The 115,343-nt window shown below is 47.2% G+C and carries 81 protein-coding genes, 1 pseudogene and 1 other annotated feature (2 of these 83 only partly in view); of the genes and pseudogenes, 66 read left to right on the top strand and 16 right to left on the bottom strand.

What is annotated here, in order from left to right; translation table 11 throughout:
* The 5 genes from M3630_RS06180 to M3630_RS06160 form a co-directional block, all read right to left on the bottom strand.
* On the bottom strand, positions 1–999 hold the 5' portion of the coding sequence (locus M3630_RS06180) for a glycosyltransferase family 4 protein (RefSeq protein ID WP_251251569.1). 108 nt of this gene lie to the left of the window's left edge; the window shows 999 of its 1,107 coding nt (coding positions 1–999); the start codon lies at positions 997–999; its stop codon lies off the left edge, out of view.
* A complete protein-coding gene (locus M3630_RS06175; protein ID WP_251251568.1) occupies positions 996–1,952 on the bottom strand; it encodes a GDP-L-fucose synthase family protein in 957 nt (318 codons plus the stop codon). Before M3630_RS06175 ends, M3630_RS06180 begins: the two co-directional genes overlap by 4 nt.
* A 30-nt stretch (positions 1,953–1,982) precedes the next feature.
* Positions 1,983–3,218, bottom strand: coding sequence for a glycosyltransferase family 2 protein (locus M3630_RS06170; protein WP_251251567.1), 1,236 nt, complete (start codon positions 3,216–3,218; stop codon positions 1,983–1,985).
* Positions 3,219–3,262: 44 nt separating this feature from the next.
* On the bottom strand, positions 3,263–4,234 hold the full coding sequence (locus M3630_RS06165; RefSeq protein WP_251251566.1) for a GDP-mannose 4,6-dehydratase: 972 nt from the start codon (positions 4,232–4,234) through the stop codon (positions 3,263–3,265).
* 126 nt (positions 4,235–4,360) lie between these two features.
* Positions 4,361–5,218: a hypothetical protein gene (locus M3630_RS06160; RefSeq protein WP_251251565.1), complete on the bottom strand. Its 858-nt coding sequence runs from the start codon at positions 5,216–5,218 to the stop codon at positions 4,361–4,363.
* Between the two features lie 237 nt (positions 5,219–5,455).
* Between M3630_RS06160 and M3630_RS06155 the strand changes: the two genes are divergently transcribed.
* On the top strand, positions 5,456–6,163 hold the full coding sequence (locus M3630_RS06155) for a hypothetical protein (protein WP_251251564.1): 708 nt from the start codon (positions 5,456–5,458) through the stop codon (positions 6,161–6,163).
* Positions 6,164–6,169: 6 nt separating this feature from the next.
* On the opposite strand, the gene M3630_RS06150 is transcribed toward M3630_RS06155, so the two are convergent.
* Positions 6,170–7,906 (bottom strand): phospho-sugar mutase, encoded by a 1,737-nt coding sequence (locus M3630_RS06150; protein ID WP_251251563.1) that lies wholly within the window; start codon positions 7,904–7,906, stop codon positions 6,170–6,172.
* A gap of 105 nt (positions 7,907–8,011) precedes the next feature.
* On the opposite strand from M3630_RS06150, the gene glf reads away from it, so the two are divergent.
* Complete coding sequence (gene glf / locus M3630_RS06145; protein ID WP_251251562.1) at positions 8,012–9,133, top strand: UDP-galactopyranose mutase; 1,122 nt, start codon at positions 8,012–8,014, stop codon at positions 9,131–9,133.
* Here the strand turns inward: glf and M3630_RS06140 are convergent, their stop codons facing one another.
* The gene (locus M3630_RS06140) at positions 9,134–9,928 is read right to left on the bottom strand and encodes a glycosyltransferase family 2 protein (protein WP_251251561.1); all 795 of its coding nucleotides are present in this window, start codon (positions 9,926–9,928) and stop codon (positions 9,134–9,136) included.
* 231 nt (positions 9,929–10,159) lie between these two features.
* Between M3630_RS06140 and gmd the strand changes: the two genes are divergently transcribed.
* The 9 genes from gmd to M3630_RS06095 all read left to right on the top strand — a co-directional run bounded on the left by gmd (position 10,160) and on the right by M3630_RS06095 (position 21,647).
* Positions 10,160–11,128 (top strand): GDP-mannose 4,6-dehydratase, encoded by a 969-nt coding sequence (gene gmd, locus M3630_RS06135; protein WP_251251560.1) that lies wholly within the window; start codon positions 10,160–10,162, stop codon positions 11,126–11,128.
* A 278-nt stretch (positions 11,129–11,406) separates the two neighbouring features.
* The gene (locus tag M3630_RS06130) at positions 11,407–12,432 is read left to right on the top strand and encodes an asparaginase (RefSeq protein ID WP_251251559.1); all 1,026 of its coding nucleotides are present in this window, start codon (positions 11,407–11,409) and stop codon (positions 12,430–12,432) included.
* Positions 12,433–12,512: 80 nt separating this feature from the next.
* The gene (locus tag M3630_RS06125; protein WP_173608537.1) at positions 12,513–14,183 is read left to right on the top strand and encodes a peptide ABC transporter substrate-binding protein; all 1,671 of its coding nucleotides are present in this window, start codon (positions 12,513–12,515) and stop codon (positions 14,181–14,183) included.
* Positions 14,184–14,258: 75 nt separating this feature from the next.
* Positions 14,259–16,334, top strand: a complete 2,076-nt coding sequence (locus M3630_RS06120) for a sigma-54 interaction domain-containing protein (RefSeq protein ID WP_251251558.1) — start codon at positions 14,259–14,261, stop codon at positions 16,332–16,334.
* A complete protein-coding gene (gene pepV, locus M3630_RS06115; protein ID WP_173608535.1) occupies positions 16,331–17,764 on the top strand; it encodes a dipeptidase PepV in 1,434 nt (477 codons plus the stop codon). Before M3630_RS06120 ends, pepV begins: the two co-directional genes overlap by 4 nt.
* Before the next feature lie 15 nt (positions 17,765–17,779).
* Complete coding sequence (locus M3630_RS06110) at positions 17,780–18,712, top strand: ABC transporter permease (protein WP_173608534.1); 933 nt, start codon at positions 17,780–17,782, stop codon at positions 18,710–18,712.
* 9 nt (positions 18,713–18,721) lie between these two features.
* The gene (locus M3630_RS06105) at positions 18,722–19,657 is read left to right on the top strand and encodes an ABC transporter permease (protein WP_173609126.1); all 936 of its coding nucleotides are present in this window, start codon (positions 18,722–18,724) and stop codon (positions 19,655–19,657) included.
* Between the two features lie 20 nt (positions 19,658–19,677).
* Positions 19,678–20,700 carry an ABC transporter ATP-binding protein gene (locus M3630_RS06100; protein ID WP_251251557.1) on the top strand — a complete coding sequence of 341 codons (1,023 nt, stop codon included), beginning with the start codon at positions 19,678–19,680 and terminating at the stop codon, positions 20,698–20,700.
* On the top strand, positions 20,697–21,647 hold the full coding sequence (locus M3630_RS06095; protein WP_251251556.1) for an ABC transporter ATP-binding protein: 951 nt from the start codon (positions 20,697–20,699) through the stop codon (positions 21,645–21,647). The genes M3630_RS06100 and M3630_RS06095 overlap by 4 nt, the downstream gene beginning before the upstream one ends.
* Before the next feature lie 49 nt (positions 21,648–21,696).
* Here M3630_RS06095 and M3630_RS06090 read toward each other — a convergent pair whose 3' ends face one another.
* Together M3630_RS06090 and M3630_RS06085 are read right to left on the bottom strand one after the other, a co-directional pair.
* Entirely contained in the window at positions 21,697–22,074 is a 378-nt protein-coding gene (locus M3630_RS06090) for a DUF3899 domain-containing protein (protein WP_251251555.1), read from the bottom strand.
* 18 nt (positions 22,075–22,092) lie between these two features.
* On the bottom strand, positions 22,093–22,962 hold the full coding sequence (locus M3630_RS06085; protein WP_251251554.1) for a LysR family transcriptional regulator: 870 nt from the start codon (positions 22,960–22,962) through the stop codon (positions 22,093–22,095).
* Between the two features lie 126 nt (positions 22,963–23,088).
* Here M3630_RS06085 and M3630_RS06080 point away from each other — a divergent pair, with 126 nt between their 5' ends.
* From M3630_RS06080 to M3630_RS06035, 10 genes are all read left to right on the top strand, one after another.
* Positions 23,089–23,985 carry a PhzF family phenazine biosynthesis protein gene (locus M3630_RS06080; protein ID WP_251251553.1) on the top strand — a complete coding sequence of 299 codons (897 nt, stop codon included), beginning with the start codon at positions 23,089–23,091 and terminating at the stop codon, positions 23,983–23,985.
* Positions 23,986–24,163: 178 nt separating this feature from the next.
* Complete coding sequence (locus M3630_RS06075; RefSeq protein WP_251251552.1) at positions 24,164–31,906, top strand: S8 family serine peptidase; 7,743 nt, start codon at positions 24,164–24,166, stop codon at positions 31,904–31,906.
* A 62-nt stretch (positions 31,907–31,968) separates the two neighbouring features.
* On the top strand, positions 31,969–37,359 hold the full coding sequence (locus M3630_RS06070; protein WP_251251551.1) for an RHS repeat-associated core domain-containing protein: 5,391 nt from the start codon (positions 31,969–31,971) through the stop codon (positions 37,357–37,359).
* 51 nt (positions 37,360–37,410) lie between these two features.
* Positions 37,411–38,043, top strand: a complete 633-nt coding sequence (locus M3630_RS06065; RefSeq protein ID WP_251251550.1) for a hypothetical protein — start codon at positions 37,411–37,413, stop codon at positions 38,041–38,043.
* 380 nt (positions 38,044–38,423) lie between these two features.
* Positions 38,424–49,718: an Ig-like domain-containing protein gene (locus tag M3630_RS06060; RefSeq protein WP_251251549.1), complete on the top strand. Its 11,295-nt coding sequence runs from the start codon at positions 38,424–38,426 to the stop codon at positions 49,716–49,718.
* A 19-nt stretch (positions 49,719–49,737) separates the two neighbouring features.
* The gene (locus tag M3630_RS06055) at positions 49,738–50,727 is read left to right on the top strand and encodes an RCC1 domain-containing protein (protein ID WP_251251548.1); all 990 of its coding nucleotides are present in this window, start codon (positions 49,738–49,740) and stop codon (positions 50,725–50,727) included.
* Between the two features lie 132 nt (positions 50,728–50,859).
* Positions 50,860–56,193 (top strand): RHS repeat-associated core domain-containing protein, encoded by a 5,334-nt coding sequence (locus M3630_RS06050; RefSeq protein ID WP_251251669.1) that lies wholly within the window; start codon positions 50,860–50,862, stop codon positions 56,191–56,193.
* A 16-nt stretch (positions 56,194–56,209) separates the two neighbouring features.
* The gene (locus M3630_RS06045) at positions 56,210–56,533 is read left to right on the top strand and encodes a hypothetical protein (protein ID WP_219660871.1); all 324 of its coding nucleotides are present in this window, start codon (positions 56,210–56,212) and stop codon (positions 56,531–56,533) included.
* Between the two features lie 222 nt (positions 56,534–56,755).
* Positions 56,756–57,712, top strand: coding sequence for a phage lytic cycle repressor MrpR family protein (locus tag M3630_RS06040; protein WP_251251547.1), 957 nt, complete (start codon positions 56,756–56,758; stop codon positions 57,710–57,712).
* A gap of 168 nt (positions 57,713–57,880) precedes the next feature.
* Positions 57,881–58,795, top strand: coding sequence for a phage/plasmid replication domain-containing protein (locus tag M3630_RS06035; RefSeq protein ID WP_251251546.1), 915 nt, complete (start codon positions 57,881–57,883; stop codon positions 58,793–58,795).
* 283 nt (positions 58,796–59,078) lie between these two features.
* On the opposite strand, the gene M3630_RS06030 is transcribed toward M3630_RS06035, so the two are convergent.
* Positions 59,079–59,285, bottom strand: a complete 207-nt coding sequence (locus M3630_RS06030; protein WP_047071214.1) for a helix-turn-helix domain-containing protein — start codon at positions 59,283–59,285, stop codon at positions 59,079–59,081.
* A 159-nt stretch (positions 59,286–59,444) separates the two neighbouring features.
* Here M3630_RS06030 and M3630_RS06025 point away from each other — a divergent pair, with 159 nt between their 5' ends.
* From M3630_RS06025 to M3630_RS06005, 5 genes and pseudogenes are all read left to right on the top strand, one after another.
* Complete coding sequence (locus M3630_RS06025) at positions 59,445–60,224, top strand: recombinase family protein (protein WP_251251545.1); 780 nt, start codon at positions 59,445–59,447, stop codon at positions 60,222–60,224.
* Between the two features lie 14 nt (positions 60,225–60,238).
* Positions 60,239–60,478 (top strand): hypothetical protein, encoded by a 240-nt coding sequence (locus M3630_RS06020; protein ID WP_007722200.1) that lies wholly within the window; start codon positions 60,239–60,241, stop codon positions 60,476–60,478.
* A 139-nt stretch (positions 60,479–60,617) separates the two neighbouring features.
* Complete coding sequence (locus tag M3630_RS06015; protein WP_251251544.1) at positions 60,618–61,850, top strand: IS110 family RNA-guided transposase; 1,233 nt, start codon at positions 60,618–60,620, stop codon at positions 61,848–61,850.
* Positions 61,851–61,892: 42 nt separating this feature from the next.
* Positions 61,893–62,010, top strand: a pseudogene (locus M3630_RS31320) (RHS repeat-associated core domain-containing protein); the annotation flags it as partial.
* Positions 62,011–62,671: 661 nt separating this feature from the next.
* The gene (locus M3630_RS06005; RefSeq protein ID WP_251251542.1) at positions 62,672–63,208 is read left to right on the top strand and encodes a DUF2247 family protein; all 537 of its coding nucleotides are present in this window, start codon (positions 62,672–62,674) and stop codon (positions 63,206–63,208) included.
* 411 nt (positions 63,209–63,619) lie between these two features.
* On the opposite strand, the gene M3630_RS06000 is transcribed toward M3630_RS06005, so the two are convergent.
* Positions 63,620–64,066, bottom strand: coding sequence for an acetyltransferase (locus tag M3630_RS06000; protein ID WP_251251668.1), 447 nt, complete (start codon positions 64,064–64,066; stop codon positions 63,620–63,622).
* A 305-nt stretch (positions 64,067–64,371) separates the two neighbouring features.
* On the opposite strand from M3630_RS06000, the gene M3630_RS05995 reads away from it, so the two are divergent.
* Positions 64,372–65,478, top strand: a complete 1,107-nt coding sequence (locus M3630_RS05995; RefSeq protein ID WP_251251541.1) for a peptidylprolyl isomerase — start codon at positions 64,372–64,374, stop codon at positions 65,476–65,478.
* 83 nt (positions 65,479–65,561) lie between these two features.
* On the opposite strand, the gene M3630_RS05990 is transcribed toward M3630_RS05995, so the two are convergent.
* On the bottom strand, positions 65,562–66,593 hold the full coding sequence (locus M3630_RS05990) for a superoxide dismutase (protein WP_251251540.1): 1,032 nt from the start codon (positions 66,591–66,593) through the stop codon (positions 65,562–65,564).
* Positions 66,594–66,763: 170 nt separating this feature from the next.
* Between M3630_RS05990 and racE the strand changes: the two genes are divergently transcribed.
* Together racE and M3630_RS05980 are read left to right on the top strand one after the other, a co-directional pair.
* On the top strand, positions 66,764–67,576 hold the full coding sequence (gene racE, locus M3630_RS05985; RefSeq protein WP_251251539.1) for a glutamate racemase: 813 nt from the start codon (positions 66,764–66,766) through the stop codon (positions 67,574–67,576).
* Positions 67,577–67,672: 96 nt separating this feature from the next.
* Positions 67,673–68,725, top strand: coding sequence for a GerMN domain-containing protein (locus tag M3630_RS05980; RefSeq protein WP_251251538.1), 1,053 nt, complete (start codon positions 67,673–67,675; stop codon positions 68,723–68,725).
* Between the two features lie 19 nt (positions 68,726–68,744).
* Here M3630_RS05980 and M3630_RS05975 read toward each other — a convergent pair whose 3' ends face one another.
* A complete protein-coding gene (locus M3630_RS05975; protein ID WP_251251537.1) occupies positions 68,745–69,992 on the bottom strand; it encodes an MFS transporter in 1,248 nt (415 codons plus the stop codon).
* 215 nt (positions 69,993–70,207) lie between these two features.
* On the opposite strand from M3630_RS05975, the gene rph reads away from it, so the two are divergent.
* The 10 genes from rph (at position 70,208) to M3630_RS05925 (ending at position 82,060) form a co-directional block, all read left to right on the top strand.
* Positions 70,208–70,969, top strand: coding sequence for a ribonuclease PH (rph, locus tag M3630_RS05970; protein WP_251251536.1), 762 nt, complete (start codon positions 70,208–70,210; stop codon positions 70,967–70,969).
* Positions 70,962–71,555, top strand: a complete 594-nt coding sequence (locus M3630_RS05965) for an XTP/dITP diphosphatase (protein WP_048032069.1) — start codon at positions 70,962–70,964, stop codon at positions 71,553–71,555. Before rph ends, M3630_RS05965 begins: the two co-directional genes overlap by 8 nt.
* Positions 71,556–71,585: 30 nt before the next feature.
* Positions 71,586–72,125, top strand: a complete 540-nt coding sequence (locus M3630_RS05960) for a metallophosphoesterase family protein (RefSeq protein WP_251251667.1) — start codon at positions 71,586–71,588, stop codon at positions 72,123–72,125.
* A 125-nt stretch (positions 72,126–72,250) separates the two neighbouring features.
* A complete protein-coding gene (gene tig / locus M3630_RS05955) occupies positions 72,251–73,543 on the top strand; it encodes a trigger factor (RefSeq protein WP_221869279.1) in 1,293 nt (430 codons plus the stop codon).
* 132 nt (positions 73,544–73,675) lie between these two features.
* Positions 73,676–74,257 carry an ATP-dependent Clp endopeptidase proteolytic subunit ClpP gene (gene clpP, locus M3630_RS05950; protein WP_007722241.1) on the top strand — a complete coding sequence of 194 codons (582 nt, stop codon included), beginning with the start codon at positions 73,676–73,678 and terminating at the stop codon, positions 74,255–74,257.
* A gap of 20 nt (positions 74,258–74,277) precedes the next feature.
* Positions 74,278–75,543 (top strand): ATP-dependent protease ATP-binding subunit ClpX, encoded by a 1,266-nt coding sequence (clpX, locus tag M3630_RS05945; protein ID WP_007722243.1) that lies wholly within the window; start codon positions 74,278–74,280, stop codon positions 75,541–75,543.
* Between the two features lie 196 nt (positions 75,544–75,739).
* Positions 75,740–77,437, top strand: coding sequence for an ATP-dependent protease LonB (lonB, locus tag M3630_RS05940; RefSeq protein WP_251251535.1), 1,698 nt, complete (start codon positions 75,740–75,742; stop codon positions 77,435–77,437).
* Between the two features lie 247 nt (positions 77,438–77,684).
* A complete protein-coding gene (gene lon / locus M3630_RS05935; RefSeq protein ID WP_251251534.1) occupies positions 77,685–80,024 on the top strand; it encodes an endopeptidase La in 2,340 nt (779 codons plus the stop codon).
* Entirely contained in the window at positions 80,021–80,668 is a 648-nt protein-coding gene (gene yihA / locus M3630_RS05930; RefSeq protein ID WP_251251533.1) for a ribosome biogenesis GTP-binding protein YihA/YsxC, read from the top strand. The genes lon and yihA overlap by 4 nt, the downstream gene beginning before the upstream one ends.
* A 39-nt stretch (positions 80,669–80,707) precedes the next feature.
* A complete protein-coding gene (locus tag M3630_RS05925; protein ID WP_251251532.1) occupies positions 80,708–82,060 on the top strand; it encodes a protein O-GlcNAcase in 1,353 nt (450 codons plus the stop codon).
* Between the two features lie 48 nt (positions 82,061–82,108).
* Here M3630_RS05925 and M3630_RS05920 read toward each other — a convergent pair whose 3' ends face one another.
* Positions 82,109–83,050, bottom strand: coding sequence for a DMT family transporter (locus tag M3630_RS05920; protein WP_353057216.1), 942 nt, complete (start codon positions 83,048–83,050; stop codon positions 82,109–82,111).
* 232 nt (positions 83,051–83,282) lie between these two features.
* On the opposite strand from M3630_RS05920, the gene hemA reads away from it, so the two are divergent.
* The 7 genes from hemA (at position 83,283) to M3630_RS05885 (ending at position 90,318) form a co-directional block, all read left to right on the top strand.
* Positions 83,283–84,647, top strand: a complete 1,365-nt coding sequence (gene hemA, locus M3630_RS05915) for a glutamyl-tRNA reductase (protein ID WP_047072881.1) — start codon at positions 83,283–83,285, stop codon at positions 84,645–84,647.
* Positions 84,648–84,888: 241 nt separating this feature from the next.
* Entirely contained in the window at positions 84,889–85,707 is an 819-nt protein-coding gene (locus M3630_RS05910; protein ID WP_047072880.1) for a cytochrome C assembly family protein, read from the top strand.
* 24 nt (positions 85,708–85,731) lie between these two features.
* Complete coding sequence (hemC, locus tag M3630_RS05905) at positions 85,732–86,661, top strand: hydroxymethylbilane synthase (protein WP_173608505.1); 930 nt, start codon at positions 85,732–85,734, stop codon at positions 86,659–86,661.
* The gene (locus M3630_RS05900) at positions 86,658–87,470 is read left to right on the top strand and encodes a uroporphyrinogen-III synthase (RefSeq protein ID WP_251251531.1); all 813 of its coding nucleotides are present in this window, start codon (positions 86,658–86,660) and stop codon (positions 87,468–87,470) included. The genes hemC and M3630_RS05900 overlap by 4 nt, the downstream gene beginning before the upstream one ends.
* On the top strand, positions 87,454–88,428 hold the full coding sequence (gene hemB, locus M3630_RS05895; RefSeq protein WP_064200736.1) for a porphobilinogen synthase: 975 nt from the start codon (positions 87,454–87,456) through the stop codon (positions 88,426–88,428). Before M3630_RS05900 ends, hemB begins: the two co-directional genes overlap by 17 nt.
* Positions 88,429–88,435: 7 nt before the next feature.
* Positions 88,436–89,725, top strand: coding sequence for a glutamate-1-semialdehyde 2,1-aminomutase (hemL, locus tag M3630_RS05890; RefSeq protein ID WP_251251530.1), 1,290 nt, complete (start codon positions 88,436–88,438; stop codon positions 89,723–89,725).
* Between the two features lie 116 nt (positions 89,726–89,841).
* Positions 89,842–90,318: a GyrI-like domain-containing protein gene (locus M3630_RS05885; protein ID WP_251251529.1), complete on the top strand. Its 477-nt coding sequence runs from the start codon at positions 89,842–89,844 to the stop codon at positions 90,316–90,318.
* A gap of 53 nt (positions 90,319–90,371) precedes the next feature.
* Here M3630_RS05885 and M3630_RS05880 read toward each other — a convergent pair whose 3' ends face one another.
* Positions 90,372–91,049, bottom strand: a complete 678-nt coding sequence (locus tag M3630_RS05880; RefSeq protein ID WP_251251528.1) for an alpha/beta hydrolase — start codon at positions 91,047–91,049, stop codon at positions 90,372–90,374.
* 110 nt (positions 91,050–91,159) lie between these two features.
* Here M3630_RS05880 and M3630_RS05875 point away from each other — a divergent pair, with 110 nt between their 5' ends.
* The 11 genes from M3630_RS05875 (at position 91,160) to M3630_RS05825 (ending at position 102,861) form a co-directional block, all read left to right on the top strand.
* Entirely contained in the window at positions 91,160–91,951 is a 792-nt protein-coding gene (locus M3630_RS05875) for an alpha/beta fold hydrolase (RefSeq protein WP_251251527.1), read from the top strand.
* Positions 91,952–92,039: 88 nt separating this feature from the next.
* Entirely contained in the window at positions 92,040–93,914 is a 1,875-nt protein-coding gene (locus M3630_RS05870; RefSeq protein WP_251251526.1) for a bifunctional metallophosphatase/5'-nucleotidase, read from the top strand.
* A 107-nt stretch (positions 93,915–94,021) separates the two neighbouring features.
* Positions 94,022–94,351 (top strand): PadR family transcriptional regulator, encoded by a 330-nt coding sequence (locus tag M3630_RS05865; protein WP_173608498.1) that lies wholly within the window; start codon positions 94,022–94,024, stop codon positions 94,349–94,351.
* Positions 94,338–94,889, top strand: coding sequence for an HAAS signaling domain-containing protein (locus tag M3630_RS05860; RefSeq protein WP_173608497.1), 552 nt, complete (start codon positions 94,338–94,340; stop codon positions 94,887–94,889). Before M3630_RS05865 ends, M3630_RS05860 begins: the two co-directional genes overlap by 14 nt.
* A 1-nt stretch (position 94,890) precedes the next feature.
* Positions 94,891–95,739: a DUF4097 family beta strand repeat-containing protein gene (locus M3630_RS05855; RefSeq protein ID WP_251251525.1), complete on the top strand. Its 849-nt coding sequence runs from the start codon at positions 94,891–94,893 to the stop codon at positions 95,737–95,739.
* A 138-nt stretch (positions 95,740–95,877) separates the two neighbouring features.
* Positions 95,878–96,915: a uroporphyrinogen decarboxylase gene (gene hemE / locus M3630_RS05850; protein ID WP_069850577.1), complete on the top strand. Its 1,038-nt coding sequence runs from the start codon at positions 95,878–95,880 to the stop codon at positions 96,913–96,915.
* A gap of 17 nt (positions 96,916–96,932) precedes the next feature.
* A complete protein-coding gene (gene hemH / locus M3630_RS05845; protein WP_251251524.1) occupies positions 96,933–97,865 on the top strand; it encodes a ferrochelatase in 933 nt (310 codons plus the stop codon).
* Positions 97,866–97,877: 12 nt separating this feature from the next.
* A complete protein-coding gene (gene hemY, locus M3630_RS05840) occupies positions 97,878–99,287 on the top strand; it encodes a protoporphyrinogen oxidase (protein ID WP_251251523.1) in 1,410 nt (469 codons plus the stop codon).
* 94 nt (positions 99,288–99,381) lie between these two features.
* Complete coding sequence (locus M3630_RS05835; RefSeq protein ID WP_251251522.1) at positions 99,382–100,866, top strand: LysM peptidoglycan-binding domain-containing protein; 1,485 nt, start codon at positions 99,382–99,384, stop codon at positions 100,864–100,866.
* 14 nt (positions 100,867–100,880) lie between these two features.
* Complete coding sequence (locus tag M3630_RS05830) at positions 100,881–101,879, top strand: phosphotransferase (RefSeq protein ID WP_173608491.1); 999 nt, start codon at positions 100,881–100,883, stop codon at positions 101,877–101,879.
* Positions 101,866–102,861: a protein kinase family protein gene (locus tag M3630_RS05825; protein ID WP_251251521.1), complete on the top strand. Its 996-nt coding sequence runs from the start codon at positions 101,866–101,868 to the stop codon at positions 102,859–102,861. The genes M3630_RS05830 and M3630_RS05825 overlap by 14 nt, the downstream gene beginning before the upstream one ends.
* 39 nt (positions 102,862–102,900) lie before the next feature.
* On the opposite strand, the gene M3630_RS05820 is transcribed toward M3630_RS05825, so the two are convergent.
* A complete protein-coding gene (locus tag M3630_RS05820) occupies positions 102,901–103,083 on the bottom strand; it encodes a hypothetical protein (RefSeq protein ID WP_217366939.1) in 183 nt (60 codons plus the stop codon).
* Positions 103,084–103,333: 250 nt separating this feature from the next.
* Between M3630_RS05820 and M3630_RS05815 the strand changes: the two genes are divergently transcribed.
* The 9 genes from M3630_RS05815 to M3630_RS05775 form a co-directional block, all read left to right on the top strand.
* Complete coding sequence (locus M3630_RS05815; RefSeq protein WP_251251520.1) at positions 103,334–104,536, top strand: PP2C family protein-serine/threonine phosphatase; 1,203 nt, start codon at positions 103,334–103,336, stop codon at positions 104,534–104,536.
* 27 nt (positions 104,537–104,563) lie between these two features.
* Positions 104,564–105,802, top strand: a complete 1,239-nt coding sequence (locus M3630_RS05810; protein ID WP_251251519.1) for an ATP-binding protein — start codon at positions 104,564–104,566, stop codon at positions 105,800–105,802.
* Between the two features lie 107 nt (positions 105,803–105,909).
* Positions 105,910–106,236 (top strand): STAS domain-containing protein, encoded by a 327-nt coding sequence (locus M3630_RS05805; protein WP_007726674.1) that lies wholly within the window; start codon positions 105,910–105,912, stop codon positions 106,234–106,236.
* A gap of 58 nt (positions 106,237–106,294) precedes the next feature.
* Positions 106,295–106,536, top strand: a binding site (T-box leader).
* Between the two features lie 57 nt (positions 106,537–106,593).
* Complete coding sequence (locus tag M3630_RS05800; RefSeq protein ID WP_251251518.1) at positions 106,594–109,266, top strand: valine--tRNA ligase; 2,673 nt, start codon at positions 106,594–106,596, stop codon at positions 109,264–109,266.
* A 43-nt stretch (positions 109,267–109,309) separates the two neighbouring features.
* Positions 109,310–110,683 (top strand): bifunctional folylpolyglutamate synthase/dihydrofolate synthase, encoded by a 1,374-nt coding sequence (locus M3630_RS05795; RefSeq protein WP_251251517.1) that lies wholly within the window; start codon positions 109,310–109,312, stop codon positions 110,681–110,683.
* Between the two features lies 1 nt (position 110,684).
* On the top strand, positions 110,685–112,067 hold the full coding sequence (murC, locus tag M3630_RS05790; protein ID WP_251251516.1) for a UDP-N-acetylmuramate--L-alanine ligase: 1,383 nt from the start codon (positions 110,685–110,687) through the stop codon (positions 112,065–112,067).
* A gap of 455 nt (positions 112,068–112,522) precedes the next feature.
* Complete coding sequence (locus M3630_RS05785; RefSeq protein ID WP_173608484.1) at positions 112,523–113,518, top strand: ketoacyl-ACP synthase III; 996 nt, start codon at positions 112,523–112,525, stop codon at positions 113,516–113,518.
* 113 nt (positions 113,519–113,631) lie between these two features.
* A complete protein-coding gene (locus tag M3630_RS05780) occupies positions 113,632–114,066 on the top strand; it encodes a prepilin peptidase (protein ID WP_251251515.1) in 435 nt (144 codons plus the stop codon).
* A 117-nt stretch (positions 114,067–114,183) separates the two neighbouring features.
* A protein-coding gene (locus M3630_RS05775; RefSeq protein WP_251251514.1) for a hypothetical protein crosses the window boundary here: on the top strand, positions 114,184–115,343 show its 5' portion. 133 nt of this gene lie beyond the right edge of the window; only the first 1,160 of its 1,293 coding nucleotides appear in the window; the start codon lies at positions 114,184–114,186; the stop codon falls past the right edge of the window.

Genomic DNA, 115,343 nt, shown 5'->3' with positions numbered 1-115,343 from the left:
AGGTGTCAAATAAAGATGGGCGAGCTTCACCGCGATATCATCGGAAATATTCGGATCGAAGGTGAGAGCAGCGTCACCCACCACCTCAGGAATGCTCCCTGCATTGGAGCATACGATGGGAATGTTGGACTTCATGGCCTCTACCAGCGGAATGCCAAAGCCTTCGAAGAGGGAAGGGAAGCAAAGGAACTGAGCATTCCGATACAAGTAAGGCATCTCTTCCTGCGGTACGTAATGGAGCCATTTGACTTGGTCCCACAGCTGGTTATTTGTGATGTAATTCATGACGTTTTGATGAGCCTCTTGAGCAAAACCGGTGAAAACCATGGGAATTCGTATTTGGTGTTTATCCCGCAAAGTGACAAGTGCTTTGAATACATTCAGGTGATTTTTGTGGTGCCATGTATTCGCAGGGAAAAAGCCGTATTCGCTGGGCAGCTTATATTTTTGTATGACCTGTTGGTTGAGTGCCTCATTATGCGGCAAGGAAAATTCCCGCGAGGCATCCAGGTGGATTGCGTGTACTTTATGCGGAGGAAGCCCGAATTTTTGGAGGATCGTTTGCTTGGAAAACTCCGACAGCGTCAGCACGGCACTGCAACGCTCTGCAGACGATTTGTAGTTGTCCAGTCGCCAGCGCAAGGAATGAGCATCGAAAAACTCCGGGTAATACTCGTGCTGGATATCTGGAATGTTGATCACAGAAGGGATTGTGACATCGGTTGGATTTAAGACGAGCAGCGGACAAAACCACAAATTCAACTGTAGGGAGTTAATCCAGTAATGAAGCATCGCGTGTGCATTACCATGGTCGGGGACCATGAATTTGCGCACATTTTTTTGCGCCTCGAAGGTATGGAAGTTGTGTGAGGATAAAAAAAGAAACCACTGATGACCGTCCCCAACATTCATCGAGTAGGCCAGCAAGTTCCTGACATACTGTTCCATCCCGCCGATTTTGCCAGGAATCACTGACATCAGGTTTATTCCGACTCTCATGTTGGGATCCTCCCTTGCACGTGAGGATGTGCCATGTACCATGCGATCGTTTTCTCCAATCCAGCGAGTAAAGACGTTTGAGCCACGAAGCCGAACCGTTCTTTTGCTTTGGTTATATCTAAAAGGCGGCGCGGTTGTCCGTCTGGCTTGGTATTATCCCATTCGATCTCTCCTTGGAAGCCGCTTAGCTGTTTAATTGTTTCTGCTAAGCTTTTGATGGAGATTTCATGACCAGAACCGATATTGACCGGTTCAGATTGATCATAGCTCACAGTTGCAGCGATAATCGCTTGTGCAGCATCTTCGACATAAATGAACTCTCGTGTGACGCTGCCTGTTCCCCAGAGAAGGATCTTCTTCTCGTCATTGCGAATTGCATCCACACATTTTCGAATGATGGCAGGGATGACGTGTGAGGTTTCCAAATCGAAGTTGTCGCCTGGGCCGTACAAATTGACAGGAAGCAAATAAATGGAATTGAACCCGTATTGCTCGCGATAGGCTTGCGATTGCACCAGCATCATTTTCTTGGCTAAGCCATACGGAGCATTGGTTTCTTCAGGATAGCCATTCCATATATCTTCTTCCTTAAACGGTACGGGCGCATGTTTCGGATAGGAGCAAATGGTGCCGATGGCTACGAATTTTTCAATACCGAATAAGCGGGATTGCTCCATGAGCTGAGTCCCCATGATCAAATTATCGTAAAAGTATTTACCGGGATTTTTTTGATTCGCGCCAATTCCGCCGACCACGGCAGCCAAGTGAAGAATGATATCGGGACGGAAATCTTGCAACATCCTATTCACATCATGTTCTTTGCGAAGATCGTATTCATGGCTTCTAGGGATGAAGATGTCCGTACAGTCCAGCTTGCGCAATTGATGAACGACGTGGCTTCCTAGAAATCCTGATCCACCAGTCACCACAATCCGTTTTTTCGCCAGATTCAATTCGTGTCAACCTGCCTTTCTCGTCCGCATTCAAATTCGAGGCGAAGGGACTCTGCGATTTACCCAATTTTCGATATGGGCCTTGCCTTTGGTAAATTCCTGATAAAATTGGTACTCCTCATAGGAAAGCGGGAGGACTTCTTCCAGATGGTAGCTGACAGATCGTTTGACTTCAGGATTGTTGGGGTGGCTCTGAAGGATCTGTTGGCTGCAAAAAATACTCACTTCACATCGCTGTCCCTCGGAGGCAATGGGAATCGCGACTTGAAAACGCGCCTGGGTAACTTGGAATTTGTGTACGAGTTTCCCATTCCTCATGACATGAAAATGCAGGAGAGGGGCGGTATTTTGGTTGCTTCCTTTGAAAAGCAAAGCGTGCATCGGTCCATGGCTGGCTTCGATGGTCATTCTCAGGTTTTGGGGAGCCCATGCGTCCGGGTAGCGGTTGGATGCAATGATTTGGGGAGAGGGTCCGAATGCATGATACGCTTTCAGCTTGTTCAGAAACCAAAATGCTCCTTGCTTGTAATGCTTCTGCGTGTAGTGATAGAGCCATTCATTCGAGATGGTGCCATGATGCTTCACGCTTGTTTTCAAAATTTCGGAAAATCCTGGCTCCAATTCATAGACAAACGTTTTGCATGCGTCATATAAGCGTGAGTTAGCCAAGAATTCCGGTATCGTTCCAATCGGATAATGCAGGGAAATCCGGTTCCACAAATCGTAATCCATGCACCAGTCGTGTTCTTCATTTACACCACCAACTGCTTCAAAGGCATGCTTGCGCAGGAAAGCAGCGGGTTGGCAGATGAGGTTGAAATTAAACAATTTTTTTCTGTCAAACTCTACCCAAATGTACGGATACTTAACTTTGTCGTTCTCATCAATGTGGAGCCCTTTTCCGTAAACAACGCCCCAATCGGGATTTTGCTGCAAGGCAGTCACTGCTTTTCGAATGGCACCGGGAAAATACGTATCATCCGAATTGAGCCAACCGATAATCTCGCCTCGTGCCATTTGTAATCCTTTATTGACGGCATGGGATTGGCCGCGATCTGGCTCGGAAACGAAGCGGAAGCGGTCCCCAAGATGGCTGTATTGCTGCAAAATATTCTGCGTACCGTCAGTTGAAGCGCCATCGACCACAATATGCTCAATATGGGGATAGTCCTGTGTTAGTACACTATCGATCGTTCGTTTGATAAATTTTGCCTGATTGTACGAAGGGGTGATGACACTTACGAGAGGAAGGGATTGCATGGACATAAGAAGTTCCCTCCTGATTTTTTCTACTCATCCACTCGACGTTTTCAAGAGCTGTTCTGTTGGCGTAGTACAGAGCGCCAGTAATTCAATACATCTTCCATCGTTTGCTGGAAAGAGATTTCGGGCTCCCATCCCGTCTTTTCTCGAAACAAAGAAGAGTCTCCCAATACAATGTCTACATCAGAGGGGCGCAACCGTTTGGTGTCTACATGTATTTCTACCTGCACATCAGTCAGAGCGAGCAGCGTCTTCAACATGTCCTCGATGGTATAGCGAGTACCTGCGGATATATTGTAGACATCACCTGGCTCACCTCGCGTAATTGCCAACCAATACGCCTTGACAATATCCCGTACATCCGTGAAGTCGCGAATGGCCCCAAGATTGCCGACATGTACTTTTGGCTCTTGCAGGCCAAGCTCAATCTGGGCAATTTGTTTGGCAAAATTAGAGGTTACATAGCTTTCGCCTCTTCTCGGACCTGTATGGTGAAAGGTACGTGTACGGATGATCGCCAGACCGTAACTGTGATGATATTGATACCCGAGGTAATCCTGGGCAATTTTACTGACCGCGTACGGATTGAGGGGACGGAGGGGATTGGTCTCCTTAATAGGGATTTCCTCCGGATAAACCAAACCGTATTCCTCACTGGAGCAAGCGATTTGAATTTTGCAAGCAACAGCATGGTTGCGTACCGCCTCGAACAAATTTAACTGGGGGACAATATTGTTTACCATCGTATCTGCAGGAGACGACACCGAGGTGGGGACAAAGCTTTGAGCAGCCAGGTGAAAAATGAGATCGGGCTTTATTCTCTGGATGAGTTCATTTACAGATTGGGGATCTTTTAATTCACAGTTTTCCATATGCACGCGGTCCATCAGGTGCCCCAGCTGCTCTTTTTTGGTAAGGGACCGGAATGTGCCGTAAACATCTACATCTCCCCGCGACAGTAGATACTCAGCCAAGTGACTGCCGGCAAATCCCGTTACTCCGGTAATCAATGCCTTCATGAGTCGAATCCCCCCTGTCTATGATGCTCATAGCGAAGGATGAACAGCTTAACATATTATGAATATGGAAAAACGTGAAAAAATGGCACGGCGCACAGCTCGTTTCCAGAGGGAATTTTATTGGGTTCAGGGTTCGGCTGGCACCCATTTGCAGGTCGGATAATCGAAATACATGAAATCATCTGTGTTCGGGATGTCCTGTGAGCGAAAGTAGGGGATATATGCTTTTGCATGTCCTTGAAAATGTAAGGAATGAGCGCTAAGGTAGTCAGTCGTCCCGGTTATTTTGCAATAGAGTGCGCCATTCTTTTGATAAATCTGCTTCTTCCCATCTTGGCTGTCAGCCTGCGGGCAGGATGGGGCAAAAGGACAGTTGAGATTATGATCAAAAAAGCCGTTGGCAACGATCCCATACGTAGCTTTACGGCGAAGCGCGTAATTGTGAAACAGAATAAACAACACCATGTCAGAAATGGGAGCATCTCCGATTTCTTTTGCGAATTGAAGCAGAGTCTGGTAGTGAAGAGGGTCGCGAAAGAATTTGGTCGCGTAATCGCAAAATTGATTGAGTGTTTCCAGGTCGCATACGGTCGTCCAGGTGTACTCAAATGTAAAGTCATCGAAATCCTCATTGTCTCGGATGTTGATATCGGTGTATAGCATTACGTCCGAGTCCAGGTAACAACAACGTTCTATCCCTTGACTCCTCATAAAATCGCGCAAAATAAACCAGCGTTGGAAGCAAAACAGATTGTATTCGTAGGTGTTGGAAGTGGAGTGCTTGTAAACATTAGAGAAAGCTTGGGCGCTTTGGTAGAAACGACTCAACAGGAAGTGCTCTGTATTTTCCGCAGAAAGATACTTGTTTTCTGGGCTTCCGATAAGAATGACACGAGAAGAAGGGTTGCTGTATTTCGCCTGTTGCATGCATAATCCTACATGATCTTCAGCCGTTCTGTGAATAAACACGATGGGCAAGCTCACAATTATACATCTCCTCTGTCTGACAAAATGCCTGATAGGCTCCTATTGATAAACTTTATCCTAATATATTGTCCCGAGGAGGGCCTTGAAACGGCTGGCGCCTCTTACGTGGAACATTTTGTATGAGATGCATCAAATAGCCTGTTTTGCAGCCTGTTCCTTGAATGACCAATCGTATCCGCAAAAAGATAAATAAGATACGTAAAGACGGACGTTGTAAATGGAGGCATGGGGAGAATGAATGTGTTAAACCGATATGAAAATCGAGTGTATTCCCAAAATGGAGAGGACGGCATCATTGAAGAAATATTTTCGCGAATCGGGACTGCGAATCGCTATTGTGTAGAGTTTGGAGTGGGAGATGGCTCGGAATGCTTGATAAAAAATCTCGTCACGCAGCATGGATGGAGCGGATTGGCAATGGAAGGCGACCTGAACAGTTGCAATAAAATGTCTGCCGATTATGTTGCCTATCCCCAGCTCATCATCAAGAATGAGTTGATCACGAGAGAAAATATTGCCCAGTTATTCGCAGACAATGATGTTCCCAAGGAATTTGATCTGCTCTCCATCGACATTGACGGCAATGATTACTGGGTATGGCAAGCTCTTTTTGCGTACAGCCCGCGACTCATTGTCATTGAATACAATGCGGCTTACCCTCCTCCACAAAAAATGGTGATTGCTTATCAGGCTGATTTTAAATGGGGTGGCACTAGCTACTTTGGTGCGAGCTTGAGTTCCTTGGCTATATTGGGAAGAAGATTGGGGTACGCATTGGTGGGAACAGATTCAAAGGGCGTCAACGCTTTTTTCCTGAGACGAGACCTGCTTCACCAATCGGGTTTCCCTGAATTAACACCAGAGCAGGCTTATCATGCTCCTCGGTACGGAGCAAACGAGGGGGGACATCCTCATCAGTCCGGTCCTTATTTGGAAATCTAGTCCTTACTAGAAACCGAGCATTTGCAAGACAGCTTGCTTCAAGGTGAAGAGCCTTTCTTGGCTATCCTGACTACTCGTTCCTTTCACGCCTAAATAGATTTTGATTTTGGGCTCCGTACCTGAGGGTCTGACACAAAACCACGAATGATCGTGGAAAAAGTATTTGATGGTATCTGATACAGGCAAGGTGAGCGGCGTGGTTGTACCTGTTTGACAATCTGTGCGGATTCCGCTGGCATAATCTTCGATGGCTATGACGGGGTGGGAGGCGATTTGGGAAAGGGGCTGATTGCGCAGGGAAGACATCGTTGCCGATATTTTTTGCATGCCATCTCCTCCTTTGCACGTGAAAGAAATCAGTTCTTCCGCATAATGACCGTAACGGTTGAATAAGTCACTCAGTGTGGCAGCGAGGCTTTTGTCCTGAGATTTGTAGTACGCGCACATGTCAGCAAGCAACAAAGCTGTTTGTACGGCATCCTTATCCCGGACGAAATCGCCGATTAAGTATCCGTAGCTTTCTTCGTAACCAAATTGGAAGACGTACGCTCCACTCTTTTCGTAGGCATCGATTTTTTCGCCAATATATTTGAAGCCTGTCAAAGTGTCTTCTGTTGATATGCCGAAGTCTGTCGCGATGGCCCTGCCCATTTCAGATGTGACGATCGTTTTCAATACGATGCCGTTTTTGGGGAGCTCCCCCTTTTTTTGTTTGGTTTCCAGCAGGTAATGAAGAAGCAAGGCTCCCAACTGATTCCCGGTCAGGACGCTGTAGTCTCCTGCCTGATTTTTGACGAGCACGCCGAGACGATCTCCATCAGGGTCCGTCCCCATGATCATGTCGGCATCGACTTGTTCGGCGTACGAAATCGCTAATCGAAAGGCCTCAGGCTCTTCGGGATTAGGCGAGTCTACCGTCGAAAAGTTAGGATCGGGGACAGCTTGCTCTGGAACGACACTTACTTGTGTATACCCGAACAATTTCAATCCACGCGTGATGGAGTCATGCGTCGTGCCGTGCAGGGGAGTAAAGACAATCTTCATTTGCTCCCGGATGGCAGGAGATAAGTCTGGATGGACGCGCAATTGCTTTACTTTTTCCAAATACGTATCTAAGAGAGAATCGTCAATATAGTGGAGCAGTCCATTTTTGCACAGCTCTTGCTCATCTGCTGGAGTGATTTCGAGTTCATTTCCGGCTGCAACGATATGGTCCATCAGTCGCTCGGCTGTGGCGAGCGTAATTTGTCCCCCGTCTGCGCCATAAATTTTGTAGCCATTATATTCGGGCGGGTTATGGCTGGCTGTAATGACAATGCCAGCACACGCGCAAAAGTGACGGACAGCAAAGGAAAGCAGAGGGGTAGGAGTCAGCTGATTGAATATACATGTAGTAATCCCGTACTGACCGAGAACTTTGGCGGTTTCCTTGGCAAACAACGGTGAGTGTTTCCGTGAATCATAGGCAATGACGACTTTTTTGACGGCCAGATCCGGATATGTTTCGCGCAAATAAAGAGCCAGCCCCGCGCTTGCTTTGCGAATCGTGTATAAGTTGATGCGGTTTATTCCCGGCTCCATGACCCCACGCATGCCTCCGGTTCCAAATGCAATCGGGGCAGAGAAGCAATCCGCAAGCTGCTTTTCATCAGCGTGCATGGCGGTCAACTGCTGACGAAGCTCTGAATCGAGGGATTCACACTCGTTCCAGCGTGTGTAGTGTGTGTACCAGTTTGCATTCATATAGAATTCACTCCCGCGTGTAGAGTACGACATCATTTACTAGGGTATTAACAGAATGGTAAGTGGTGAGTGGATGTGATGAAGACGGGAGGATGTGAGTCTAACATGAAGGTGGATTGGCTGATCGTCGGAGCTGGGTTTACAGGTGCTACACTCGCAGAGCGGATTGCCAATCAGCTTGATCAGAAAGTGTTGGTGGTAGAGGGGCGCAATCATATCGGAGGAAATGCCTATGATTGCTATGATGAGCAGGGGGTACTGATTCACAAATACGGTTCGCACACCTTTCATACGAATTCCAAGCTGGTCTGGGACTATTTGTCGCGTTTTACCCAGTGGCGGCCGTACTTCCATGAGGTGCGTGCCTATGTCGATGGCATAAAAATACCGCTGCCTTTCAATCTAAATGCATTGTCCGCATTGTTTTCCCCGCAATATGCGCAGAAACTGGAGGGCTTGCTGATCCGGCAATATGGATTCGGGGCGAAGATTCCGATTCTGAAGCTTCGGGAAAGTAAGCATGAAGAGCTTGGCTTTTTGGCTGAGTTCATTTATCAAAAAGTATTTCATCGGTATACCATCAAGCAATGGGATTTGAAGCCGGAGGAGCTGGATCCGTCTGTTTCCGCAAGGGTTCCTGTGTATGTCAGCAGGGACAATCGGTTTTTTCAGGACACGTATCAGGGAATTCCGTTGCATGGCTTTACAGCAATGTTTCATCGTATGCTCGACCATCCGAATATTAAGGTGCTCCTCAATACGGACTATCAAGAAATCGCGGATGAAATTAGGTATAAACGTATGATTTACACAGGCCCGATCGATTCATTTTTTGGCAATAAGCATGGACAATTGCCTTATCGAAGCCTGCGCTTTCATTTTGAAACGCATCAAAAGGCATGGTACCAAGAAGTGGGGACGGTCAATTATCCCAATGAGTATGATTTCACCAGAATCCTCGAACAAAAGCACCTCACAGGTCAAGTCGTTCCTCATACAACCATATCCTTCGTATATCCACAGCCGTATTCACCTGGCAAAAACGAGCCATATTATCCGATTCCTCGCAAGGAAAACAGCCAACGGTTCAGCCTCTATAAACAAGACGCGGAGCAAATACGCGATCGGGTGCTTTTTGCGGGCAGACTTGCGGACTATCAATACTACAACATGGATCAAGCAGTTGCGCGGGCATTGACCTTGTTTAAGCAGATTGTCGCAGAATAGTTAAGAAGGCTTCCTTTTTGGAATGAGCTTGCTCACATAGATCCAGCCCTCCGGTGTGTACACAAAAACAGGCTCGTATTCGTCTCCCCACAGTTGCAAGATTTTCGTTAGAATGTACTTTCTTGCTTTTGTCCATTGCGGCCAGTTTTTTGTGTGGGAATTGTTGCTCTCGTGAATCAAATAATGATAGAGGTTCGCATCGACCCAGTGAATATTACCTGTTCCGATCAATTTTAATAACATGTACTTGTCATGAGAAAACCTTCCCTGCATTGGATCGTCACATTCAAATCCGCCGACATCACGAACCGCTTGTGTCCGATAAAAACGAGGCCAAACCATCGGAGCTTCCAGGTAATCATACTTATCTTCATAGATCGGAGGCCGCATGATTTCAGATAGTTCTCGCGTGTCACCCACTTCCCTCCAAAAAACGGTGTTGGAGAACACGACGTTCGTGGTTTCGGGTTGGCGCTCCATCTCATCCAACAAAATTTCTAAGGTTTTTCCGTCGAACCAGTCGTCCGAGTCAAGTGAGACAAAATAGGGCGTATCAATTCGTTCCAGAGCAGCAGCCATTGTTTTGCCGATCCCTGAATTTTCAGGGAGAAGTACGTAGTGAATGCGGGGATCACCGAGGTACTTTTCGACGATGGCCTGTGTGTGATCAGTAGAAGCGTCATCTACAATGAGGAGCTTCCAATCCTTGTGCGTTTGGTTCAACACACTTTCGATGGCTGCGGGGAGATACTTCGCCCGATTATAGGTTGGAATTACGACAGTAATGAGCGACATGGGGGTCGAAACACCTCTTTTGGTCATTTTGAAATATCTGCCGGCTGCTTACCTCCTTATTGATTTCTGACAACGGCTTGCTTTCATTAGTGTATTACGGACTTCTATTCTTGACTCTTACTCTGACAACTGAACGTATGAACATGATCCGGCATAAGCTTAAGAGATGCTTAAAGGGAACTTACCGGAATGAACATTACGGCACAGCCTGAAGAAGGGGAGTAGAAGCGGATGAAAACAGCTTTCCTCACAGGAATTACAGGTCAGGACGGCGCCTATCTGGCAAAATTTCTGCTGGAGAAGGGGTACCATGTGGTGGGACTGGTTCCACGCCGGAGCTCAGTGGACAGGTGGCGGCTGGAGTATTTGAACATCGCAGATCAGGTGGAGTACAAGGACGGCGATCTATTGGATGTGTCGTCGTTGACGCGTGCACTAAAGGCATGTAAACCAGCAGAAGTGTATCATTTAGGTGCTCAGAGCTTTGTCGGTTCGTCGTGGGAACAGCCTATTTTGACCGCGCAAGTAACAGGAATGGGTGTTCTGCATGTTCTGGAGGCGATTCGGGAAACGGACCCCTCCATCAAAATGTATCAGGCTTCGTCAAGTGAGCTGTACGGGCTAATCCAGGAGCCACAGCAATCGGAGCAAACGCCTTTTTACCCAAGAAGCCCATATGCAGTCTCCAAGCTGTTTGGCTACTGGATGACCAAAAACTATCGGGAAAGCTTTCAAATGTTTAGCACCAACGGCATTTTATTCAATCATGAATCACCTTTGCGTGGGCTGGAATTCGTTACGAGGAAAGTGACACATGCTGTCGCAAGAATTGCCGCGAACCAGCAAAAAGAACTGCGGCTGGGGAATATTCAGGCGAAGCGGGATTGGGGCTTTGCTGGAGATTTCGTAGAAGCGATGTGGCTGATGCTTCAGCAGGATAAGCCGGATGATTATGTCATAGCGACAGGAAAAACATCGACAGTGGAAGAGATGTGCAAAATCGCTTTCGATTATGTTGGGTTGAACTACCTGGATTACGTCGTGATCGACCCGGAATTGTATCGGCCGGCAGAAGTGGACATTTTGTTGGGCAATCCGGAAAAAGCGAAAAGAGAGCTCGACTGGACACCGAAAACGAAGTTGGAAGAGCTCATTCACATGATGGTCGAAGCGGATATGCAGCGGGTTTCCAAACAATAAGTGAAGCCTATTCAGGACACCCTATTTCCGATTGCGGGATAGAAAGGGGTGTTTTTCTTTTATTTGACCATGAAGGTAGCCTGATCATACAAAAGGACAACCTATTTATATTTATAGGGTGACTTATTTATCGTGTGGACTGTTATTTTTGTCCCACTACTCATGCGTAAAATAGCAGAAAATTCAATATTAACTGTCACATCAATGCGTTGGCACGCTAATTGCTTGAAGTAGAAAAGTACAATCATTCTACTATTCACACTCAAAGGAGACTTGCTATGAACGTCGTTGCCAACGTATACCGGGGAGAACAGGTAGAGAGCTCACATCTTGGTCATATCGCAGTCGTTGATTCGCAGGGGACATTGCTATATTCGTACGGGGACCCCCATCGCCTCACATATGCACGCTCCAGTATGAAGCCGTTGCAGACGATTCCGGTAATCGAGACGGGGACGGCAGACCGGTATGGTTTTGAGCCAGCTGATCTCTCGCTCTGTTGCGCTTCTCACAGTGGAGAGCCACGCCATCGGACGCGGGCGCTCTCGATGCTTGCGCGAGCAGGTCAGCCAGAAGCAGCATTGCAATGCGGGACACATGTGCCACGGCATGAGGAGAGCTACAAACAGCTGATTCGGGAGGGCAAGTCGCTTACACCTGTATTCTCGAATTGCTCCGGCAAGCACTCCGGCATGATTGCCACGGCGACACATATGGGGGAGGACGTAACTACTTATCATTTGCCTACGCATCCGGTGCAACAACGGATTCTCGAAGTAGTCGAGGACATAACAGGCTACCCCAAAGACAAAATCAACCTCGGGACAGATGGCTGTGGGGTTCCCGTCCATCAATTGCCGCTCGCCCATTACGCGTGGGCATTCGCCAAGCTGGCGAGACCAGAGGTAATCGAGAATCCCGAGCGACGAAAAGCGGTTCAGCGAATTACGGATGCCATGACCGCTCATCCCGAAATGGTCGGAGGCGAGAATCGATATTGCACAGACCTCATGTCAGCCTTTGGCGGTCGTATCGTAGGGAAGGCAGGCGCTGAGTCCGTGTATTGCTTAGGGGATAGAGAAACAGGATTGGGCATTGCCATCAAAATCGAGGATGGAGGACCACGGGCGATCAACCCGGTCGTCAATGAAGTGCTTCGTCAACTGGGAATTGGCCTAGATGGTGCTTTGGATAGGCTCGCTGAATATACCAACCCGCCCATTACAAACATGAGTGGTAACGTTGTTGGACGGATCGAGACGTCCTTCCATCTAGCCAAGACAGATTTTTCTTTACGTGTATAAATGGCATTCCCAGCAGTGCCGTTTATTCATAAAGCAACAAAGGCTACATGTTGTTTAAAAAGAAAAGGGGGTCACATGCAATGAACATGCGAAAAGGATGGAAGCTGCTTAGTACCGCTGCACTTGTCACTGTCCTTGCCATTACAGGTTGTAGTCAGTCGGCAACGCCGACACAGCCAGGAGGGGGAGGTACAGCAGGTCAAGCGTCCTCAGATTCAGGTGGACAAGCCAATGCCGCTGCAAAACTCAAGCTCAACCTGAAGACCGAACCACCTTCGCTCGATCCGCCAAAGGGCTTTGACAGTACTTCCAACGAAGTGTTGAATGCCACAATGGAAGGCTTGGTTCGACTGGACAAGGATCACAAGCCGCAAGCAGCCATGGCTGAGAAATGGGCAGTGAGTGAGGATGGAAAAACGTACACCTTTACCCTACGTGATAGCAAATGGTCGAATGGTGAACCAGTCACAGCGCAGGATTTTGAGTTTGCGTTTAAGCGCATTGTCGATCCGAACAATGCATTCCCGTCTGCTTTCCTCGCCTATTACATCGATGGAGCAGAAGCGTTCAACAAAGGAACAGGAAATGCAGACGGCGTACAGGTAAAAGCCGTTGACGAGAAGACGTTTGAAGTAAAGCTGAAGGCACCAACAGGTTATTTCCTCCACATCCTGACGCAGCCGACCTTCTTCCCCGTGAATAAAAAAGTAGTGGAGAGCAATCCGAAATGGGCGGAAGGCGCCGCAAGCATCGTAACCAATGGACCATTCAAAATGGAAGACTGGGTTCATGACCAATCCGTGAAGCTGGTGAAAAACGACGGCTACTGGGACCGTGATTCAATCAAATATGCGGGAATCGAGTTTGTCATGGTCAACGATGAAAATACGCAATTCCAAATGTACAAAACAGGTCAGCTCGACATGATCCAGACCGTTCCCAATGATATGAAGAAACAGTTGATCGATTCCGGAGAAGCGAAGGTGGAGACAGAAGCGTCCATCTACTACTACCGGATGAACACTACCATGCCTCCATTCACGAACGCCAACATTCGGAAAGCATTTGCACTGGCCATCGATCGCAAAACCTTGATCGACAATGTTGTGCAAGGGAAACAAACACCTGCCATGGCTCACGTACCATTGGGCTTCCCGGAGCCAGACGGAGCGGATTTCCGCACAAAGGGCGGGGATTTCTTCAAGGATAACGATGTAGAGCAAGCAAAAGCATTGCTGAAAAAAGGGATGGAAGAAGAAGGCTGGACAACCCTCCCGCCTGTCACCATGACGTATAACACCAGTGATGCGCACAAGGCTATTGCGCAAGTTTTGCAGGAAATGTACAAGAAAAATCTCGGAGTAGATGTGAAGCTGGAAAACAAGGAGTGGAAAGTATTCTTGGCAGAACAGCGTGCCCGCACTCTTCAATTCTCCCGCTCGACGATTCCTGCCGACTACGGAGACCCGGTCAATTACCTGGAGCTGTTCGTGACTGACCATCCTGGAAACCGTATCAATTACAGCAACAAAGAGTATGACGCACTGGTCGAGAAGATTCGCAACACTGCTGACGAACCCGAGCGCTTCAAGCTCATGCATGACGCGGAGAAAATTTTCATGGATGAAATGCCACTCGTACCTATCTATTTCGGCACAAAAGTATTTATGGAGCAGCCAAACATTAAAGGCATTGTTCGCCATCCAGTCGGCACGATTGACTACAAATGGGTAGAAATCGGCAATAAGTAATAAGTAAAATAAGCGAAGACAAGAGCGAATATTCGAATCGTTCTTGTCTTCACTTTACATCTTGGAGCGGCTGATATGGACAAAAAATCGATTATATTTATTGCGAGAATGGATGAGTTTCTGCAGTCCGTCGTTAGTCAATATCATGAATTGGGAATCGGCGATGATATCCATGTCGAGGCGATGCGAGTCGACCAGATTCCGTTACGCCGGATCACGCCTGGTGCTCTCGTTATTGTATCTACGAAAAGCATCGTCCCCCTTGTACAACCGTATGTGCCGAAAGAATCCAGCATCATCGTTGCCAAGCGAATGCTGCCATATCATAATTTGCGCGGCATGCTGGAAATCCCGAAAGGCGTGAAAGTGCTTCTCGTCAGTGACACCAAGGAAACTGCTGAAGAAAATGTGGAATTGCTGCGTGCGTCAGGGATGGATTTTGAACTATATCCTTATTATCCAGGTGCTGACTATCCGCCTGACATCGAGATTGCAGTAACGCCAGGGGAGGCAGAGCATGTCCCCCCGCACATTCGCAAAGTTGTCGATATCGGGTATCGGATCATCGATTTATCTACATGGCTTGCCATCTACTCTCATTTTAAAAACGGCAATTTTCAAAAGGTGACCGCACGCGCCATGCAATCGTTGGTCGATATCACCAAAGAGCTAAACAACGAGATTCAGCATGCGCATCTCTTGAGCAAATATTTGGAGGCCATCGTCAATCGAATCGAAGACGCAGTGATTGCCATGAACGAAAAAGAAAACATCCGTTTTGTCAATCAGAAAGCGATCGATACGTTGCAGATGGAAGGGAATGAAGTCGTCGGTGAGCGGGCGTCCAATTGCTTGCCTGCGAGTTTCTATCAGTTGATCCGGCAGTGTGAAGAGAATAAGGATGTTTTGGTAGATTGGGCGAACAAAACCTACTTTTTCCGCAAAATGCACATCGTCATGGAAGGAAGCTTTCTCGGGAGTCTGCTTTTGTTTCGTCAGGCGGCAGAAATTGAAAAGCTGGAGCATGATTATCGCATGCGCCTTTACAGCAAAGGATTGGTAGCCAAATACCAATTTGATGATTTTTATGGGGAGAGTACCCCTGTACAAAAAATCATTCAGATTGCCCGCAAAATCGCAAGAAGCAACTCCACCGTACTGTTGTTGGGAGAGACAGGGACAGGGAAGGAATTGCTCGCCCAGGCTATCCACAATGCTTCGCCACGCAGAAGAGAGCCGTTTGTTGGGGTCAACTTCGCTGCCATATCGGAATCTCTTTTGGAAAGCGAGCTGTTCGGCTATGAAGAAGGAGCTTTTACCGGAGCGCGTAAAGGTGGACATATCGGTTGGTTTGAATTGGCCCACAAAGGGACCATTTTTCTCGATGAGATCGGAGATGCCAGCACTGCTATTCAAAACCGACTGCTTCGTGTTTTGCAAGAACGACAGATTATGCGCGTAGGCGGCAGCAAGATCATCCCGACAGATATTCGCGTCATCGCAGCAACGAATCAAGATTTGCAGCGGATGATTGCGGAAGGGGCCTTCCGTGCTGATTTGTATTATCGTCTGAATATCTTGCCGATTCATTTGCCGCCCCTGCGGAACAGACGGGAGGATATCCCGTGGTTGGCCCATCAATTTATGAAAAAATATTCCTATGATTTGCGCCGTCCGCCGTTTACGTTGACCAATGAAGCGATGCGGGCGCTCCATGAGTACGATTGGCCTGGAAATATTCGCGAGCTCGAAAATGTAATCGAGTATTTAGCGCATGTCGTGGAGGATGAAGCGTATCCGTATCATTTGCCGTTTCTACGGGAAATACCGGAAGCGCCGTTGCCTGTAGATGGTCTACACAACGAATGTGAAAGTATCGTCACCGAATATAAAAAACGGGGATTTCTGGATGAAATCACGGCTATTTTGCAGGAGCTGGGGCACGGAAGCGGCGGACGCTATACGCTACTTGCGCAGTTGCAAGAACAAGGTCACTCGGTTACCTTGCAACAGTTGCGCTATCGCCTGAAGCTTTTGCAGCAGGATGAGCTGATTCAAGTGGGAAAAGGAAGACAAGGAAGTCAGATTTCCTCGAAAGGTGAATCGTTTCTTGCCTATCTACATCGGATGAAAGCAGGGGAACGCATATGAGCGATTACTGGCGGCAGCAAGCGCTTTTGCAAAGAGAGCAGTACCTGGATGATTTGAAATCTTTTCTTTCCATTAACAGCATCGAAGACATGACGACGGCAAAAGAAGGAAAGCCATTTGGTGAAGGTGTTGCCGCTGCGCTTGAAGCCATGCTCGAACGCGGTGAGCTGGATGGCTTCCAGATCAAAAACCTGGATGGTTACGCGGGGACAATCGAGTTCGGCAGTGGGGAAGAAGAGATCGGCGTGCTCGTTCATATCGATGTCGTCACTGTGGGAGAAGGTTGGACGACCCCGCCTTTTGAACCGAGCATTCGCGACGGTCGCATCTATGCACGGGGAGCGATTGATGACAAAGGCCCAGCGATGGCTGCGTACTATGCGCTAAAGCTGGTTAAGGATTCAGGCTTGCCACTGACAAAACGCGTGCGAATGATCATCGGAACAGATGAAGAGAGCGGCTGGCTGTGCATGAAGCATTTTGCCCAGCATGATCGCATCCCGCCGATTGGCTTTTCACCTGATTCCTCCTTTCCGATGACACATGCCGAGAAGGGACAGATCAACCCAACGTTGACGATTCCAGCGATGGAAACAATCGAACCAAATGGTGTGTGGCAACTAGCTTCCTTTGTCTCCGGTGACCAAGGCAACAGTGTTCCCGAAAAAGCAGTCGCTCTTGTACGGCTGGACTCTCAGGCGCGGCAGGAGGTCGTCCTTTCTCGATTGGCGGAAGACTGGGAGATGTTTCTGAATGAAAATCACACAACTGGTCGTATGGAACTGGTAGGGCTGGGACAGTTGCAATTCACGCTCGCAGGAAAGCCAGCTCATGGGATGGCGCCATTCCAAGGTGTGAATGCGGGAACCTTGTTGGCTACTTTTTTACGCTCGTATCCGTTTGGTGGCTCCAGTTTGTCTTTTCTTACGATGTTGGCTGATATTCTGCATGAAGATTATTTTGCTCACCAGCTGCATATGGCTTGTGAGGATGAAGTGTCAGGCAAGCTGACGGTCAATGCGGGGATATTGCATTACGATTCCAGCGAAGGGGGCACAGTTCGGCTCAATATACGCTATCCGGCGACTGTTTCCTGTGAAGAATACGTAGAGAAATTGAAGCAAAGGACTGCAGAGCTGGGCTGGACGATTTCCGCTTTGCGGACATCCAAGTCGCATTATGTACCCAAAGATCATCCTGTGATAAGTACCTTGTCGCGGGTGTACGAGGAGCACACGGGAGAGCCGGCGACCCTTCTTTCCTCAGGTGGAGCAACTTACGCCAAAATCATGCCGTATGGTGTTGCTTTCGGCCCGCTCTTTCCAGGCAAAGAATCCATGGCCCATCTGACTGATGAATATGCCGAGATTGACGACCTGCTGCGTGCCATGGCGATTTACGCGCATGCCATTTACGAGCTGGCTAAGTAAACGAGGAGGACTTCCATGTCAAACTATCTGGTAAAACGTATTTTGATGATGTTCGTCACCCTGTGGATTATCGTGACGCTGACGTTTGCCTTGATGCATGCCATTCCGGGGAACCCGTTTGCCTCCGAGTCGGATCAGCTGCCAGAGCAAATTCTCAATAATTTACGTGCCAAATACAACCTGGACGAGCCATTGCCTGTTCAATACGTTTTATATCTGAAAAATCTGTTAATGCTTGACTTGGGCCCATCCATCAAATCAGACTCTCGTGGAGTCAATGACATGATTTCCGATGGCTTTGCAGCATCTGCGTGGTTGGGTGTGCAAGCGATTGGGATCGCACTCCTTTTCGGAATTTCGTTGGGCATCATCGCAGCGCTCAATCGCAACAAATGGCTGGACTACGTTGCCATGGCGCTTGCCGTATTGGGGGTAGCGATTCCGAGCTTCATTATGGCACCGCTTCTGATCAATTTCTTCGCGATCAAGTTGCCGCTCTTTCCCGTTGCGACATGGGGTACGTGGATGCATACGATACTGCCTTCATTGGCGCTCGCCTTTGGTCCAGTTGCGGTCATTACCCGCTACATGCGTGCCAGCATGATTGAGGTCATGAATCAGAACTACATTCGAACAGCAGAGGCAAAGGGGATTCCCATGCTTATCATTGTCGTCAGACATGGAATTCGCAATGCGATTCTGCCTGTGGTCACCTTTCTTGGTCCTTTGATTGCCAGTTTGATAACGGGAACCTTTGTCGTGGAAAAAATCTTTGCAATCCCGGGCATTGGCAAGTACTTCGTAGACGGCATTTTCAACCGTGACTATCCGGTCATTTTGGGTACGACGATTTTTTACAGTGCGATTCTGATTTTTACCATTTTCCTGATTGATATGGCATACACCCTGATTGACCCACGGATCAAGCTGACCAACAAGGAGAGATAAACTGTGGCGATGGAGCACAAAGTGGACCCGTTGTTTCGCCCGTTGGCGAAAAATATACAGGCGAATGTCATTGCACGACCCAGTCTCAGCAATGGGCAGCAGGTCGTTCGGAAGCTGCTGAAAAACAAGCTGGCTATGCTCGGCCTTTTCATTATTCTCGCTTTGGTTGGCATGGCGATCATTGGACCGAATCTCGTGCCGTATAGTTATTCCGACCAGAGCTTGCTGACCAAAAATCAGGAAATTTCCGCAGAGCATTGGTTCGGGACGGATGAGCTGGGACGTGACATGTTTGCCCGTACGTGGTATGGGGCGAGGATTTCTTTGACGATTGGCATTGTCGCGGCATTCATCGACCTGGTCATCGGAGTGACAGTCGGGGGAATTGCGGGTTATATGGCAGGGCGAGGCAAACGAGGGGATCGCATCGATACGATCATCATGCGTATTATCGAGGTTTTGTATGGGCTGCCGTATTTGCTGGTCGTCATTTTGCTCATGGTAGTGATGGAGCCGGGAATGCTGACGATTATTATTGCCCTGTCTGCTACGGGCTGGGTCGGCATGGCGCGGTTGGTCCGCGGACAAATCTTGCAATTGAAAAATCAAGAGTTCATTCTGGCTGCCCAAGTGCTGGGGGCGAAGTTTTCACGAATTTTGCTCAAGCATCTGATTCCCAACACATTTGGCGTCATTATCGTCAATCTGACCTTTACGATTCCATCGGCGATTTTTGCGGAATCTTTTCTCAGCTTTCTTGGACTCGGTGTACAAGCTCCCGTCGCCAGTTGGGGGACGATGACAAACGATGGCTTGGGCGTTATTTTGACGGGTGATTGGTGGCGACTGTTTTTCCCGGCATTGATGATCTCGCTGACGATGTTCGCCTTTAACGTATTCGGAGACGGTTTGCAGGATGCGCTTGATCCGCGTCTACGCGATTAGAGACGACAGGGGGGATGAGGATGAATCAGCATTTGCTGACAATCGATAACTTGCGGGTGAATTTCAAGACATATGGTGGCGAGGTACAAGCTGTGCGCGGCGTGTCCTTTTACGTGGATAAAGGGGAGACTGTTGCCATCGTAGGGGAGAGTGGATGTGGCAAGAGCGTTACAGCTCAAGCGATTATGGGATTAATTCCTAATCCACCTGGAAAAATCGTCGGGGGCAAGGTTGTATTTGAAGGAACGGAGATCAGTCACTTGCCTAAAAAAGAGCTGCTCGGTATTCGCGGAACGCAGATCGGCATGGTGTTTCAAGACCCGATGACGGCGCTCAATCCGACGATGAAGGTAGGGACACAAATCGTAGAGGGGTTCGTTCGCAGTCATCAAGTATCGAGAGAGGAAGCGAGAAAGCGAGCGATTGAGATGCTTTCACTCGTGGGAATACCCGATCCGGAAAAGCGAATCGATCAGTACCCGCACCAATTCAGCGGAGGGATGCGTCAGCGTGTGGTCATTGCGATTGCTCTTGCTTGCCAACCCAAGCTGGTGATTGCTGATGAGCCGACGACAGCACTGGATGTGACGATTCAGGCGCAGATTTTGGATTTGCTCAAGCGATTGCAAGAGGAACAGGAGTTATCTGTTGTGATTATTACGCATGATTTGGGAGTCGTAGCGGAGATTGCTCATCGCATGGTTGTCATGTATGCGGGGATAGTTGTAGAGACGGGGACGGTTGAGGACGTTTTTGCAAGTCCTCGTCACCCGTATACATGGGGACTCATGCGTTCTCTTCCACGGCTGGATGAAGGCGAAAAGCAACGGCTGATTCCCATCGAAGGCAGTCCTCCAGATTTGTTCAATCCCCCAGTCGGCTGTCCGTTTGCTGCACGTTGTGATTTTGCGATGGAAATATGCGAACAGCAGATGCCCGTGACGAGCGAATTCGGTCGTGGACACCAGGCTGCTTGTTGGCTTCACGATCCACGGGCACCGCGAATACAGGAGCTGGTGGCAGCAGGGAGGCAGGGAGTATGACAGAGGCTTTGCTTGATGTTCGCGATTTGAAAAAGTATTTTTCGCTTGGAACGGGATTTGATTTGAAAGCAGTGGATGGTGTTTCGTTTACGATCAACAAAGGGGAGACGTTCGGTCTGGTCGGCGAAAGTGGCTGCGGGAAGTCTACGCTAGGTCGGACGATTATTCGCCTGTATGACCATACAGATGGCGAAGTGCTGTTCAAAGGGAAGAATGTTCATCAGCTTCGGGGAAAAGAAGCGGGGCAGTTCAACCGGGATGCCCAGATGATTTTCCAGGACCCGCAAGCAAGTCTGAACCCGCGTATGACCGTGGAGGATATTATTGCAGAGGGCTTGGACATCCACCATCTGAATCGCGGAATGAGACGAGAGCGTGTGGCGGAACTGCTCCATCTAGTGGGTTTGCATAAGGACCATGCGCAGCGTTTTCCGCATGAATTCAGTGGGGGACAGCGCCAACGGATCGGAATCGCGCGGGCGTTGGCAGTAGAGCCGGAATTTATTATTGCCGACGAGCCGATCTCTGCACTCGACGTCTCGATTCAAGCACAAGTCGTCAATTTATTGGAGGATTTGCAGCATGATCGCGGATTGACCTATTTGTTCATCGCGCATGATCTGTCCATGGTCAAACATATTTCCAACCGGATTGGCGTCATGTATTTGGGCAAAATGGTAGAGCTGGCGTCGAGCTATGAGCTGTACGCTCGTCCGTTGCACCCGTATACGCAGGCTTTGCTCTCTTCTGTGCCAGTGCCGGACCCGACGGTAAAGCGAGAGCGTATCGTTTTGCAGGGAGATTTGCCAAGTCCAGCCAACAAGCCGAGTGGCTGCGGTTTTCGTACACGCTGCCCACTCGTACAACCTCGTTGTGCGGAAGAAGTGCCGAGGTGGCAGGAGGCACAACCCGGGCATTGGGTGGCTTGTCATTTGATAAAGTCGTAAGAGAGGAAGAAGGGCTGTTCCCGCTCGGTGGGACAGCCCTTTTTTGAGATTAAAGATAGTAGAAACAGGTTAGAACGATCGAGAAGACAATCAGCCCAGTGCCCGACGTGAGAAAAAGCGAGGTTCCGATTCGTACGAACGACTCCTTTTTTTCCTCGAAAGCAGGGTCGTTTGCTTGAACGATATCACTGTCCATCATGCGAGGTTTGCGGAAAAACATCCCTTTCAGTTGCTTGAAGCCACGCAGAAAAATCGTGAAAAATCCAGAACGTGTCACGACGGCAATACTCCCTGCGATCAACAGGAAAAGCCCGATTAAAAAGCTCTGGTTAATCAATGGCACTAACGTATCGGCTTGTATGGTAATCCCTAAAATCACACTGCAGATCACGGAGAGAGCGAGTAGGAGAATGAGCCATTTTTTCAACGAAGAAGCACGTCCTTTTTATAGTGTGGGTGCAATGCTCTCTGCTTCCCGCAAAAAGACTTGAACGGCAGGTGGGGCTTCACGAAGCGAACGTACAGCCAAGCCGATTTGCCGAGAGAGAGGCGGCGTGATTGGTATGACAGCGACATCGGGTAGTTGCGCTGGTAGAGTCAGTGACGGAACGACTGTCACCCCAACACCGCTTTCTACCATGGCCAATATCGTTGTATGATCAGCGATTTCATAGGTAACATTTGGTGTAAGACCAGCCTTGGCAAACTCCGCGCCAATCAACAAGTGACAGCCCGCCATGGGCATGAGAAACGATTCGCGGGCTAATTGCTCCAAGGTCAGCGCGGGCTCTTTTGCCAGGGGATGATTGGCTGGCACGACAGCCTGCAGGGCGTCTGTCGTTAGCAAAATTCCCTCCAGCTCGTCATCGGGCCACACATGAAAACCGACATCGACAACCCCCGAGACAATCCATTCTTTTATTTCTTGATAGCTTCCTTCATATAGCTTTGTTTGCATATGCGGATAGTGACTTTCTACCGACTTTAGCAATTTTGGCAGGAGCTGAGCAGTTACGCTGGGAAAAGAAGCAATCCGGAGCGTTGCCTCCACATGCTCGTTTGATTCGGCAGCCACCTGTTTAATCAGTGAGACGTTTTCCAATATCGTCCGGGCAGAGGCGACGATTTTTTCGCCAGCTGCGGTCAGCTTAACACCGCTGCGATTGCGGGTGAACAAGGAAATGCCGAGCTCTTTCTCCAGTGCGCCGATCGTATGACTTACACCAGACTGGCTCAAACCGATTTGCTCTCCTGCTCGCGTGAAGTTGCCAGTGTTGGTGACAGCCACAAGGACTTCCATTTGAAACAAAGTCATGGAGCGCCTCCTTTCATGAAGTTTTTATCATGGTTGGTATGCGAAAGCTTCATTTTACAGCGCGGTTGCCTCATTTTATGATGAAAAGCAAGAGAAGCATTCGTTTATGAAAAGGAGAGAAAAACCATGAATCATGTGAGCGTATATCATGTGGACGCGTTTACGAAAGAGCCGTTTGCAGGCAATCCCGCGGGCGTCATCCCGGAAGCAGGTACTTTGACTTTACAACAAATGCAGAAAATTGCCAATGAGTTGAATCTTCCTGAGTCTGCCTTTTTGATGCCATCCGACCATCCAGGAGCAGATTTTCGCATTCGCTACTTTTCTCCTTCGGTTGAGATCGATTTCTGCGGCCATGCGACAGTGGGTTCTGCTTGGCTATTGGCGACAGAACGCGGATGGTTGGAAAAGGGGAGCCGTATCGTGTTTGAGACAAACGTCGGTTTGATTCCTGTTCAATTGGTGAAGGAGGATGGCCAGTTACAGCGAGTGGAAATGACCCAAATCAAGCCTTCTGTGCAGGAGATTGAATTAGACAGCGAAGAGCTAGCGAGGCTGGTTGGCATAACATTGGCCGATCTGGATGATCGCTATCCGATGAAGCTCGCTTCCACTGGCAATAGGCATCTGCTCGTTCCGGTCCGCACTCGTAAGGCCATCGATGCAGCGCAGCCATTGCTCTCTTCGCTCGCAGAAATGAACAGGGAACACGGCATCACAACCACCCATTTGTTTACGTGGGATGCTCCTGAAGGCTATGACTTGTATACGAGGGATTTTGCGCCTGCGATCGGGATTGCGGAAGATCCGGTAACAGGTGCTGCAAACGGGGCACTGGCTGGCTATCTGGCATTGGAAGAGTTGATTCCTGCTGGTAAAGTAACGCAACTCGTCATAGGGCAAGGACATGCGATTGGTCGGCCAGGAAAGCTGTATGTAACGGTTGATCGATCTGGAGAGGAGCCTGTTATTCGCGTAGCGGGTGAGGCGCATTTGACGATTGCGGGACAGATGAGGGGATAAATAAGGAAAAGAGAAAGGCGTTCTTGTCTAAGAACGTCTTTTTTTGTCTTTATTTCCTGTTGATCCAATATAAGGAATTCATTATAATTCAAATGTGTGTTTAAGGAATATTTCAATAATTTTACCTGTACTTATTTTCTTGCGGTTTTGAACCGGTATGGGGGAGGGAGTCTTAGAGATGAACAGTACATTCATCCGTTCCATTCGTATTTGTAACGTATTTATCCTACTCTCTTTACTGTTTTTGCAAACGGTTCCTGAGCAGGTGCGTGCAACGGAAAAAAGCAAAACATACTTGATTGGTTTCAAAGACAGTAAACGAACAAAAAGGAGCGCCATTCAAGGAACATCTGTGCAACAACTCAGCTCCAAAATTATGGTAGCTACCTTAACTGAAAGCGAGAGGGAGGAATTATCTCAAGATCCAAATGTAGCGTACATGGAGGAAGATAGTGACACTGAGTTGGCAGAGATCGACCTGGCAGAAAAACAGGAGATCCCTTGGGGAGTCGAGCACGTAGGAGCACTTCAGGCCCATAGCAAAAATTACGTGGGTAAAAATGTCAAGATAGGAATTTTGGATACAGGCATTTCTCGTCATGAAGATTTGAAAGTGAGTGGCGGCATTTCCTATGTAGAAGGTGAACCTGATTATGATGATGCCCACGGTCATGGTACCGCTGTGGCTGGGGTGATTGCCGGTAAAGACAATCATCTTGGAATTGTAGGAGTCGCACCCGAAGCGGAAATCTATTCGATTAAAGTTCTTGATGAAAATGGTCATGGCAAATATTCGAGTATGATTCAGGGAATAGAATGGGCCATCCAAAATGGCATGAATATCGTCTCGATCAGTGCGGGTGGGGCCGTGGACAGTCGCGCATTGCATGACCAGATAAAAAGGGCAAATGAGCATGGAATTCTGGTCATTGCAGCAGCGGGCAACCGAGGTCTTGGGGAGGATACCCAATTGTTCCCGGCACAATATCCCGAAACGTTGTCGGTAGGTTCCGTTGATCGGGATAACCAGCGTGCTGATACCTCCAGTGTAGGAGCGGGTTTGGACCTGATGGCTCCGGGCGTGGACATTTTAAGCACTTCCCTTCACAAAGGATATGAACTGCGCTCGGGTACTTCTTTAGCTGCTCCTCACGTGGCTGGTGCCGCAGCCGTCATTTGGTCGAAGAAGGGAAAGGCAACCAACGATGAAGTCCGGGATATTTTGGTCGAGAGTGCAACACCTCTTGGGGAGCCACGTTTTTATGGCAAAGGGCTGGTGAACCTGGAAAAAGCTTTGGAGTTAGGGAATACAGATACTCTCGGGATTCAGGCGATTGAATCTTCTCCTAACGAGCTGGCTATTTCCGTAGGGCAAAGCTATCCATTGAAGATCAAGGCGAAGCTGACAGATGACACGACCAAAGACATTACCGAGGAAGCGAAATATGTCAGTAACGATGAAAAAATCGCGACAGTAAAGCCAACAGGACTGGTGACTGCGACTGGCATTGGTGAGACGCGATTGGTCGTAACGTTTGAAGACAAGACGATCGAAATCCCGGTAGTGGTTAGTGAAAATGTACCTTTGACCCCACGTGGCGGTCTTGATAAGCCAGAAAATGGTGAATTAATTGTCGGTGCGTATGAGCTGAAGGGATGGTACCTAGATCCAGCAGGCGTGTCCCAAATCAGTATCATGGTTGATGGCATAAAGGTTGGGGAGGCAACCTATGGTGACCCCAGACCCAATATTGAGGCCAAGTATCCAGCGTATCAAAATGGAAACGCAGGTTTTCATTTTAACCTGGATACGAGAGAAATGAGTGTAGGTTTGCATACAATTACGCTTGCCATTCAAAACAAGAATGGTGAGCAGACAGTTATCGAAGGAAATACGTTCTATATTGGCAATAAACAGCCGGTAGAGGGCCTTCATGCAGATGTTTCCAAGCTGGAACTAACGGCCGAGAATACGCATCAGCTCGTTGTTTCTACGATTCTCGAAGATAAAACGCTAAAAGATGTCACGATGCTGGCTGAATACACTTCTTCGGATGAAAATATCGTAACGGTATCTCCAACTGGTTTCGTAAATGCAACAGGAATGGGAACAGCGAGTGTGACGATTCGCTATGAAGGACAAACCATCACGATTCCTGTCACGATCCAGGAAAAAATCGCGCTCATACCGCGTTGGGAAGTAGAGAGTCCAGCCGATCACTCTACAATGACGGGAGCCTCTCTCATTAAAGGCTGGTATTTAGATCCGGCAGGTGTAGCAAAGATTGAGGTTCATGCAGATGGGAATTTGGTCGGGGAAGCTCTTTACGGGCAATCGCGACCGGATATCGCGCAGGCGTACCCGGCTTATCAAAATGCTACTTCTGGTTTTCAGTATTTTTTGGATACGGCCCAAATGACGGAAGGGCAGCACACCATTACGGTGATGGCTGTTAATCGGGAAGGCAAAGAGCAAGTCCTGGCAGAACGTCCCGTGTCTATCGAGCGTGCACAACCAGCCAAGAGTATAGCTGCAAATGTAAGCAAGGTCGAACTATCACAAGGGAATACACAGCAGCTTACCATTTCGGCTGTTTTGGAAAATGACCAAATCAGAGATGTAACAAGAGAAGTGAAGTACACCCTTGAGGATTCTACAGTTGCCAGCATCTCCAATCACGGAATCATCACGGGTCTTCGGATCGGACAGACCACGGTGATTGTCGACTACCAGGGACAAGTGCTGACGATACCGATCTCGGTAAAAGCTGCTGCTGGAGTGTCCCAAGGGGGATTGGACAATCCTCTCGACAATGCGACGATTAGCGGAGTCTACCCTGTAACAGGCTGGTTTATCGCCTCAAGCGGCGTCTCGAGCATTGAGGTGTTGGTGGATGGCGTTGTAATCGGGGAAGCCTCGTATGGAGTTCCGCGTCCCGAAATCGAGATTATGGATATTTCTTTACCAGGTAGCAACGTTGGATTTCATTACAGCCTCGACACAGGCCTTTTCCAGAAAGGAAAGCATACCATTTCTGTGCGCGGAACTGCCAAGGATGGCAATCAAACGATGCTGGGGTCAAGAACCGTACAGATGGTTGAATTACTCCCGGCCATCGGATTGCACGTAGATATCACCGAGCTGCAGCTTTCTCAAGGAAAGTCACATCCACTCACTGTCAAAGCAGAATTGGAGGATCAGAGCAAGCAGGATGTGACCAGGCTAGCCATATATACCGTAGAAGATCCATCTGTTGCAAAAGTGAGTCCAGACGGCGTAGTTACGGCTCTGGCGCAGGGCAATACGAGTCTTACGATCAAATACGGAAATCAGAATATCAAGATACCAATCGTCATTACAGCAGCAGAAGTACGAAAGGCAATCGGCGAAATAGAAACGCCAGCAAATGACGCGATTATCAATGGAACGTATACGATAGCGGGCTGGTTTTTGCATCCTTCTACGCCTACTCGTTATCAGGTCGTCCTTGATGGAAAAGAAGTCGGACAAGCCAATTCAGGAATAGCACGACCTGACATTGCCCTGCTGCATCCAGACTATAAGAATACGAATGCTGGATTCAGCTATACGGTGGATTTGTCCGAGTTGCAATCCGGCCATCACACGGTGACTGTTGTAGTGACGGATAGTGAAGGAAAACAGTACCCGTTGCCAGAGAAAAGCTTCGTGGTTGGAGAAGTAGCTGCGGCGGATAGTTTGAAGCATACGGAAACGGGCATTAGCTTGGCAAAATCGTCGATGCAGAAGCTACAAATTACCGCAACTACCGCTGGTCAAAGTCCAAGAGATGTGACTGCGCATGCCGTATATTCGTACGAGAATGCCAATGTGATCCACGTGAGTCCACTGGGGATCGTCACAGGACTCGAAGTAGGAATGACCAAGATTGTTGTCAGTTATGGAGGTCAGACCCTAACCATTCCCGTGGTTGTGACGGAAACAGATTCTGGCCCACTGGTTGCAAAAGGACAGATCGACATTCCGATAGACAAAGCAGAAATTGGAGGAACCACAACGATTCAGGGATGGCTGCTTGATCCGGATGGTGTAGCCAAAATAGAAGTGTTGGTGGATGGGCAGCTACAAGGAACGGCAGTATATAGCGGACCTCGTCCTGACATTTTCGCCCTGTATCCACGCTATGAGAATGCGAATGCAGGATTTCAGTATCTGCTCCATACAATGAGCTTCAATGAAGGAGAGCACAAAATAACTGTACGAGTAACCAACAAAAAGGGAGTAGAAAGTCTCGTCTTCGATAAAGAAGTAACAGTTGGCCCCGTAACAGGGATTACTACCAATCTCCCCAAAATTGATCTTGAGAAAGAAAAGACCGTTTCTCTCACTGTGGTTGCCTCTTATCGGGACAAGAGTACGAAGGACGTAACAGGCGCAGTCACCTACGCGATTCAAGACCCAGCCATTGCAAAAGTAGACGCTACTGGTGTGATAACGGGTCTAGCGCCAGGGAATACCGTTCTGTCCGTCACTTATGCTGGCATTGTTCAGCAAGTGCCTGTTCATGTGAAGGGCGGCGCTTTGATGACGACAGGTGCGATTGATGCTCCAGGAGAGAATGAACAGATTAGCGGAAGCTATAACGTGACAGGTTGGTTCATGTCTTCTGGTGAAGTGGAAAAAATTGAAGTGTTAATGGATGGCGTTGCGTTGGGTGAGGCGAAATATGGATTGGATCGCCCGGATATTTTGCGAATGTACCCAGAGGCACCTCCTGTAAAACCAGGTTTTTCGTATCTTTTGGAAGTGAATGATCTGGACTTGGGACAGCATCAGCTGACTGTAGTGGTTACGGAAAAAGACGGGAAACAGACCAGCATGGAAAAGGCGATCACGATTGTGAAGCCGATTCACGACAAATACACCTATTGGCTGCAATTTTCAGATCAGCAAGGCAAGGACAATTGGTCTTACCAAGAGGTGTCAGGGGATCGTCATGCTGATTTGACGTGGAACAAGCAAACAGAAGAATGGAAGAGTCATCACGATACGGCCATCGGGAATACATGGATAAGAGTTGGCAGCTCAAACCCTGTCATTAAATGGGAAGCGCCACGCTCAGGAAAAATACAGGTTAGCGGTTGGATTTCCAAAATTCAAATCGATGAGGGCGATGGGGTAAACGTTCGATTGCTGAAAAACGATGAACAAATTTGGCCGTCCACTGGCTGGCAATCTATCGAATTCAACGATGAAATTGGTGTGGAAATTCAAGAAGAACTTGAGGTAGAGCAAGGAGATGCGCTCTTGTTTCAAGTGGATCAAAAAGAAAGCAGCCTCGGGGATTTACTTAAATGGACACCTGAAATTACGTACGTGAGCAACGACGTTAACGATAATGCGTCTCCCCAAATTTATTTGACCTCTCCCGCTGTGGGAGCAGCAGTCTCTACCGTTGATGGCAAAGATGTTGTCGCGATATCAGGTTTTGCCATGGACCCGAATATAGGAGATCAGGTAAACATTTGGTACCAGCTGGATGATGAAGATCCACAAGAGTTAACGAGATTTACGGCTTCGGAAAAGCACCAACCATTTTTGTTCAACCTACCCACCCATCACCTAAAGCCGGATGTTTTGTATTCTCTTCGGGTCTGGGCAGTCGATCAAAAATCAGGAAGATCACTCAGTGAAAAAGTAGACTTCACTTTGGACATGAGAGCGCAAGCCGAAAAGGAAGACATTGTGGTTGTCGCAAAGTGGACATCTCCGAAGGATGGAACCGAAATTTCAAAAGGAGAAAAGGTTTCACTGACTTGGGATTACGCAAGCTACGGTGGGCACTCCAGTAAAATCGAATCGCAAGAATTGCTCATTTATATTAGCGAAGGTGGGCATGTCACCTCAACGATCCGCGAAAAATTGACAGGCACAGCACGTTCCTACGTTTTTGATACAAGTGTGATAGAGAAAAATGCCCGAGTGGAAGCACGAATTCGCTCGATTATGCCGAAGACGCCTGCTTATGTTTATGGCGGCACTGCGAAGTTGAATTTCAGTGTTCTGGCTGCCAATCAAGCACCGGTCGTATCCAGTACGGAGTTTGTCACCTTGGACAGAGGGCTTACAGGAACCATCAACTATACACTCAATGAAAATGATGTCACGGACAAAATCGTTTCGACAAAATTACGAGTAGGTTTCACACCAGGTGGAAACGAGCTTGGTGAAAAAGAGGAGCTGATCCCGGAGGCTTCCCAGAACAGACAAGTTGTGAGCAGGTACTCCTTCCCCCTTGCAAAAGAGATGCTACACCAGACCATTTACTGGACAGTGCAGGCGCAGGATAACCGGGGAGCTTGGACACCAGCGGTTAACTATTCCGTCCGACTGGAAGAAGCACTTCCAAAAATCGTGATCTACACGCCGGTTGCCAAGAGAGTGATGGACCTTGATGACATCTTTATATTGGATGGAACATACACGAAGCTTACTTCTGGAGAAACGATTGAAGCCAAAGTGTCCTCCTCTCATTCCGCCAAAAAATTCACAACAACAGGAACCACCGGTCAGTGGGAGCTGAATTGGACGGGGCGGGAAATCGGATCGGGGACGTACGAAAATATCCAAGTGACAGAGCCGACTGTAGTTTATTACTACGGAAGCTTAACGGTGGAAGACAAGCCGGATGCACCAAGTATCGTTAACGCAGAGGCCGAAACCAATTCACTCAAAATCTATTGGAGTCCGTCTGTAGGTGCCATTGACTACGGCATCCAGATCGATGGCGGTGGTATCAAAAAAGTGGGCGATGTTACCAGCCATACGATCACGGGCCTTCAGCCTGCGCGTGTGTATACCATCAAACTTTGGGCGTATACTTCAGCCGGGATTAGCAGCTATAGCAGTTCGATTACGGTTGAAACGAAACCAGCGGAAAGCAATTTTAATGGAATGGTCGAGAACAGCCCGGTGCGGATGTATTTCCCTGCAAATGAGGCGAAATACATGAAAATCGTTGCCGGAACTAATGGAGCGTATTCATTCACGTTAAACAACGATTCGGGTTTACCAGCAAATGCAACTATCTCCGTCTATAAAGCGGCCAGCTTGCAGGCACATGAGGAGGTTGCGGCGGGAGCGAATGGAAGAGTCAACCCCGTGTTTGTTGCAGGAAAAACCTATTATGTAAAAATTGTCGCTAATGATTCTATTTACGCTACGCTTCTGGCAAAGCCAGGGGGAGAGGCTTTTACCTTCAACCAACCAAAGGAAATTACGCTTCAGCCCGGTCAAACAGTAGAGATGATCATGAATACAACCATTCCTGGCAAGTATCGTATGATGACACAATTGAAAAACCAAACAAATAAATATCCGGTTGTCACGGTGCTGTCCAATGGAAATGCCGTAACACCAAAAGAAACGCCAACTCCTTCAGAAATCAATTATGAGCTGGGGATGGGCAGCTACACGATCAAATTGAGCAATACCGAGAGTTATCCAGTGAGTGTTTCCTTTACCGTTTTTGCTCCCCACCCTGGTGGGACTCTTTATGAGTACGTTTATGATCAAAACAATCGGATTAAGGCGATTAAAGAAAATGGCGTAGAATCCGTCACCTTCATTCATGACGAGAATGGAAACATGTTAAAAAGTGTCAAGCATGCAGTGACGCTTCCACCAAAAGGAACCGTACTACATGTGGATCAGGAAAAGGTGGAGGTACGAGCTGGCAGCACGCGACCGATTAAGGTCACAGCAACACTGGAGGACGGCAGTACGCTGGATGTAACAACACAAGGCCTTTACTCGGTAGTAGATTCTCGGGTTGGATTTATCGTGAAAGGTGTTGTGCATGGGATGAATCCTGGAACAACAGAGGCCAAGGTGTTTTACGGCGGACAGTTTAAAATGATAACGATTACGGTTGTACCCTAATCCATGTTCATGCAGTCCCCCCGTCGCATCATGGGGGGACGAATATCTCTAACGGAGGCATTATGAAACATTTTTCCATAAAATCACTCATGATCGTTGTGCTTTGCCTTGCATTATGCACGACAATGTTGCCGCTTGGAACGACGTTCGCAAATGAATCCTCCCCCGTGTCCATCTCTCATATAACCTCAGGTGAGAAAGCAGTAACACCAGACACGGCAATCGAAGAGATTCAACAATCCATGGGCGAGTCAATCACCAATGACAAAGGAGAAGCAAAAAATCCAATCGAGTACACGGAAACGGATATTTCTTCGCTTACATGGACGCAGCTAGAGACTGACACTGTTATTGACATTCATCGCAGTTTTGACAGAGCATTGTTAAAATTCGCAGCCTATTTCTATTCCGAGCTGCTGCAATTACTAACAGCAGAAGAACAAGAAGAAGTCAAACGTCTTTCCTCTGAGCAGATTATCACCCAATTCGAGAATCTGAGTCAGGAAAGCAAAGACCTCTTGCAGCGGTTAACCCCTCTCGTTTTATCTAAAATCAATGAATTGAAACAACTGGAAGAACAGATGGAGGTCCAATCCACTACTCCACCCCCGGTAAAATACACCGAGAAGGATCAGGAGTTTCGTTTTGCTCGTTCAAAAACAGAGCAATCCGTCGATGATCTATACCGTGCTGCGAACCTGGTCGAGCAAGATCTCTACTTGCCAGGAAAGCATGGACTGGATCTGGACATAAAACGCAGATACCACTCCCTGAGCAGTAAAATCAGTGCGCCAAGCTGGGATGAGGACTTTTCCAAGAATGAAGCACTGAAGTCCAATGAGAAATTTGCAACCGGCTGGGATTTTAATATGCCCAGATTGGATATTGTCACCCGGGAGCAGGCCGTAACGGTAAGGGACGACCCCTATAATCCAGGTCAACAAATTTACTCTACCAAAGTAGATAAAGATCCATCGAGTAATCGGTATTACATTACTTTAGAGGACGGCACATCTTTAGAATACCGGTTCAACAAGTTTGTGAATTATCCGTATCAAGACATCTTCTTCACGATTGACGAAGTGAATCGGAAGTACACGCTGCATTACCGCAATTTGAAGTACGAGTTTGATGTCACGTTGGGAACGGTCGTCAAATCCAATATTTATGGGGACACGATCAAGTACAACCTGAATAGCGATGGAGAGCCGGTGAGCATAGAAGACAGTGTCGGCCGTTATGTGGTGCTGAAACGAAAGCAAAACGACACCACGCAGGACTTGATTGTATACAAAGACAAGACTGAGACCACCGTGCTCAAGCACATTCGCTACCATTTTGAACGAAAGTTCGCATTGAGCAGTTACCATCAGCTTGTTCGCGTAGAAGTCCTGCCGACAGCAGGGAGCGGCAGCAGCGCATATACAGTGGCCCGGTATGCCTATCATGATCCCAAAACAAAGGGCATTGCCTATTTCAATTTAAACAAAAACTATACGCTGGAAAAGCTGCCTACAGATCAAGCCCTACAGGATTCAGCGAAGTTCTGGGAGTCCGATGTAGCGAAACGCTCGGAAATCGATTACTTGCTCATGCAAGAAGCGTTTTATCCCTTGCAGGGCTTAAAAATCAATTACGATTACCGCCCCTATCAATTAGGTCAAACTACCTTCAATGACGGACTCGTACGAATTTTTCAAGACAAGCATGCCTTGAGCTATGTATCCTACCATCCTGTCAATAAAGTATCGTACAGCTATACACAGAAAACACCGAGCGGTACAAATACGTATAAGCTGGAAAAGAGCTATACAGATAACGGCAATTTCCGTGAGGTATGGAAGGTGCCAAAGGAACAGCTGCCCAGATTGAAGAATTTTGCGGATCGACATGGGGATACCATTCATGTCACCGAATCAGAGGCATCCCGTTACACGAAGAACTCCATTTACAAGGTCAATCAAGACGGAAATCCTTTGCTGAGAAGTGAGAAAACGACAGGCATTAGTAAAGGCGGAACAAATGTATCTGGCGCGAAGTACCGGGTCGAGTATAATCCCACTACTTACACGACCTATGCCTACTCCGGTCGGAATACAAAGCCGACGTATCAGTACGTTTTTCTCGAACCGACTTCGTCCGTTAGCGATCTGGATGTGTACAATCACTACCTGAAAGACCCGAATGTTTCCAAGCGTGCTCAGTATGCTGCCAAGATCAACAATTACGCACAAGAGACGTATTTGGAATACAACCATTATGGACAACTGATCAAGCAGATTGCGCCAGACGGGATTATGAGTACATGGACATATGATGAGGTGGCGCTGAATCCATGGGGCTTCCGGACCTTCTCCGTATTGAAGGCAGCCCGAACGCAATCTACGACAGCATCCGGTGATCCTTACTATTCGAATACCACCTTTGAGTACAACGATCAATATTTGCTTCGGAAGGAAACGGAGATCAACTCGTTCCCTGCCAATTTAATCAATACACCCAAGAGTCAATCGGTTGAACGGACCTACGAGTACACAAACAAACAGCTTTATTCGATAACGGAGAACTTTGGCGGAGGAAAAACACGGACGCAGACCTTTACCGCTTATGATCAATACGGAATTCAGCCCACGCAGATCACACTCGCAGGTGTCGAGCTGGAAAGCGGAAAATCGGATGTGCTGAATTTTTCCTACGAAATCGATGACAAAGGCCAAATCAAAAGTCAGACCTATCCGAACGGAAGCAAGGCTACCTATGAATACGATGAGTTAGGAAGACCTCTTTCGGAGACTTTTCATAATCAAGGCGCAAAACGAAGCATTACGTATGTCTATCGGGACGGCGAAGCTTCTGGGGCGACGACAGAGGGACCGGGCATCGTGGAGAAAATTGCACCGGATTCATCGAAGCTCATCACCTACTACACCCCATATGGAGATACGGCCTATCAAGAGCAGGTAGGCACAACAGGTACGAAACGTCCCTTGGTAGAAAACGAGTTCACGCCGGATGGGTTAGAGGTTAGCCGCATGGTTCCTTTTGGGAAGCAGGGGGAAAGCACCTCGTATCTGTATGACTGGGATGGCTTTTTGTATCAAACGACGAATGCGCTTGGAACCACCAAGAATCATCGAAACAATGCCTACTCAGAGGGATCGAAATATTTGCCGCGCTTGACGGAACAAACGCTCTCTCCCAATGGGCTCATCGTAACCACCTATCGCGACTTGTATGGAAGAGTGGAGAGCACAGAGGAGACGACCCAAAGTGGCAGTCACCATCGCGTGACAAACTATCAGACTGATCGATTCGGGAAAGTAACCCATAAAGAAATCTCTGACGGCAAGACTTCCCAAGCGTGGAGTATGCGCTTTGATCATAACGACAATCTCGTATATTTGCAGGACCCGGAAAATAACGTAAACGTGTATGGCTACGATACGCTAGGCAATCTCACCAGTGTTCTGGAAAATGGCACGACTACTGCAGAATATACCTACAATAGTTTGGCATGGAAGCTCTCCGAGAAGAATCCGGAAACGAGAGCAGAGACGTACACCTACGATAAAAGCGGTCTTGTGAAGAGCTACAAGGACAAAAACGGCGTCACGTTCAACTACGAATATTCGCCTTTCCATGAACTGAAGAAAGTTTCTTCTGGTACAGCCTTCTATGAAGAGCGGGTGTACGATCCACAGTCTGGTCTGCTTTTGAGCGAAAATAACCACACAGGAAACTCTATCAGCTATGGCTACGATGGATTCCATCGGAAGAATCGCCAGACGATGATGGGCAAAGACTACCAGCTTCTTTATTCAGACAATGACGATTCGGTAGATACACTTGTATACCCTGCAAGAAGTGCGGTATCTGGTTCTGCCCCATCTCTAAGTGTCGGATACACCTATGACAACGCAAACCGCTTAAATTCGGTGGCGATCCCGGGAGTCGGAACAACCACGTACACGTATGATATTAGTAACTCAGGAGAAACCAATGCTGTATCGTATCCGGGACAACCGACAGCGATGCAGCAATCGGTCAGCTCATTCGGTGAAAAAACAGCCTTGAATCACGCGGACGGCTGGAACGAGACAAATGGCTACGATCTGTTTGGCAATATCACCAGTCAAAAGCGCTCCGGTACGAATTATGGATTGTTTGTGTACGACAAGCTTTCCCGGATCAAGGAAGAATCGGTTGAAGGAAACGTTAAGCAGTATGCCTATGATAAGCGCGGCAACCGCCAAGTGTATGCCAATGCTCCTGGTAATATCTTAAGCTCCTATGAAATGAAGCACGATTTGTTTAATCGTTTGCAGGAGTATAAGGACGAGAAAGGGACAACGACGTACACGTATTATCCAGGTGGACTGCGGGCGACGAAGCAACAGACTGGCAGCGTGACGGATACGACTCACTACGTCTATTTGAATGGGCAAGTGATTGAAGAGCTGACGCAGGATGGCAGGGTCAAGGCACGGAATGTGTTTGGTAACCAGTTGATCTGGCGAAAAGACTATGCGTCGAATCTTGAAGGCAATTACTATTACAACAGCCACGGTGATGTTGTTAAGATCAAAGACCAGAGTGGGAATGTCTTGAATACGTATGATTACGACATCTGGGGTAATCTGATTGCGGAGAAGGTCAAGGAGACAATTTCCAATCCGTTTATGTATGCGGGGGAGATGTTTGACAAAGAGAGCGGATTCTATTATTTGCGTGCTCGATATTACAATCCGAAGATAGGACGGTTTATATCCGAGGATACGTATAAGGGGCAAGTGGATAATCCGTTGACGCTCAACAGGTATACGTATACTCACAACAATCCGGTTAAGTATATTGATCCTACAGGACATGATGCATGGCTAGTTCATGGGACGTTTTCGGATAATTCTACTTGGAAGGATGATTTTGTTACGTATTTCAAAGGTTTATATAAAGAGGATGTAAGAAAATTTGAGTGGTCAGGTGATAACGACAATACGGCAAGGGTAAAGGCAGCACAATCTTTGGCAAGCGAAATCATGAATTGGCGAAGTATTAAAGGTAATGAGAAGAAACCAATTCGGCTAATTGGTCATAGTCATGGCGGAAATGTATCAATTTTAGCAGCAAATGTTTTGGAACATGAAGGAATTCAGGTGGAAACGCTTGTTACTATTGCTACTCCTGTAAGGGAACTTGAATATTATTTAGAGTATCCAGTGGGACAGCATCTACATGTTTACAATGAACGAGATGGTGTACAGGTAAATGGGGGAAGCGTATGGCTACTTGGTGAAGCCAAACGGGAGTATTCAAATGCAGCAAATATAAAAATTGAATTAGGGGAGGAGTACGACCCAATTGAGGCTCACTCTGCAATGCACTCTAATGTTGAAAGGTGGAAAAAATATATAACGCCGTATCTCGCAAAATTTTATGTGGAACCAAAAAGGTAAGAAATAATCTTACTGCGAAACTAGATTAATTAGCAGGAGGGGGAATGCCCAATGCGATTGTGGTTGAAGTTAATTTGGATCATCACTATACTCTTTAATTTATCAGGTGTTATCTGGTTTGTACTTGGCTCGACTGCAAATTTTCAACGCGGTATAGACTTGATTTCCACGGTAATACTTTTGTATCTAGGTATACCCTCAATTTTATTGATAGTCGTTTCTAGTTTTCTATTATTGAAAAAGTGGAGTCCATCTAGGTGGTGGGAGTTCATTGGGGTTTTAATTATCATCATTGCCATGTTTTTAATGACACCACATTTGTATAAAAACGTAGAGACGAGTGGGTGGTTAACAGAAAAAATAAGAACTGATTCCATACAGCAGACACCGGATGGTAGATTTGAATACTGCATGGAACTGATTAATTTGTTTCAGAAAAATAGTTCAGCTCGCTTATATTTAAAGAATACCGAGACATTGGAGGAAATAAGAATTCATTTAGAGTTTCCTACAAAGGAGATCACAGGTGTATCTTGGGGTGATGTAAATTACTTTGTTAAGCTCGAACCAACTACTAACTCAAATATTTACATACTTAACACTACCGAGGAGTTTCCTTTTCCAAACGAGAAATATGAAATTAATATACCGGAGAAAACAGCAGTAAAAATAAACAATCAATAGAACTACCTCTATCCCCCAAACGAGTAATCTACGCTCGTTTGGGGTTCTTTTTTGTCTGAAGAAGGAAACTTCGGAAACAATCTGCTTTTGAGAGAGCAAGACTGACCTACAAGCAAGGAAAACATATTCCAACTTGGAAATCCCTTCTGCTAATCAGCAATATTGGCTGACTAGTAATTTGTTAGTCAAAACATATTGGTAAGTTCCTATTGATCCAATATCAGGAATTCACTATAATTCAAAATGCTGTTTAGGTAAAATTTACATTTTTATCTGGACTTATTTTTAGGAAGGAGATGAAGAGTAACTGGCTGGCTTGAAATATTTTTAAAAAGGAATGATACCAAAGCTCAACACAATTATGACAAGGAGTTACAGGAATGAACCCTAGATTCATCCGCTCAATCAGTCGTTTCAATGTATTCCTACTGCTAGCTTTACTGTTTTTGCAACTTATCCCGGAGCACGCTATCGCAAGCGCTAGTAGTAAAACGTATTTAATTGGTTTTAAAGAAAGCAAGAAAACAAAAGTGAGGGCGATTCAAAGATCATCAGTCCAGCAACTTAGCACGAAAGTGATGGTTGCTCAATTAACAGAGAGTGAAATGGAGGTAATGTCTCAGGACGAGAATGTAGCCTATATTGAGGAAGATAGTGAAATAGAGTTAGCAGAAACAAACAGAACAGAAAAGCAGGAAATTCCGTGGGGGATTGAGCACATAGGGGCAAATCAAGCTCACGAAAAAAATTACAAAGGCCAAAACATCAAAATTGGAATTATTGATACAGGTATATCCAATCATGAAGACCTCCAAGTAAAAGGAGGCATTTCCTATGTAGAAGGAAAATCAGATTTTGATGATGAGCACGGGCATGGAACTGCGGTGGCTGGTGTTATCGCTGGTAAAGATAATGATGTTGGAATTGTTGGTGTTGCGCCAGAAGCTGAAATCTATGCCATCAGAGTCCTTGATGAAAAAGGTCACGGTACATATTCCAGCATGATTCAGGGGATTGAATGGGCGATACAGAATGACATGAACATCGTTTCCATTAGTGCTGGTGGTAGAATTGACAGTCAAGCGCTACACGACCAGATAAAAAGAGCGAATCAACAAGGGATACTGGTTATTGCAGCAGCAGGAAATCGAGGAATGGGTGAGGATACCCAGTTGTATCCTGCGAAATATGCTGAGACATTGTCTGTCGGTGCGATAAATCAGGACAATCAACGGGCTGACTTTTCAAGTGTTGGCAGTGGGTTAGACCTGATGGCTCCTGGCATTGATATTCTAAGTACGTCTCTCCATGGAGACTATGAGCAACGTTCAGGCACTTCTTTAGCAGCTCCTCACGTAACCGGTGCAGCAGCTGTTATTTGGTCGAAAAAGGGTGGAGCAACCAATCGCGAAGTGCGTGATAGTTTAGTCGATAACGCAACACCTTTAGGGGAATCACGTTTTTACGGAAAAGGGCTTGTAAACCTAGAGAAAGCGCTGGAACTAGGGGATGAGGACTCCGCAGAGATTACCTCACTGGAATCGACGCCGAACGAATTGCGACTTTCCGAAGGTGAGAATTATCAACTGAAAATTACGGCGAACATGACAAATGGCAACACCAGAGATGTCAGCATGGAAGTTACCTATACGAGCAAAGATGAAAAAATTGCTACGGTTACATCTTCAGGTTTCGTCACAGGAAGTGGAATCGGAGATACGCAACTGATCGCTGAGTTGGGTGACAAAACGATTGAAATCCCGATAGTGGTGTCAAAAAGAGCTCCTTTGATCCCAAGAGGTGGGCTCGACACTCCCGAAAAAGGCGAGTTAATCAGTGGTACGTATACCATTAAAGGATGGCATCTCAACCCAGACGGAGTATCGAAAATCAATATCCTGATTGATGGTACGAATGTGGGAGAGGCATCTTATGGCGACCCGAGACCAGATATTGAAGCGAAATATCCAGCTTATCAGAATAGCAATGCTGGATTTCACTATCAACTGGATACTCGAAATTTAGTGGCAGGCACACATAGCATTACGGTGGAAGTTCAGGATATGAATGGACAACAAACCGTAATGGATGGAACGACGTTTTACATTGGTGACGTGGAGCCGTTGAATGGTCTGCATGCTGATGTGACCAAGCTGGAACTAACGAATGAAGGTTCGCATCAGTTGGTGGTATCTACTGTTTTAGAAGATAACACCCTGAAAGACGTTACAAGTCTTGCAGAATACGGTTCATCAGATGAAAGTGTCGTAGCAGTAGACGCTGCTGGGCTTGTAAAAGCAATGGGGGCTGGAACGGCGATTGTGACCATTCGATATGAAGGTCAATCAATCACGATCCCCGTTACGATCAAAAAGGATGAGCCACTGATACCGCGTTGGGAGTTAGAGGCGCCAACAAGTAATTCGATGATGACAGGCGTCACACTCATCAAAGGCTGGTACCTGGATCCATCAGGTGTTTCCAAGATAGAGGTTCATTTTGATGGAACAGTAGTGGGGGAGGCTTCTTATGGGCATACCCGACCTGATATTGAATCCTCGTATCCACAATACCAGAATGCTAAAGCCGGATATGAGTACCGTTTAGACACAACACAGCTAATGGAAGGGCAGCATTCGATCAAGGTAACGGCTGTCAATAAAGACGGCGCTGAACAAGTTCTGGCAGAGCGAGCTGTTTTCATCGGTCGTGCTGAACCGGCAACAAGTATTGTGGCAAATATAAGCAAGGTAGATTTGATACAAGGGAATACACAGCAATTATCCATTTCTGCTGTTTTACTGAATCAACAAACGAAAGATGTGACGAGAGAGGCTCAATACACGATTGAGAATCCTGCGATCATTAGCCTTTCAGATAAAGGTATCGTTACGGGAATTGAAATCGGTCAAACCAATATCATCGTGAAATACCAGGAACAAACGCTTACGATACCTGTTTGGGTCAAAGCAGCAGGGGCTCTGGCTCGGGGAGGCATTGACAGTCCCGCGGAAAATGCATTAATCAGCGGTGTTTACCCTGTCACCGGCTGGTTTATTGACTCTACTGGTGTTGAAAAGATTGAAGTACTGATCGACGGAGCCGTAAGTGGCGAAGCAACCTATGGCATTTCTCGTCCGGAAATAGAAATTATGGATGCTTCCAAACCGGATGGAAACGTAGGGTTCCACTATAATCTCGATACAGGGAAATTGCGGGAAGGCACACATACTCTTTCTGTTAGAGGAACAGGCAAGGGTGGAAATCAGGTAATGCTGGGGAACAGAACAATTCAAGTCGTTACCTTGCTACCAGCAATCGGATTAAAGGCAAACGTTACAGAGGTAACCGTTCCTCAAGGAAAAACGCATCAACTAACTGTCATGGCGGTACTGGAGGATCAGAGCAGTCATGATGTAACCAAGCTGTCCCTATACAACATAGAGAATTCTTCTGTCGCAAAGGTGAGCACAGATGGCTTGGTCACGGCTCTAACCCAAGGAAGTACGAGTCTCACCGTAAAATATGGGGATCAAAGTATCAGCATTCCTATTACTGTTACGGAAGCGGAAGCACTTAAAACCTTGGGAGAGATCGAAACGCCTGTAAATGGTGCTACTGTCAATGGCACCTATACGATTTCAGGCTGGTTTTTACATCCTTCTGCTATCTCAGACTATCAGGTTGTCATTGACGGGATCGAACATGGGAAAGCAAAATCGGGCCTTGCTCGACCGGATATTGCCCTGCTTCATCCGGAATATACAAATACGCAAGCAGGATTCAGCTATACCGTTGATCTGAACGAGCTGCAACCGGGTAATCATACCGTTTCTGTGATCGCAACGGATAGCGAAGGAAAGCAACATCCACTACCAGAAAGAAATTTCGTGATTGGAAAAATTGCTCCCGCCATTAGTCTGCAAAATACAGAACCAACTATTAGCGTAGCAAAAGACGCTATGCAGAAACTGCAGATTACCGCCAGTTTTGAGGGTCAACAATCAAGGGACATTACAGGGGAAGCTGTTTATACAGTAGAAGATCCGAATGTCGTATATGTCAGTCCGCTGGGAGTCGTTACAGGTCTGAAAGTTGGAATGACAAAGATTCATGTGAATTACGGGAATCAGTCATTGGTGATTCCAGTTGTTGTCACAGAATCAGAAGCAGGCTCGCTTGTTGCCAAAGGGCAAATGGATATCCCAAAAGAGGGCACAGTTATTGGTGGAATCACAACCATACAGGGATGGATTTTGAATCCAAGCGGTGTGTCCAAAATCGAGGTTTTGGTGGATGGACAATTGCAGGGAACCGCTGTTTATGGCGGACCTCGTCCAGATATTTTCGCCATGTATCCACTCTACCAGAATGCAAATGCTGGTTTTCAGTATCTACTGGATACGTCCTTGTTTGCGGAAGGGAATCACAAACTGACCATAAAAGTAACGGATAAAGCGGGCGCGGAGAGTCTCGTGCTGGAAAGTAACATCATCATTGGTCCCGTTACGGGAATCACAGCTAATTATTCCGAAGTTACTTTAGAAAAAGACAAGAGCGTAGCATTCACGGTCGTTGCATCTTATCGAGATAAGAGTACCAAGGATGTAACGGGAGAAGCGACCTACACGATCGATAATCCAGCTATTGCCAAAATAGATGCAACTGGATTACTAACAGGTCTCTCATCAGGAAGTGCAGTTCTTACTGTGTCTTATGCTGGCATCGTGAAGCAATATCCTGTCACTGTAAAAGGCGACATGGTAACAGGGGGCGCTATTGACACCCCACAAGATAACGAACTGATCAGTAGGAATTACAACATGACAGGATGGTTCGTTTCTACTGGTGAAGTGGAGAAAATCGAGGTTTTGATGGATGGAGATAAGCTGGGCGAGGCGAAATATGGGCTTGAACGACCAGATATGAAGCGCAAATACCCAGACGCACCACATCTAAAACCAGGCTTCTCCTATCTGTTGGAAGTTGACCAGATGGAAGTAGGGGAACACCAATTACAGGTGCTGGTCACAGAAAAAGACGGGAAGCAAACCAGTATGGAGAAGACTATCACAATTGTTGAACCCATACACGACACGTATGCTTTTTGGCTGCAATTTTCTAATCAGCAAGGACAGAACAACTGGTCCTATCAGGAGGTAAGCGGAGATCGCTTCACGGACTTGGAGTGGGACAAAGCTGCCGAGGAATGGAAGAGTAATCAAAACGAGACGGCAATCGGAAACACGTGGATAAAAGTCGGGAGCTCAGATCCTGTCCTGAAATGGAAGGCACCGCGTTCAGGACGAATTCACATTAGCGGTTGGATTTCCAAAATCCAAGGGGAAGAGGGAGACGGAGCCAACGTCCGACTACTGAAAAATGATGCTCAAATTTGGCCGTCCTCAGGCTGGCAATCGATTGACTTTAACGATGAGATTGGTGTGGAAATTCAGGAGGAGCTTTCGATTGAAGAAGGAGACGCACTGATTTTTCAAGTCAACCAGAAAGAAAACAACATTGGGGATCTTCTAAAATGGACACCTGAAATCACCTACATAACGACCGAGGTGAACGATAATTCTGCTCCCCAAGTTTATTTGATCTCACCAGTGGTAGGGAAGGCTGTCACTACTGTTAATTCAGAGGATGTCATCACCATATCAGGTATTGCGCTGGATCCGAACATCGGAGACCAAGTTCATATTTGGTATCAGCTAGATGAAGAAGATCCTCATGAACTGACTCGTTTTACGGCATCTGAGAGCGCAAATGAATTTTCGTACAACGTGCCCATCAGCAATTTGAAGCCAGATCATCTCTACTCACTTCGTGTCTGGGCAGTCGATCAGAAATCCAGTAAATCTCTCGTCGAAAAAGTCGATATTAGCGTGGATATGAGAGCGCAAGCTGAAAAGGACCCGATAACCATTTCTGCGAATTGGAAATATCCGAAAGATCGAGCAGAAATACCAAAAGGGCAGTCGATTACGTTGGATTGGGACTACTACAACGGTAAAGGGTATCCAAGTTATATAGCCTCGCAAGAATTAATCATATATATCAGCGAGGGCGGGCATGTCACTTCTACAAAACGGGAGAAATTAACAGGCACAGCCCGTTCTTATGTATTTGATACAAGCTATATACAAAAAAACGCACTCATTGATGTGCGCCTAAAAGCGGTAATGAAGAGCGACGCCCCGAAAATCCTTGAAGGCAGTACCGCTAAATTGGAGTTCTATCTATTAGCCACGAATCAAGCACCTGTCGTCGTAAATACAGAGCTTGTCATCATGGATAGTGGCCTTAGAGGATTAATCAATTATTCGCTTAGAGATAATGATGTTTCAGACAAAATCGTATCAACAAAATTAAGAGTGGGACTGACACCAGGCGGAAACGAGCTTGGTGAGAAAGAAGAGACGATTTCCGAGTCGAACCAAAATGGGAATGCGTCCGGCAGATATTTTTTCCCCATCACAAAAGAAATGTTGTATCAGACTGTGTATTGGACGGTTCAAGCTCAGGATAATCGCGGGGCATGGACTACACCAACGAATTACTCATCCCGATTGGTAGATGCTCTCCCGAAGATCGTCATTTATACCCCTGGGGCAAAGAGGGTCATGGACATTGATGAGACCTTTACTCTGGAAGGGGTCTATACCCATCTTCAAGCAGGAGATGTCATATCTGGAAGGATGAATCGTCTTAAAAATCCGAAGGAATTTACTACTACTGGTAGCTCAGGTCAGTGGAGCCTTAGCTGGAGGGGCAGGGATCTTGGAGAAGGCACCTATCCGAACATCGAAGTATCCAATCGCGGCGGTTTTGTAGCGGTTTATCCCGGAAGCTTGACTATCGAGAAGAAACCAGATGCCCCAAATATTATTAAAGTAGAGGCAGAAACGAATTCCCTTAAAGTATTTTGGAGTCCAGTCGCAGGCGCAACAGACTACGGCATTCAAGTAGATGGCGGCGGGATCAAGCGGGTAGGCAACGTATCCACTTATACCATCACGGGACTACAACCGGATCGCGCTTATACAATCATACTTTGGGCGTACAATTCATCCGGTACTAGCAGCTATAGCAGTAGCCCCTACACAGTCCAAACGAAACCGGCAGAAAGCAATTTTAATCTGTTGGTAGAGTATAACCCGGTACGGATGCATTTTCCTGCCAATCAGGCAAAATACTTTAAAATCACAGCGAAAACGAGCGGAGTTTATCAGTTCACGTTAAATAACGACTCGGGATTAGCGGCAGATGCGAATATATCCGTTTATAAAGGGGCGGGCTTGCTGGATCATGAGGAGATCTCTTCAGGAAGTAATGGTAGAGTGAATCCAGTATTTGCTGCCGGAAAAACGTATTATGTGAAGATTGTAGGAAAAAGTCCGTTTTACGCTACGCTTCTGGCAAAGCCAGGAGGCGAAGCATTTGTTTTTAATCAGCCAAACGATATCACGATTCCAGGTGGACAAACGGTAGAAATCGCCATGACTGTTACCATTCCTGGAAAGTATCGCATGGTTACCCAATTGAAAAATCCAAGTCAGAAGTATCCTGCTGTAACGGTCTATTCCAATGGGGTTCAAGTGTCACCGAGGGAGAAACCAAGTGCAGCGGAAGTCATTTATGATTTGGCGGCAGGTGCCTATACGATTAAGCTGACCAATACAGAAAGTAATCCAGTCAATGTATTATTTACCGTTTTTGCTCCAGCGGCTGGGGGAACGGTTTACGAGTATGTATACGATCAAAACAATCGAATCAAGGCGATCAAAGAAAACGGAGTCGAAAGCGTCATTTTCTATCATGACGAGAACGGAAATATCACAAAAAGCGTAAAGCAAAATGCGTCTACACCACAGAAAGCCAAAGCCTTGAGTCTTGATCTGGAGAAGGTGGATGTATCACCAGGTAACTCCAAATCAATCAAGGTCATGGCAACGTTGGACAACGGGAGTCAGGTGGATGTAAGCGCGCAGGCTGTATATGTCGTGGAAGATCCTTCGGTTGCTTATATCAACAAGGGGATTGTGTATGCGGTGAACGGCGGGACGACGAAGGCCAGGTTGTATTTCGGTGGGCAGTCGAAGACTTTTGCCATTACCGTTGATGCACCTTCTGTTCATTTGACATCGATCAGTCTTACGCCAGGACAATCCACAATAACAGAAGGCCAGATTCAACGCTTGTACGCATCCGCTTATTACTCAGACGGTAACAGCAAAGATATCAGCAGCGTTGCCAGCTTTGACACCTCGAATTCATCTGTTGCGCAAGTGAGCAGCCAGGGTGTCGTAACGGGTATCAAAGCAGGAACAGCGACGATTACCGTTTCTTATGATGGTAAAAATGCATCCAGCCAGATAACTGTTCAAGGGGCTACCATTCAGGAAATAAAAGGAACCCCAGTGCAAGTGTCGCTGGTTGCAGGTGGTACTCAACAGCTTAGTGTAACGGCCACTTACTCAAACGGGGCCGAAGAAAATATTTCAAGACAAGCCGTGTATTCAAGTAGTAATGCCAATGTTGCATCAGTGGATAGTGGTGGACTGATAACAGCCTTTTCGCCAGGAGCTACGCAAATCACGGTAAGCTACGGTGGGCAAAGTACGATTATTCCTGTTACGGTTTCAGGAAATGTTATCTCCCTAGTGTCTTTGGCGGTTACGCCAGCGACAGTGAGCATTGGCAAAGGAGCCAGCCAGCAGTTGGAAGTGAAGGCGACCTACAGTGATAACAGCCAAACGATTGTAACGAATCAGGCGACTTATCAGAGTTCGCAGCCTGCTATTGCTAGTGTTGGAGCAGGTGGGTCCGTTACAGGGGTGGCAGTGGGGTCATCTACTATTACCATATCTTTTGGTGGGAAAGTCGTTACCGTTCCTGTTCAGGTTACAGAGACACAAGAGCCTGTGCAGAGCTTGTCTGTTACACCAGTCAGCCTGAACATGTTGGTTGGGAAGACGCAGCAGCTACAAGTAACAGCGACCTATAAGGATGGAAAAATCACGGATGTTTCGGGGCAAGCAGTCTACTTGCCAGGAGATGCCACAGTGGTAACCGTTGATGCAAACGGAGTGGTTATGGGTGTTAAGGCAGGAAGTACGAACATCACCGTTTCCTTTGGGGGAGCGAGTGTGGTTGTGCCTGTTGTTGTTACAGCAGAAATTCCGGTTCAGAACATCAAGGTTGTACCGGAAGACATCACTCTTCAAGAGGGGACAACACAACAACTATATGTGCTATTGAAGCTTGCGGATGGTACTGAAGTAGATGTAGCGGATAAATCTTTGTTTACAATGGCAGATCCATCTATAGCATCCGTTTCTGCAAGTGGTCTCCTTACCGGAATAAAAGAAGGAATCACCGCAATAACCATTGACTATTTAGGAACCAAGGTAAACGTGAATGTAAAAGTAGCACAAGTATTGAAAGAAGATACGCTGAAACGCTTGTCCGCAGGTGGAGCACATACATTGATGGTGAAAGAAGACGGAAGTGTATGGGCATGGGGGCAGAATGAGAAAGGGCAGCTAGGAGATGGAACGGTACAAGATCGGACGACGCCAGTAGAAAGTATGCTGGTCATCTCAGCGCAGCAACTGGTAGCGAGTCCAAGCACAGTGCTGTTGCCAATCTCTCAAAGCAAGCCGTTGCAAATCACGGCGACCTATGCCAATAACAGTACCCAAGATGTCACGACGCAGTCGGCGTATGAGAGCAGTAACCCAGCGGTTGCAACAGTAGATGCAGCAGGTGTGATCACATCGGTATCGGTAGGGACAGCTAACATCACAGTCAGCTACTATAACAAAACGATTACGGTTCCTGTGGAAGTCAGAGAGACAGAAGTGAAAGTCAATCGCTTGTCCGCAGGTGGAGCACATACGTTGATGGTGAAAGAAGACGGAAGTGTATGGGCATGGGGGCAGAATGAGAAGGGGCAGCTAGGAGATGGAACGGTACAAAATCGGACGACGCCAATAGAAAGTATGCTGGTCATCTCTGCACAGCAACTGGTAGCAAGTCCAGGTACGGTGTTGCTGCCGATGTCCCAAAGCAAGCCATTACAAATCACGGCGACCTATCCAAATAACAGCACTCAAGATGTCACGACGCAGTCGACGTATGAGAGCGGTAATCCAGCGGTTGCAACGGTAGATGCAGCAGGAGTGATCACAGCGGTATCCGTAGGAACAACGAGCATCACAGTGAGCTACTATAACCAAACAATCACGGTCCCTGTGGAAGTCAGGGAGACAGAAGTGAAAGCCAATCGCTTATCCGCAGGTGGAGCACATACGTTGATGGTGAAAGAAGACGGAAGTGTATGGGCATGGGGTCAAAACGAAAAGGGACAGCTAGGAGATGGAACAGTACAGAATCGGACGACGCCAATAGAAAGTATGCTGGTCATCTCGGCGCAGCAACTGGTAGCGAGTCCAAGTACGGTATTGTTGCCAACGTCTCAAAGCAAGCCATTGCAAATCACGGCGACCTATCCAAATAACAGCACGCAAGATGTCACGACGCAGTCGACGTATGAAAGTAGTAACCCAGCGGTTGCATCGGTAGATGCGGCAGGTGTGATTACAGCAGTATCGGTAGGGACAACGAACATCACAGTCAGCTACTATAACCAAACAATCACGGTCCCTGTGGAAGTCAGGGAGACAGAAGTGAAAGCCAATCGCTTGTCTGCTGGCGGAGCACATACATTGATGGTGAAAGAAGACGGAAGTGTATGGGCATGGGGTCAAAATGAGAAGGGGCAGCTAGGAGATGGGACAGTACAGAATCGGACGACGCCAATAGAAAGTATGCTGGTGATTTCGGCGCAGCAACTAGTAGCGAATCCTGGTACGGTGTTGCTGCCAACGTCTCAGAGCAAGCCATTGCAAATCACGGCGACCTATCCAAATAACAGCACCCAAGACGTCACGACGCAGTCGATGTATGAGAGCAGTAACCCAGCGATAGCAACGGTAGATGCAGCAGGAGTGATCACAGCTGTATCGGTAGGGACAGCGCGCATCACAGTGAGCTACTATAACCAAACGATTATGGTCCCCGTGGAAGTCAAGGAGATCGAAGTGAAAGCCAATCGCTTGTCCGCAGGTAACGCACATACGTTGATGGTGAAAGAAGACGGAAGTGTATGGGCGTGGGGTCAGAATGAGAAAGGGCAGCTAGGAGATGGAACAGTACAGAATCGGACGACGCCAATAGAAAGTATGCTGGTCATCTCTGCTCAGCAACTAATAGCGAGTCCAGGTACGGTGTTGCTGCCGACGTCCCAAAGCAAGTCATTACAAATCACGGCGACCTATCCAAACACTAGCACCCAAGATGTCACGACACAGTCGACGTATGAGAGCAGTAACCCAGCGGTAGCAACGGTAGATGCAGCAGGAGTGATCACAGCTGTATCGGTAGGGACAGCGAACATCACAGTGAGCTACTATAACCAAACAATCACGGTCCCTGTGGAAGTCAGGGAGACAGAAGTGAAAGCCAATCGCTTATCCGCAGGTGGAGCACATACGTTGATGGTGAAAGAAGACGGAAGTGTATGGGCATGGGGTCAAAATGAGAAGGGGCAGCTAGGAGATGGAACGGCACGAAATAGTACCGTTCCAGTATTAACGAATGATTAATAACATGGAGTGAGCCTAAGTGAAAAAAAATCTAATAAAGTCAAAATTAAGATGTAATATTTTACTGATGATGCTTGCAGTACTTTTTCTATCAAAAGAGACGACTTTGGCAGCGGGTAATGCAGTGAGTAGTGCAGCTGGTCAGGAGCACTCTCTGATTCTGAAGAGTGATGGTACAGTTTGGGCATGGGGTGGAAATACTTTCGGTCAATTGGGAGATGGTACAAGAGTTCAAAAGAATGTTCCTGTCCAAGTAAAAGGTCTCACAAACATTACGCGTATTGCTGTGGGAGCGAACTATAGCGTAGCTTTAAAAGCCGATGGTACAGTATGGAGTTGGGGGTATAATAGTTTCGGTGAATTAGGTAATGGTGGAAGCGCAGACAGTGATACACCGAAACAAACACTTGATCTTACGGATGTTACAGAGATTGCTGCTGGGTATAATCATGTATTAGCCCTCAAGAAAGACGGTACGGTATGGACGTGGGGATACGATTCAGTAGTAGGCAGAAAAAATTACAGACCAATCAAAGTGCAAGGTCTTACAGACGTAAGGGCCATTTCTGCGGGGTATCGTCACAGTCTCGTTGTTAGAAAGGACGGAAAGGTATTGGCTTGGGGAGAAAATGGGTATGGTCAATTAGGCACTGGCAGTACAAGCTCAACTTCATCTCCAATGTATACAAACGGACTTTCAAATATTGTTTCTGTTGCTGCAGGACAAAATCATAGCTTGGCTCTTGATGTAAATGGGAAAGTGTATGCATGGGGATGCGGGGGCAGTGGACAAATTGGTGATGGCGGTGGTTCAGACAGAGGGGTTCCGGTAAATATACCAGAATTAACGGAAATTGAAGAAATTGCAAGTGGGTCCAATGCGAATCATAGTTTAGCTTTAAAGAAAGACGGAACTGTATATGTTTGGGGAAGTAATTCTCGTGGTCAACTAGGAGATGGAACAACTAATAACAGTAACAAACCTGTAAAAGTCAAAATTACACCATAATATTACTAATAAATCCCCCTTCTAAGTAAGGGGGACAATATTTCTTTTGGAGGCACTATGAAACTCCTCTCGACAAAATCAACCCTGATTTTTATATTATGTCTTTCCTTATTAACAACGCTTATACCACCAGTGAGTACCTTGGCAAATGAATCATCAAACCGAGACGTATCAAATACACAAAGTATAGAATCATCAACTCCAAACGAGACAATAAATGAAATCCAGCAATCCATCTCAGAGCAAAATCTCAACCCTTTACTAGAAAAAACAGAAGCAAAAAATCCCGCATCATATAACGCCGAGGACATCGCTTCACTAACATGGACCGAGCTGAATGCAAACACAGCAATCGAAATCCACCAAACATTCGACCGATCCTTACTAAAATACGCTGCCTATTTCTACTCAGATCTATTGCAGCTACTTTCAACTGAAGAACAAGCAGAAGTCAAAGCTTTTACCAGTGACCAGCTCATTTCTCAATTCGATAATCTCAGTCAGGAAAATAAGGCCCTCTTAAATCGCCTTACTCCCCTCTTACAATCGAAAGTAAATGAACTCAAGAGTCTGGAAGAAACGCTCGACATTCAAGCAGTGAATACAACTCCTCCAGAAGTTCTCTACACAGAAAAAGATCAAGAGTTTCGCTTTGCTCGTTCAAAAACAGAGCAAGCCGTAGATGATGTATATCGAGCTGCGAACCTGGTCGAGCAAGATCTCTACTTGCCAGGAAAGCATGGACTGGATCTGGATATAAAGCGCAGATACCACTCCCTGAGCAGTAAAATCAGTGTACCAAGCTGGGACGATGATCTAGACAAGAATGAAGCCCTAACCAATGAGAAATTTGCAACCGGTTGGGATTTTAATATGCCAAGACTGGATGTCGTCACGCGGGAGCAGGCAGCCACGGTAAGGGACGACCCCTATAATCCAGGCCAGCAAATTTACTCCACCAACATAGACAAGAGTCCAACGGCGAATCGTTATTACATAAGCTTAGAGGACGGGACATCTTTAGAATATCGGTTCAACAAGTTTGTGAATTATCCGTATAAGGACATCATGTTCATCACTGACAAAGTGAATCAGAAGTACACGTTGTATTACCGTAATCTGAGATATGAATTTGATGTAAAGTCTGGAACGGTCGTCAAATCCAATATTTATGGGGACACGATCAAATACAACGTTAACAGCGACGGAGAGCCAGTCAGCATTGAAGACAGTGTCGGTCGTTATGTGGTGCTGAAACGAAAGCAAAACAACACAACGCAAGACTTGATTGTCTATAAAGATAAAACTGAGACTACTGTACTCAAGCACATTCGCTACCACTTTGAACGAAAGTTCGCATTGAGAAGTTACGATCAGCTTGTTCGAGTAGAAGTCCTGCCGACAGCAGGGAGTGGAAGCGGTCCTTATACAGTAGCAAATTATTCCTATCATAATCCTACTACCAAGGGTATTGCTTATTTCAATTTGAACAAGGAATACACATTGGACAAGCTCCCAACTGATCAAACGCTTCAAGATTCAGCAAAGTATTGGGAATCGGATACAAAGAAGCGTAAGGAAATCGATTACTTGCTCATGCAAGAAGTTTCCTATCCGTTGCAAGGATTAAAAATCAATTACGAATATCGTCCCTATCAACTAGGCCAAACGACGTTCAATGACGGTCTCGTACGGATTTTTCAAGACAAGTATGCACTAAGCTATGTAGCCTATCATCCTGTTAATAAAGTATCGTACAGCTATACGCAGAAAACGCCGAAAGGAACCAACACGTATAAGCTGGAAAAGAGCTATGCCAATAACGACAACCTCCGCGAAATATGGAAGGTGCCAAAGGAACAACTACCTAGATTGAAGAATTTTGCGGAACGACATGGGGATACCATCCAGGTCACAGAATCTGAGGCTTCCCGTTACACGAAGAATTCCATTTACAAGGTCAATCAGGACGGAAATACGTTGCTGCGAAGCGTTAAGACAACAGGCGTGAGCAAAGGTGGTACGAATGTATCTGGCGCGAAGTATCGGGTCGAGTACAATCCAACTACGTACACGACCTATGCCTATTCCGGCCGGAATACAAAGCCGACGTATCAATACGTTTTCTTGGAACCGACATCGGCAGTGAGCGATCTGGATGTATACAATTCCTACTTGAAAGATCCGAACCTTTCCAATCGTTCACGGTATGCGGCCAAGATAAACAATTACGCGCAAGAATCGTACTTCGAATATAACGATTACGGACAGCTGATCAAGCAGATTGCACCGGACGGGATTGTAAGTACATGGACATATGATGCAGAAGGGGTGAATCCATGGGGCTTCCGGACCTTCTCCGTACTAAAGGCAGCCAGAACGCAATCAACCTCCGCCTCGGGCGATCCGTATTATTCGAATACGACATTCGAGTACAACAATCAATATTTGCTTCGGAAGGAAACGGAGATCAACTCGTTCCCTGCCAATTTGATCAATAATCACAAGAGCCAATCGATTGAACGGACATATGAGTACACCAATAACCAGCTCTATTCGATTACGGAAAACTTTGGCGCAGGAAAGACACGGACGCAGACCTTTACCGCTTATGATCAATATGGCGTTCAGCCAACACAAATCACACTCGCAGGTGTCGAGTTGGAAAGCGGCAAATCGGATGTGCTGAATTTTTCCTACGACATCGATGACAAAGGCCAAATCAAAAGCCAGACCTATCCGAACGGAAGCAAAGTTACATACGATTACGATGAGTTAGGCCGACCGTTATCGGAGACTTTTCACAATCAAGGCGCAAAACGAACCATAACGTATGTGTATCGGGACGGCGAAGCTTCTGGATCGAGTTCAGAGGGACCGGGCATCGTGGAGAAAATTGCTCCGGATCAATCGAAGCTGATCACTTACTACACCCCGTATGGAGATACCGCCTATCAAGAGCAGGTGGGCACGACAGGTGCGAAGCGTCCATTGGTAGAAAATGAGTTTACGCCAGATGGCATGGAGATTAGCCGCACGGTTCCTTACGGGAAGCAGGAGCAAAGCACCTCGTACCTGTATGATTGGGACGGTTTTGTGTACCAAACGACGAATTCCTTAGGAACCACTAAGAACCATCGAAACAATGCCTACTCGGATGGAACAAGATACTTACCTCGTCTGACGGAACAAACGCTCTCGCCGAATGGCTATATCGCGACCACCTACCGTGATTTGTATGGAAAAGTGGAGAGCACGGAGGAGACGACGCAAAGCGGCAGTCACCATCGCGTAACGAACTACCAGACGGATCGATTCGGGAAAGTAACCAATAAAGAAATCTCAGACGGCAAAACTTCCCAAGCGTGGAGTATGCGCTTCGACCATAACGACAACCTGGTTTATTTGCAGGACCCGGAAAATAACGTAAATGTATACGGGTACGATGGGCTAGGCAATCTCACCAGTGTATTGGAGAATGGCACGACTACGGCAGAGTATACCTACAATAGTTTGTCGTGGAAGCTCTCGGAGAAGAATCCGGAGACAAAAGCGGAGACGTACACCTACGAAAAAAGCGGTCTTGTAAAGAGTTACAAGGACAAAAACGGCGTCACATTCAACTACGACTACACGCCTTTCCATGAGTTGAAGAAAGTTTCTTCCGGCGCTTCTTTCTATGAAGACCGCGTGTATGATCCACAGTCTGGTCTGCTTTTGAGCGAAAATAACCACACTGGAAACTCTATCAGCTATGGCTACGATGGATTCCATCGGAAGAATCGCCAAACGATGATGGGCAAGGACTACCAGCTTCTGTATTCTGATAACGACGATACGATAGATACACTCGTATACCCTGCAAGAAGTGCGGTATCTGGTTCAGCCCCATCTCTAAGTGTCGGATACACTTATGACAACGCAAACCGATTAAATTCGGTGGCGATCCCGGGAGTCGGAACGACCACGTACACGTACGATATCAGTAACTCAGGAGAAACCAATGCTGTATCGTATCCGGGACAACCGAAAGCGATGCAGCAATCGATTAGCTCATTTGGTGAAAAAACAGCCTTGAATCACGCAGACGGCTGGAACGAGACAAATGGCTACGATCTGTTTGGGAATATCACCAGTCAAAAGCGCTCCGGTACGAATTATGGATTGTTTGTGTACGACAAGCTTTCCCGGATCAAGGAAGAATCGGTCGAGGGTAACGTTAAGCAATACGCTTATGACAAGCGTGGCAACCGCCAAGTGTATGCAAATGCCCCGGTAGATATCCTGCGCTCCTATGAAATGAAGCATGATTTGTTTAATCGTTTGCAGGAGTACAAGGATCAGAAAGGTACAACGACATACACGTATTACCCAGGTGGACTACGGGCGACGAAGCAACAGACTGGCAGCGTGACGGATACGACTCACTATGTCTATTTGAATGGGCAGGTGATTGAAGAGCTGACGCAGGATGGCAGGGTCAAGGCGCGGAATGTGTTTGGTAACCAGTTGATCTGGCGAAAAGACTATGCGTCGAATCTTGAAGGTACCTACTATTACAACAGCCACGGTGATGTTGTCAAAATCAAGGCTCCTAACGGTAATGTTCTGAATACGTATGACTATGATATTTGGGGTAACTTGATTGCGGATAAGGTCAAAGAGACGATTTCCAACCCGTTTATGTATGCGGGGGAGATGTTTGACAAAGAGAGCGGGTTTTACTACCTGCGTGCCCGGTATTATGATCCGAAGATCGGGCGGTTTATCTCGGAGGATACGTATAAGGGGCAAGTGGATAATCCGTTGTCGTTGAATCGGTATACGTATGTGCATAACAATCCGATTAGATTCGTAGATCCGACAGGGCATTGGTGTGAATCTAAAGATGGAAAGTGGGCACATCCTGGTGGATGCAGCAATAATGAGAATTACAAGGAGAAAAAATGGAGTGCAAATGACGCCAACCATAATAAAGATTTAATTATTGAAGATGGTGAAGTAGTTGGTGTTTTCTTTTATGATACTTCTAACGATGGAGCAAGAGAGGCAGAAGGCTTTGAAGACCCTCTGAACTGGAGTCCATTTGGGTTAGAAAAAACGGGTGGAAAATGGGCAATAGGCTTTGCGTTTGCAGGGTTAAAAAATCTTGGACAGGCGGAAGCAAAGCAATTTGTAAGAAATCAATTAATAGATGTAGACAGAAAACTTATAGATTCATGGGGGAAAGGAAGTTTTGATTCTATTGAAGATTCGCTAGTTCACCATTTCTTGAAACATGGCGATGAAGTTGGGGCAACTGATGTAGCACAATACATTAGGAAGTCTCAAGGGTTCGCGTCAAATTTAAGGGGAGCGACAAAAAACAAAGTATCAGGTAAAGTAGAGGGTGTTGTGAGATATAGGAAAAATGGTAAGTATATCGACATAGCTCCTGATGGTACTATTATTTCTTTCGGAAAGTAGTAAAGGAGGTCACTAAATGGGAGATTGGAAAGATATTAAAGTCACGGGAATTAACAAAATCGATAAGGTAGTTGCCGAATATTATGTCTGGGCTATTGATAAAGTACCATATGGAAAATTTAAAATAAAAATTTTTGAAACTGCAAAAGGTGGGTATATTGGGTTACCAAACCTTGCTGTAAAAAGTCTTGAGGATGGAACTGCTGACAACACTTCAGGATTTGGTAATTCAATTGAAGAAGCACTAGAAGATACTATTAACTTTTTTCTGAAGACATTAGAAGGTAGAACGGATTTAACGGAGGAAGATTTCGAATGGTCCGACCCACATGATTTTTAAGTTTAATTGAGTGGTGGAAGGACTTAACTTTACAGCTTTAAATGAATTAAGTTAACTATTCAACTATGCCCCCATGCGAGAAATAAACTCGTCTGGGGTTCTTTTTTTTATAAAAGAAGTAAAAAACTCTTGTTTTAAAATGCAAATTTATAGTAATATCAATTCAAGGAAGTCGAACTGTAAATTTATAGTATGCCTGTTTCATAAGAAAGGTGTGTAACCATGTTTAACCCCGAAACAAAAACAGCCTTTCTTCAAGGATATAAAGAAAATACCCAAAAAGCTTATTCAAGAGTTTTCAACCTGACAATGAAGTTCGAAGTGGAAAAGGATAAGGATTTGCTCCATTTTACATTGGATGAGATTGAAACTGCCCTGCACAGCTTCCATGCTTCTACAGGAGACTCTCTCAATACGGCAGGGAGAACGATATCTGCTTACTTGAATTGGGCAAGGGCAGAGGGGCTTAGAGAAGGTGCAAATCCACTGGAGTCCGTTTCAAAAGAATGGTTTAAGAACATGGTAGGAAACACCCATCAACAATTTATTACGAAGCAAGAAATCGATGCAATCATTGACCAATGTAATAACGATCAAGATTCTGTGATTCTCTCTCTGTTATTTGAAGGTGCGGGTGGAAGAGAGGTAAGTGAACTACGCAATCTAAAACGTGAACAAGTCAATGATGAGAAACGAACATTGATATTGATTAACGATAAAGAAGAAACAAGAGAAATTCAAATATCCGAGCAGTGTCTGAAATTAATAAATGGCGCAATCAAGCAAAAGGATTATCTCAAAGGTAATGGGGAGATGAGACGAGATCATCTCAAAGAAACAAGTGAATTAATTGAAACAGGCTATGTAATCAGGCCAGCCAAGACAAGAAATGTTCATATGGAACAAGTCAGTCCTCATCTGATTTACGGGAGATTACATGCATTAGAAGAATACTTTGGTTTGGATAATCTACGAGTGAAAACGATTCAACGCAGCGGGATGATCTGGATGGGAAAGCAACTCCTTGAACGGGATGGAATGCTTGAAAAAGAACAGTATTTTGAAATATGTGAGCGATTCGGAGTAAACAAAGTAAAGAATGGAAACAAGATGGAGTATTTGTGGTGGGGAATGCAAGACTTTATTAATCCAGAAATGATCGCAAGATTATATAAATGAAACTTCTAGAGATGATTAAATTCCTCTTGAGAAGTTTCACAATAAAACTAAAAATTTATTGTAAATCGATGAAGGAGGTGAACAAACGTATGAGTTGCTATCTTTTGTTATAACATGCCAAATCATATTCAATATATTAAAATTTATAGTAAAAAGGAGAGTATAAAATTGTTTGATTCCATCAAAATGAAAGTAAGTTCCGTATTTATTCAACCTGAAATATTACGAGAATATAACCTTGCATCTTTTTCATACCGTAATCAGAAAACAGGTGTCATAACCACATACAAAATGCAAGACGAGATTATTCCCTATATCAAATATCAGGATGGGAGCAGAACCTTAACGATTCAAGTTTCCATTCCTAAACTGCTTTATGGAAATAATGTCAAAGCAATCGAACAATCAGATATTCCTATCTTCTTTCAACGTGTACAAGAACGATTACAGCTATTATTCGGTATCCATATTGCCCATGAAGATTGGAGAATTACCCGTTTAGATGTTTGCTGCAATTTCCATGTTGGGAATCGAACAGGGGAGTATGTTCGTCAGTTGAGCAAAGGGAAAATGCCATATAAAGATACGCGAAATTATAATCATGACGAAACAGTAGAGTTCTATAACAAAAGCAGCAGAGTCATGCTATACGATAAATACAAGCAATGTAAGCGAGCTAAGGAACCGAAGGAGATCGTTGAACAGTCCAAGGGAATTTTACGATTAGAAATTAGACCGAGTGACAATGACATGAAGAAATATACCAAAGAGAAGAGAGCCATTCATCTCGTCACTCATTCCTTTTTTACCTACATAATCAAAAGGACACTTGAGGGATTGCCATACACAGAAAATGTGGAAACCATTGATTATGAATGGATTTTGGAAAACAAGGAGGAAATATCAAAGATTGAGACCTATCTAGGTTTCACTATGATCAAAAAATTGTTCCAAGAAAGTGGAATAAGAGCAATTTATACAACATCCACTCTTCCTAATCGTAGGAGTTTGGCAAAGAAAATAACCATCCCGAAAAAGGAAGGTTTAAAAAGATTGGAGATTGTTGATTCAGTTCAGGGCTGAAGACATCCACTCACACCGTATTGTTGTTAACACGATAACGATAAAAATTATAGAACTTTGGATAAATTTTGAATGGACAGAGCTTACTAATAAAGAAAAATAAGCAAATAGAGCAGTCCTTACAAAGAAAATGTGTCTCTCTACGATACCGTATCGATACAACCTGCTGCCATTCGGGGGTATTTTACATCTCTATATAGTGAATGGACATGGAATAGGGGCATTACACATCTAGTCCCGTAGGTAGGTTGGATTTTAGGCGATTAAGTTTTGAGGTGGAAAATTACTCCCCCTCCAACACCAGCAATTCATGCAACTCAATATCTAATGTCTTACAGATCGTTTCAAATGTACTAAGGTGAACCCTATCTACTTGGCTGGAACAGAGATGGCTGATTGTATTCGGTCTAAGACCAGTGAGTCTTGCCAACTCTCGTTGAGACATATTTCTCTGATCAAGGATTTCTTTTAACTTTACAATTATAGGCATTTTGAGTCCTTCTTTCCCGTGAACATTCTTTATCCATTATACGTGCAATTTTAGCACGAGGAAAAGGTCGTTGATTGTATCTGCTAAGCGATATATAATTGCTTTGTATCTACTAGGCGTTACAATGATTCAAATTCCTGTAACGGGAAGGGGAATAGTATGGAAAAAGTAGTGGGATATGTCAGAGTATCGACAAAAGGACAAGTTAAAGATGGGTATAGTCTAGCCTACCAAGTAGAGGAGATTCAGCGTTATTGTCAGGATAATAATCTAGAATTACTGAACATCTACAAGGATGAGGGGATTAGTGGAGCAAAAGTGGATGAGGATGGATTGACTATTGAACGGGAAGGTTTACAAGAACTCTTATCCAGTTTTACTTATCAAAAAGTAAGCCATATTATCGTTCTCAACACTTCCCGATTGTGGAGAGCCGACATGGTGAAAGTCCTCATTCAAAGAGAGTTAAAACGGCACAGCGTAGACGTAAAAGCAATTGAACAGCCCAACTATAGTATTTATGCCCATGACCCGAATGATTTTCTAATCAATGGCATGATGGAATTACTCGATCAATACCAACGTTTGGAGATCGCACTAAAACTAGGGAGGGGAAGAAAAAAGAAAGCGCAACAAGGAGGATATGCAGGAGGTGGCGTTGCTTTCGGATATACGGCAACGAAAGGGCAGAAGGCCATTCAGATAGATGAGAGACAGGCGGAAACGGTGCGCAGATTGTTCTCCTTACGTGAAACAAATCCCACTTGGTCACTTTCCCAACTGGCTATCCAACTGAATGTAGAAGGGTATACAACGACACATGGTAAGTCTTTTACCAAGGTACAGGTCAAACGAATCATTGATCGTGAAGCCTTCTACAAGGGTACCTACCGCTATGGTCAGATTGAAGCAAATGGTCTTCACCAAGCCATTATGTAGCGGGAGGAACGAACGTGGAAGCTCAATTCACTCATTATAAACAGGAAGAAATACGTTCTCTTGATAAGATTCAGACATGCGAAATAGGTACACAATTAATTTTTGACTATGTTCAACAAGAGAACGCTGTATTTAACATCGCTACGATAGAGGAAATAATAAAAGCCATCTTTCAGGTGGAACTACATCAACGAGAATACTTGCTGCAAATCCGTTTAGCGAAGGCATTGTCTAGCACCAAATTACAACCGTAATGATAGAACGATAATGACATGCAAAGAATGTACGAGCTAACGTATCCGTGCGTGTTCATCCTTGAATAATGCTTGTTCGGAGGGTGCTGGCATTCTTTTCTCTACATCATTACTCATCAAAGATAGGGGTGAAGTCTTTTTGCATCATAAATTGAAGTACCTATATATCGGAGTAGACTTACATAAACGTCATCATACAGCGGTGATGATGACCTGTTTCCATGAAAAGAGAGACGAAATCCGATTCGAGAACAAGCCGTCAGCGTTTCCTAAGTTTCTGCAACAAGTAGAAAAAATGGCAAAGAGGGAAGGCTTGACCCCTGTGTTTGGCTTGGAGGATGTGGGGGGCTACGGAAGAGGATTGGCTATGTTCCTTAACGAAAACAAGTATGAAGTAAAAGCAGTTAACCCTGCCCTTACGATATCGATTCGGAGAAGCAGTCCAAATAACAAGAAAACAGATGCGTGGGATGCAGAGTGTGTGGCTCGCATTCTGATTTCCAACTTGGATACATTGCCGACTGCGAATCCACATGACCTTTACTATGCAATCTCACAGCTTGTCACAAGAAGAGAGAACATTGTGAGTGTTGTAACAGGAATCAAGTTACAGCTTCATCAATTGCTAGGTTATCACTATCCAAGTTACAAGAAATTCTTCTCACAAGTAGATGGGAAAACAGCATTAGCTTTCTGGCTGAAGTATCCTTCTCCAAGTTGTTTGAGCGGGGTGAATGTGGATGAATTGGCTAACTTCTTATACAAGAAGAGCAATCGCTACATGTCTACCAAGAAGGCAGAGGACATTCTATCTCTCGTAAAGCAAGATGGAGACACATCGAAAGACTATCAAGGAGTCAATGATTTTCTTGTTAAAAATGTGGTTCGGGACTTGATCGCCAGAGACCATCAGCTATCACAAATTGACACAGAGTTGGCTAAGCATCTTGCATTACTGGATTACAAACTAGAGACCATGCACGGAATTAGTACGGTCACTGCGGCGGAATTAATCGCGGAGATTGGCGATATTTCACGTTTTTCCAGTGCTGACAAGTTAGCTAATTTCGCTGGAATTGCACCCGTTCAGCATAGTTCAGGGAACAAGCAAAAGAGTAAAAAGAGCAAGTTAGGCAACCGTAGCCTGTATGATATCTTCTATAACCTTGCCATTCGTCAACTGGGTGTATCAAGGGCGAAGAAACCCAATCATCCTGTTTACCATTCCTACTTTGAGAGAAAGATGGCAGAAGGGAAAACCAAGTGGCAAGCGATTATTTGTGTAATGCGTAAATTGGTCAATGTCATATACAGCATGATGAAGTATAAGACGGAATATAAGATGCCAGTCCTTACAGAACAGGCGGCGTAGTAGCAGGGTGGTAGCGGAAATGTTGCCACCTAACCTTTATCTATTGAGCGCTTTATCATGGAGGATACGTATAAGGGGCAAGTGGATAATCCGTTGTCGTTGAATCGGTATACGTATGTGCATAACAATCCGATTAGATTCGTAGATCCGACAGGGCATTATATAGATCAAACAAGTGGCGGGTATCTTGGTGGTAATCACGTTGATCTTTTGATGTCTTGGGGAGAAAGAGCTGTAACTTATGCTGACGCTCACAAAATAGATTATGATGAAGCAGTAGAAGCGATTGTACCCGCACATTTAAAGAAGGAAGTTCATGAGATTGTATTTCAAATTGGTGCTACGAGGACACAAAGAATTGCAGGAGATGTACCTGATTTGGGATTGGCGGCTTCTGCCACCGGTGCATTAGCGGCGGGGACGTTGAAAAATACGTCTAAGGGGACAGGTAAAAATCTCTCCCATCCAGTACTTGATAATACACGTTCTGGAAGTGGTTTAAAGCAACCTGATGGTCAACATGGCTTTAATGATATAATTGATAATTACACTCCGTATGCTAAAGAATTTGATATCGTTGGTGGTGACGGGGTGAAAAGGAAATTATATCAAATTGAGGGTGGAATGAAGTACTACGATTATAAAGACGTTTATAACAAAGAATTGCGAATTAAAGAGAGAGTAACAACTATTAAAGACCAAAACGGAATATTCGAGTGGATTGTTGACCCAACGAAGGGAGTAACTCACAGAAGATTTATTCCTAATGGAGAAATAACAGGAGTTCCAAATCAAAGACCTTAAGGTAAAAGGTGATAAAAATGAGTTTTTCAACAGATATTTTCAAACAAAGTAAAATAAATTACGATTGGAAAACACTGTATGTGGGACTAAAACTTGGCTTAATTAATTACAGTGACATAACGAAATGCGCAGTTGAGTTTTTAGCTAGCCATCCAGATTCAAATAATCATAATATTATTCAGCTTGCTTGGGGAGAAAATGATTTTGATAACGAGGAATTACTGATGAACATAATAAATGAGTCAAATTTTAATGACTTATCACCAGATTCTGATATTTGGAACTTTGAAAAGAGAAAATGGAGATTTGGCATTTTGAGTAATTTAAAAAATTCGTATCAAGGTGATTCTGAGGAGATGTTAAACAAGATTGCCGAAGTGTATGTTGACATGGATTATCCAGAAGATATGGAGGATTTCATCAACTATTTAACTCCTAAAGATGGGTACAATCCATCTCTATACTCACATGAAGAGAACGTGACTAGATTGGTTAGATTATTTAATCAGTTCTTAGCTAATGAGAAAGAGTACCTAGAAAATAGTATTACCTAGGTTTGACATTGATTGATATAATACTAGTCAGTTTATCTGGTGGGGGCTATAGACTGGCGAATAAACATCTTTATTCATTATTACCAACATAACCTTACTTCTACCTGTAAGAATTTTTTATGAATTAAGATGTACGTACAGAAAGTCTGGAAAAAGTATACTTATTTAACTCTAATAGTGTTACAACAGGTCAATTATGGTTAGATACCACCATGATTGACCTGTTTTTTAGTATCTTCGTTTTCTTGCGGTTTTTCAAAAAGGATTGCAAGAACAACATAACCGGGAACCCTGTCTTGATCGGCAACGAACCATGCTGGAAGCAAACAAGATCAATCATGTAGAACAAGACTGTCTCGCAAGTAAAGAATTCGACTACACGAGACAGTCTATTTTTTCAACAAATCAAAATTACCGTTCTAAATCTAAATGAAGCAAAGGAAACGGTCTTCCTGAACCATCCAGCTCAGACCGTCCTGTCTGCACAAAACCATACCTTCTGTAAAAAGCATAAGCCCCTTCATTTTGTTCGTTGACATCTACTGTCAAATGAGGGCCATACTTGCGTTCTGCATGTTCAAGTAATCTGCTCCCAATCCCTTTTCCGTGGTATTCTGGATCAACGAACAGCATTTCGATTTTCGTTCCATCAAGGCCAATGAAGCCTACAGGCTCTTTCTTTTCGTTTATTGCCATCCATACCTCAACAGCAGATAGTGCTTCATTTTTTACCATGTTTTTATAAAACTTAATATCTTCTTTCGTCAAGAAATGGTGAGTACGGCAGACGGCACGATACCAAATATCTACCAATTGATCACGATAGCTGGCTTCATAAACAACAGTTTTGGTATTCATCATGAAACCTCCCGATTCAAACTAACAAACAAAAAAAGAGCGCTCTTGAGAGCTTATTATATAGAGTCACTAGGAGCTTTCCTATCCTGTTCACAGCTTTTCTATCCTCCCAGAATAATCTGACGAAAGATAAGAGGGAAGGGGGGAGGAGAGCCCTACTTTGCCACAATTCCCTGTGAACTTCGAAATACCCACTTTTCTCCATACCAATTTAGCAGAATTTTTAAAATATTTCAGACGCCGATTCACGGATTGAGATATACTGTTTTTATGGAACAATCTTCTAATTAGTGGGGGCGGAAAATATGAAAAAACTCGTTTCACTGGCAGTCGTTGCAAGTATTGCGATCCCGTTACTAAGTCCAATGTTTGTCCAACATGCTGCTGCAAATGCTATTCATGACTATCGTAGCGAAGCTCAGGTCAACCAGTTCCGCCCACATGGTGGAGATAAGCAGGAAGTGAATGATTACATAGCGTCCTTGGTGAAGCAACGATCCAATCCTGCTGAGGTAGCAAAGCTGGTGGCAGATGACTCCTTGACGAATTTTGCGATGAAAACCTATGTTGAAGGATTGGCGCAATACAAAAACATTCAGGTGATCGAAGCAAAAGTTGACAAGCTGTACACCGTCACGAAGGAGGATGCTTACAATAACTATCGGGCGATTGTGAAATTCAAATACGTCGGGTATACCGCAGATAACAAGGCCATTGAAAAAACGGATTATCTCGGTTTGGCCAGACTCGGTACAGACCCGGTGAACTGGAAGGCGTGGGGAGTCATTTGGCAGGACTCTGGCATCGATGTGTCAGATGTGAAGCTGATTCAGTTGGAGAAGCCACGCAAAGGCGAAGAAATATGCGTGATCACGACAGATGCCGGTGTGATCAAGCTGAGACTGTTCCCGAACAAAGCTCCAAAAGCGGTGGAAAACTTTAAGACTCTCGCCAAAAAAGGGCAGTACAACAATATGATTTTTCACCGTGTGATCAACGATTTCATGATTCAGGCGGGAGATTTGAAAGGGCCGGATGGCAAGGAGCTCCCGAGTATTTACGGCGAGTCCTTTGAGGACGAGTTTAGCCGGGATCTGTTCAATTTCAGGGGAGCGCTCAGTATGGGGAATGCTGGACCCAATACGAACAGCACGCATTTCTACATTGTACAAAGTCCCAAGGTAGATCAGGAGTACCTCGATTTGTCGGCGCTGCCGTTGAACGCAGAAGCAAAGTATAAAGAAATTGGCGGACGGGCTTACCTCGACAACCGCCACACTGTTTTTGGTCATGTATTTGCCGGGATGGAAGTCGTTGACAAGATCGCTGCCCAGAAAACAGATGAGAATGCGAAGCCCATCCAAAATCCGATCAAGGTGCAAAAGATCGAATTTGTCCCGTATAACGAATAAGCTTCGCCAGCAAAGCAAAAACCCCCTCTCATTCCTGGCACTTGGGATGACGAGGGGGTTTGTCAATGAAGGGGAGATGCAAGTCAATACGGCTCCCAGCGCAGTTTGCGTGCCTTCTCGAATCGCTCTTCCACATAGGGCCAGTTGAGGATATTCCACCAGTTCTCTACATACTTGTCTCGCTGGTTTTGATACGCCAGGAAATAGGCATGCTCCCATACGTCCAGGGCCAGTAGCGGAATCACATCCCATTGTGACAGGTTCTGGTGCTTTTCGGCTGTAAGAATCTCCAGATGATGTGCCCGCGGGGACCAAACGAGGATCGCCCACCCAGGACCTTCTACCTTTTCTGCCGCCTGACTAAATTGTCTCCTAAAGGCGTCATACGAACCGAAATACCGATTGATTGCCGCCGCGAGATCACCAGAGGGAGTGCCACCCCCATTTGGACTCATGGAGGGCCAAAAGATCGTATGCAAGTAATGACCGGCCCCGTTGAAGGCTAGCTCACGTTCCCAATGGCGAATGAGATCGAAGTTGCCACTCTCTCGGGCATCCGATAGCTTCCTCTCTGCTGTATTGAGATCGTCTACATACTTTTGGTGCAGTTTGTTGTGATGGATTTGCATGGTTGCTTCATCGATGTACGGCTCTAAAGCGTTGTACGCATAAGGGAGCGGGGGGAGGGTATGCCGGCCGACAGCCACGGGGCGTGCCGCACGGACTGGCTCGCGTGCACCGGGATAGGAAACGGGTTCTGGCACAACAGGCACTTGTGCTTCTTCCGCCACCGCTGGCTGTGCATTCATTGATTCCGCAACAGGTTCCCTCGTTTCACCTTCCAGTTGGTCATCTTCGCTCAACTGAGCTAGTCGTAAAAAGTGATGGAATTGCTGCTGCACTTGTTCGGCGCGAGTGATGAGAGCAGGGAGTTCGTCGCTGTCTTTTGCCGAATTGAGCATGGATGCTTGCCTTCCGATCTGTGTAAATGTTTCCTCGAATTTGTGCAGATGCCGTTCGAGTTCTCGGTTGAGGGTCTTATGTCTTCGCAAATGATCGATCCATTGGCGGCCCCATTGGCTCCAGTCCAGCAAATTCTTGGCTTCTTCTACCAAAAGATTCTCCTCCTCGTGGGCACATCATCACTCCTCACATTATGAAAGGTGCCTAGAGAAGGTGCGACATTTGCGGAGTACAAGAAATTTCATCTCGGCATATGGTAGTAGCACAAATGTTTGAGTGGTATGCTGTACTATATTCATTTCAACAGGGGAGACACATTAGCATGAGTAGAGAACGAGCGATAGCCGTTATTGATTCAGGAGTGGGAGGATTAACTGTTGCGAAGGAAGTCATGCGTCAGCTACCCGAAGAACGGATTGTTTATGTAGGCGATAACGCCCGTTGTCCGTATGGCTCCAAATCGCCGGAAGAGATTCGTACCTACAGCTTTCAAATGATCGACTATGTGATGCGTACACCGTTAAAGGCATTGGTGATCGCCTGTAATACTGCGACTGCCGTCGTGCTGGAGGAAGCGATGGGTGATTTGCCGCTGCCCGTCATCGGGGTGATTGAACCAGGGGCGCGTGCAGCTGTTCAAGTGACGAAAAACGGAAGGATCGGTGTCATCGGGACGGAAACGACCATTCGTACCAAGGCTTATGAGCGTGCGCTTTTACGGATTCAGCCGGATCTGTACGTCGCAGGCATGGCTTGTCCCGCATTTGTGCCACTGGTGGAGAGCCACATGGCGAACACGGAGGAAGCAAGAAGAGTAGTAAAAGAAACGCTTGCCCCGTTCTTGCACGAAGATTTGGACACGTTAATTTTGGGTTGTACACACTATCCGTTGCTAGCTCCAATTATCTCGGAAGTGATGGGAGATCGAGTGCGCCTGATTAACTCCGCAGAGGAGACAGCACGAGAATTGTCCATGCAAATTGCGACGGACGCCGAAAGCAAGCAAATAGAGCGCCCGGAGCATCTGTTTGTGACCAGTGGGGACGCCCACAAATTCCGGACCATTGCAGAAGAATGGCTGGATTGCAAAGTAAACGTCCAGCACAACTCATTGGAAAAAACCGTCCAGCCCTAATGAAAGGCCTTGTCTGGCGAGACAAACTTTCAACGCATAAACCCAAGCCTAGCTCGTATACATGGTAGTACAAAGTGTGTGGAGGAGGCTGGGGAAATGAAGATAAGGCACATCGGGAAAATGACGGCCGTGCTGGGGGTTAGCGCAGTGCTTTTGTCGGGCTGCGGTCTCTTTGGCCCGGAAAAGGAAACAATAAGTATTGATGCACCACCACAGTCTGAGGTATCAGTTGATTTGCCAAACGGCACACCGTCCCCGGATGCTGCAAAAGAAGGCGCACAACCGGTCGTTCAGGAGACTGGCGAGAGAATGGTGTACTTGCAGGATGCCAACGGATATATCGTTCCTGTCTCGATGACGCTCCCAAAATCAGAAGGTCCTGCCAAACAAGTATTGAGCTACATGGTAAAAGGTGGACCGGTAGAGAGCATGCTCCAGGGTGGCTTCTCCGCTGTCTTGCCGAAAGGGACGGAAGTAAAAGGACTTGTCATCAAAAACGGCGTAGCCACTGTCGATTTTTCCAAAGACTTCAAAACGTACGAGGAGAAAGACGAGAAGAAAATTGTCGATGCCGTCACCCGGGCACTGACGGAATTTAGCAACGTCAAGACTGTGCAAATTTGGGTGAACGGAACGCCATTAACAGAAATGCCAGCAGCCAAAACGCCCATAACGCTATTAGACCGGAATCAAGGAGTCAATCTCGAACTGGGCGATGGAGCAGTACCAGGAGACACTTCCAGCGTAACGGTTTATTTCCAGGGACAGCTGGATGATACCCGTACGTATTATGTCCCAGTCACTCGCTTGGTTCCTGAAACGGCTGATATCGCCAAGGCAACCGTTGAAGAGTTGATCAAAGGGCCGAAACAAGGATCTCATCTCTTCAGCTCCTTGCTGCGTACGACACGTGTTCTAAATGTGAAGCAGGAAAAAGATTTGGTGACGGTCAATTTGAGCAGTGACATCCTCAAGTATGACGATGGCAAGGAAGCGAGCCCAGAAGCTCTGCAATCGCTCGTCTTGTCATTGACAGAGACGACAGGAGCCAAGCAAGTGCAGCTGCTGGTGGAAGGAAAACCGCTAGCTAGTGGCGAGTTCACCAAGCCAGTGAGCCGTCCGGTTCAACTCAATCCCATACAGATGTAAGGAACGAGCCACGCCCGTATTAACGAGCGTGGTTTTTGTTCGTCAATGATTCGTTGCCACTACCGCGTACAGTTCTCCAAATAACCAGCCCGAGCACAAGTGATGGGATCGTGACCAAAAAGCCCGCCACAAAGCCGACTATGCGAGGGTCTGCTATCGTCAAAATCCAACCGCCAAGGAGCATGGATAGACCGATCAGGATGTTTGAAATCGTCGCATCCAAGGCAAATACTCTGCCATGGTAGCTGGGTGCGACATGCCGCATGATCAGCGTATTCACGCTGGCGTTCCCCATTCCTCCCGCAACGGTGGACAGCGCAAAGAACAGTGCCGTTACATAAATCGTGGGTGAAAAGCTGGTCAAAAGCAGCGCAAAGCCTTCCAAAGCGAAGCTGCTGGCAGCCACTTCGTTAAAGTAGCGCTGAAAGCGCTGAGCAAGCACTCCCCCGATGATGAAGCCAATTCCAATCGCACCGTACAACAAACCAATTCCCCATTCACCGGCAGCAAACACTTGATAGGCGTAGACACTGATCAGGACATTGATGATCCCCCCGCCGATTGGCCACACGGCTTTCAGCAAAAGGATGGCGTAGACAAGCGGTGTGGATGTGATGGCGCGAATCACCTCTCCGTAGGAAGAGACTTTAACCGTCTGCTGCAACTGCACGTTATTGATGGACTCGTCTGGGGAGGCGGGTACCCTCAGTCGAGCCAAAAATAGAGCAGATGCGAAAAAAGAGAGGGCATTGAAAAGAAAAGCGAGATCACTTCCCCATAATGCAATAAAAATACCGCCGATCAACGAACCGATGGCCATGACGATTCCATAGATACTTTGATCAAGGGCGTTCGCAGTCGCCAATTCCTCAGGGTCAACGATTTTGGGGAGCAGGGACATTCGTGCCGGATTGTAAAGGGAAGAAAAGGCAACTAACGAAAACGTGCCTGCATAGACGATCCATAAATCTGATTTTTCAGATACGAACAAAAACGAAAGAGCAACGAATCCGCGAACGAGATCACAGGCGACCATCACTTTTTTTCGATCAAAACGGTCTGCCATCAAGCCGCCCAGCGGACCAAAAATCAAGTGAGGCAGCGTACGCAGGGCAAGGGTAATGCCTACAGCGATAGCTGTTCCCGTTATTTCGAGCAGCAGAGCGAGCACAGCAACGCTGTTAAACCAATCACCGATTCCGCTAAGGAAATTGGCGGTTAAAAGACGCCGCAAATTCGGCTTTTTCAAAAGAAACAGGAAGCTCATTACCTAAATTCACCTACCATCAAATTAATTAAATATCTAATTAGATAATATTTAAATTAATGGGTGGTAGCAAGAACTTTTTTTATGTGGAAGGAAGTGAAAAGAATATTTGCAATTAACGTAAATAGGGAAGAGGCGTTTGTGCAGTGGCAGATCGTTTCCCGCGTCTGGTATAATGAGCGGAGTGTAACAAAGCGATTTAGGAGGAACTTGGAATGAGAGTGGATGGCCGTGCCCATGATCAATTGCGCCCTGTAACCATTACGCGCAATTACATTAAACACGCAGAAGGATCGTGCCTGATTGAAGTCGGAGACACAAAGGTGATTTGTACGGCGACTTTGGAAGACCGGGTACCGCCTTTTATGCGTGGTGGCGGGAAGGGCTGGATCACAGCCGAGTATTCCATGCTTCCCCGAGCAACAGCGACCCGCAACGCGCGTGAGTCGTCCAAAGGAAAAGTCGGTGGACGAACCATGGAGATTCAGCGTCTGATCGGACGTGCTTTGCGCTCCGTTGTGAGCCTCGAAGCAATGGGTGAACGCACCATTTGGTTGGATTGCGATGTCATTCAGGCAGACGGTGGTACACGGACAGCTTCGATTACCGGAGCTTACGTGGCAATGGTAGACGCGATGCAGAAGCTGGTAGATAGTGGCACCTGGAAACAGCTGCCGCTCAACGACTTCCTGGCAGCGACCTCAGTAGGGGTAGTCGGTGAGGAAGCCGTGCTCGATCTTAACTACAAAGAAGATTCTACAGCGATTGTCGACATGAATGTCGTCATGACGGGAAAAGGAAAGTTTGTCGAGCTGCAAGGAACAGGGGAGGATGCTCCGTTTTCTCCTGAACAGCTACAAGAAATGATTGCCCTTGCAAAAGTCGGCATTGACAACTTGATTAACAGCCAAAAAGAGGCGCTCGCTGATGTTGCGCTCTCTTTTGCACAATCAGTAGCGGAGGAAAGTCATGCCTAATCGAAAAAAAGTCGTTCTTGCAACACGTAACCAGGGAAAAGTGAAAGAATTCAACAGGCTGTTCGCAGATGCAGGCTGGGAAGGAATCAGCCTCGCTGAATTTGACGGTGTGCCCGAGGTAGTAGAAGACAAGGACACCTTCGAAGGAAACGCGCTGAAAAAAGCAATCGAAATCTCTACATACCTGAACATGCCTGCTCTCGGAGATGATTCCGGTCTGGAAGTAGATGCGCTGGAAGGACGCCCTGGTGTTTACTCCGCACGCTTCGCTGGGGAAGATGCAACAGACGAGCAGAATTGGCGTAAATTGTTGAAAGAGCTGGAAGAGGTTTCGACACAGGAACGCACGGCTCGCTTCCGTTGTACGTTGGCGTTGGTGATTCCGGGCGAAGAGCCAATCATTGCCACTGGCGCTTGCGAGGGTGTGATCGCACGTGAACCAAAAGGGACAAACGGCTTCGGTTACGATCCGGTATTCTACATCCCATCGATGGACAAAATGATGGCCGAACTCATGCCAGAAGAAAAGAACCAGATCAGCCATCGTGCTCGTGCCATGCAGCAACTGCTTGAAATCATCAAGTAGACAAGAGAAAAAACAGGAGAGTGAGGCGTGATGGGAATTCTCATCATGAGCGATAGCCACGGCTTGGTTCGGGAAGTAAGCCAGGTCGTCAACCGACATCATGTCGAAAAAATTTTGCATTGTGGCGATTTTTGTGTGGACCATAAGCGCGAGCCGTTTTCCAACATGACGCTTGTCCGAGGCAATTGCGATTCGACACAAGAGGTGCCGACCGAGCAAGAGACCAAATGGCGCGACCTTCACATCCTGCAAACGCACGGGCATCTTTATGGCGTGAAAGGCTCTCTTCTGCGCCTTCATTACCGTGCAGAAGAGGTCGGAGCAAACGTAGTCGTATTCGGTCACTCCCACGTGCCTGTCTGTGGTGTGGAAAGAGACATCTTGTTTCTGAATCCGGGCAGCTTGCAAATGCCACGCGGCTTTCATGTACCGACATATGCTCTTTTAGAAGAGACAGGAACGAGTCCGACAGAAACTTACATATCAGTGGCGTTTTATGATCATGTAGGCAACCCGGTTTCACAATTGGGAGGGAACTATTCTGTTCGTCGACCAATGAGGTCTTCTTGAAAACTAAAAGATTTGTGCTATACTAGAATGGTTATAATGGCTAGAATATTATCATCCGAGCCTGCGAAGATACTATGGCGCGGCTGGCGATGTTCTGTTGATTCGATTTAGGAGGGGAAGTTTACGTGGCAGCAAATTGGGAAAAGGTAGAGAATAACCAGGGAGTCCTGACGGTTGAAGTAGATGCTACGCAAGTAGACGCAGCATTGGATCAAGCGTTTAAAAAAGTGGTTCAAAAAGTTCAAGTTCCAGGATTCCGCAAAGGAAAAGTACCACGCAAAATGTTCGAATCCCGTTTTGGTGTAGAATCTTTGTACCAAGACGCTCTTGACATTCTGCTTCCAACTGCATACGGACAAGCTGTTCGTGAAGCTGGTATCGAGCCAGTAGATCGTCCAGAAGTAGACGTAACGCAAATGGAACAAGGGAAAAACCTGATCTTCAAAGCGACTGTAACTGTGAAGCCTGAAGTGAAGCTGGGCGACTACAAAGGTCTGTCCATCGAAGATAAAGACTTCTCTGTAACCGAAGAGAGCGTTGACGCTGAACTGAAGCGCATGCAAGAGCGTCATGCTGAGCTCGTAGCAGTAGAAGAGGGTGCCGCACAAACAGGCGATATCGCTGTAATCGATTTCGAAGGCTTCCAAGACGGAGTAGCTTTTGAAGGCGGTAAAGCGGAAGATTATTCTCTGGAACTGGGTTCCGGTACTTTCATCGCAGGGTTCGAAGAGCAACTGGTTGGCCTGAACATCGGCGAAGAAAAAGAAATTACCGTAACTTTCCCTGAAGAGTACCACTCTCCTAACCTCGCTGGTAAAGAAGCGGTATTCCAAGTGAAGCTGAACAGCCTGAAGCGCAAAAACCTGCCTGCTTTGGATGATGAGTTTGCCAAAGACGTGAGCGAGTTCGACACGCTGGAAGAGCTGAAAGCAGACACCAAGAAAAAACTCGAAGAAAAAACTGCGCAAGAAAAAGATCAATATGTTCGTGAGCAGCTCGTTCTGAAAGCAGCTGAAAACGCTGAGATCGATTTGCCAGCAGTAATGGTTGAGCATGAATTGGATCAAATGGTAAATGAATTTGGTCAACGTCTGCAATACCAAGGCATGACGCTGGAACTGTACTACCAGTTCTCCGGAATGGATGAGAGCCAACTGCGTGATCAATTGCGTGCAGACGCAACATCCCGCGTTCGTACTTCCTTGACTTTGGAAGCAATCGGCAAAGCAGAAAACATCGAAGCAACAGAAGAAGACGTAAACGCAGAGCTGGATAAACTGGCTGGCGTATACGGCCGCCCAGCAGATGAGCTGCGCAAAATCTTCTCCGCACAAGATGGCATGGCTGCTCTATACCGCGATGTGCAAACTCGCAAAACAGTAGATTTGCTGGTTGCAGAAAGCAAAGTAACAGCATAAGCTTAGAAGAACGCATGATTGGTCAGTGGGCAGGCTAACCCTGAGCGCTGGCTGTCAAGACCACAAGGCACGAGTGTATCGTGCCTTGTTTTTCCACCATTGACTTTTTTCGGCAAAGGAGGAAAATACATAATGCTAATCCCAATGGTCATCGAGCAAACAAGCAGGGGAGAGCGCTCCTACGATATTTACTCGCGCCTCCTGAAAGACCGGATTATTCTCTTGGGCACCGAGATTGATGATGAAATCGCCAATCTGGTTGTTGCTCAACTGCTTTTCTTGCAAGCAGAAGATCCGGACAAAGACATATCGCTATACATAAACTCTCCAGGTGGTTCTGTTACAGCCGGAATGGCCATCTATGACACCATGCAGTACATCAAACCGGATGTGTCCACGATTTGTGTGGGCATGGCTGCCAGCATGGGTGCGTTCCTGTTGGCTGCTGGTGCAAAAGGCAAGCGCTTCGCTCTGCCAAATGCCGAAGTCATGATTCACCAACCGCTCGGCGGTGTGCGTGGGCAAGCAGAAGACATCCGTATTCATGCGGAATGGATTATGAAAACGAAGCGCCAGCTGAATGAGATTTTGTCTGAGCGGACAGGTCAGCCTTATGAACGCGTAGAGCAAGATACAGACCGCGATAATTTCATGAGCGCAGAAGAAGCAAAGGCCTACGGATTGATTGACTCTATTATCGAACGCAAAAACTGACCCGTTGTGAGGTGAAGCGCATGTTTAAGTTTAACGACGACAAAGGCCAACTGAAGTGTTCCTTCTGCGGCAAGTCCCAGGAACAGGTGCGCAAGCTGGTAGCTGGTCCTGGTGTTTACATTTGTGACGAATGTATCGAACTGTGCAATGAAATTGTACAGGAAGAACTGGGCACTGAAGAAGAAATCGATATGAAGGAAATTCCAAAGCCAGTGGAAATTCGCAAAATCTTGGACGACTATGTCATCGGTCAAGATATGGCGAAGAAGTCCTTGTCTGTAGCGGTGTACAACCACTACAAACGAATTAATTCCGGGGCAAAGATCGAGGATGTGGAGCTGCAAAAATCCAACATCATGCTGATCGGGCCGACTGGTAGCGGGAAAACGCTGCTCGCGCAAACGTTGGCGCGCATTCTGAATGTGCCTTTCGCGATTGCGGACGCAACTTCTCTGACAGAAGCAGGCTATGTGGGCGAAGACGTTGAAAACATCTTGCTCAAGCTCATTCAGGCTGCCGACTATGATGTGGAGAAGGCTGAAAAAGGAATCATTTACATCGACGAGATTGATAAGGTAGCCCGCAAATCGGAAAACCCATCCATCACGCGTGATGTGTCTGGTGAAGGCGTTCAGCAAGCGCTTTTGAAAATTTTGGAGGGGACCGTTGCGAGTGTTCCACCACAAGGTGGACGCAAGCATCCTCACCAAGAGTTCATTCAAATCGACACGTCGAACATTTTGTTCATCTGCGGCGGTGCATTTGATGGCGTTGAGCAGATTATCAAGCGTCGTTTGGGTAAAAAAGTCATCGGTTTCGGTGCAGACTTCGGCGATGGCGTAAAAGGCGATCTGAAAGCCGGAGAATACCTGAAATACATTTTGCCGGAAGACCTGCTGAAATTTGGTCTGATTCCGGAGTTCGTTGGTCGTTTGCCAGTGCTGGCTACCTTGGAGCCGCTGGATGAGGAGACGCTCGTGCGTATCCTGACAGAGCCGAAAAACTCTTTGGTGAAACAGTACCAAAAACTGCTGAGTCTCGACGGTGTTGAGCTGGAGTTCGATAACGGTGCGCTCATGCAGATCGCCAAAGAAGCGATTAAGCGCAACACTGGTGCGCGCGGACTGCGTGCGATTATCGAACAAATCATGCTCGATATGATGTATGAGCTTCCTTCCAGAGAAGACGTCAACAAGTGCGTCATTACCGAAGAAACGGTACGCGACAAAGTGAAGCCGCAACTGTTGACCAAAGAAGGACAGGAATTGCACGAAGAAACAGCATAAGCATCGTCTACACGAACCATCTCGCGATAAGCGAGGTGGTTTTTTAGTTGTTGGTTTACGTCTACGCTTGCGGGGCAATACTACTTGATATCGTTCAAGAGAAGCTTTGCATATGCACAAAACGGTCATGAACGTGTTCCTCTCTCTTGGGGGACAAAAGTTGACCGCAAGCGAAGACGCATGGGAGGGACTGCATATGGACTATACGACATTGGTCATTGCTGTCATTGAAGTGGTTGTTGGTATCGTGATCGGCACCTACTTTTGGAACTTGCTGCGAGCGCAGAGAAACACGAAAACCTCAACCGAAAAGGAATCGCGTAAGGATCTGGATTCCATTCGTAAAATGAGAATGGTTGCGTTGACAGAACCTCTGTCAGAGAGAACAAGACCAGCGACTTTGGAAGAAATTGTAGGACAAGAAGATGGGCTTCGTGCGTTGCGTGCCGCCTTGTGTGGTCCCAACCCGCAGCATGTCATTATTTATGGACCACCTGGTGTAGGCAAGACCGCAGCGGCTAGGGTCGTGCTGGAAGAAGCGAAGAAAAATCAGCTATCGCCGTTTTCTTCTGATGCCAAGTTTATTGAAATCGATGCGACGATTGCTCGTTTTGATGAGCGCGGGATTGCTGATCCGTTAATCGGCTCTGTACATGATCCGATCTATCAAGGGGCAGGCTCGCTTGGGCAGGCGGGGATTCCGCAACCAAAGCCAGGTGCAGTGACGAAAGCGCACGGTGGTATGCTTTTTCTTGATGAAATAGGGGAACTTCATCCTATTCAAATGAATAAGTTACTAAAGGTTCTTGAAGACCGCAAAGTCATGCTGGAGAGTGCTTACTACAGCGAGGAAAATAACCAAATTCCTTCGCATATTCATGACGTTTTCAAATACGGTTTGCCCGCCGACTTCCGTCTGGTTGGAGCGACGACGAGGTTGCCAGAAGAACTGCCTGCTGCGCTTCGTTCCCGTTGCCTGGAAATCTTTTTCCGCCCATTGAAGGCTGGGGAAATTGGGAGTATCGTGCGTACAGCTGTTCCTAAAATGAATATGAATATAGAAGACAGCGCTGTTTCCGTGATCGAGCGATACGCGACCAATGGACGTGAAGCGATCAATACATTGCAAATCGCTGCGGGCATTGCCTTAACGGAAGAACGCCAGGACATCCAGGCTGCCGATGTGGAATGGGTGATGCACAGCAGTCAAAAATCGCCTCGCCCCGAAAAGCAGGTGCATGATGCACCGCAGGTCGGATTGGTCAACGGTCTTGCTGTGTACGGTCCGAACATGGGTAGTGTGATGGAGCTGGAAGTGACTGCTTCACCTACAGCTATTCCGGGTCAAGGTCGAATGGCGATGACAGGAATGGCAGAGGAAGAGGAAATGGGCAGCCGCAACCGGACGATTCGCCGGAAGTCGATGGCAAAAGGCTCGATCGAAAACGTTTTGACTGTATTGAACAGAATGGGCGTCCGTCCGTATGATTATGATCTGCATATCAATTTTCCGGGAGGCATCCCTGTGGATGGGCCTTCTGCGGGCATTACCATTGCCACTGCGATCTACTCGGCGATTGTGAATCAGCCTGTTGATAATTTACTGGCTATGACTGGTGAAGTGAGTATTCATGGGAAGGTAAAGCCAGTTGGGGGTGTAGTCGCAAAGGTGGAGGCTGCTAAACAGGCGGGAGCGACCCGAGTCCTCATTCCCCAGGAAAACTGGCAAAGTATTTTTGCCGACATGAAAGGGATCGAAGTCATTCCGGTGTCTACCGTCTCTGAAGTAATTGAGCTAGCTGTACCGCAAGCTGCTATACAAGAAGCAGAGGCGACGGGATTTACTTTGCAAATCCCAGCAGAGGATCTCGCTTCCTCTCCGCTATCCCTGTAACAGTCGGGTATGCTCGCGGATTAGACATCGGATTGTGTTTGCGCTACAATGGAAAAAAGCTTCTGCTTGCAAAGAGCCTGAGGCCTTGCCCAGCCTGAAACGAGCTCCACAAAAAATGGTTGTGTATGATCTTTTTTGTCTCGTTTTTGGGGCTGGGTGGGCGTTAGAAAAACGGCTTTGAGGGCCGTTTTTGTCTGTTATAAGGCTCTTTGCAAGAGGGTAGATCAACAAGGAGAGGTGCATCCGCTTGGGCGAACGTTCCGGTAAACGAGAATTACCGCTTCTCCCGTTGCGAGGATTGCTTGTTTATCCGACAATGGTACTCCATTTGGACGTTGGACGGGAAAAGTCCATCCGCGCATTGGAGCAAGCCATGGTAGACGATAACAAGATTTTGCTTGCGACACAGGAAGAGGTCCATATAGAAGAGCCAGATGCTGAGCAAATTTACAGTATTGGTACCGTTGCGCGTGTGAAACAAATGCTGAAGCTGCCGAATGGGACAATCCGTGTATTGGTAGAAGGCTTGCAGCGCGCGAAGATCGAGGAGTATCTTCAGCAGGAAGATTATTTCGTCGTGTCGATTACATATTTGCAAGATGAAAAAACAGAGCAAAACGAAGTGGAAGCCTTGATGCGTTCTTTGCTGGGCCACTTTGAGCAGTACATCAAGCTGTCCAAAAAGGTTTCTCCAGAGACGCTAACCTCTGTGCAGGACATTGAGGAACCGGGACGTTTGGCGGATGTGATTGCTTCGCACTTGCCGCTCAAGATGAAGGACAAACAAGAAATTTTGGAGACGACCAACATCAAGGAACGTCTCGAAATTCTTTTGACCATTTTGAACAACGAGCGCGAGGTACTGGAGCTGGAGCGCAAGATCGGCAACCGCGTGAAGAAACAGATGGAGCGCACGCAAAAGGAATATTACCTGCGTGAGCAAATGAAAGCTATCCAAAAAGAGCTGGGCGACAAGGACGGACGCCAGGGCGAAGTAGATGAGCTGCGTACTCAGCTCGAAAAGTCCGACGCTCCTGAGCGAATCAAAGCGAAGATCGAGAAGGAGCTCGAGCGTCTGGAAAAGATGCCGGCGACTTCTGCGGAAGGCTCGGTTATCCGCACGTATATCGATACCTTGTTTGCGCTGCCGTGGACGAAGACGACAGAGGACAATCTGGACATTCATCATGCGCAGCAAGTACTCGATGAAGATCATTACGGCCTGGATAAACCGAAGGAGCGCGTTTTGGAGTATTTGGCAGTACAAAAGCTGGTAAACTCCATGCGTGGACCAATCCTTTGTCTGGTAGGTCCTCCGGGTGTCGGAAAAACATCTCTGGCCCGTTCCGTAGCGCGTGCAATCGGGCGTGAATTCGTTCGCATTTCCTTGGGTGGAGTACGCGATGAAGCAGAAATTCGCGGTCACCGCCGTACGTATGTAGGTGCTCTCCCAGGACGAATCATACAAGGAATGAAGCAAGCCGGTACGATTAATCCTGTCTTTTTGCTGGATGAGATCGACAAGCTCGCATCCGATTTCCGCGGAGACCCTGCGTCTGCCCTGCTCGAAGTACTCGATCCAAATCAAAATGATAAATTCAGTGACCACTACATCGAAGAGACCTATGATTTGACGAACGTGATGTTTATTACGACTGCAAACAGTCTCGATACGATTCCACGTCCGCTTTTGGACCGGATGGAAGTCATCTCGATTTCCAGCTATACCGAACTGGAAAAGCTGAACATTTTGCGTGATTACCTACTGCCGAAGCAAATGCAGGATCACGGTCTGGGCAAAGATAAGCTGAAAATGAACGACGATGCGATGCTGAAGCTCGTTCGTTTGTACACGCGGGAAGCGGGGGTTCGTAACCTCAATCGCGAAGCAGCCAACGTATGCCGCAAAGCTGCCAAGCTGATTGTGGGCGGTGAGAAGAAGCGAGTCGTGGTTACAGCCAAGACGTTGGAGACACTGCTCGGCAAACCGCGCTACCGCTATGGACTGGCGGAGAAAAAAGATCAAGTCGGCTCCGTTACGGGTCTGGCTTGGACACAGGCAGGCGGCGATACGCTGAATGTAGAAGTCAGCATTTTGCCTGGAAAAGGAAAGCTCACCCTGACAGGAAAATTGGGTGACGTCATGAAGGAATCTGCGCAGGCTGCATTCAGCTATATTCGCTCCCGTGCAGAGCAGTGGGGAATTGATCCTTCCTTCCACGAGAAGAACGACATCCACATCCACTTTCCAGAAGGGGCGATTCCAAAAGATGGTCCGTCTGCTGGGATTACCATGGCAACCGCACTCGTATCCGCCCTCACGAAAATCCCTGTGAAAAAAGAAGTGGGGATGACCGGGGAGATTACGTTGCGAGGTCGGGTTCTGCCAATTGGCGGGCTGAAAGAAAAATGCATGTCTGCTCACCGTGCAGGTTTAACCACGATCATTTTGCCAAAAGACAACGAGAAGGATATCGAGGATATTCCGGAGAGCGTACGTGGTGAACTGACATTCTATCCAGTTGATCATTTAGATGAAGTGCTGCGTCACGCGCTAACTAAACAGCCAGTAGGTGACAAAGCATGAAAGTAACATCAGCAGAGTTTATTATCAGCGCGGTTGGACCGAAGCAGTATCCGACGGATGGCCTCCATGAGATCGCGCTGGTAGGACGCTCGAACGTAGGAAAATCATCATTGCTCAATAAAATGATGAATCGCAAAGGGCTAGCCCGGATCAGTTCTCGTCCGGGTAAAACCCAGACATTGAACTATTTCCGTGTCAATCAAATGCTCTACTTCGTTGACTTCCCGGGTTATGGGTATGCAAAGGTAGCGAAGACGATCAAGGAACAATGGGGAAAAATGATCGAGGGCTATTTGAAAAACCGGAAAGAGCTTCGTTTCATTATTCAACTGGTTGATATTCGCCATGCTCCGAGTAAAGACGATGTTGCGATGTACGATTGGTGCAAGCAAATCGGGATTCCTACCGTAGTCGTAGCGACGAAAGGTGATAAAATCGCTCGCGGGCGTTGGATGCAGCATACGAAGGTCATCCGTCAAAGCCTGAATTTGCGCGGGGATGATACGATCATTGTATTTTCCTCGGAGACAGGTCAGGGCAAGGATGAACTGTGGGCAGAAATCATGCGTCGTATCCGTGCTGGAGAGGAAATGGCAAGGGAGACGGCTGCTATGGATGAAGAGACTGCTCCAGCCAATGAGTAATTCTTAGACCCAATTCGTCGTGGGGAAGGGAGCATCTGAGTGAGCGGGAGTGCTTGCTTTGCTGTACGTGGTGTGATCGAAGGTTTCTATGGAACACCTTGGACACATGAAGAGCGGCTGGATATGATCGACTTTTTGCACCGATATGATTACAACGCGTATTTCTATGCTCCCAAAGATGACGAGTATCTGCGGGAACGCTGGATGGAGCCGCTTCCTGCGAAAGCCAATCAACAGTTAGATGAGCTGATCCAGCGGGCAAAGGCTCATAACATGCAGTTTATTTATTGTCTGGGTCCTGGACTCAGCATGGAATATACGAATCGTCAGCACTTGGAGCTGTTGGGCAGGAAGTATCGGGATTTGTATGATCGTGGTGTGCGTTACTTTGCGCTATTGTTCGATGATATCCCCATGCACCTGTTGCATGACAAGGATGTAGCCGAGTTTGCCCATTTGGCGGAAGCGCATGCCCATACGACGCTTTACGTGTGGGATTTGATACGCAGCTGGGGCGATCCAGTCAAGCTGGTTGTCTGTCCTACGCAATACAATGGGATTGGAAAAGAAGCGTACATCATGTACCTCGGTCAGCATTTGCCGCCAGAAATCGATTTGTTCTGGACGGGACGATTCGTCTGTTCGCCCTATCTGACGGACGGCGATGCGATTCGTTTCCAAGAGTACACGGGTCATCAGCCATTTTATTGGGACAACTACCCGGTGAATGATTTGGCCATGGCGAACGAACTACATATCGGTCCATTGCGTCACCGTGACCCTGACCTGTGGCAATACGCGGCAGGTTATGTGGCGAATGCGATGTCCAGACCAGAATGCTCGAAGATTCCTTTGATTACGACGGCAGCTTATTTGCGAGATCCGATCGGCTACGATCCTGATACAGTATGGAAACAAGCGGTCGAGGAAGTAGCGGGACAAAAGGATGCGGATGCTTTCTTCACCTTTGCGGATAACGTGCAAAGCTCGTTTTTATGCGAGGTGGAATCGCCGCGATTGCTGGAAGCGATCCTGACCTTCCGCTTTCATTTTTTGCAGGGAGATCGGCAAAAAGCCATTGCCGATTTGACTGCTCTTTTCCAGAAGATGGAGGCGGCGGCTGACAAGCTGTTGGCAGGGATGACGAATGGGAAGCTTGCAGAAGAAACGAGGCCATGGTTGGAGAAGTTCCATCTGTGGACCAAAGTCGGTCTTTCGGCAGTCGCTCTCATCGATCATGGGACAAGAGGAAGACTTCCACAAGCAGCCTATCACTTGCTCCGGCTCAAACAGTGGCTCAAACGAACGGAGCGTTACCCGCAAGAAGTGTGCGGACCGGTCATGCAACTTTTTGTGGATGCGGTAATGCTAGAGGTTAAGAAGAGCTCATAAAAAAAGTTCCTTTCCCGCATGGGTGAAGGAACTTTTTTGCTTTTCGCATCAGGCGGATTCACGCCCGTCATTGGGTTTTCTCTGACGGAAATTCCGCAACCATTCTTGAATCGGCAGTTCTGCGAGAATCATGCCGGTGAAAATCAGGAGACATCCGGTTAACTGTCTTCCACTCAGTACTTCATGAATAAAGACGTAGGAGGTGAGGGCTGCAAATACAGGCTCCAAGGCGAAAATGAGAGCGACCCGTGTCGAGCTGGTTTGCTTTTGCAAGGCTGTCTGCGCGAGAAAGGCCAGTGCCGTGGCGAAAATAGAAGTGACGATCAAACCAAAGGCCACCTCGGGTATGAACAAGATCGCCGGATCAAAAGCACGACTCCAATCCTCAAAGAAAAAAGCGTACAGCCAGCTCATTACACCTACCGTGCCTAATTGCGTAATGGCAAGGGGCAAGGCTGCAAAACGAGGTGCGTATTTGCCTGTAGAGACGATTTGCATGGCGAAGCAGATTGCACCGAAGAATATCAGGGCATCACCAAGGTTAAAGGAGAATGACTGGTTCTGCGTCAGCAAATACAAGCCGAATGCTGCCAGAATCACACCGACGATAGCGAATGGTTTGACACGCTCACGTAAGAGCAAAAATGAGAAGAGCGGCACCAATACCACAGATAAGCCAGTGATAAATCCAGCTTTGGACGGCGATGTATACAAAAGTCCTACTGTCTGAAAGGCGTACCCCAAACAGAGCCAAAAACCGAGGATGACGCCGGCACGAAGCAGTGGCCCTCTCCATTCAGAGATCTGCCCACGATGACGATTGCGGATGAAATAAATGATCAATAAAAATAACGCAGCAATGGTAAAACGAACAGCGTTAAACGTATTGGGAGGCAGCGATGCGATTGCCTGCTGAACGATCAAAAACGTGGTTCCCCAGATAAAAGCAACGAGGAGCAGCGTTATGTCTGCCATCCATGGTTTTCTCAAAGCTTCTTTCCTCTCCTTTCTGACATTTTCGCAATTTTTCTTCTACTTCATGTATAGCCGACATCATAAGGTATTCCCGGAAGGAACGCAAGCGGATTATACAGGATATACCCAAAGTGCACTCCGTTAAAAAACTTTTCACAATTACTCCTATCCGATTCGGGACATAATGATATAATAATAGTGCATTTTACATATGCCGCTAACAGGTTTGGTATTCTGGGAGGACATTATGGATATTCTTTTGCTGGGTCTAAACTATAAAACAGCTCCTGTCGAAATTCGCGAAAAGTTTACATTCAGCGACGACGGGACAGCACGCGCTCTTCATCTTCTCTCCCAGACGAAGAGTATCGCAGAATGTATCATCCTGGGGACGTGCAATCGGACGGAAATTTACGTCGTTTGCGATCAGGCGAATATTGGTCGAGACTATACCCGCCGTTTTTTGGCAGAATGGTTCGGCGTGGAGAAAGAACAATTTAAGGATCATCTCTATATAAAAGAGAACGAACAAGCAATCGAGCACTTGTTCCGCGTCTCTTCCGGTCTTGATTCGATGGTAATGGGAGAAACACAAATCCTCGGACAAGTCCGGGATGCGTTCCTGTTGGCGCAGGAGCGTCAAACGACAGGGACTGTCTTCAACACCTTATTCAAGCAAGCGATTACGTTCGCCAAGCGTGCCCATACAGAGACAGCGATTGGACAAAATGCGGTTTCTGTCAGCTACGCTGCTGTCGAACTGGGCAAAAAGATATTCGGTTCCTTCGCAGGGAAGTCTGTTCTGATCGTCGGAGCAGGCAAAATGAGCGAACTGACCGCCAAGCACCTGCACGCGAATGGATCGGAACGCGTCATGGTAGCGAATCGTACATTGGAACGAGCGCAGCTTTTGGCAGAAAAGTTCAAGGGTGATTCCTGTACGATGGAGCAGTTGCCAGAGGCACTGCTCACAGCAGACATCGTCATCAGCTCGACCGGAGCGACAGGTTATGTCCTCGGAAAAAAAGAACTGGCTCCGATCATGAAACAACGGAAGCATCGTCCGTTGTTCATGGTGGATATCGCAGTTCCTCGCGACCTGAATCCAGACTTGCATGATCTTGATAACGTATTTTTATATGATATTGACGATCTGGAAGGAATCGTTGCGAGTAATGTTGCGGAACGTTCTCGTGAAGCGGAACGTCTGGATGTCATGATTCAAGAAGAGATCGTGGCATTCACGACCTGGTACCAGACGCTTGGCGTGGCGCCACTGATCGCTGCACTGCGTGACAAGGCAAACACGATCCAAAGCGAAGCGATGCGAAAAATCGAAAACAAGCTGCCGAATCTGTCTGAGCGGGAGATGCACATCATCCGCAAGACAACCAAGGGCATTGTCAATCAACTGTTGCACGATCCGGTCGTGCGTTTAAAGGAAATGGCAGCGACCAAAGACGGGGAAGAAGTACTGGATATTTTCGAGAAAATGTTTGCGTTGGAGGAGATCCTGGAGCGAAAAGAACAGGAAGCAATCTGGGCTAACGATAAAAATAAACAGACATCTTCTTCTCGGGAACAGGTATTGGCTTCCCGGTTCCCTGACTAAGCTGACCTGACAATCTATCTGCTACTAGAGGTTGTTCAAAAAGTCGTCTTTTGATCACGAAGTAGCTCAGAAAGCTAATTCGACATCGAATATGGCATTCACCTCCGAAGTCCGGTGCTCATGTAGATTACCTACACTGCGCTCCTCCTTCGTTCGGTTCTCGCCATCTTCTCGGTGCTAAAAAGGCAACTTTTTGAACCGCACTGTTAGAAACCGATTGGGAAAGTGGGGGAGAGAGTGCATGGCCGAGGTGAGATGGATCTACGACTTGACGATCTTTCTCTACGCTGCAAGTGTTCTCTTCTATTTTAACGACTTCTTGCAAAGCAACCGGAAAGTCAATCGTCTGGCTTTCGGGTTGCTTGTTGTCGTTTGGGCCTTGCAAACCGCATTTTTTGTCTCGCAAGCAGTCATGAAGGGGTATTTTCCAGTCATTACGCTGTTTGAGACGCTCTTTTTTTATTCATGGGTGCTGGTAGGCTTGTCGCTTGCCATTCACTATTTTTTTCGGATTGATTTGCTGGTTTTTTTTACTAATATTATCGGGTTCGTCGTGCTCGTCATGTCGATGTTTTTGCCGGAAACGCCGATTGAGGCTGTATCGAGCATTTTGACCTCTGAGCTATTGCTGACGCATGTGACACTGGCCATGTTCAGCTACGGGGCGTTCTCGCTCTCCATGATCTTCTCGGCCATGTACTTGCTTCAGCACAAAATGCTCAAGGGAAGACGGTGGTCGCCGTTGCTCAGGCGTTTGCCAAGCCTCGATCAATTGGAAGGCTACGCGTACCGAATGAACATGCTCGGCGTACCAATGCTCTTGCTTTCGATTGTATTAGGGATCATTTGGGGTAAAATGGTTTTGCCGGAGAAATTTCTGCTAGATTCAAAAGTAGTGCTCTCCGTGCTCGTCGTTGCGATTTATTCGTTGTGGCTGTACCAACGCTATCGGGATACGATGCAGATGCGCAGACTCGCGCAGTGGAACGTCCTGGCGTTTTTGTTACTGCTTATCAATTTTTTGGGCTTCACTACTTCTACATTTCACGACTGGTGGTAGGAGCTGTTCATCAAGGAGGCTGTCATGGGAAAATGGAAAGTGGGAACGCGTCGCAGCAAATTGGCGCTCACCCAAACGAATTGGGTCGTAGATAAACTGAAGGGGTTCGCACCTGAAGCTGATTTTGAATTGCATGAAATCGTAACAAAAGGCGATCGAATTCTCGATGTGACCTTGTCCAAAGTAGGCGGAAAAGGATTGTTTGTCAAAGAAATCGAGCAATCCTTGTTCGATAAGGAAACCGATTTTGCCGTACACAGCTTGAAGGATATGCCGGCTGAATTGCCAGAGGGCTTGGTAATCGGCGCGATTCCGAAGCGTGTTGATCCTCGGGATGTTCTGCTTTCCAAGGACGGCAAGACGTTGGATGAATTGCCCCAAGGAGCTTTGGTAGGGACCAGTAGCTTGCGCCGTTCTGCACAAATTCTCGCACATCGCCCTGACATTCAGATCGAATCTCTGCGTGGAAATATTGATACGCGCATACGCAAGCTTGCGGAAGGTAATTTTGATGCGATTATCCTCGCTGCGGCTGGACTTGAGCGCGTGAATTTTGAAGGCGAAATCTCGCAGTTCCTGCCTGTTGAAATCAGTTTGCCAGCAGTCGGTCAAGGTGCGCTTGCCATCGAATGCCGTGCAGACGATGAGAAGACACTCGCTCTCTTGAAGCAGTTTGATGACGCACCGACACGCTTGGCGGTAACAGCAGAGCGGAGCTTCCTGCACAAGCTCCAAGGAGGCTGTCAGGTGCCGATTGGCGCATACGCGACAGTTGGAGAGAACAATGAAATTACGTTGACCGGAATGGTTGGCTCCCCTGATGGAAAACAAATGTTCAAAAACACGGCGACTGGCCAGGATCCGTTAGCGCTTGGCATTCAAGTGGCAGAAGCTCTTCTGGCACAAGGAGCGGGAGACGTACTTGCGCAAGTATTGCGGGAGAATGAGCAATGATTGTCCACGGATCGCACAAGCCGCTGACTGGCAAGTGCATCATGGTCACGCGGGCAAGAAGTCAAGTTCGCGAGCTCGTTGAACATATCGAGCGGTTGGGTGGAGAAGCGTATGCATTTCCCCTGTTAAAAATGATGCCGCCGACGGACACTGCCAAGCTCGATGAAGCCATCACCCAGTTGCCAACATACGACTGGGTGGTCTTCACAAGTGTGAATGGTGTACGCTTCTTCTGGGAGCGCATGCGCGAGGTCGGGGTAGGCCTTGAAGCATTCACTGGCAAAATTGCAGCAGTCGGTCCGAAGACGGCCAAGGCACTTGAGCATCACGGGCTCGAAGTAGCTGTCATCCCGTCTGATTACGTGGCGGAGGGCTTGCTGTCGAGCTTGTATGATCAGTTGCTTTCTGGTCAGCGCGTTCTGCTGCCTCGTGCAGATATTGCCCGCAAGGCACTGCCGAAGGAGTTGGCTCGCTTGGGACTTGCTGTGACAGAGGTAGACGTGTATCACACTGTCATCGATGCAGAGCAGGCTCCAGACGCAGCGGAAAAGCTCCAGCAAGGACTCATCGATATCATCTTGTTCACCAGTTCTTCAACGGTGACACATTTCATGGCAGCGATGGAGCCCTATGCATCGTTAGACTGGCTCAAGCATGTTCAGATAGCCTGTATCGGACCAATAACAGCAGACACCGCAAAGCATAACGGGCTTTCTGTTCATGTGGTAGCGAGTGAGTACACCGTGGAAGGATTACTAGCAGCTATTATAGAGAATCTGGGAGGGAATCGACATGGCACAAACATTTGACCGTCATCGCCGTCTTCGCAAAAGCGCGGCTATGCGCAATCTGGTGCGGGAGAACCACGTACGGGTGGAAGACTTGATTTATCCGTTGTTCGTAGTGGAAGGAACCGGTATTAAGAATGAGATTCCGTCCATGCCAGGCGTGTATCAGCTCTCCTTGGACACGCTTGCCGAAGAAATGAAGGAAATCGTAGCTCTCGGCATTCAGGCTGTTTTGATGTTTGGGGTACCAACGCATAAAGACGCATGCGGAACAGAGGCGTACAATGATGATGCGATTACCCAACAGGCGATGCGTCTGATCAAGGAAGCCCATCCGGAAATGATCGTGATTGCAGATACATGCCTGTGTGAATACACCGATCATGGTCACTGTGGTGTCATTCACGAAGGCGAAGTCGTGAATGACGAAACATTGAAGCTTTTGGGTCAGACCGCTGTTTCCCAAGCAAAAGCTGGAGCAGATATTATTGCACCTTCCAACATGATGGACGGTTTCGTGATTGCAATCCGTGAAGCTTTGGACGAGGCTGGTTTTGAGCACATTCCGATCATGTCCTATGCGGTGAAATACGCTTCTGCCTTCTACGGACCATTCCGCGATGCGGCAGGCTCTACTCCACAATTCGGTGATCGCAAAAGCTACCAAATGGACGCAGCCAATGCACGAGAAGGTCTGCGCGAGGCAGCTTCCGATGTAAAAGAAGGCGCGGACTTCTTGATCGTGAAGCCAGGTCTTGCCTTCATGGACATGGTTCTTCGTCTGCGTGAGAACTTCAACCTGCCAATCGTGGCTTACAATGTGAGTGCAGAGTATTCCATGGTAAAAGCGGCAGCTTTGAATGGCTGGATCGATGAAGAGCGTATCGTTATGGAAACATTGGTTGGCTTCAAGCGCGCAGGTGCGGATATGATCATTACGTACCATGCAAAAGATGTTGCAAAATGGCTGGCGAGGTGAGCACGAGATGAATAGAGAAAAATCTACTCAGTTATTTGCAGAAGCACAGCATTACATACCAGGCGGAGTTAACAGTCCGGTTCGTGCCTTTAAAAGCGTTGGAGGCAATCCTGTTTACATCGCAAAAGGAGAAGGCTCCCGCATTTTTGATGTCGATGGAAACAGCTATATTGACTACATCGGCTCGTGGGGTCCATTGATCTTGGGTCATGCGCATCCGCGGGTCCTTGCAGCGATTACGGAAGTAGCTGCACTTGGAACCAGCTTCGGCGCACCCACTGCGCGGGAAACCGAAATGGCAAAGCTCGTTTGTGAGATCGTGCCATCTGTGGAAGTTGTGCGTATGGTGAACTCCGGTACAGAGGCGACGATGAGCGCTCTGCGCCTCGCGCGTGGCTATACCAGACGCAACAAAATCATGAAGTTCGAAGGCTGCTACCATGGTCATGCCGACAGCCTGTTGATCAAAGCTGGTTCCGGTGTGGCTACACTTGGACTGCCAGACAGCCCAGGGGTACCAGAAGGAACAGCACACAACACGATTACGGTTCCTTACAATGATCTCGAAAGCGTCAAACTGGCATTTGAAACGTTTGGCGATGATCTGGCAGCAGTTATTGTGGAGCCAATCGGCGGCAACATGGGGGTTGTTCCTCCACAGTCGGGCTTCCTCGAAGGACTGCGTGAAATTACGGAGAAACATGGGACACTGCTCATTTTCGATGAAGTCATGACTGGCTTCCGTGTAGCATTGGGCGGTGCACAAGAGCTGTACGGCATTACTCCGGATCTGACAACGATGGGGAAAGTCATCGGTGGTGGCTTGCCAGTAGGTGCATACGGTGGCAAACGGGAGATCATGCAGCAAGTGGCTCCAGCAGGACCAATCTATCAGGCAGGTACGCTGTCAGGAAATCCTTTGGCAATGGCTGCTGGCTTGACTACCTTGCAAGAGCTCAGCAAACCAGGCGCTTACGAGCGCTTGGAGAAGATGTCCGCTCGTTTGGCTGAAGGCTTGGCTGACAATGCCAAGAAGCTGGGCATCCCGCACACGCTCAATCGCGTAGGCTCCATGGTTTGCCTGTTCTTCACAGAGACGCCGGTTATCAACTATGAAACAGCGAAAACATCCGATCTGGAGCGTTTCTCGGCATACTTTAGCTATCTGCTCGAGGAAGGCATCATGATCCCGCCGTCCCAGTTTGAGGGTATGTTCGTTTCCTTGGCTCATACGGATGAAGATATCGAACGGACGATTGAAGCAAGCTACAAAGCAATGAAAAAAGCGTTTGAATAAAGAATCAAAAAAAGCACTTCCTTGCTGATGCAGGAAGTGCTTTTTTTGATTTTTTGCAGGATTTTTCCACCCCCTGTCAAAATACGAAGGAAAATGCAGAGGAGTGAGGTGGAAAGATGGAAGGGACGATTGTTCACGTACCGCAAAAACATCTGATTGGACTTAGCTTCTCCGGTTCTTTTCCGATGCTTGTCGAATACATGCCCAAACTGTGGGAGACTTTTTTGAAGCGTCAGGATGAGATTCCTTTCGTGATTTCACCAGATGTTCGTTACGACATCAGCAACGAGAATCGGACGTATCAAATGTATACCGAGTACATTGTGGTGGAAGTCGAGCGTTTTGAGCAGATCCCTGAGGGCATGGTAGGGTTTACGATTCCAGCGAAGACATACGCTCGCTTTACCCACACAGGACCGATGGAACAGGTCCAAAACACATATCACAGTCTGTTTGGCTGGCTCAAAGAGAATGGCCATCAAGTGGACGACCAAGCCCTTCGCATGGAGCGCTACGACCAGCGGTACACTCCCTCTGTGCATGAGTCTGCTCGCGTCGACAATGCGTATGAAATTTTTATCCCGCTTCGGTAAAAAACAAGAAAACAACACCTACTTTGCACGAGCAAGAGGTGTTGTTTTTGATGTCAATCCATTTGCTTGTCCAAGAAGCGTGATAGTTCACCCATAACAGACTGAAGCACTTGAAGAGAATCATCGATGGAGAGATCGACATCGAGGGAGTGCTTGGCGTTTTGCGGGAGATGGAGCTGGATGTTTGGTTTGGATGCGGCAAGCTGATCAACCACACCCTGGTTATAGTAATGATCGGCAGTGCCTGAGACGAGAAATAACTGTTGGTCAAGAGTCAGCAATTCGGTATGGAACACATCCTCAGTCAGCAATGGCGTCAACAGGATAGCAGATGAACGGGCAAAACGAGATTCCTTGAGCAATCCACATGTAATCGGCACCGTACCGAGTGACTTCCCGAGGAAAAAAACTCGTTCATACTCATGAGCATCCAGCACATGTGAGACAACCATTTGCATCTCTTCGCTGATCCAAGCACTTCGTTTGGCGAATGAGCAATTCCAAATATCCTTATTGTCTCGTCCATACTCTGCGTGTACATGGACGAGATCGATCTGTTTGCTCAAAAAAATCATGGTAGAATAATACAGATAAGGTCTGTCGAACGAATAGCTGGCTCCGGGAAAGAAAAAACAGACGGAGCGAGATGGCGTCTGATTTGCCTGAATGTGCGTGTACGTCATTTCTCTGCCGTCCCTGACGATCACGGAACCTGTTTTTGGGTATACCATCTACTAGCTACACCTCTTTCGTGTTCTTCGGAACAGGGGTATTTTCCAATAGTAAGGGCTAGTAGCATTTGTTGACAAGAAGTAAACAAACGATAAAGGAGAATGATTCGATGAAAAAGGAAGTCCAACTGAGTAACGGCATCAAAATAGCTTACGTAGAAGAAGGAACGGGGGAGTCGCTTGTTTTGATCCACGGCTTTTGCGGGAGCTCATCTTACTGGCACAAACTAATGCCACTCCTGTCAAAAACGCATCGTGTCATTGCGATCGATTTGCGTGGTCATGGAGACAGCACGGCCCCTGATGAACCGTATTCGATGGAGCGCTTTGCAGACGATCTGTCTTTGTTTGTAGATGAGCTGGGGGTAGCGAAGATTCATCTGTTTGGACATTCGCTCGGTGGCTATGTGACCTTGGCATTTGCCAATCAATACGCGGACAAGCTGGCGAGCTTTGGTTTGATTCATTCGACGCCATATCCGGATGACGACGCTGCAAAGGCCAATCGGGATAAAGGCGCAGACAACATCCGGCAAAATGGAATGGAGCCGTTTATCAAAGCGCTCGTACCGAAGCTGTTCGCACCTTCCCATATCGACACGATGAGAGAAGAAGTCCAGCTGGCAAAAGAGATTGGCTTTGCGACAAGCCCGGTTGGAGCTATTCAAACATTAATCGCCATGCGTGATCGAGCGGATCGCAATCATGTGCTGCAAGAAACAACTTTGCCTGTGCTATTAGTCGCAGGATCAGAGGACCAGATCATTCCTGCTGAAAAAACTTTTACAGTAGATAAAAATAACGTCGAGCAAGTGTTGCTGCCCGATGCAGGGCATATGGGCATGGTAGAGGCACCAGAGAAAATGGCAGAAGCCTTCAACAGCTTTCTAAACAGAAAGTAAACAAATATCACACCATAGTCCTAGCAAATTTTGCTATAATGAAAACGTTATCCTATTTATTTATACATAGACGAGAGGGGAAATTATCATGAAAAAGGCACGTCGGATTACGATGACGGCGTTTGCATCTATCGTATTTGCATCGCTGATGTCTTCCTCAGCATTTGCAGCACCTTTGCATCCCGTACAGCACGTTGACTGGATGGTGAAAAAGGCAATTGTATCAGCGGGTCAAAATGGCGATCTTGCTTTGGATCGTGCCGTGACTCTCGCAGAAGCTACTGTTGTTTTCTCCAAATTGAAAGTGGCAAAAGTGGGAGCTGCCGCTAAAGGTGCTCATTGGTCCACTCCTTACTTCGACTGGGCGAAGAGCCAAGGTGCTCTCACACAAGAAGATTATAAAAACCCTGCGCAAGCGGTAACATCTGCCAAGCTTACACAAATGGCTGACAAACTGGGCTACAAAGTGAAGCTCGAAAACAAGGCGACTGTAACGCGCGGCGAGTTTTTCCAAGCATTGGGTGATGCGGCTACCACGCATGTAACGATTGCACACACCAACGATACACACGGTCATATTCAAGAAGACAAGAACCAAAAAGAATTCGGCTTTGCCAAAATCGCAACCTTGCTCAAGGAATGGCGTGCAGAGAACGAAAACTTCTTGCTCTTGGATGCTGGTGATACCTTCCAAGGTACCGTTTTCGTGAACCAATTCAAAGGCGAATCTGTTGTTCCGATCCTCAACAGCCTTGACTACAACGTAATGGCAGCAGGTAACCACGAGTTTGACTTCGGCTATGAGCAATTGCTCAAGCTGCGTGATATGCTCGAGCATCCAGTTATCTCAGCTAACGTATTCAAGTCAGATGGAAAAGAATTGCTGCCGCCTGTTTTCAAAGCAGAGATTGGCGGAAAGAAATTCGCCTTTGTTGGTTTCGTAGCGGAAGATACCCCTGTATTGACTCACCCTGACAACGTAAAAGGGCTGACATTCAAAAACCCGGTAGAAGTGGCGAAAGTACTTGTACCTGAGTTGAAAAAAGAAGTAGATCACGTGATTGTTGTTTCCCATATCGGGGTGAACGTGGACCGTGAAATCGCGAAAAACGTTCCTGGCATTGACCTGATCGTTGGTGGTCACTCCCATACTCCGCTGAAAGAACCTGAACTCGTAAACGGCACATACATCGTACAAGACTGGGAGTACGGCAAGTCACTCGGACGCGCTGACCTCTACTACCTCGGAAAAGAACTGGTAGCATTCAGCGGCGGTTTGAAAGAGTACGATGAAGCAGTTGTGGCTGATCCGGATGTAGATAAGATGGTTAAAGAAATCGTGAGCAAGATCGATACGGTCATGAATGTTGTCATTGCGAAATCCGAAGTACCACTCGACGGTGACCGTGCACTGGTACGTACGAAAGAAACAAACGTCGGTAACCTGATCACAGATATCATGCTGGAGCGCACGCAGTCCATCAAAGGCTATGAGGCAGATGTAGCACTTGCTAACGGCGGAGGCATCCGTACACAGCTGCCAGCAGGCGATATCACGAAAAAAGGTCTGTACACGCTCCTGCCATTCGAGAACAATACACTGGCAGTCGTAGAAGTAACAGGCGAAGAGCTGAAGAAAGCCCTCGAAAACGGCGTGAGCAAGGTAGAAGAGGGAGCAGGACGTTTCCCGCAAGTGAGCGGCATGAGCTTCACGTACAACCCATCCAAGCCAGCAGGCGAACGGGTAGTAGAAGTAAAAGTTGGCGACAAGCCGCTTGACCTGACCAAAACGTATAAATTGGCTACGATTGACTTCCTGGCAGCAGGTGGAGATGGTTACGAATCTTTGAAAAAGCCATTCTTCAACACAGGCCTGTCCATGTACAGCATTGTGGAGGAAGGCCTGATCAAGCGGAAAACTGTCAATCCAAAAGTAGAAGACCGCATTGTTGAGGTAAAATAAGGTTTGACCGGACAGGGGTGGAGAAAAACCTCCCTGTCCGTCTTTTATTATGAAGTACCTTGCAATATATAGTAGCCATTTGGTAAGCTTTTACATGGGTGATATTGATGAACGTACAGTTTAAAAAAGGGGTTCTGGAGCTGTGTGTTCTCGTCTTGACAGCTAAGCAGGACAGATACGGCTATGAACTGGTTGCAAGCATCTCGGAAAAATTCCATATCTCTGAAGGAACGGTTTATCCCTTGCTTCGCCGTTTGACCCAGGAAGGATTTTTTACGACCTATTTGGCGGAATCACAAGAGGGACCCCCGCGGAAATATTACCAGCTGACAAATCGCGGACGTCAATACATGAATGACCTCGTCTTGGAGTGGCGAATATTTAACCGCGGGGTAAATGAGATCATAGAGGAGGGACTCGAATATGACAAGGCGTGAGTTTATGGATGAGTTAAATGCTTTGCTTAGCGCTTTGCCCGATAAAGAACGTTTAGACATTCTTGCCGATTATACAGAGCATTTTCTCTTGGGTATGAATCAAGGGAAGACGGAGCACGAAATCGCGGAAGGATTGGGAAGTCCGAAGCTAGTGGCACGCGAGCTTTTGGCTGGCTACCGAATTGATCAAGCTCAGTCCACCGCATCGGTAGGGAATATGACCAGAGCGATTATCGCGACAATCAGCTTGGGATTTTTCAATCTCGTCTTCGTTTTGGGGCCATTTCTAGGCCTGATCGGCATACTGATGGGGTTGTATGCGATGACTGCGGCGCTTCTGGTTGCGCCAGTTGGAATATTCTTGGATTACGGGATTCCTGCCCCTTCTCAAGAGCGACTTTTCTTGTTGTTCTCCAGCATGGTTTCCGTAGGATTGGGCGGAATGTTTGCCATTGGCTTGCTGCGACTGACGAAATGGCTGTATCGTCAGTTCTTGCGTTATCTCCAGTTCAACGTGAAGATGATCAGGGGGAAATGAGATGCGAAATTTAGGGAAAAGACTCTTTGGCATAAGTCTTCTTTTATTCATCATCGGTGTATGTGGAATCATCTGGCTCTTTACGAAGCAAGAAAATTTCTCCTTTTCGTTAAAACAAGTCAATGAAGAGCACGTGATCGAACAAGAGGTAAAAGCGATTGAGTTGCTGACGGAAGCGGCTGATGTGGAAATCATGGCAAGCAAGCAACCAAAAGCGAGCGTGAGAATGGTCGGGGAAGTATCCGAACAACAGCAGGAGCGACTGGAGTTTCGGAGTGTAGTCTCACCAGATGGTACGCTGCTCGTAGAACTGCGTGAACTCCCTCACGTCAATATGTTTTATCCTCGTAACGGGAAGGTAAAGCTGGAAGTCTTCCTGCCAGAAAAAGTGTATGAGAACGTCCAGCTCGAAACGATGACAGGGGATATCAAGAGTGGAATGCTGCGTGCAAAGAACACGAAAATATCCACCGGCAATGGAGATGTGAACGTATCGGGCTATGAAGGAGAAGCACTTAACGTCCAGACAGCTACAGGTGATATCAATCTTGCGGATGTTCGCTCGGCCGTTGTAATCGAAAGCTCCACAGGCGAGATTGACAAACTGACAATGCCTGAGCTAACCCATGACGTTTCCATTCGAACGGATACGGGGGATATTCGAGTGACGGTGGCCAAGGAGCCTGCTGCAGCACAGTTGGAAGTAACGACAGATACAGGTTCCATCTCAACCACCTGGTCGAACCTCATCTATGAAAAGGACGAGGAATACAGAGTGAAGGCATCGATTGGATCAGGTGGACCCAAAATGACAGTGAGAAGTTCGACCGGGGATGTTCGCATTCAATAGGAGAAGTTTGGAAACACTGATGGATAGGATTGGAAACGGGAGAAACGAAAAGATTTTGACACAAAAGAGACATTACTTGTCGAATGACGAATGGTATCATATTGAAGGAAACATAATTGTGCAAAGCGAGGTTTATTCATGACCGCAAAAACTTTTAACGATACGTTTTTGAAAGCATGTCGCGGTGAAGCGACAGAGCATGTTCCGGTTTGGTACATGCGTCAGGCGGGGCGTTATCAGCCAGAATACCGCGCCATCCGCGCGAAGCATAGCTTTTTTGAAATGAATTACATACCGGAAGTTTGCGCGGAAGTGACACGTCTGCCCGTTGAGCAACTGGGTGTTGACGCTGCAATCTTGTTTGCAGATATCATGACGCCACTAAAACCGATTGGCGTGGATGTGAATATCGAATCGGGTATTGGTCCTGTAATCGCAAACCCAATCGAATCCTTGAAGGATGTTGAGCGTCTGCTTGAGCTCGATCCGGAAACACATGTGCCGTACATTCTTGAGTCCATTAAGATCTTGCGTCAGCAATTATCTGTTCCATTAATCGGTTTCGCGGGTGCACCATTTACACTGGCTAGCTATTTGATCGAAGGCGGCCCTTCCAAGCATTATCATAAGACAAAAGCATTCATGTATACGGAGCCAGTTGCTTGGCAGGCGCTGATGGAAAAACTGGGCGATATGACTATCACCTACCTCAAAGCGCAAATTAAAGCAGGTGCACAAGCTGTGCAAGTATTTGATTCGTGGGTCGGTGCATTGAATGACGAAGATTACCGCGAGTACATTACACCAGTCATGACGCGGATCTTCAACGCCCTAAAAGATACTGGCGTGCCAACGATCTATTTTGGTATCGGCGCGGGTCATCTTTTGATGGATTGGAACCGCTTGCCTGTTGATGTGGTTGGTCTGGACTGGCGTACTTCGATTACAACTGCTCGTGAAATGGGTGTGACGAAGACGCTCCAGGGCAATTTGGACCCAACACTGCTATTGGCTCCTTGGGAGAAGCTCGAAGCGAAGGCGAAGGAAATTTTGGATGAAGGCACAAAACAGCCAGGCTTCATTTTCAACCTAGGCCACGGCGTATTCCCTGACGCCAAAGTAGAAACGCTGCAACAACTGACGAAGTTCATCCATAGTTACAAAAGGGACGTCTAATCAGGAGGGGCGCTTACATGTCAAAGCAGAAGATCGGACTCTTGTTAATGGCGTATGGAACGCCACGCAGTCCTGAACAGATTGAACCATACTATACGCACATTCGCCGTGGTCGCAAGCCACCACAAGAATTGCTCGATGATTTGATGGCTCGTTACGAGGCTGTAGATGGATTGAATCGATTTGCAGACATTACGGATGAGCAGGTTCGCGCTCTCGAGCAGGAAATGAACAAACGCTACCCAGACCGTGAATTTGTAGGGTACCTTGGTTTGAAGCATATCGCTCCGTTTGTCGAAGACGCAGTAGAGCAAATGAAACGCGATGGAATTACCGAAGCGATCAGTCTTGTTCTGGCGCCTCATTATTCCAGCTACAGCGTCAAAGAATACAACGGACGAGCACAAGAGCATTCCGTGGCAATTGGTGGACCTGTTATCCACAGCATTGAGAGCTGGTATCTGGAACCAGGCTTCATCGGATATTGGGCAGATGCCATTCAATCGACGTTTGCCGAGATGACGGATGAAGAGCGTGGACAAGCAGTCGTGATATTCTCCGCTCACAGCCTGCCGGAAAAAATCTTGAAGTCAGGTGATCCGTACCCAATGCAACTGGAAGAGACAGCAAAGCTCATTGCCGAGCAAGCGGGGATCACTTCCTATGCCATTGGATGGCAAAGTGCAGGAAATACACCTGATCCTTGGTTGGGACCAGATGTACAGGATTTGACCAGAGAGCTGTACGAAGCAAAAGGCTACCAAGCATTTGTTTACTGTCCTGTCGGATTTATTGCAGAGCATTTGGAAGTTCTGTTTGATAATGATGTGGAATGCAAAGCGGTTACAGATGAGCTAGGGGTACATTACTATCGTCCAGCGATGCCTAACGCCAGACCTGCGTTCATTTCCTGTCTGGCAGATGCAGTCGGAAAGAAGCTGGCGAATTAGGGGATCGATCATATGAGCGATAATACCTATCATATTACGATTATAGGCGGCGGTATAACAGGGTTGACCGCTGCTTTTTACTTGCAAAAGGAAATCGAAGCAAAGGGCCTGCCCATCCGTTTTCAACTGATTGAAGAGCAAGGACGACTTGGTGGGAAAATCAAGACATGGCGTCACGAAGGATTTGTGATTGAGCAAGGTCCCGATTCGTTTCTCGAGCGAAAAACAAGCGCGGCTGAGCTGGCAGTGGACTTGGGGCTTGGGGATGATCTCGTTCGCAACAGTACAGGACAAGCTTATATTTGGCATCAGGATCGCCTGAAGGCTATACCAGAGGGAGCGGTCATGGGTGTGCCGACAAAGGTCATGCCTTTTGTCACAACCGATCTCATTTCTTGGCCGGGCAAGCTTCGGGCAGCTTTGGATCTCGTTCTTCCTGCCTCCAAAGGAGACGGCGATATCTCTGTGGGTGACTTTTTTCGGCGTAGGCTAGGTAATGAAGTTATTGATAATCTTATAGCGCCCTTATTGTCCGGTGTCTACTCCGGGGATCTCGACAATCTCAGCTTACTTGCGAGTTTTCCTCAATTCGCACAAATGGAGAGGCAACATCGCAGCTTGATCGTAGCGATGAAGCATTCTCGCCCGCAAGCAAAAACGCAGGGAAAGCCAAAAGGCATCTTCCTGACGTTGAAGAACGGCTTGCAGTCTTTGGTTGAGGCAATCGAGAAGAGCTTGCCTGAAGATGTCATCTCGAAGAATACTGGTGTCAAAGAACTGGTGAAACGGCCAGACGGGAAGTACACCTTGGTATTGAAAAATGGAGAAGCGATTGAGACGGATACGGTGCTGTTTACCGTACCACATGCTGTCGCAGAGCCATTGTTCCGACCTTATGTACAAGTTCCTACCCTGCCACAAGCGAAGCCGCATATGGTTGCAACCATCGCAATGGCGTTTCCAGAGTCAGCAATTGATTTAGGGATGGAAGGGACAGGATTTATTGTACCGCGGAATTCTGGCGCAAAAATTACGGCGTGCACGTGGGCGCATCGCAAATGGCCACATACGACGCCGAAAAACAAAGCCTTGCTGCGTAGCTTTGTAGGGAGAGCAGGAGAGCAATCCTTCATGGAGCAGACGGACGAGGAAATTCTGGAGGTCGTCCTCCGCGATCTGCGCAAGATCATGACGATTCGAGCAGAGCCGGATTTTTATAACGTATCACGCTTGCAAAATGCCATTCCATATGTTGTCGGACATCAGGCTTGGGTGCAGGATGTGAACAATCAATTAAAAGAAAAACTCCCTGGTGTTATCGTGGCAGGTGCGTCGTACAGTGGCGTAGGTGTACCAGATTGTATTGATCAGGGGAAAAAAGCAATAGCAGAATGGATTGCGTCTGTAAAACCGGGGAGATAGATAACCCCGGTTTTTCCTTTTTTTTCGGTGCTAAACGGCTCGTCCTGTCCATATAGTATAGGGAAATGTCCTGCACTTGAAAGGAGGAGCACGAATGGCATTACAGGATGGGCAACTCTCTTTTGCCATCAAGGAGACCATTTTCCTCTCATCCGATAGAGCTGGAATAGGTGAATTGCAAGAGCTGGAATTGGTTCCAGATGTAGAGGTGCTGGAAAACGATTCCTACATCTCAATCACGGGCTGCTTGCAATTAGTAGGGAAGTACGAGCCAATCAGGGAAGCCGCAGAAGCGACAGGCGGCGAAGGAGAATCGCTGGTTGAGGCCATGACTTTTACGCCCTTTCGCCAGGAAGCATCGGATCAAGCCTTTTATGGCTGGGAGGAACAGATCGGTCATCGTATTCCATTAAACATCACAATCCCATTGGATCGGATTACCGAGATCGGAGACATCTACGCAATTGTGGACAGTTTTGACTACAAACTGGAGTCACCACATCAAATGCTAATTGATGCCGATCTGAAGATTTTGGGGATCGTCCTGGGGGATAGAGCTGAAAAAGCGGAGCAGATCGAAACACGGGCTGCTAGTCCAGGCGAAGGAGCATGGGAATACACCTTCGCTGCTGGAGAGGATGGGCAAGAATATACGGAACCGACGTCCCTCGATGATATTGATCAAAAGCTGAGTGCACTGGAGGAAGAGTTGGAGCGGCAGGCATTGCCGGCATCCTATGAATCAACCGAATCTCCTTCCATGTTCGATACTCCGGCTATTGCTCAATCCAATGAAGAGGAATACTACGAACAATATGGTGACGTGCTGGAAGTGACACAGTCCAATCCTCCAGAATCCTGGGAGACTGCTCCTATTTCGTATGACTTTGATTCCCAACAATCTGCTTCGTACGATTCTTCTGACTCCTATTCCGAACAGCCAGTATTGGCGGATGAGCAGGAGCAAATGAGAGAAATAGCCGAAAAAGATTCAGGACATGAGGAGCCTATATTGGCTATACACGATCAACAGGCAATCGCATACAAGCAAGTTTCCAATGAATCTACTGGCTCGTCAGTCGAGGCAGAGTCGCAGGAAGCAGTGCAAGAAGCGGCGGAAGCCAGTGTTGTAGCCGAGCCGGAACCTGAGCAAGAAGCAGAACCAGTCGTTGCACAACCAGAGACTGCTGCGGAAGATGTTGAAGTGCGAGTGGCGATTTCAGGGAAACCCTCCCAGGAAGAAAGAAGTAGCGTGAACATTACTACCATCTTCTCACAAGCGAGTCGTGCCAAACAGGAAGCGATGGCGATGGAGGCGGAATCTTCATCCAGCTCTTCGCGACATGGGTCTGCGGCGAATGCCAGCCCTTCAACGATGGAGGCCATGCAAAATCTCACATCGTTTGTCCGGAAAAAAGAAGAGCGCTCCAGTCAGCTGAAAATGTGCATTATTCAGCGAGATGAAACGTTAGAGCATATTTCACAGCGATACTCCTTGCCTGTCTCCAAAATCGTGGAAGTAAACCGATTGACTTCCGAACAGCTTGTAGCAGGCCAGATTTTGTACATCCCACAATAGAGGGGTGGGGGACCGTGGATAAAATTGATCTCTCCGAAGTTTGCCAGCAATATCGGGCGCGCGTAATCCGAATTACGCCCCTTGATGATTGCTATTTATTGGAGACAAACCGGGGCCCCAAAGAACTCCACGTTTGGCCGCGTGTAGATGTGATGCGCTGGTCGTTTGCCTGGCGCGAACGACTGGCTCGTCAGGGGTTTCGAGAAGTGGAGCGGTTTATTCGGACGAGAGACACCAAGCCATTTTTAATTTTGGGTAAACGCGGCGTTACCATGACCGACCATCACCGACAATTCGAAGACTATCAGCCCGGCCAGGACATTGCGAGACAATGCGGACGCGTGATCGCAATGATGCATCAGTCTCAGCAGGAAAGTCCTTTACTGTCCGGTAGTGATTTGCTCAAGCAGGAAAAGCAGCAAGTGGAGGAAAAAGGCAGGCGTGCCAAAGAGCTGGTCGAATCATTTCGAGCCAAATATGAGAAGAATTCTAAGGAAAATCGTTGGGTATCGGAGCTCATGAACCCTATGCTGCAAAGAATGGACCGTTCTGCCGCGATGTTGGCCCATGAGCGAATTACCACGGAGGCGGTCGCTGTATCCCATCGGGACCTTTTGCGTGATAACTGGGGAACGATAAACGGGAAGCTGTACTTGAGAGGCTTTTTCAGGCCGGTGATTTCTGTCCAGCAACGCGATGTTGCCACCTTTTTACGCGATCATTTTTTAACCCATAAGGATCTGAAGCAGATTGACGCTTTTTTTGACGGCTATGAAGAAATCAAGCCACTTACCTATGGAAACTATTCGTTGATTCTCGCCTTTATGGCTCGTCCTCGTGAAGTGTACAGAAGTATCGAATCTTACGTGAAACGCGTTTCGCTGGATCAAGAAGCGTCGATCGCTGGTATTGAGCACGCCTTGCAGAGTCAACAATCTGTTGACTTGCTGCTTCGGCATATTGCAGAGCGAGCCGAGCGTTCGAGGAGGGAGGGAGTCTATGAGTCGGTATGATGACGTTGCTCCTTTGTTTAAAGAGTATGACATGTATGCCCAGAGCATTGACGTTTTAAAGGAGCCAAATGTATTTAAGGCGACGACTCCCTACGGCTCCTTCGTATGCAAACGAGCGCAAATACCCGTTCAACGTCTGGTTTTCGTCAGCGATATGCTTCGCCAATTGCAGCACCGCGGATGGGATGGGGCCGTTCCGTTTACGTACACGAAATACGATGATCCTTTTGTTCAACAGGGGAATACTGCCTTTTACGTAACCCCCTGGCAGCCAGGAAGTGAGGAATGGGCCGAGCAGCCCTTGTCTTGGGCGACCCCCGCCTTGGAACGTTTGGCTGAGCTTCATCATTTGACGCAAAACTATCGCTACGATGACCCGAGACAGGTAGAGCCGCTTGTGGACTCCTTGCTAAACCGTTGGCAATATTGGCAAGACCAAATGAATAAGGCGGCAACTCTTGCGCAGGAACGCAAATACCCTTCCCCTTTTGATCTGGTGTTTCTGGCAAACAAGGAGTTTATTGAGGAAATGGCTCAAACAGCTACAGACTTATTGACCGATTGGCGAGAACGTCATGAGACACATGCTCATTTTCGCTTATCGTTAATCCATGGCAACCCGAATCCAGAGCATGTTGTGCCGGATCGATCGGGAAAAGGACGGTTGCTTAATTTTGATCGTGCCAGTTTTGATACACCAGTACGCGATTTGACGCTGTTTTATCGTACTTATTTTCAAATGGCGGGGGATGAGGCTGGAGCTTCTCAACTATTTCATCGCTACGCCGAAATATTTCCGCTGGAACCGGAAGAAATTGAACTGATGGCTTCGTTTTTGTCCTATCCGGAGAGGATCATGAGGGACTTGGATATTTATTACCATCATCCTCGCGAGTGGAGTGAGCTTTACGCTGTCCAACGTTTTGAAAAAGATATGGACCGCCTGATGCGCCTGCATCGTTGGGTCCAGCAAGCCTTTTAGCGAGCAACGTCTCACCGCGTGGGGCGTTGTTTTTCTTTTTTATAACCATTCAAGAGAGATGGCAACATAGAGCATGGCTAACAAACCGAGAAGGATGACATCAAAAGAGGTAGGAAACACAACCGTTCGAATAAACTGAAAAACCAACAGCGGAAAGAGCACCTGTTTGCAACCGTATTTGATCCGTAAATACGTGGGGTTATACTTCCAACGAAAATTCATCACAATCACCTCATTCCAGCATATGCGCGGTGACTTTGGACAGTGTCTACAACCTTGAGCAAACGCCTAAAACATTTTCATGGAAAGTAGATAGTGGTTTGAATAGTGCCCGAAAAGGGAAGGTGTAGGGCATGAAGGCTAGGACGAAACGAATAAAGGTGATCACAATGTTTTTGAAAATTGCCAAAACCCTTTTCGCAATTCCCGAAAGAAAGAATTATGCTAAAGTGTGTATGGGAGTGGCTCGGGGATGAATCATCAATTGGTCAAACTAATGGAATTGAAACAGAACTACGAGTATCTGGTATTGACCAGCAATGAGCAAAGCAAGCGCCAGGTCAATTACGAGAGTCTCATGCCATTTATAGAAGAGTTGGTCGATACGTGGTTCGTGAAAATGGACAAGCCTTGCTTCCTGTCGATCACGTTTGAATCGGCGCTAGGTGCTGTCTATTTTCGAATCGAGCGTGGGAACAAAGAGAGCGCAATAGCGCAGTGCGAAGTAGAGGAGCGTATAGTTGTCTCGGAACAGTGTGACACCGCTCAAACACCGCGTTATGTCCGCTTGTTCGCCCAGAGTAACGTCAACGACCGTGATCTAAAGGAACTGGAGAAATCTTTTTATGGACTGCTCCTCGTAAACATTCGGGCGTTGATCCTCAGATGTCAACAGGACCAGTCATCAGGACAGCGAGAAATCGAGATGGAGATGAAGCTGGCTAGACGAATGCAGTCGATGCTGATTCCGACAGAGGAATTGCAGTTGACCAGTTTGCGAACAAGAACGGTTTACGTACCAGTTGATTATGTAGGCGGAGATTACATCGACTATAGACAAATCAATGATCGCTACACCTGTTTTATCATAGCGGATGTGTCTGGGCACGGTTTTTTGGCCAGTATTTGGGCAACGGGGATTAGGATTGCCGTACGACAGGTTTTGCAGTCCAGCTATCTGCCGGACGAGATTTTGGAAAGACTCAATCAGTTGCTTTATGCAGATTTGGTGAAAACCCGTTCTTACATTACGATGCTGGTCGCAGTCTATGATGAAGTGGAACACAAAATTCGATTTAGCAGAGCAGGGCATCCGCAGCCTTTTTATTTGTCCAGGTCGAATCAAACCATTTTAACTAGCAAGGGCGGGGTCGGCCTAGGGCTTTTGCCCGATAGCACGTACCAAATGGAGGAGGTACCCTTAGAAGAAGAGGGCATGCTATTACTCTACACAGATGGCTTGCTGGATACAGGGAGAAAAGAAGTGATTCGAGGCAGCAGGCATTGGCTTGAAGAACTAACCTCCTTATTAAAGATGCCTGGTGACAGTAAGCAGGACTTGATGAATCGAGTTGAGGCCTACTTAATGGAGATAACACAGCAGCGACAACAAACGGATGATATTTCTGTGTTGATTCTTCAATTTGAGCCTGAAGAGAGTATAGCCCTCGTGTAGTTGCGTCAGTGAATAGGAGGATGAACTGTGATTTTGTGTGAGCGTTGTCCGGACAATCCCACTTGTGATAATTGCCTTGTCGCGCTACGTTCTGGCGGTGCAGCAAACAAAGTTGTTCCGCCCCGCACTGTAAAGGTGACGAACCTAGCAACGATGGAATCGTTCCAGGCGAAGCTGGTAGCAGTGAGTCGGACGACCATTGGGTTAAGCAGTTCTGATCATGATTTGCACGGACGCATAGAAATAGAGCTCGCCTATGATTTCCGAATTATCGGTAGCGGATTGCGTGGTATAGCAGGTGATCCTTACTATATTATCGACATCGAAAAAGTTTTGCGACGGGAAGATGTTCTGGAGCGTTTGCTCCTGGAAGAATTTCACACGTGGCACATGAGTGGCGAATTGGACCCTACAGACGTCTTGTTACATTGGAAGGATCGAGACGACGAGCGGGGGCGATTAATCAAACAAGAGATTCAAAAGTTATCGATACTGCGTCAGATCGAGACCGTTTTCCTCTATCTTTACGATGAAGGGAAAGTGTGTCCACTGGGTGACGTTCGTGCGAGTTTGGAAGTCGAGCGAGAAATGCAACGTCTGGTCGAAGAGGCAGCGGGAATGGGCGGACCTGTGAGGGAGCAAATTGTCACCTCGGATGGTACAAAGGTGTTCGAATTATACACATCTGTCTTGCCAGATCGGACCTGTGGAATCGCTTTGATTGATGTCACCGCCGTCATTGCAGAAGAGCGAAAAAGCAAAAGACGGGAATGGGAGATCTACAGGGATATTCTGGGTGTGGTCACAGAAGGTAAGCTGTTGTTGCTTAGTGATGAAGAATTATTTTTCTTGCTTCGGGAAGGGCATAAGCTCTTGGCGATCGATATCCGTTTACCGGAGCAGCTTGCAGAACTGCGAAAATTATTCAAGCAGGCTTTGGAACCACAAGGAATTTCTGATAAGCGATTGCTGCAGTTTCTCGTTGCGGTCAACGAAGCTGCTTCCAATACGTTGAAGCACGGAAATGGCGGTGTGGTCACGTTATACTTATCGAATGACAGGCAGATGTGCCGGGCTGTGATCCATGATGAAGGACAAGGAATTTTGCTCGAGGATATTCCGCGAGCTACCCTACAGCAAGGATTTTCTACACGTCACTCCCTTGGGGCCGGTTTTCACGTGATCCTTCAATATTGTGATCGTGTATATTTGAGTAGCTCGCTGGCAGGAACAAAGCTTATTTTAGAATGTATCCTTCCGCGTTAAGCAACGATTTCCAAAAAGCCAAATGTTTGCAAGTGAATGAAAATGGGTAATATAGTAAAAGGACGAGCAGATTGGGTGTACCGATACCTATTGAGAGGAGTTTGAGCATGGACTACCGCGCAACAGAGGCGAACGGACAAGCTACATTGTTTTTCGTCGGAGAGTTGGACATGGCTGTAGGAGATCGAGTAGGTGAATTGCTCCAGCAGTATGGAGGGCGAAATCAATCCGTTACCGTCGATTTTCAAGGTGTCTCCTTTGTAGATTCTTCCGGTATTGGAAGCCTGTTTTTTACCACGAAAGAACTATTGGCCATGGGCAAACAGGTAGAAATCGTCAATGTCCGAGAAGAAATTCTCGATATTTTGGGCGTTCTCGGTTTTACCGAAGCACTGGGCATTGCAGTTGGAAAAGTGGGCGAAACCCGGGTTTGACGCCAAACAGCGTGATTGTATATAATAGTGAAAGCTAATAATAAGACAACTACATACGATATGAACGATGAGTGGGAAGAGTAAGTCAGGACGCCTTGGCAGAGAGGAGAATCAGATGCTGCGAGATTCTCTAAGGTCATGAATGGCTGAAGGTCGCCCAGGAGTTTTTTCGGTGAAAGCATGGGCCTAGCCGAGACCGGTTCGCAACCGTTATCTTGTCAGAGTGAACACGCCATAAGCATGACGTTTATCGTGTGTTAACAAAGGTGGTACCGCGAAAATAATCCTTTCGTCCTTTGCGATGAAGGGTTTTTTTATTTTTTGCAAAGCAAGTTATGCGAATAGGAGGAGTCGTACATGTCTACACAGCCAACAACCGACATCGACCAATTGCTGCCGAAAAACTATGATCCAAAAGCAGCAGAAAACAAATGGTATCCGTATTGGATTGAAAAACAATTTTTCAAGGCAGAACGTGATCCGAATAAACGCCCGTTTACAATTGTTATTCCACCGCCGAACGTAACGGGTAAATTGCACCTGGGCCACGCGCTGGATACAACTTTGCAAGATATTATTACCCGTACCAAACGTATGCAAGGCTACAGTGCCTTGTTCTTGCCAGGTATGGACCACGCCGGTATCGCAACCCAAGCGCGGGTAGAAGCTACCTTGCGTGAAGAAGGCATCTCTCGCCATGATCTGGGCCGCGAAAAATTCGTGGAAAAGGTATGGGAGTGGAAGCACATTTACGCTTCGCATATTCGTGAGCAATGGGAAAAGCTCGGTCTTGCCCTGGATTACTCGCGCGAGCGTTTTACCATGGATGAGGGCTTGTCCCAAGCTGTACGCGAAGTATTTGTTCGCCTGTATGAAAAAGGCTTGATCTATCGCGGCAACCGCATCATTAACTGGGACCCTGCTGCTCGCACGGCTCTGTCCGATATTGAAGTAATCTACAAGGAAGTAAAAGGTGCGCTGCATCACATGCGTTACCCATTGGCAGATGGCACTGGTTATATCGAAGTAGCTACAACCCGTCCTGAAACGATGCTCGGTGATACGGCTGTAGCGGTACATCCGGAAGATGAGCGTTATAAAGACATGATCGGAAAAACCGTGATTTTGCCAATCGTAGGACGCGAAATTCCAATCGTAGCCGATGACTACGTTGATCCTGAGTTTGGTTCTGGCGCTGTAAAAATTACGCCAGCACACGATCCGAATGACTTTGAATTGGGTCTTCGTCATCAGTTGCCACAAATCGTTGTCATGGATGAGACGGGCACGATGAACGATCTGGCAGGTATCTACAAAGGCTTGGATCGCTTTGCTTGCCGTAAGCAAATCATCAAGGACTTGACTGAGCAAGGTGTTATGTTCAAGGTTGAAGAGCATATTCATCAGGTTGGACATAGTGAGCGCAGTGATGCAGTCGTAGAACCATATCTTTCTACCCAATGGTTCGTAAAAATGCAGCCTTTGGCTGACGAAGCACTGGCTAATGCAAACAGCCCTGAGAGTGTGAAATTTGTCCCGGAGCGCTTCAAGACAAACTACCTGCGTTGGATTGAAAACATCCGCGACTGGTGCATCTCCCGTCAGCTTTGGTGGGGTCACCGAATTCCTGCATGGTATTGCGGAGATTGCAACGAAACGATTGTATCTCGCACAGATGTGACTGAGTGCCCTAGCTGCCACAGCCACAAGCTGGAGCAGGACAACGACGTTCTCGATACATGGTTCTCCTCTGGTCTATGGCCGTTCTCGACACTGGGCTGGCCGGAAGAATCCGAGGACATGAAATACTTCTACCCAACGAATGTCCTGGTAACAGGCTACGATATCATCTTCTTCTGGGTTGCTCGCATGATGTTCTCAGGTCTTGAGTTTACCGGGAAAAGTCCGTTTGAGTCTGTCTTGATCCACGGCATTATTCGCGACTCCGAGGGCCGCAAAATGTCCAAATCACTCGGTAACGGTGTCGATCCGATGGAAGTGATCGAGAAGTACGGAGCAGATGCGCTGCGATACACACTGGCGACCGGAAACTCCCCAGGGAATGACCAACGCTTCTATTGGGAAAAGGTGGAGGCAAACCGCAACTTCGCGAACAAGATTTGGAATGCGTCCCGTTTTGCCCTGATGAACCTGGCTGACTTCAAATACGAGGAAATCGATTTGAGCGGTGAGCTGACTACACCAGACAAATGGATTCTCTCCCGCCTGCAAGCGACAATCGCAGATGTAACCCGTTTGTCTGATGCATTTGAATTCGGTGAAGCAGGCCGTGTACTTTACAACTTCATTTGGGATGACCTGTGTGACTGGTATATCGAGATGGCGAAGCTGCCGCTGTACGGTACAGATGAAGCGGCAAAGAAAACGACCCAATCCGTTCTGGTTACGGTTTTGGATCAAACGCTCAAGCTGTTGCATCCGTTCATGCCGTTCATCACGGAGGAAATTTGGCAGGCATTACCTCACCAAGGCGAGAGCATCACAGTAGCACCTTGGCCAACTGTTAACGAGCAATGGATTTTTGCGGAAGCAGAAAGCGAAATGAACCAGTTGATGGATATCATCCGCAGCGTACGCAACATCCGCGCAGAAGTAAACGTACCGATGTCCAAGAAAATTGAGCTCTTGATCAAGCCAAGCGATGCATTGTCCGCTGAACGACTGACACGCGGTGAGCACTACCTCACTCGTTTCTGCAACCCTGAGCGTCTGGAAATCAGCCTGGATCTGGCTACGCCTGATAAAGCGATGTCTGCTGTGATCACGGGAGCAGAATTGTTCCTTCCACTGGCAGGCTTGATCGATATCGAGCAAGAGCTGAAGCGTCTGGAAAAAGAAGTGGCGACACTCAACGGCGAAGTGGAGCGCATTGAGAAAAAGCTCAACAATGCCGGATTTATGGCCAAGGCACCTGAAAAAGTAGTCGAAGAGGAAAAAGCGAAGATGGCAGACTACATGGATAAGCGGGATAAGGTGATTGCACGACTTGCTGAATTGAAGGGCGAATGATCCGCCATACCATCGCATATTTTTTAGAATGGAGCATTGTGGTATGCATGCAGAAGAAGGGTTTGTAGAATACACGCAAGCGCTCGACTGGCTTCATGGACTGCTCAGGTTCGGTCAACGGCCGGGGCTTGAGAGAATGCAGTGGGTTTTGGAGCAACTAGGACATCCTGAGCGGAGAATCCCATTTATTCATGTGGCTGGCACCAATGGAAAAGGTTCAACCTGCGCATTCCTGACGCAAATGCTGATGGAAGCCGGATATAGTGTAGGTACATTTACCTCCCCCTATTTGGTGGATTTCCGTGAACGCATCCGTTACAACGGCAGCATGATCGCGGAAGAAGACCTATTGCAACTGGTGAATGAAGTCAAGGTATGGGTGCGACGATGCGAACAAGAAACAGAGTTCGGTTCCCCTACCGAATTTGAAGTGATTACGCTGATCGCCATTCTTTATTTTTCAAGAGTGGCGAGACCAGCGGTAGTCGTATGGGAAACAGGATTAGGCGGGCGATTGGATTCGACAAACGTCGTCCTTCCGCTTGTTTCAGTCATCACGAATATCGGCATGGACCATACACAGGTGTTGGGAGAAAGCTTGGAAGATATTGCCCGGGAAAAAGCGGGGATTATCAAGCCGGGTGTTCCTATAGTCACAGGTGAGGTTAGGCCGGAACTTCTCGCGATTTTTGAGGAGCGCGCGAGACAAATGAAGAGTACGCTATACCATATAGGTGAACATTTCCAGGCAGAGCAGGTAGAGGAGCAGCTGGGTGACCAACAGTTTCGTTACAAAAGCATTCACCGTCGTGCGGAAGCATCCTACCGTCTTACCATGAATGGCATTCACCAAACAACCAATGCAGCCGTTGCTTTAATGACTATCGATGTCCTGCGAAATTACTTCTCTTTCTTGCTGGAGGAAGAAGAAATATCTCGCGGTTTGCAACAAACGCGTTGGCCTGGTCGTCTAGAAGTCATCTCTCCAAGACCAATGGTTATCTTGGATGGGGCACACAATCAGGAAGGAATGGAGGCACTTGTAAGCAGTCTGGATCGGTTGTTACCGGATGGAGTACAGCTGCATTTGCTCTTTTCTGGATTGGCAGATAAGCCGCTTGCCAAAATGGCAGAGTCGCTCGCACCAGTAAAGTCAAAAATTAAAAAGCTGCATGTGACAACCTTTGACTTCCCGCGTGCAGCCGAAGCCAATAGCTTACAAGAGTCGTTTTTAGCCGGTGGCTGGGAGCAAGAGTATCTCGATGCAGTCCCAGACTGGCGGGCGTTTCTCCTTTCTTGGATGCGGGAGAAGCAATCAGCGAAGGCGGATGACTGGTTGGTCGTCTGCGGTTCGCTCTACTTCATCGCCCAAGTACGCGCATTCTTTCCCACTATAGTAGAAGAGGCAGGTGAATAGGGTGGATCAGGCCCAACACGTCCACTTTGTGGGCATCGGCGGTTATGGCATGAGTGCCATTGCCCGCGTCTTGATCGACCTTGGATACAAGGTAACCGGCTCCGATGTCGCCATGAACGATTTGGCGAAAAAGCTGGAAGCAAGAGGGGCGGTCATTCATATTGGCCATAACGCTGCCCACGTGGAGGGAGCAGACAGCATTGTATACTCCACCAGTATTTCTAAAGACAATCCTGAGGTGATCGCAGGCCAAGCGCTAGGAATTCCGGTCATGCACCGTTCCCAAATGCTTGCTCGCATATTAAATGAGCGCACAGGAGTAGCAGTAGCCGGAGCACATGGCAAGACGACCACGACCTCGATGATCTCTCACGTGCTGGAAGAGTGCGGTGTAGACCCGACTTTCATCATCGGCGGTGAATTGATGAGTGCTGGTACCAACGCAAAGGCAGGTGCCAGTGACTATGTCATTGCCGAGGCAGACGAGAGCGACGGTTCCTTTTTGGAATATAGACCGATGTATGAAATTGTGACGAGCATCGAACCAGATCATCTGGAGCATTTCGATGGCGACTTCAACAATTTGAAACAGGCGTACGTCCAGTTCTTGAGCCATCTCAAACCGGATGGAAAAGCGGTCCTGTGTATCGATGATTCACATGTGCGAGAAGTCATGCCGTCCGTCGAAAAAACGGTCGTGACGTATGCAGTCGATCCGAACTTTGTGGCACAAGCACAGTTTTCTGCCACTTCGATTGAATGTGGAGATCGTTGCAGTACATGCCAGATTTATCACAAGGATGAATGGTTGGGTGAATTGTGTCTCGTAGTTCCAGGCAAGCATAATATTGCAAATGCACTGGCTGCGATCATTGTATGCCTGGATATTGGCCTATCCTTTGATAAAATTGCACAGGCACTGTCTACTTTCAGTGGTGCCAAGCGCAGATTTCAAATTATCGGGGATGCACGAGGTGTCCTGGTCGTAGACGACTATGCGCATCATCCGACAGAAATCATCGCGACACTAAGCGGGGCAAGGGCATCAGGCCGACGTGTAATCGCTGTGTTTCAGCCGCAACGCTACACACGCACCTATTTCCTCATGGATGAATTCAGCCGTGCCTTTGCAGAAGCAGACGAAGTGATCATCACGGATATCTACTCCCCAGCGGGAGAAGAAAAAATCGAAGGAGTAACCTCCGAAGTGTTGGTGCAAAAAATCCGCACCAACAGCCACCCGCGTGCGCAGTACATTCCGACGAAGGAACAAATGCAGGAGCATGTCTTCAAAGGATTGCAAGAGGGCGATCTCGTGTTGACAATGGGTGCAGGAGACATTTGGAAATCCGCTTACTGGCTGGCTGAAAAGCTTGAGAAGTAACAGATAGAGACGTATACAGACTTGGAACCTACGGGTTTCAAGTCTTTTTATTTACGATCGCAAAGTTTTTGTAAAATACTGCTAAGAATGATCTGCCTGTATTTTAAAAGGCATCGATGAACCAACCAAGCTAGTGAGAAGAAAAAGCACAGGGCTCGTAGACCTTGACAACGCCTACCCAGTCGGAACTTAAAAAAGGAGACAACGCTTGTCGAACACTTCTTCTTTGAGAAACGTCCGCCCGTAGGGTGGCTTTGGCTCGACGGTCTCCTTTTTTAAGTGGAGACGGTCAGTGAATCCCCTTTGCGGGCGTGTCAGAGTCGAAGAGAACTGTGCTTTTTCTTCTCCACCACTATGTTGACTCAAACCAAAATGCCTTTTTTCTTAAAAAATTAGTACCAGATACTAATATCTAGTGTTATAATCAGATCATAAAAACGGAAGGTGATGATTGGATGATGACAAATACAAGCCCCTTCAAGTCGCGAATTACCGCCATCGGTACGTATGTGCCGAGTCGCGTTCTTACCAATACAGATATGGAAAAGCTAGTGGATACATCGAATGAGTGGATTTTGCAACGAACGGGTATTCATGAGCGCCGTATGGCAAGGGAAGATGAATTTACCAGTGATTTGGCCATCGCTGCTATCCACGATATGATCGCAAATTACGGGAAGGATGTCCGCGATGTCGATATGATTTTGGTGGCGACCAGTACGCCAGACTATCCATTCCCAAGTGTAGCAAGTCAAATTCAGGCGCATTTTCAAGTCGAACAGACGGGAGCCATGGACCTCTCCGCTACCTGTGCAGGATTTACGTATGCGCTCCATACGGCAAATGCACTCATTAGCTCTGGCTTGCATCGCAAAGTGCTGGTGGTAGGTGCAGAAACGTTAACAAAAGTTACTGACTATACGGATCGTACGACGTGCATTCTGTTCGGTGACGGTGCGGGCGCGGTGCTGGTTGAGCAAGACTCTACAGCTCCTGGTTTTTTGTCCGCCTACTTAGGATCAAAAGGGGACGGAGGGATTCATGTATACCGATCGGGCTTGTCAACGCATATGGATGGACGAGAATTGAGCGGGAATGGATGCATGGTCCAAAACGGGAGAGAAGTCTACAAGTGGGCAGTAACTACTGTTCCAAAGGGGATGCAGGAGGTAGTGAGCCGTGCGGGTAAATTACTCGAAGATGTGGACTGGTTCATCCCGCACAGTGCCAATTTGCGCATGATCGAATCCATTTGTGAGAAAAGTCAGTTCCCTCTTGAAAAAACATTGTACAGTCTGACACATTATGGGAACACATCAGCGGCTACCATCCCATTGTCGCTCGCCCTGGGGATCAAGGAAGGCAAAGTGAAGGCAGGGGACACGATCCTGATGTATGGGTTTGGCGGTGGTCTCGTCCACGGTGGTCTTTTGTTTACGTGGAATCCGTAAAAGTGGTCGTAAATCGAAAATAGAGAGGCTGTCCAGAACCGTTCTGGGCAGTTTTTTTGTCCCGGGAATGGCAGATATCCTTTAAGGACTGTTTTCGACTGGGGGAAGAAAAAATGACTAACGCTGTGATATTATTCGTGCTCTGCCTTTACCTTTCGTGGGTAGATTTTCATTATAGACGAATACCTAATCGCGCGTTAGTTGCAGGGTTTGTATTGGTTTCATTTTCAGATTTTGTCCTCTTTTCGCCGATGGAATGGCTGAAGGCTGGACTCTTTGCGATTCTCTGTTTACTCGTGTTTGGATGCATCAGCTGGTACAGGCCGCTTGCACTTGGGATGGGGGATGTGAAGCTGTTCGCTCTCGTCTGCTATGGAATTGGGGTTCGTGATTTTGTTCTTGTTCTTACGGTTGCGAGCTTGGCAGCCTTGCTCGTCTCTCTCGTTTTGTTGCTGATACGAAAAGGAAGTATCAAATGCGAGGTGCCGTTTGCGCCTTTTGTGACGGTTGGGCTAGCTGTCCTTTTGGTTATGAGCGAAACCTCTTGAATTGGCATGGGGAATAGTAGTAGAAACAAATTCGATAGAATCACTAGATAGAAGTCATAACCCGTCCGAGCAAAACGTATGCTAGTACAAAGAGCCTGTGACTAGGAGGGCAAGCGTATGAGCGGACAAAATAAAAATCGTGTGACGGTCAAAATGAACGGCAGGTTTTGGGATGAAAAGCGGGATGACATCCCAAAGGAAGAAAGTAGGAAGCGTACCCCAAAGGATGATACGCCACGCGTTCGTTTTCAAGCTCCTCCCTTACCATTTACTGACCCGTTTAAGGAGAAGGGCAACGAAGCATGGGAACGCATGATGCAGCTACGAGGAGCTGCAGCCAAAGAAACGAAGCCGAATGTTGAATTCGATCAGACGACAAACGACTCACACGAAATCGATTATTCCTTCGAGGATACCGAAGAGAAGGCATACAGAAGTAGTCCGATGAGTCGGCTTGCAGCGCTATGGCCAAAGGGACCCTTTTGGCGTACGACTTTAACAACAGGTGGGGCTGTAGCAATCGGCCTCTTGTTCGGATTTCTTGTTTTGACGGTCTTTTCCCAAAAGGAGTTTTCCGAGTCGTACGGAAATGTTCTGAGTGAAACGGTTCAGACACTGACCGCGCCGGGTGCAGGCACTGAACAAACGGTTGGGAAAAATGGTGTGGCAGGTCCCGCCTTGCCAGATGAAAGTCAGCAAACGCAAGGTGCGTCGATGAAAGGTAACGCAGCGGGTCAAACAGCAGTAGCTCTACAACTTCCAGCCGTAAACATGTACGTTGCACAAGCGGGTGTATTTCAACCGGATGCATCGCCGCAAACAGCTGTAGAACCACTGGAGAAGGCTGGTATTCCTCATCTGCTGTATAAGGACGCGAGCAAGCAGTACATGTTTGCAGCCGCTGCTCCCACAAGAGATGCTGTGCTAGGCTTTGCTGCCAGCTTGAAAAACAAAGGCATGGATATTTACGTCAAAGAATTTACCTTTCCCGCTTTTGAAGGGTCTGTCCCTGTCGGAAAAGCCGCGAACGCACCTGGTGATCCTAACGTGAATGCCTTTTTCACCCACGGACTTAAACTCGTCCAAACGCTTTCGGCACAATCAGGGTTGATTATTACGACGGGGCAGCTTTCGCCAACGGCAAAAGAAACGGCAGAATTAAAAGAAATTCACCGCCAATTTCTGGAGGAAAGCCGTAAAATGGAAGCCAAGGAAGCCTGGAAGCCACTGCTAGATGGGATGGTAAATGGGGTGAATCAAGCGCTGGCAGCTAGGGA

It is taken from the genome of Brevibacillus sp. MER 51, from assembly GCF_023714195.1.
Classification (GTDB): domain Bacteria; phylum Bacillota; class Bacilli; order Brevibacillales; family Brevibacillaceae; genus Brevibacillus.
Note: the sequence above shows the minus strand (reverse complement) of the source record. Positions and strands in the feature narration are given on the sequence as shown.

What these genes read in the sequence shown, in the direction of transcription:
- M3630_RS06170 (WP_251251567.1), bottom strand. Translation starts at nt 3,218, where the DNA reads ATGTCCATGCAATCCCTTCCTCTCGTAAGTGTCATCACCCCTTCGTAC.
- M3630_RS06165 (WP_251251566.1), bottom strand. Translation starts at nt 4,234, where the DNA reads ATGAAGGCATTGATTACCGGAGTAACGGGATTTGCCGGCAGTCACTTG.
- M3630_RS06155 (WP_251251564.1), top strand. Translation starts at nt 5,456, where the DNA reads ATGAATGTGTTAAACCGATATGAAAATCGAGTGTATTCCCAAAATGGA.
- M3630_RS06150 (WP_251251563.1), bottom strand. Translation starts at nt 7,906, where the DNA reads ATGAATGCAAACTGGTACACACACTACACACGCTGGAACGAGTGTGAA.
- glf (WP_251251562.1), top strand. Translation starts at nt 8,012, where the DNA reads ATGAAGGTGGATTGGCTGATCGTCGGAGCTGGGTTTACAGGTGCTACA.
- M3630_RS06140 (WP_251251561.1), bottom strand. Translation starts at nt 9,928, where the DNA reads ATGTCGCTCATTACTGTCGTAATTCCAACCTATAATCGGGCGAAGTAT.
- gmd (WP_251251560.1), top strand. Translation starts at nt 10,160, where the DNA reads ATGAAAACAGCTTTCCTCACAGGAATTACAGGTCAGGACGGCGCCTAT.
- M3630_RS06130 (WP_251251559.1), top strand. Translation starts at nt 11,407, where the DNA reads ATGAACGTCGTTGCCAACGTATACCGGGGAGAACAGGTAGAGAGCTCA.
- M3630_RS06125 (WP_173608537.1), top strand. Translation starts at nt 12,513, where the DNA reads ATGAACATGCGAAAAGGATGGAAGCTGCTTAGTACCGCTGCACTTGTC.
- M3630_RS06120 (WP_251251558.1), top strand. Translation starts at nt 14,259, where the DNA reads ATGGACAAAAAATCGATTATATTTATTGCGAGAATGGATGAGTTTCTG.
- pepV (WP_173608535.1), top strand. Translation starts at nt 16,331, where the DNA reads ATGAGCGATTACTGGCGGCAGCAAGCGCTTTTGCAAAGAGAGCAGTAC.
- M3630_RS06110 (WP_173608534.1), top strand. Translation starts at nt 17,780, where the DNA reads ATGTCAAACTATCTGGTAAAACGTATTTTGATGATGTTCGTCACCCTG.
- M3630_RS06105 (WP_173609126.1), top strand. Translation starts at nt 18,722, where the DNA reads ATGGAGCACAAAGTGGACCCGTTGTTTCGCCCGTTGGCGAAAAATATA.
- M3630_RS06100 (WP_251251557.1), top strand. Translation starts at nt 19,678, where the DNA reads ATGAATCAGCATTTGCTGACAATCGATAACTTGCGGGTGAATTTCAAG.
- M3630_RS06095 (WP_251251556.1), top strand. Translation starts at nt 20,697, where the DNA reads ATGACAGAGGCTTTGCTTGATGTTCGCGATTTGAAAAAGTATTTTTCG.
- M3630_RS06085 (WP_251251554.1), bottom strand. Translation starts at nt 22,962, where the DNA reads ATGACTTTGTTTCAAATGGAAGTCCTTGTGGCTGTCACCAACACTGGC.
- M3630_RS06080 (WP_251251553.1), top strand. Translation starts at nt 23,089, where the DNA reads ATGAATCATGTGAGCGTATATCATGTGGACGCGTTTACGAAAGAGCCG.
- M3630_RS06075 (WP_251251552.1), top strand. Translation starts at nt 24,164, where the DNA reads ATGAACAGTACATTCATCCGTTCCATTCGTATTTGTAACGTATTTATC.
- M3630_RS06070 (WP_251251551.1), top strand. Translation starts at nt 31,969, where the DNA reads ATGAAACATTTTTCCATAAAATCACTCATGATCGTTGTGCTTTGCCTT.
- M3630_RS06065 (WP_251251550.1), top strand. Translation starts at nt 37,411, where the DNA reads ATGCGATTGTGGTTGAAGTTAATTTGGATCATCACTATACTCTTTAAT.
- M3630_RS06060 (WP_251251549.1), top strand. Translation starts at nt 38,424, where the DNA reads ATGAACCCTAGATTCATCCGCTCAATCAGTCGTTTCAATGTATTCCTA.
- M3630_RS06045 (WP_219660871.1), top strand. Translation starts at nt 56,210, where the DNA reads ATGGGAGATTGGAAAGATATTAAAGTCACGGGAATTAACAAAATCGAT.
- M3630_RS06040 (WP_251251547.1), top strand. Translation starts at nt 56,756, where the DNA reads ATGTTTAACCCCGAAACAAAAACAGCCTTTCTTCAAGGATATAAAGAA.
- M3630_RS06030 (WP_047071214.1), bottom strand. Translation starts at nt 59,285, where the DNA reads ATGCCTATAATTGTAAAGTTAAAAGAAATCCTTGATCAGAGAAATATG.
- M3630_RS06025 (WP_251251545.1), top strand. Translation starts at nt 59,445, where the DNA reads ATGGAAAAAGTAGTGGGATATGTCAGAGTATCGACAAAAGGACAAGTT.
- M3630_RS06005 (WP_251251542.1), top strand. Translation starts at nt 62,672, where the DNA reads ATGAGTTTTTCAACAGATATTTTCAAACAAAGTAAAATAAATTACGAT.
- M3630_RS06000 (WP_251251668.1), bottom strand. Translation starts at nt 64,066, where the DNA reads ATGAATACCAAAACTGTTGTTTATGAAGCCAGCTATCGTGATCAATTG.
- M3630_RS05995 (WP_251251541.1), top strand. Translation starts at nt 64,372, where the DNA reads ATGAAAAAACTCGTTTCACTGGCAGTCGTTGCAAGTATTGCGATCCCG.
- racE (WP_251251539.1), top strand. Translation starts at nt 66,764, where the DNA reads ATGAGTAGAGAACGAGCGATAGCCGTTATTGATTCAGGAGTGGGAGGA.
- M3630_RS05980 (WP_251251538.1), top strand. Translation starts at nt 67,673, where the DNA reads ATGAAGATAAGGCACATCGGGAAAATGACGGCCGTGCTGGGGGTTAGC.
- M3630_RS05975 (WP_251251537.1), bottom strand. Translation starts at nt 69,992, where the DNA reads ATGAGCTTCCTGTTTCTTTTGAAAAAGCCGAATTTGCGGCGTCTTTTA.
- rph (WP_251251536.1), top strand. Translation starts at nt 70,208, where the DNA reads ATGAGAGTGGATGGCCGTGCCCATGATCAATTGCGCCCTGTAACCATT.
- M3630_RS05965 (WP_048032069.1), top strand. Translation starts at nt 70,962, where the DNA reads ATGCCTAATCGAAAAAAAGTCGTTCTTGCAACACGTAACCAGGGAAAA.
- M3630_RS05960 (WP_251251667.1), top strand. Translation starts at nt 71,586, where the DNA reads ATGGGAATTCTCATCATGAGCGATAGCCACGGCTTGGTTCGGGAAGTA.
- clpP (WP_007722241.1), top strand. Translation starts at nt 73,676, where the DNA reads ATGCTAATCCCAATGGTCATCGAGCAAACAAGCAGGGGAGAGCGCTCC.
- clpX (WP_007722243.1), top strand. Translation starts at nt 74,278, where the DNA reads ATGTTTAAGTTTAACGACGACAAAGGCCAACTGAAGTGTTCCTTCTGC.
- lonB (WP_251251535.1), top strand. Translation starts at nt 75,740, where the DNA reads ATGGACTATACGACATTGGTCATTGCTGTCATTGAAGTGGTTGTTGGT.
- yihA (WP_251251533.1), top strand. Translation starts at nt 80,021, where the DNA reads ATGAAAGTAACATCAGCAGAGTTTATTATCAGCGCGGTTGGACCGAAG.
- hemA (WP_047072881.1), top strand. Translation starts at nt 83,283, where the DNA reads ATGGATATTCTTTTGCTGGGTCTAAACTATAAAACAGCTCCTGTCGAA.
- M3630_RS05910 (WP_047072880.1), top strand. Translation starts at nt 84,889, where the DNA reads ATGGCCGAGGTGAGATGGATCTACGACTTGACGATCTTTCTCTACGCT.
- hemC (WP_173608505.1), top strand. Translation starts at nt 85,732, where the DNA reads ATGGGAAAATGGAAAGTGGGAACGCGTCGCAGCAAATTGGCGCTCACC.
- M3630_RS05900 (WP_251251531.1), top strand. Translation starts at nt 86,658, where the DNA reads ATGATTGTCCACGGATCGCACAAGCCGCTGACTGGCAAGTGCATCATG.
- hemB (WP_064200736.1), top strand. Translation starts at nt 87,454, where the DNA reads ATGGCACAAACATTTGACCGTCATCGCCGTCTTCGCAAAAGCGCGGCT.
- hemL (WP_251251530.1), top strand. Translation starts at nt 88,436, where the DNA reads ATGAATAGAGAAAAATCTACTCAGTTATTTGCAGAAGCACAGCATTAC.
- M3630_RS05885 (WP_251251529.1), top strand. Translation starts at nt 89,842, where the DNA reads ATGGAAGGGACGATTGTTCACGTACCGCAAAAACATCTGATTGGACTT.
- M3630_RS05880 (WP_251251528.1), bottom strand. Translation starts at nt 91,049, where the DNA reads ATGGTATACCCAAAAACAGGTTCCGTGATCGTCAGGGACGGCAGAGAA.
- M3630_RS05875 (WP_251251527.1), top strand. Translation starts at nt 91,160, where the DNA reads ATGAAAAAGGAAGTCCAACTGAGTAACGGCATCAAAATAGCTTACGTA.
- M3630_RS05870 (WP_251251526.1), top strand. Translation starts at nt 92,040, where the DNA reads ATGAAAAAGGCACGTCGGATTACGATGACGGCGTTTGCATCTATCGTA.
- M3630_RS05865 (WP_173608498.1), top strand. Translation starts at nt 94,022, where the DNA reads ATGAACGTACAGTTTAAAAAAGGGGTTCTGGAGCTGTGTGTTCTCGTC.
- M3630_RS05860 (WP_173608497.1), top strand. Translation starts at nt 94,338, where the DNA reads ATGACAAGGCGTGAGTTTATGGATGAGTTAAATGCTTTGCTTAGCGCT.
- M3630_RS05855 (WP_251251525.1), top strand. Translation starts at nt 94,891, where the DNA reads ATGCGAAATTTAGGGAAAAGACTCTTTGGCATAAGTCTTCTTTTATTC.
- hemE (WP_069850577.1), top strand. Translation starts at nt 95,878, where the DNA reads ATGACCGCAAAAACTTTTAACGATACGTTTTTGAAAGCATGTCGCGGT.
- hemH (WP_251251524.1), top strand. Translation starts at nt 96,933, where the DNA reads ATGTCAAAGCAGAAGATCGGACTCTTGTTAATGGCGTATGGAACGCCA.
- hemY (WP_251251523.1), top strand. Translation starts at nt 97,878, where the DNA reads ATGAGCGATAATACCTATCATATTACGATTATAGGCGGCGGTATAACA.
- M3630_RS05835 (WP_251251522.1), top strand. Translation starts at nt 99,382, where the DNA reads ATGGCATTACAGGATGGGCAACTCTCTTTTGCCATCAAGGAGACCATT.
- M3630_RS05825 (WP_251251521.1), top strand. Translation starts at nt 101,866, where the DNA reads ATGAGTCGGTATGATGACGTTGCTCCTTTGTTTAAAGAGTATGACATG.
- M3630_RS05820 (WP_217366939.1), bottom strand. Translation starts at nt 103,083, where the DNA reads ATGAATTTTCGTTGGAAGTATAACCCCACGTATTTACGGATCAAATAC.
- M3630_RS05815 (WP_251251520.1), top strand. Translation starts at nt 103,334, where the DNA reads ATGAATCATCAATTGGTCAAACTAATGGAATTGAAACAGAACTACGAG.
- M3630_RS05805 (WP_007726674.1), top strand. Translation starts at nt 105,910, where the DNA reads ATGGACTACCGCGCAACAGAGGCGAACGGACAAGCTACATTGTTTTTC.
- M3630_RS05800 (WP_251251518.1), top strand. Translation starts at nt 106,594, where the DNA reads ATGTCTACACAGCCAACAACCGACATCGACCAATTGCTGCCGAAAAAC.
- M3630_RS05795 (WP_251251517.1), top strand. Translation starts at nt 109,310, where the DNA reads ATGCATGCAGAAGAAGGGTTTGTAGAATACACGCAAGCGCTCGACTGG.
- M3630_RS05785 (WP_173608484.1), top strand. Translation starts at nt 112,523, where the DNA reads ATGATGACAAATACAAGCCCCTTCAAGTCGCGAATTACCGCCATCGGT.
- M3630_RS05780 (WP_251251515.1), top strand. Translation starts at nt 113,632, where the DNA reads ATGACTAACGCTGTGATATTATTCGTGCTCTGCCTTTACCTTTCGTGG.